Source organism: Trichococcus sp. K1Tr (genome assembly GCF_028309625.1).
Lineage (GTDB): Bacteria > Bacillota > Bacilli > Lactobacillales > Aerococcaceae > Trichococcus.
Genome location: NZ_JAQMHR010000010.1, coordinates 1 through 100117, shown reverse-complemented (window position 1 = coordinate 100117; position 100117 = coordinate 1). Strand labels below are relative to the sequence as shown.

108 protein-coding genes, 7 tRNA genes, 2 rRNA genes, 1 other RNA gene and 2 pseudogenes are annotated in these 100117 nt (G+C 43.4%); 85 read left to right on the top strand and 35 right to left on the bottom strand.

Translation table 11 applies throughout. The annotated features are described in order from the left end of the window. The first annotated feature begins 10 nt into the window (after positions 1-10). The 11 genes from rrf to PH235_RS13200 all read left to right on the top strand — a co-directional run bounded on the left by rrf (position 11) and on the right by PH235_RS13200 (position 4488). Positions 11-126 (top strand): 5S ribosomal RNA (rrf, locus tag PH235_RS13250). An 11-nt stretch (positions 127-137) separates the two neighbouring features. Beyond that, positions 138-210, top strand: a tRNA-Val gene (locus tag PH235_RS13245). A gap of 5 nt (positions 211-215) precedes the next feature. Further along, positions 216-288 (top strand) — tRNA-Lys (locus tag PH235_RS13240). Positions 289-334: 46 nt separating this feature from the next. After that, a tRNA-Thr gene (locus PH235_RS13235) sits at positions 335-407 on the top strand. 9 nt (positions 408-416) lie between these two features. After that, a tRNA-Gly gene (locus PH235_RS13230) sits at positions 417-488 on the top strand. Positions 489-515: 27 nt separating this feature from the next. Beyond that, positions 516-601, top strand: a tRNA-Leu gene (locus tag PH235_RS13225). A 5-nt stretch (positions 602-606) separates the two neighbouring features. Continuing rightward, positions 607-680, top strand: a tRNA-Arg gene (locus PH235_RS13220). Positions 681-699: 19 nt separating this feature from the next. Then, positions 700-773 (top strand) — tRNA-Pro (locus tag PH235_RS13215). A gap of 304 nt (positions 774-1077) precedes the next feature. Beyond that, complete coding sequence (locus tag PH235_RS13210; RefSeq protein ID WP_272162770.1) at positions 1078-1539, top strand: CtsR family transcriptional regulator; 462 nt, start codon at positions 1078-1080, stop codon at positions 1537-1539. 26 nt (positions 1540-1565) lie between these two features. Then, positions 1566-4052 (top strand): ATP-dependent Clp protease ATP-binding subunit, encoded by a 2487-nt coding sequence (locus PH235_RS13205; protein ID WP_272162769.1) that lies wholly within the window; start codon positions 1566-1568, stop codon positions 4050-4052. Positions 4053-4152: 100 nt separating this feature from the next. Continuing rightward, a complete protein-coding gene (locus tag PH235_RS13200) occupies positions 4153-4488 on the top strand; it encodes a hypothetical protein (protein WP_272162768.1) in 336 nt (111 codons plus the stop codon). Positions 4489-4541: 53 nt separating this feature from the next. On the opposite strand, the gene PH235_RS13195 is transcribed toward PH235_RS13200, so the two are convergent. Beyond that, a complete protein-coding gene (locus tag PH235_RS13195) occupies positions 4542-5441 on the bottom strand; it encodes a helix-turn-helix domain-containing protein (RefSeq protein WP_272162767.1) in 900 nt (299 codons plus the stop codon). A gap of 137 nt (positions 5442-5578) precedes the next feature. Here PH235_RS13195 and tadA point away from each other — a divergent pair, with 137 nt between their 5' ends. Beyond that, positions 5579-6094, top strand: coding sequence for a tRNA adenosine(34) deaminase TadA (gene tadA / locus PH235_RS13190; protein ID WP_272162766.1), 516 nt, complete (start codon positions 5579-5581; stop codon positions 6092-6094). A 41-nt stretch (positions 6095-6135) separates the two neighbouring features. Continuing rightward, positions 6136-6222, top strand: an RNA gene (gene ffs, locus PH235_RS13185) — signal recognition particle sRNA small type. 78 nt (positions 6223-6300) lie between these two features. Here the strand turns inward: ffs and PH235_RS13180 are convergent. The 14 genes from PH235_RS13180 to PH235_RS13115 form a co-directional block, all read right to left on the bottom strand. Then, the gene (locus PH235_RS13180; RefSeq protein ID WP_272162765.1) at positions 6301-6690 is read right to left on the bottom strand and encodes a general stress protein; all 390 of its coding nucleotides are present in this window, start codon (positions 6688-6690) and stop codon (positions 6301-6303) included. Between the two features lie 64 nt (positions 6691-6754). After that, positions 6755-7099: a general stress protein gene (locus PH235_RS13175; RefSeq protein ID WP_272162764.1), complete on the bottom strand. Its 345-nt coding sequence runs from the start codon at positions 7097-7099 to the stop codon at positions 6755-6757. A 121-nt stretch (positions 7100-7220) separates the two neighbouring features. Then, positions 7221-7643 (bottom strand): hypothetical protein, encoded by a 423-nt coding sequence (locus PH235_RS13170; protein WP_272162763.1) that lies wholly within the window; start codon positions 7641-7643, stop codon positions 7221-7223. Then, a complete protein-coding gene (locus PH235_RS13165) occupies positions 7612-8997 on the bottom strand; it encodes a Y-family DNA polymerase (protein WP_272162762.1) in 1386 nt (461 codons plus the stop codon). Before PH235_RS13165 ends, PH235_RS13170 begins: the two co-directional genes overlap by 32 nt. Positions 8998-10151: 1154 nt before the next feature. Further along, complete coding sequence (locus tag PH235_RS13160) at positions 10152-10805, bottom strand: ABC transporter ATP-binding protein (RefSeq protein WP_272162761.1); 654 nt, start codon at positions 10803-10805, stop codon at positions 10152-10154. Then, a complete protein-coding gene (locus tag PH235_RS13155) occupies positions 10798-11688 on the bottom strand; it encodes a hypothetical protein (RefSeq protein ID WP_272162760.1) in 891 nt (296 codons plus the stop codon). Before PH235_RS13155 ends, PH235_RS13160 begins: the two co-directional genes overlap by 8 nt. Next, positions 11685-12083: a hypothetical protein gene (locus PH235_RS13150; RefSeq protein WP_272162759.1), complete on the bottom strand. Its 399-nt coding sequence runs from the start codon at positions 12081-12083 to the stop codon at positions 11685-11687. Before PH235_RS13150 ends, PH235_RS13155 begins: the two co-directional genes overlap by 4 nt. 111 nt (positions 12084-12194) lie before the next feature. Next, entirely contained in the window at positions 12195-12407 is a 213-nt protein-coding gene (locus PH235_RS13145; protein WP_272162758.1) for a hypothetical protein, read from the bottom strand. A 63-nt stretch (positions 12408-12470) separates the two neighbouring features. Further along, complete coding sequence (locus tag PH235_RS13140; protein WP_272162757.1) at positions 12471-12719, bottom strand: hypothetical protein; 249 nt, start codon at positions 12717-12719, stop codon at positions 12471-12473. Positions 12720-12916: 197 nt separating this feature from the next. Next, positions 12917-13408, bottom strand: coding sequence for a helix-turn-helix domain-containing protein (locus tag PH235_RS13135; RefSeq protein WP_272162756.1), 492 nt, complete (start codon positions 13406-13408; stop codon positions 12917-12919). A 167-nt stretch (positions 13409-13575) separates the two neighbouring features. Further along, on the bottom strand, positions 13576-14028 hold the full coding sequence (locus PH235_RS13130; RefSeq protein WP_272162755.1) for an HIT family protein: 453 nt from the start codon (positions 14026-14028) through the stop codon (positions 13576-13578). 155 nt (positions 14029-14183) lie between these two features. Further along, the gene (locus PH235_RS13125; protein WP_272162754.1) at positions 14184-14495 is read right to left on the bottom strand and encodes a hypothetical protein; all 312 of its coding nucleotides are present in this window, start codon (positions 14493-14495) and stop codon (positions 14184-14186) included. Between the two features lie 38 nt (positions 14496-14533). Beyond that, entirely contained in the window at positions 14534-14680 is a 147-nt protein-coding gene (locus tag PH235_RS13120) for a hypothetical protein (RefSeq protein WP_272162753.1), read from the bottom strand. A gap of 414 nt (positions 14681-15094) precedes the next feature. Beyond that, positions 15095-15649 (bottom strand): helix-turn-helix domain-containing protein, encoded by a 555-nt coding sequence (locus PH235_RS13115; RefSeq protein ID WP_272162752.1) that lies wholly within the window; start codon positions 15647-15649, stop codon positions 15095-15097. Positions 15650-15832: 183 nt separating this feature from the next. Between PH235_RS13115 and PH235_RS13110 the strand changes: the two genes are divergently transcribed. Continuing rightward, on the top strand, positions 15833-16378 hold the full coding sequence (locus PH235_RS13110) for a hypothetical protein (RefSeq protein ID WP_272162751.1): 546 nt from the start codon (positions 15833-15835) through the stop codon (positions 16376-16378). A gap of 101 nt (positions 16379-16479) precedes the next feature. On the opposite strand, the gene PH235_RS13105 is transcribed toward PH235_RS13110, so the two are convergent. Next, positions 16480-16761 (bottom strand): hypothetical protein, encoded by a 282-nt coding sequence (locus PH235_RS13105; RefSeq protein WP_272162750.1) that lies wholly within the window; start codon positions 16759-16761, stop codon positions 16480-16482. Between the two features lie 338 nt (positions 16762-17099). On the opposite strand from PH235_RS13105, the gene PH235_RS13100 reads away from it, so the two are divergent. The 12 genes from PH235_RS13100 to map all read left to right on the top strand — a co-directional run bounded on the left by PH235_RS13100 (position 17100) and on the right by map (position 23749). Beyond that, positions 17100-17429, top strand: coding sequence for an arsenic metallochaperone ArsD family protein (locus PH235_RS13100; protein ID WP_272162749.1), 330 nt, complete (start codon positions 17100-17102; stop codon positions 17427-17429). A 94-nt stretch (positions 17430-17523) separates the two neighbouring features. Further along, positions 17524-17973, top strand: coding sequence for a hypothetical protein (locus tag PH235_RS13095; protein WP_272162748.1), 450 nt, complete (start codon positions 17524-17526; stop codon positions 17971-17973). Between the two features lie 212 nt (positions 17974-18185). Continuing rightward, positions 18186-18419, top strand: coding sequence for a hypothetical protein (locus PH235_RS13090; RefSeq protein WP_272162747.1), 234 nt, complete (start codon positions 18186-18188; stop codon positions 18417-18419). A gap of 31 nt (positions 18420-18450) precedes the next feature. After that, positions 18451-18834, top strand: a complete 384-nt coding sequence (locus tag PH235_RS13085) for a DUF3139 domain-containing protein (RefSeq protein ID WP_272162746.1) — start codon at positions 18451-18453, stop codon at positions 18832-18834. Positions 18835-19067: 233 nt separating this feature from the next. Beyond that, positions 19068-19409 carry a hypothetical protein gene (locus tag PH235_RS13080; protein WP_272162745.1) on the top strand — a complete coding sequence of 114 codons (342 nt, stop codon included), beginning with the start codon at positions 19068-19070 and terminating at the stop codon, positions 19407-19409. 21 nt (positions 19410-19430) lie between these two features. Continuing rightward, positions 19431-19634, top strand: coding sequence for a hypothetical protein (locus PH235_RS13075; RefSeq protein ID WP_272162744.1), 204 nt, complete (start codon positions 19431-19433; stop codon positions 19632-19634). Between the two features lie 30 nt (positions 19635-19664). Continuing rightward, the gene (locus tag PH235_RS13070; protein WP_272162743.1) at positions 19665-20057 is read left to right on the top strand and encodes a DUF3021 family protein; all 393 of its coding nucleotides are present in this window, start codon (positions 19665-19667) and stop codon (positions 20055-20057) included. Between the two features lie 38 nt (positions 20058-20095). Continuing rightward, positions 20096-20479, top strand: a complete 384-nt coding sequence (locus PH235_RS13065) for a hypothetical protein (RefSeq protein WP_272162742.1) — start codon at positions 20096-20098, stop codon at positions 20477-20479. Positions 20480-20517: 38 nt separating this feature from the next. Next, positions 20518-21366, top strand: coding sequence for an alpha/beta fold hydrolase (locus PH235_RS13060; protein ID WP_272162741.1), 849 nt, complete (start codon positions 20518-20520; stop codon positions 21364-21366). 116 nt (positions 21367-21482) lie between these two features. Then, on the top strand, positions 21483-22016 hold the full coding sequence (locus tag PH235_RS13055) for a hypothetical protein (RefSeq protein WP_272162740.1): 534 nt from the start codon (positions 21483-21485) through the stop codon (positions 22014-22016). A 66-nt stretch (positions 22017-22082) separates the two neighbouring features. After that, positions 22083-22880 (top strand): hypothetical protein, encoded by a 798-nt coding sequence (locus PH235_RS13050; RefSeq protein WP_272162739.1) that lies wholly within the window; start codon positions 22083-22085, stop codon positions 22878-22880. 125 nt (positions 22881-23005) lie between these two features. After that, a complete protein-coding gene (gene map, locus PH235_RS13045; RefSeq protein ID WP_086989576.1) occupies positions 23006-23749 on the top strand; it encodes a type I methionyl aminopeptidase in 744 nt (247 codons plus the stop codon). A gap of 98 nt (positions 23750-23847) precedes the next feature. On the opposite strand, the gene PH235_RS13040 is transcribed toward map, so the two are convergent. After that, complete coding sequence (locus PH235_RS13040; protein ID WP_272162738.1) at positions 23848-24834, bottom strand: LacI family DNA-binding transcriptional regulator; 987 nt, start codon at positions 24832-24834, stop codon at positions 23848-23850. Positions 24835-25035: 201 nt separating this feature from the next. Here PH235_RS13040 and PH235_RS13035 point away from each other — a divergent pair, with 201 nt between their 5' ends. The 5 genes from PH235_RS13035 to gtfA are packed head-to-tail and all read left to right on the top strand — an operon-like array spanning position 25036 to position 31248. After that, positions 25036-26340 carry an ABC transporter substrate-binding protein gene (locus PH235_RS13035; protein WP_272162737.1) on the top strand — a complete coding sequence of 435 codons (1305 nt, stop codon included), beginning with the start codon at positions 25036-25038 and terminating at the stop codon, positions 26338-26340. Between the two features lie 35 nt (positions 26341-26375). Then, positions 26376-27260 carry a carbohydrate ABC transporter permease gene (locus PH235_RS13030; protein ID WP_272162736.1) on the top strand — a complete coding sequence of 295 codons (885 nt, stop codon included), beginning with the start codon at positions 26376-26378 and terminating at the stop codon, positions 27258-27260. Then, complete coding sequence (locus PH235_RS13025) at positions 27260-28093, top strand: carbohydrate ABC transporter permease (RefSeq protein WP_272162735.1); 834 nt, start codon at positions 27260-27262, stop codon at positions 28091-28093. Before PH235_RS13030 ends, PH235_RS13025 begins: the two co-directional genes overlap by 1 nt. 18 nt (positions 28094-28111) lie before the next feature. Beyond that, positions 28112-29806 (top strand): glycoside hydrolase family 13 protein, encoded by a 1695-nt coding sequence (locus PH235_RS13020; protein ID WP_272162734.1) that lies wholly within the window; start codon positions 28112-28114, stop codon positions 29804-29806. Next, complete coding sequence (gene gtfA / locus PH235_RS13015; protein WP_272162733.1) at positions 29803-31248, top strand: sucrose phosphorylase; 1446 nt, start codon at positions 29803-29805, stop codon at positions 31246-31248. Before PH235_RS13020 ends, gtfA begins: the two co-directional genes overlap by 4 nt. A gap of 209 nt (positions 31249-31457) precedes the next feature. On the opposite strand, the gene PH235_RS13010 is transcribed toward gtfA, so the two are convergent. Next, the gene (locus PH235_RS13010) at positions 31458-32324 is read right to left on the bottom strand and encodes a DMT family transporter (protein WP_272162732.1); all 867 of its coding nucleotides are present in this window, start codon (positions 32322-32324) and stop codon (positions 31458-31460) included. Between the two features lie 258 nt (positions 32325-32582). Here PH235_RS13010 and msrA point away from each other — a divergent pair, with 258 nt between their 5' ends. The 7 genes from msrA (at position 32583) to PH235_RS12975 (ending at position 41053) form a co-directional block, all read left to right on the top strand. After that, positions 32583-33131 (top strand): peptide-methionine (S)-S-oxide reductase MsrA, encoded by a 549-nt coding sequence (gene msrA / locus PH235_RS13005; RefSeq protein ID WP_272162731.1) that lies wholly within the window; start codon positions 32583-32585, stop codon positions 33129-33131. Beyond that, positions 33115-33936 carry a MetQ/NlpA family ABC transporter substrate-binding protein gene (locus tag PH235_RS13000; protein ID WP_272162730.1) on the top strand — a complete coding sequence of 274 codons (822 nt, stop codon included), beginning with the start codon at positions 33115-33117 and terminating at the stop codon, positions 33934-33936. The genes msrA and PH235_RS13000 overlap by 17 nt, the downstream gene beginning before the upstream one ends. Before the next feature lie 330 nt (positions 33937-34266). Next, the gene (locus PH235_RS12995) at positions 34267-35112 is read left to right on the top strand and encodes an FTR1 family iron permease (RefSeq protein WP_272162729.1); all 846 of its coding nucleotides are present in this window, start codon (positions 34267-34269) and stop codon (positions 35110-35112) included. 196 nt (positions 35113-35308) lie between these two features. Then, positions 35309-35764 carry a CopY/TcrY family copper transport repressor gene (locus PH235_RS12990; RefSeq protein WP_272162728.1) on the top strand — a complete coding sequence of 152 codons (456 nt, stop codon included), beginning with the start codon at positions 35309-35311 and terminating at the stop codon, positions 35762-35764. 15 nt (positions 35765-35779) lie between these two features. Beyond that, positions 35780-38239, top strand: coding sequence for a heavy metal translocating P-type ATPase (locus PH235_RS12985; protein WP_272162727.1), 2460 nt, complete (start codon positions 35780-35782; stop codon positions 38237-38239). Positions 38240-38591: 352 nt separating this feature from the next. Next, complete coding sequence (locus PH235_RS12980) at positions 38592-38795, top strand: heavy-metal-associated domain-containing protein (RefSeq protein ID WP_068561777.1); 204 nt, start codon at positions 38592-38594, stop codon at positions 38793-38795. Positions 38796-38986: 191 nt separating this feature from the next. Next, positions 38987-41053, top strand: a complete 2067-nt coding sequence (locus tag PH235_RS12975; protein WP_272162775.1) for a heavy metal translocating P-type ATPase — start codon at positions 38987-38989, stop codon at positions 41051-41053. A gap of 174 nt (positions 41054-41227) precedes the next feature. On the opposite strand, the gene PH235_RS12970 is transcribed toward PH235_RS12975, so the two are convergent. Both PH235_RS12970 and PH235_RS12965 read right to left on the bottom strand, forming a co-directional pair. After that, entirely contained in the window at positions 41228-41866 is a 639-nt protein-coding gene (locus PH235_RS12970) for a TIGR01906 family membrane protein (protein WP_256957853.1), read from the bottom strand. Between the two features lie 13 nt (positions 41867-41879). Next, on the bottom strand, positions 41880-42089 hold the full coding sequence (locus PH235_RS12965; protein WP_069286380.1) for an adhesion protein: 210 nt from the start codon (positions 42087-42089) through the stop codon (positions 41880-41882). 260 nt (positions 42090-42349) lie between these two features. On the opposite strand from PH235_RS12965, the gene PH235_RS12960 reads away from it, so the two are divergent. The 3 genes from PH235_RS12960 to PH235_RS12950 all read left to right on the top strand — a co-directional run bounded on the left by PH235_RS12960 (position 42350) and on the right by PH235_RS12950 (position 45261). Further along, on the top strand, positions 42350-43666 hold the full coding sequence (locus PH235_RS12960) for a M23 family metallopeptidase (protein WP_086943876.1): 1317 nt from the start codon (positions 42350-42352) through the stop codon (positions 43664-43666). Positions 43667-43709: 43 nt separating this feature from the next. Continuing rightward, on the top strand, positions 43710-44552 hold the full coding sequence (gene lgt / locus PH235_RS12955) for a prolipoprotein diacylglyceryl transferase (RefSeq protein WP_068561774.1): 843 nt from the start codon (positions 43710-43712) through the stop codon (positions 44550-44552). Between the two features lie 292 nt (positions 44553-44844). Further along, positions 44845-45261 carry a NusG domain II-containing protein gene (locus PH235_RS12950; RefSeq protein WP_370684631.1) on the top strand — a complete coding sequence of 139 codons (417 nt, stop codon included), beginning with the start codon at positions 44845-44847 and terminating at the stop codon, positions 45259-45261. Positions 45262-45332: 71 nt separating this feature from the next. On the opposite strand, the gene PH235_RS12945 is transcribed toward PH235_RS12950, so the two are convergent. Together PH235_RS12945 and PH235_RS12940 are read right to left on the bottom strand one after the other, a co-directional pair. Beyond that, the gene (locus PH235_RS12945; RefSeq protein ID WP_086987729.1) at positions 45333-46730 is read right to left on the bottom strand and encodes a sensor histidine kinase; all 1398 of its coding nucleotides are present in this window, start codon (positions 46728-46730) and stop codon (positions 45333-45335) included. Next, positions 46727-47413, bottom strand: coding sequence for a response regulator transcription factor (locus PH235_RS12940; protein WP_272162726.1), 687 nt, complete (start codon positions 47411-47413; stop codon positions 46727-46729). Before PH235_RS12940 ends, PH235_RS12945 begins: the two co-directional genes overlap by 4 nt. 331 nt (positions 47414-47744) lie before the next feature. On the opposite strand from PH235_RS12940, the gene PH235_RS12935 reads away from it, so the two are divergent. Continuing rightward, positions 47745-48311 (top strand): adenylate kinase family protein, encoded by a 567-nt coding sequence (locus PH235_RS12935; protein WP_068561770.1) that lies wholly within the window; start codon positions 47745-47747, stop codon positions 48309-48311. A gap of 161 nt (positions 48312-48472) precedes the next feature. On the opposite strand, the gene PH235_RS12930 is transcribed toward PH235_RS12935, so the two are convergent. After that, the gene (locus PH235_RS12930) at positions 48473-48649 is read right to left on the bottom strand and encodes a hypothetical protein (protein WP_177187486.1); all 177 of its coding nucleotides are present in this window, start codon (positions 48647-48649) and stop codon (positions 48473-48475) included. Between the two features lie 311 nt (positions 48650-48960). On the opposite strand from PH235_RS12930, the gene PH235_RS12925 reads away from it, so the two are divergent. The 5 genes from PH235_RS12925 to PH235_RS12905 all read left to right on the top strand — a co-directional run bounded on the left by PH235_RS12925 (position 48961) and on the right by PH235_RS12905 (position 52117). Beyond that, positions 48961-49650, top strand: a complete 690-nt coding sequence (locus PH235_RS12925; RefSeq protein ID WP_272162725.1) for a hypothetical protein — start codon at positions 48961-48963, stop codon at positions 49648-49650. A gap of 20 nt (positions 49651-49670) precedes the next feature. Further along, complete coding sequence (locus tag PH235_RS12920; RefSeq protein WP_068561768.1) at positions 49671-49910, top strand: SHOCT domain-containing protein; 240 nt, start codon at positions 49671-49673, stop codon at positions 49908-49910. Between the two features lie 198 nt (positions 49911-50108). Beyond that, complete coding sequence (locus PH235_RS12915) at positions 50109-50390, top strand: hypothetical protein (protein ID WP_086943870.1); 282 nt, start codon at positions 50109-50111, stop codon at positions 50388-50390. 282 nt (positions 50391-50672) lie between these two features. Further along, the gene (locus PH235_RS12910) at positions 50673-51272 is read left to right on the top strand and encodes a YdhK family protein (RefSeq protein ID WP_272162724.1); all 600 of its coding nucleotides are present in this window, start codon (positions 50673-50675) and stop codon (positions 51270-51272) included. Positions 51273-51418: 146 nt separating this feature from the next. Further along, the gene (locus tag PH235_RS12905) at positions 51419-52117 is read left to right on the top strand and encodes a triose-phosphate isomerase (protein WP_086987736.1); all 699 of its coding nucleotides are present in this window, start codon (positions 51419-51421) and stop codon (positions 52115-52117) included. 381 nt (positions 52118-52498) lie between these two features. Here the strand turns inward: PH235_RS12905 and PH235_RS12900 are convergent, their stop codons facing one another. Continuing rightward, entirely contained in the window at positions 52499-52834 is a 336-nt protein-coding gene (locus tag PH235_RS12900) for an ArsR/SmtB family transcription factor (protein WP_086987737.1), read from the bottom strand. Between the two features lie 351 nt (positions 52835-53185). Between PH235_RS12900 and PH235_RS12895 the strand changes: the two genes are divergently transcribed. From PH235_RS12895 to PH235_RS12845, 11 genes and pseudogenes are all read left to right on the top strand, one after another. Next, the gene (locus tag PH235_RS12895) at positions 53186-55120 is read left to right on the top strand and encodes a heavy metal translocating P-type ATPase (RefSeq protein ID WP_176974311.1); all 1935 of its coding nucleotides are present in this window, start codon (positions 53186-53188) and stop codon (positions 55118-55120) included. 305 nt (positions 55121-55425) lie between these two features. Beyond that, positions 55426-55791 carry an ArsR/SmtB family transcription factor gene (locus tag PH235_RS12890; protein ID WP_272162774.1) on the top strand — a complete coding sequence of 122 codons (366 nt, stop codon included), beginning with the start codon at positions 55426-55428 and terminating at the stop codon, positions 55789-55791. A gap of 16 nt (positions 55792-55807) precedes the next feature. Continuing rightward, a complete protein-coding gene (locus PH235_RS12885; RefSeq protein ID WP_272162773.1) occupies positions 55808-56416 on the top strand; it encodes a CadD family cadmium resistance transporter in 609 nt (202 codons plus the stop codon). Positions 56417-56451: 35 nt separating this feature from the next. Next, positions 56452-56589: pseudogene (locus PH235_RS12880) on the top strand (cation transporter); the annotation flags it as partial. A gap of 141 nt (positions 56590-56730) precedes the next feature. After that, entirely contained in the window at positions 56731-58914 is a 2184-nt protein-coding gene (locus tag PH235_RS12875) for a heavy metal translocating P-type ATPase (RefSeq protein ID WP_245826761.1), read from the top strand. Positions 58915-59237: 323 nt separating this feature from the next. Further along, the gene (locus PH235_RS12870) at positions 59238-59399 is read left to right on the top strand and encodes a recombinase family protein (RefSeq protein ID WP_272162772.1); all 162 of its coding nucleotides are present in this window, start codon (positions 59238-59240) and stop codon (positions 59397-59399) included. A 203-nt stretch (positions 59400-59602) separates the two neighbouring features. Further along, on the top strand, positions 59603-60184 hold the full coding sequence (locus tag PH235_RS12865) for a histidine phosphatase family protein (protein WP_272162723.1): 582 nt from the start codon (positions 59603-59605) through the stop codon (positions 60182-60184). A 180-nt stretch (positions 60185-60364) separates the two neighbouring features. After that, complete coding sequence (locus PH235_RS12860) at positions 60365-60646, top strand: aldo/keto reductase (protein WP_272162771.1); 282 nt, start codon at positions 60365-60367, stop codon at positions 60644-60646. 348 nt (positions 60647-60994) lie between these two features. Further along, positions 60995-62041: an alpha/beta hydrolase gene (locus tag PH235_RS12855; protein ID WP_272162722.1), complete on the top strand. Its 1047-nt coding sequence runs from the start codon at positions 60995-60997 to the stop codon at positions 62039-62041. A 258-nt stretch (positions 62042-62299) separates the two neighbouring features. Beyond that, complete coding sequence (locus PH235_RS12850; protein ID WP_272162721.1) at positions 62300-62854, top strand: general stress protein; 555 nt, start codon at positions 62300-62302, stop codon at positions 62852-62854. Positions 62855-63075: 221 nt separating this feature from the next. Then, a complete protein-coding gene (locus PH235_RS12845; protein ID WP_272162720.1) occupies positions 63076-63324 on the top strand; it encodes a GlsB/YeaQ/YmgE family stress response membrane protein in 249 nt (82 codons plus the stop codon). Positions 63325-63441: 117 nt separating this feature from the next. Here PH235_RS12845 and PH235_RS12840 read toward each other — a convergent pair whose 3' ends face one another. The 3 genes from PH235_RS12840 to PH235_RS12830 all read right to left on the bottom strand — a co-directional run bounded on the left by PH235_RS12840 (position 63442) and on the right by PH235_RS12830 (position 66278). Further along, positions 63442-64002 (bottom strand): TetR/AcrR family transcriptional regulator, encoded by a 561-nt coding sequence (locus PH235_RS12840; RefSeq protein ID WP_272162719.1) that lies wholly within the window; start codon positions 64000-64002, stop codon positions 63442-63444. 2 nt (positions 64003-64004) lie between these two features. Beyond that, complete coding sequence (locus PH235_RS12835) at positions 64005-65210, bottom strand: MFS transporter (RefSeq protein ID WP_272162718.1); 1206 nt, start codon at positions 65208-65210, stop codon at positions 64005-64007. Positions 65211-65429: 219 nt separating this feature from the next. Next, entirely contained in the window at positions 65430-66278 is an 849-nt protein-coding gene (locus PH235_RS12830; protein WP_334223643.1) for a VOC family protein, read from the bottom strand. A gap of 293 nt (positions 66279-66571) precedes the next feature. On the opposite strand from PH235_RS12830, the gene dnaX reads away from it, so the two are divergent. From dnaX to PH235_RS12795, 7 genes are all read left to right on the top strand, one after another. Continuing rightward, complete coding sequence (gene dnaX / locus PH235_RS12825; RefSeq protein ID WP_272162716.1) at positions 66572-68521, top strand: DNA polymerase III subunit gamma/tau; 1950 nt, start codon at positions 66572-66574, stop codon at positions 68519-68521. Between the two features lie 65 nt (positions 68522-68586). Next, complete coding sequence (locus PH235_RS12820; protein WP_086630106.1) at positions 68587-68901, top strand: YbaB/EbfC family nucleoid-associated protein; 315 nt, start codon at positions 68587-68589, stop codon at positions 68899-68901. A gap of 118 nt (positions 68902-69019) precedes the next feature. After that, a complete protein-coding gene (gene recR / locus PH235_RS12815; RefSeq protein ID WP_086630105.1) occupies positions 69020-69616 on the top strand; it encodes a recombination mediator RecR in 597 nt (198 codons plus the stop codon). A gap of 31 nt (positions 69617-69647) precedes the next feature. Continuing rightward, entirely contained in the window at positions 69648-69959 is a 312-nt protein-coding gene (locus PH235_RS12810; RefSeq protein ID WP_272162715.1) for a YaaL family protein, read from the top strand. Between the two features lie 457 nt (positions 69960-70416). Beyond that, positions 70417-71898: an MFS transporter gene (locus PH235_RS12805; protein ID WP_272162714.1), complete on the top strand. Its 1482-nt coding sequence runs from the start codon at positions 70417-70419 to the stop codon at positions 71896-71898. A 144-nt stretch (positions 71899-72042) separates the two neighbouring features. Further along, positions 72043-72483, top strand: a complete 441-nt coding sequence (locus PH235_RS12800; protein ID WP_272162713.1) for a MarR family winged helix-turn-helix transcriptional regulator — start codon at positions 72043-72045, stop codon at positions 72481-72483. Further along, the gene (locus tag PH235_RS12795; RefSeq protein WP_272162712.1) at positions 72480-74297 is read left to right on the top strand and encodes an ABC transporter ATP-binding protein; all 1818 of its coding nucleotides are present in this window, start codon (positions 72480-72482) and stop codon (positions 74295-74297) included. The genes PH235_RS12800 and PH235_RS12795 overlap by 4 nt, the downstream gene beginning before the upstream one ends. A gap of 117 nt (positions 74298-74414) precedes the next feature. Here the strand turns inward: PH235_RS12795 and PH235_RS12790 are convergent, their stop codons facing one another. Beyond that, on the bottom strand, positions 74415-75176 hold the full coding sequence (locus PH235_RS12790; protein ID WP_272162711.1) for a MurR/RpiR family transcriptional regulator: 762 nt from the start codon (positions 75174-75176) through the stop codon (positions 74415-74417). Positions 75177-75397: 221 nt separating this feature from the next. On the opposite strand from PH235_RS12790, the gene PH235_RS12785 reads away from it, so the two are divergent. From PH235_RS12785 to PH235_RS12730, 12 genes are all read left to right on the top strand, one after another. Beyond that, positions 75398-76972 (top strand): alpha-glucoside-specific PTS transporter subunit IIBC, encoded by a 1575-nt coding sequence (locus tag PH235_RS12785; protein WP_272162710.1) that lies wholly within the window; start codon positions 75398-75400, stop codon positions 76970-76972. A 6-nt stretch (positions 76973-76978) separates the two neighbouring features. After that, complete coding sequence (locus PH235_RS12780; protein WP_272162709.1) at positions 76979-78310, top strand: 6-phospho-alpha-glucosidase; 1332 nt, start codon at positions 76979-76981, stop codon at positions 78308-78310. A 94-nt stretch (positions 78311-78404) separates the two neighbouring features. Then, on the top strand, positions 78405-79577 hold the full coding sequence (locus PH235_RS12775; protein WP_272162708.1) for an MFS transporter: 1173 nt from the start codon (positions 78405-78407) through the stop codon (positions 79575-79577). 255 nt (positions 79578-79832) lie between these two features. Further along, complete coding sequence (tmk, locus tag PH235_RS12770) at positions 79833-80474, top strand: dTMP kinase (protein WP_272162707.1); 642 nt, start codon at positions 79833-79835, stop codon at positions 80472-80474. Positions 80475-80538: 64 nt separating this feature from the next. After that, on the top strand, positions 80539-80868 hold the full coding sequence (locus PH235_RS12765) for a cyclic-di-AMP receptor (protein WP_086630095.1): 330 nt from the start codon (positions 80539-80541) through the stop codon (positions 80866-80868). Between the two features lie 23 nt (positions 80869-80891). Then, the gene (holB, locus tag PH235_RS12760) at positions 80892-81872 is read left to right on the top strand and encodes a DNA polymerase III subunit delta' (protein WP_272162706.1); all 981 of its coding nucleotides are present in this window, start codon (positions 80892-80894) and stop codon (positions 81870-81872) included. 25 nt (positions 81873-81897) lie between these two features. After that, positions 81898-82689, top strand: a complete 792-nt coding sequence (locus PH235_RS12755) for a PSP1 domain-containing protein (RefSeq protein ID WP_086630093.1) — start codon at positions 81898-81900, stop codon at positions 82687-82689. Between the two features lie 59 nt (positions 82690-82748). Then, positions 82749-83099 carry a DNA replication initiation control protein YabA gene (locus PH235_RS12750; RefSeq protein WP_068562380.1) on the top strand — a complete coding sequence of 117 codons (351 nt, stop codon included), beginning with the start codon at positions 82749-82751 and terminating at the stop codon, positions 83097-83099. 168 nt (positions 83100-83267) lie between these two features. Beyond that, positions 83268-84020 (top strand): tRNA1(Val) (adenine(37)-N6)-methyltransferase, encoded by a 753-nt coding sequence (locus PH235_RS12745; RefSeq protein ID WP_272162705.1) that lies wholly within the window; start codon positions 83268-83270, stop codon positions 84018-84020. Beyond that, entirely contained in the window at positions 84007-84297 is a 291-nt protein-coding gene (locus tag PH235_RS12740; RefSeq protein ID WP_272162704.1) for a GIY-YIG nuclease family protein, read from the top strand. The genes PH235_RS12745 and PH235_RS12740 overlap by 14 nt, the downstream gene beginning before the upstream one ends. A 48-nt stretch (positions 84298-84345) precedes the next feature. Further along, positions 84346-85218: a 16S rRNA (cytidine(1402)-2'-O)-methyltransferase gene (rsmI, locus tag PH235_RS12735; RefSeq protein ID WP_272162703.1), complete on the top strand. Its 873-nt coding sequence runs from the start codon at positions 84346-84348 to the stop codon at positions 85216-85218. A gap of 16 nt (positions 85219-85234) precedes the next feature. Next, positions 85235-86257 carry a YdcF family protein gene (locus PH235_RS12730; protein ID WP_272162702.1) on the top strand — a complete coding sequence of 341 codons (1023 nt, stop codon included), beginning with the start codon at positions 85235-85237 and terminating at the stop codon, positions 86255-86257. Positions 86258-86600: 343 nt separating this feature from the next. Here PH235_RS12730 and PH235_RS12725 read toward each other — a convergent pair whose 3' ends face one another. Together PH235_RS12725 and PH235_RS12720 are read right to left on the bottom strand one after the other, a co-directional pair. Further along, on the bottom strand, positions 86601-87491 hold the full coding sequence (locus PH235_RS12725) for an HAD family hydrolase (RefSeq protein WP_272162701.1): 891 nt from the start codon (positions 87489-87491) through the stop codon (positions 86601-86603). Next, the gene (locus PH235_RS12720; RefSeq protein ID WP_272162700.1) at positions 87491-88366 is read right to left on the bottom strand and encodes a MurR/RpiR family transcriptional regulator; all 876 of its coding nucleotides are present in this window, start codon (positions 88364-88366) and stop codon (positions 87491-87493) included. Before PH235_RS12720 ends, PH235_RS12725 begins: the two co-directional genes overlap by 1 nt. A gap of 174 nt (positions 88367-88540) precedes the next feature. Between PH235_RS12720 and PH235_RS12715 the strand changes: the two genes are divergently transcribed. The 7 genes and pseudogenes from PH235_RS12715 to PH235_RS12685 all read left to right on the top strand — a co-directional run bounded on the left by PH235_RS12715 (position 88541) and on the right by PH235_RS12685 (position 94388). Further along, a complete protein-coding gene (locus tag PH235_RS12715) occupies positions 88541-89545 on the top strand; it encodes a D-isomer specific 2-hydroxyacid dehydrogenase family protein (RefSeq protein ID WP_272162699.1) in 1005 nt (334 codons plus the stop codon). A 15-nt stretch (positions 89546-89560) separates the two neighbouring features. After that, a complete protein-coding gene (locus PH235_RS12710) occupies positions 89561-90664 on the top strand; it encodes an iron-containing alcohol dehydrogenase family protein (RefSeq protein ID WP_272162698.1) in 1104 nt (367 codons plus the stop codon). A gap of 3 nt (positions 90665-90667) precedes the next feature. After that, positions 90668-91494 (top strand): annotated as a pseudogene (locus PH235_RS12705) (PTS mannose/fructose/sorbose/N-acetylgalactosamine transporter subunit IIC). 31 nt (positions 91495-91525) lie between these two features. Next, positions 91526-92395 (top strand): PTS system mannose/fructose/sorbose family transporter subunit IID, encoded by an 870-nt coding sequence (locus PH235_RS12700; protein WP_272162697.1) that lies wholly within the window; start codon positions 91526-91528, stop codon positions 92393-92395. Positions 92396-92425: 30 nt separating this feature from the next. Then, complete coding sequence (locus PH235_RS12695) at positions 92426-92929, top strand: PTS system mannose/fructose/N-acetylgalactosamine-transporter subunit IIB (RefSeq protein ID WP_272162696.1); 504 nt, start codon at positions 92426-92428, stop codon at positions 92927-92929. An 89-nt stretch (positions 92930-93018) separates the two neighbouring features. Beyond that, entirely contained in the window at positions 93019-93900 is an 882-nt protein-coding gene (locus PH235_RS12690; RefSeq protein WP_272162695.1) for a hypothetical protein, read from the top strand. A 35-nt stretch (positions 93901-93935) separates the two neighbouring features. Beyond that, on the top strand, positions 93936-94388 hold the full coding sequence (locus PH235_RS12685; RefSeq protein ID WP_272162694.1) for a PTS sugar transporter subunit IIA: 453 nt from the start codon (positions 93936-93938) through the stop codon (positions 94386-94388). A 130-nt stretch (positions 94389-94518) separates the two neighbouring features. Here PH235_RS12685 and mscL read toward each other — a convergent pair whose 3' ends face one another. The 5 genes from mscL to PH235_RS12660 form a co-directional block, all read right to left on the bottom strand. Beyond that, positions 94519-94914: a large conductance mechanosensitive channel protein MscL gene (gene mscL, locus PH235_RS12680; RefSeq protein ID WP_272162693.1), complete on the bottom strand. Its 396-nt coding sequence runs from the start codon at positions 94912-94914 to the stop codon at positions 94519-94521. Between the two features lie 88 nt (positions 94915-95002). Next, positions 95003-96136, bottom strand: a complete 1134-nt coding sequence (locus PH235_RS12675) for an NAD(P)/FAD-dependent oxidoreductase (RefSeq protein ID WP_272162692.1) — start codon at positions 96134-96136, stop codon at positions 95003-95005. Between the two features lie 100 nt (positions 96137-96236). Then, on the bottom strand, positions 96237-97487 hold the full coding sequence (locus PH235_RS12670) for a glutamate-5-semialdehyde dehydrogenase (RefSeq protein ID WP_272162691.1): 1251 nt from the start codon (positions 97485-97487) through the stop codon (positions 96237-96239). 13 nt (positions 97488-97500) lie between these two features. Next, positions 97501-98307 (bottom strand): glutamate 5-kinase, encoded by an 807-nt coding sequence (gene proB, locus PH235_RS12665; RefSeq protein WP_443080888.1) that lies wholly within the window; start codon positions 98305-98307, stop codon positions 97501-97503. Positions 98308-98626: 319 nt separating this feature from the next. After that, complete coding sequence (locus PH235_RS12660; protein WP_272162689.1) at positions 98627-99472, bottom strand: Cof-type HAD-IIB family hydrolase; 846 nt, start codon at positions 99470-99472, stop codon at positions 98627-98629. A gap of 546 nt (positions 99473-100018) precedes the next feature. On the opposite strand from PH235_RS12660, the gene PH235_RS12655 reads away from it, so the two are divergent. Beyond that, positions 100019-100117: ribosomal RNA gene (locus PH235_RS12655) — 16S ribosomal RNA — on the top strand; the annotation flags it as partial.

The window sequence follows — 100117 nt, the reverse complement described above, 5'->3', positions numbered from 1 at the left end:
TTGAAAAATGTGCGGTGACGATGGCAAGAAGGTCACACCTGTTCCCATCTCGAACACAGAAGTTAAGCTTCTTAGCGCCGATTGTAGTGAAGGGTTTCCCTTTGTGAGAGTAGGACGTTGCCGCGCATTTATATTATGGAGGTTTAGCTCAGCTGGGAGAGCGTCTGCCTTACAAGCAGAATGTCGGCGGTTCGATCCCGTCAACCTCCATTCACGAGTTATTAGCTCAGTTGGTAGAGCATCTGACTTTTAATCAGAGGGTCGCAGGTTCGAGCCCTGCATAACTCATTCATCATTCTTGCGATAATGATGGAACAATTGAATATAACGAGACGCCGGCTTAGCTCAGTTGGTAGAGCATCTGATTTGTAATCAGAGGGTCGAGGGTTCAAATCCTTTAGCCGGCATCCAAACATGCGGAAGTAGTTCAGTGGTAGAACATCACCTTGCCAAGGTGGGGGTCGCGGGTTCGAACCCCGTCTTCCGCTTTTTTTTATTTTAACGACTATCGTTTAGCCGGGGTGGCGGAACTGGCAGACGCACAGGACTTAAAATCCTGCGGTGAGTGATCACCGTATCGGTTCGATTCCGATTCTCGGCACTTACGCACCCATAGCTCAATTGGATAGAGTACTTGACTACGAATCAAGCGGTTACAGGTTCGACTCCTGTTGGGTGCATTTTTCACATAATTATGACCGGGAAGTAGCTCAGCTTGGTAGAGCACTTGGTTTGGGACCAAGGGGTCGCAGGTTCGAATCCTGTCTTCCCGATAAATAAAAATAGACGCAGAAATCATTCCGATGGTTTCTGCGTCTATTTTGTTTCTCTGGATATATTGCCGTTTTTTCCCTTTAAGTATATAATGAGGGACATTCCAAATAATCCTGTTGGAAATGTTTGGGGAATACGCTGTTGTAGAGGGAGTAGCGGGCAGTTTGGATAGGTTTCAGCTTTCTTGACTAGTTTGCCGCAAACGTCCTCGGATAGCCCTTTCTGTTTGACAGTTATGTAGGAATAGCATAATATAAACATATAATAGTCAAAATTAGTCAGGGGAAGGGAGGCGTCCATTCCATGCATGGTCAGAACATGTCAGATATCATCGAAGCGTATATCAAAAAGATTCTGAATGCAGAAGAGCAGATTGAAATCAGAAGGAATGAAATGGCAGATCGTTTTCATTGTGTACCTTCACAAATCAACTATGTCATCAATACCCGTTTTACGGAACAGCAAGGCTACTCGGTCGAAAGCAAACGCGGCGGAGGCGGTTATATACGCATCATGAAGGTGAAAATCCTGGATCAAGCGGAATTGTTGGATAAGCTGATCGCTATAGTAGGCGAAAGCATCAACCAGAAAGATGCGTTTGCGGTAACCCAAAATCTATACAGTCGCGGTATCATCACGAAACGCGAAGGAAACCTGATGTTGTCGGTATTGGATAAGTCACTTGCCCCATACACAGGCGAACACGAAGAAAGAATACGAGCCTTGCTGTTGAGGAATTTTTTGAACAGCTTGCGCTTTGAATAGATGAGCCCGTAGAGGAGGCGTTAAAAATGGATGAATTATTTACAGATAAAGCCAGCCAAGTATTGTTGTTGGCAACAGAAGAAGCGCACAAATTTAAGCATCAATCCATCGGAACGGAGCATATGCTTCTCGGACTAGTCCGGGAGCAAGAAGGCATTGCCGGAAAAGTGTTGCGTGGCTACGATATTGATGAGGAAGGAGTCCGCGAAGAGATTGTCCATCTGACCGGTTTCGGCCAAATGAACACGGAGGACTTCAATGCGCCGTTGCCATTTTCTCCTCGGGCTAAAAAAGTCATTATGTATGCGACAAATGAAGCGCACAAATTGGGGGTTCCTTTGGTAGGAACCGAACACCTTTTGTTGGGTTTATTGAAAGAAGAAATTCTGGCAGTCAAAATAATCAAAAATCTGCAGATCGATCCGAATCTGCTGCGTAAGTCTCTCTACGAGAAACTGGGCATCAAACAACCGACTAAACCGGATATGCGTTCAGCAAAAAAGACGGAGAAAGTGGAAGAAGGAACGCCGACTTTGGATTCCTTGGCCCGCAATCTGACGGAATTGGCACGGGAAAACCGGATGGATCCGATCGTTGGCCGCGACAAGGAAGTCCGCCGCATCATGCAGATCGTTTCCCGCAGAACGAAGAACAATCCTGTTTTGGTAGGGGAACCGGGTGTCGGCAAGACCGCCATCGTGGAAGGTTTGGCACAGAAGATTGTAGCCGGCGATGTTCCGGATACATTGGCGAACAAACGCATCATGATGTTGGATATGGGTTCACTGGTGGCAGGTACGAAATACCGCGGTGAATTCGAGGAAAGAATGAAAAAGATCATCGACGAAATCTACAATGACGGCAACGTCATCCTCTTCATCGATGAGTTGCACACCTTGATTGGTGCAGGCGGAGCAGAAGGGGCGATCGATGCCTCCAATATCCTGAAACCGGCATTGGCAAGGGGCGAACTGCAGACAATCGGTGCCACCACCCTTGATGAGTACCAAAAATATATCGAAAAAGATGCGGCTTTGGAAAGACGTTTCGCGCCTATCCATATCGATGAGCCTACACCTGAGGAATCGGTTGAGATCATGCGTGGCTTGCGTTCCCGTTATGAGGAGCACCATGGCGTGGAAATCACGGATGAGGCGCTGAAAGCAGCTGTCCAGTTATCCGTGCGCTACATTACTTCCAGAAGATTGCCCGACAAAGCGATCGATCTGATCGATGAATCGGCGGCAAAAGTCCGTTTGGATGTCACACACGGGGATACGCCAATCGGGAAAATCGAGTTGGAAATTGCGAAGTTGTCGAAAGACAAAGAGGAAGCTATCCTGAATCAGGACTTCGATAAAGCTGCCCGCATCCGCAAACGCGAAATGGCGAAGAAGCAGAAATTCCAAAAAATGGTGGAACAACAAGCCCAAACAATCACGCACTACGATCTGAAAGTGACCGAAAACGACGTAGCCGAAGTGGTGGCTTTGTGGACCGGGATTCCGGTCAACCAGATGGAGCAGAAGGAAAGCGACCGTTTGATGAGGCTGGAAAAAGTGCTACATGAACGCGTCATCGGCCAATCCGAGGCGGTCAATGCAGTGTCCCGCGCAATCAGGCGTGCACGTTCCGGGTTGAAGGACCCGAACCGTCCGATCGGTTCATTCCTTTTCTTGGGTCCTACCGGTGTCGGTAAGACAGAGTTGGTGAAAACACTGGCTGAAGCGATGTTCGGGACAGAGGATGCCTTGGTTCGTTTGGATATGTCCGAATACATGGAAAAATACAGCACGAGTCGTTTGATCGGCTCCCCTCCCGGCTATGTCGGCTATGATGAAGGCGGCCAGTTGACGGAAAAAATCAGACAAAAACCCTACTCGGTCATTCTTCTCGACGAGATTGAAAAAGCCCATCCGGATGTATTTAATATCCTTCTGCAAGTGCTCGATGACGGTCATCTGACCGATTCCAAAGGACGGAAGGTCGATTTCCGCAACACGATCTTGATCATGACTTCCAACTTGGGTGCAACGGCTTTGCGTGATGAAAAATCGGTCGGATTCGCGGCGAAAGACCTCAAGCATGACTATAAAGCGATGGAGAAACGCATCCGCGAAGAGCTGAAGAACAGTTTCCGTCCGGAGTTCCTGAACCGTATCGACGAAACAATCGTCTTCCACTCCTTGGAGAAAGACGAGTTGCATGAAATCGTCAAATTGATGGCAAACGGCATCGTGAAACGCTTGAAGGATCTTGATATCCATGTGCGCATCACGCCTGCAGCCATCGATGTCATCGCAAAAGCCGGTTTCGATCCGGAGTACGGTGCACGTCCGATCAGACGCGCAATCCAAAAAGAGATCGAAGACAAATTGAGTGAAGAAATGTTGAGCGGCTTGATCAAATTCGGTGATACCGTCACGATCGGTGCCCAAAAAGGCAGTATCCGGATCTCGGTGAAGCCCGCCAAGGCAGAAAATAAAGACAAAAAAGTGCCGGTAAATTCTTAAGAGCAGCAGGTCCTCATTTGGCAGACAGGGTTATTGTTCGGTTATCGCTTCCGTTTATGTTAAAATATAGTTACGGAAGTTAGAGGAGGGAACTAATATAATGAAGAATTCTAAAAAGGCATTGTTGATCGGTTTGGGTGCTACAGCAGCGATTGCGGCAATTGCGGCAGCCTTGGCATACGAGGAAGAAGCAGTGGACAAAATCGGCTCCTATTTGAACCGTCAACGCATGAAGAGCTTCGTGAAGGACCATCTGAAAGGCAGCCAAAAGTTTTTGAAGGCAATCGAGGATTTGACTGATGATGAAATCGACGGATTCTTGCGTGTTGTGGATAGAGCAGGCGATTGGAAAGAATCAGCAATGGACCTATTCTCTGATTTAAAGGACAAAGCTGGCGATGTAAAAGACAACGTAGGCGACAAGTTTCATAGATAAGAATTGAAAAAGACTGCCGGAATCGGGGGAATCCCTGGTTCTGGCAGTCTTTTTTAGTTGGTATGAGGACCCGTTACTGCAGCGATGGCTAGATAAGCCAAGGCCAGGTCGTCCATGCTCTTCAAGGCCAAGCCGGTCGCATCAAAAAAGCGGTCGATCCGGTACTGGAGGGTGTTGCGATGCAGATAAAGGTCGGCTGCCGCTTTCGACAGGTTTCCTTGGTTCTGCCACATGGCCGTGATCAGTTCGTGCGTGCCATCGATGGAATTGATCGTGGTCTGCAAGGACTGCAGCACTAGATTCTGGTTCCCTGATTCCGAGATGAAATAAGGAAGCGCGATGGCGGCCAGGGTTATGATTTTGCTGCCTTTGGCGATCGTTCGGCTGGCCGCGAATATTTTCCTTTCCTCCTCGAAAAGGAGCGGCAAGCGGGCGTCAACAGGCCAGCGTTGGCCCAGATACAAGTCGGTCCGCAAGCTGAAGTCGTCATCCAGAATATCGAGCACCGCCGCCAATTCCTCATCGATGCAGTAGGGTTCCGGGCTGTCGAGAATGAAGACACCGCTTTTGCCGTTCAAAAAGAAGCATTCGCGGACGAGCGGCAATGTCTGGCTGAAGGCATCGAGCCACAGAGTCTGATCGAAAGATCCGGCGTCCTCTTCCCGGTAGGAGAGGCTGAATTGGAGCAGTTGGGTCTGCGCCAGTCCGGTCGGAATTTCGGTCGTCTGCCCCAACAGAAACTGGGCCCAAGGATTCTTCGGGATTTCGGATGTCGTCTTGGCCTCGGTAAGCAGCAACTGCTTCAAAAGGGCTTTTTCGCGTCCGCTCAGCGTATGTTCAGGGATATGCAGCCATTGGTTCTGGAAAGGCAGCGTGAAGTAAGCTGGCCCGAGATTGGCCGCGGTCGTTATCTTGGCTTCAGGGAATAGTTGTTGGAGTTCGTTTTGATTCAAACTTTCACCTCATTTGTAGGCTGGTTGTTTTAGCTTTGAAAGGCTTTTCATCCATTTTAGCATTATTATCATTAATTTGCTAAAAAAATATGAAATATGCTATGATAAGTGAAGCAAAAGGGACGAGGTTGTGGAAGATGGATGAGTTGAAGGAAGAGTATATGCGGGAAGCCATCAAGGAGGCGGAAAAGGCTGCGGCCATGGGGGAAGTGCCGATTGGAGCGGTGATCGTCTGGAAGGGTGAAATCATCGGGCGCGGGCACAATGAACGCGAAGTGACGAATGATGCGACGACGCATGCGGAAATGACTGCGATCAAGCAGGCCAATGCGTTCAAGAAGAACTGGCGGCTCGAGGAAGCGGAGCTTTATGTGACGCTTGAGCCTTGTCCGATGTGCTGCGGGGCCATCCTGTTGTCGCGGATCAAGAAAGTCTATTATGGTGCATCCGACCTGAAAGGCGGGACGGCGGGCACTTTGATGAACCTGCTCCAGGATGAACGCTTCAACCATCAGAGCGAGGTGGAACGGGGTGTCCTGGAGGAAGAGTGCCGGACGCTGCTGCAGGATTTTTTCCGGGCGTTGCGCAAAGAACGCAAGGAAAACAGCCGGAAGCATCTCCGCGAGCACATGCAGGATGAAAACAAAGGCTAGCTTTTTCTTTTTGGCTATGGTATGATAAGAAATGCCGAAAGGCCTTATGGCAATGGCGATCTTATGAATTGAGTCAGATCCGGAAGGAAGCAGCTATAAGTAGGTATCGCCATGTGCTGTAAGTTATTATAACTTATACAAAGAAGCAGGAAAAACCGTTCAACGGTTCTCCTGCTTCTTTTTTGCTTCGATTTTGTTTTCGTCCGCTAAACTGGATGCTGCTGTTCCGCACCGTCAACGATGATCAAAATATTCCCTTCCTCCAATTCGGAGAAGTATCCCTGCATCTTGCGTTCCTGCTCTTCTTCCTGTTCCGGTGACAACTGCGGATAAGGATGCTGAGGGGATGGTTCATAGATAGCTTCCTCATCGAAGGACGGATAGAGTGGGGCGAGTTCCTTCCAGTCGAAGTTGTCATCATGTCCTGTTTCGCTGATGACTTCAATATCGATCTCTTTTGCTAGCCGCTCTTTTTTGTCCGGTGAGTTGGTCACCAACAGGAGATCCGTTTCCTTATGCCCTTTTTCAATAAGTGCTTTTACGGCTGTTTCCACAGCTTCGACGGTTGCGTATGAACCTGCCACAAATTTTGACATATCACATCAGTCCTTTCATTTTTCATGGTTTATAGAGCTGCTTGATGAGTCGAGCAGAAAACTGTTATTCGTCTGCTTCCTTCGTAATGATGACGATGCTGCCGCTTTCGATGGCAGCGATGCGGTCCGCAAGAAAGTCCATGCCGTTGGGGAAAGTCCCGGTCTTTTTTTGGAAATATTCGTATTGCTTCAGGTTGAACAGATTGTTGACCTTTTCCAGCAACGAGTGGCTCGAAAAAATCGCACCGTCCGCACCGCGAAGGTCCCAATTCTCCAAGATGGCTTCTTGGCATGCATTGTTCGTCACCAAGGTGATCTGTTCCTTCGTATAGCCTTTTCTATGCAGTTCCTCAACCGCCCGTTTGCACTCCTCAATGGAATGGACGCTGGTATGGATGGTATAAGTCATGATGATATCCCCCTTCTCAAGAAAAAGAAAGCGTTCTCTTTTGATTTGAGTATAAGCCTTTGCATCAAAAAAAACAACAATCGCACTGTCAATGCCGTTTGCGTGCCGCTTTCCTTTTGCATCAGTATGGATTTTGTTTGAATACCGCCACTTTTGACCATTTATCCTGGTTCAGAATATGCACATTGCGGATGAGTTCGAGCGGAATCCACGCTTCGCCGATCAGGATCTCATCCTCGCCGCAATAGCCTTTAAAAAAGCCTTCAATGGACTCAGTTTGGCGCCCGAAGCAATCCTTTTGGTTCAGTTGGATAGATACACGGCGATTTTTTTTCATGGCTACGGCCAAGGTTTCATCGATTTCGGCAGGGCTCCGTTGAGGGAGGATCGGGATGTCCTTCATTGCTTCCGCTTTTCCTGCAGAGATGGACTTCACAAGTTCATCCATCGCATAGGCCGTTACCCATTTGATCATGCCGCGGTCATGGTAGTCGTTGTAGTCCTCAAAAACCTTATCCGTCCGTTTTCTTGGTTCTTTCAGCATTTTCTTCCCCCTCCTCCAATCCGGCCATGCCGCCCGCGTGTCCACCCACCAACGAGCTGCGCGCGATTGCGCGGCCGCCTTCCAATAGGCTGACTGCCCGCACGAGTGAGCGGAACCCGTATTTTTTTCGGATCGAATCCACAATCAGATCCTTCTTTTGCTCGTTTACTTGTTCATCAGGATCCTGAAACAGGTCCAGCTGCAGAAAATCTGTGTAGAATAGATTTCCGGCACCCACGCCGACGTTCCGGATTGACTGGTCTTTGTAATGCTGGTCAAAAATCATCAGGATATGGGCCACGAGCTCACTGGATGCGTTGGTGGGCGGGATTTTCAGCTGCTGATGGAAGCCGGTCCGGCCCAGCTGATCGATGTAGTTGATACTGTAACCGATGCTCAGGCTCACAAGTTGGGCTTTGGCTCCGGATTTACGCAGGCGCGTCGCAACCTGGTCGGCCATTTCAATCAGGACGATTTCGATTTCCGAGCGCACCACATAATCCTTGTTGAGTACCTGTGAGTTGCCGATGGATTTGGAGCTGACTTTGACTTTTTCCCCCAGAAAGCTGCGGTCGATGCCCCAACTGTGGGCGTACAGCTGCGCGCCCATGACGCCGAGCTTGCTCTTCAAGTCATAGTAATTGGTGTGTGCCAAGTCGTAGATCGAGGAGATGCCCAACTGGTTGAGCCGCAACTGGGTCCGTTTGCCGATGCCCCAAAAATCGGTCATGTCCGGGATCTTCCAAATGGTTTCGGGAATATCCGGGTAACGCCATTCAGCGATCATATCCGGCTGATGCTTGGCCGCGTTATCGAGCGCCAACTTAGCCAGCAGCGGGTTATCGCCGATGCCGATTGTGGTGTAGATGCCGGTCGTCTGCAATACGTCGGCCTGGATGAGTTTGGCCATTTCGTAAGCCGAGTTTTTCCCGAAAAGTTTCTGGGCGCCGGTGATGTCGACGAAACTCTCGTCAACCGAATAGACGTGGTGGTTGGCTTCATCTGCGTACTTCTTGTAAATGTTGTTGATTTCGGTATTTTTCTGCATATACAACCGCATCTGCGGCGCCGCAATCACCAGTCCCGGCGGATAGGGGAAGGGCAAGTCCCTGGCCCGGCTGATGTTCGATATCCCGTAAGCCTTTTTGGCGGCCGGGGAGGAAGCCAAGATCAATCCGCTGCCGCGCTCTTTCGGGTCGGCTGAGGGATAGCTCATGACAACCAACTTTGTTTCGAGCGGATGCAGCCCGCGCCGCACGCATTCCACGCTCGCATAGAAGGATTTGCAGTCGATGCAAAGGATATCGCGACTGGGTTCCTTCGCATAATCAAAAACCAATTCCGTTTCATACATAAAAATCGTCTCCAATCTCTATGTCCTTATTATACGAACGTGTGTTTGGTTTTGTAAAGCGAACAGGGAAAAATATTTTTGGGAAATGATAAAAGAAATATGAAAAAAACAGGGAAGCTCCCCAAAAAGGAAGTTTCCCTGTTATATATGTTAAAAATGCTGAACCATGATCTGCACAATCCAACTCATGCATATAAGTGCAAAAACGCTTATACCACAAAACATACTGATTCGGTTATTTTGTTTGATTGCCCCCAATGTCATAGCTGCGCTACTGAATATCAGAAGTAGATGGACTCCATTTGAGAAAGGCAGTGCTTGGCGAGGTATTATCACGAAATACAGAAGGAAGAGAAGGAATACTGCCGTATACATAAACAAGTAGATTTTTTTCATGGTCTCTCCTTTATCCACTGAATCAGAGCGTTTGAATATACAGCATAAACAAATTCAACACATACGAAACATAAGCAAGACTGAAGAGCGACATAAAAACAGTATCAATTATCTTTGCTGAAAGTGTCTTGCTGGAGACCACCCTGTGATCATCAAGATTACTATTTAAAACTAGAGCGGGGATGAGCAGGTACAGGATACTATCAAAGTTAAATTCTTTGGGCAGGAAGGAAAAATCATCCGAAAAAAAACTGAGGATGATAGAACTAAGAAAAAGAATGATAAAGAAAACCTTTAATGAGAAATTTATATTTTTTATTTGTACCCTCCGTCAGTCTTGTAAGTGTTATGAAGAAATCATCTAAAATATTCCGATAATTAAATAAAGCGCAAGAAGCAGGATTACCGCATAATCGAGTGTTTTTTGTAAATAATTTCCTGAGTTGTTTTTTAATGTCCGTATCAAAAAGAATAAAATTATTGTAGCAACCCAAATGTATCCCCCTCTGGATGTATAAGAAGGATATGATTGGGATGAAAGAAAATATTGCACGAAGCCTAACGTCATGAAGAGAATAAACATCAGCTTTGAGAAATTTACGAATTTAATTTGCATTTATTGGTCACCTCTCTATGCTAAAAATATACGTCCGGCCTTCGAACGCCATAAAATCCAATTGTACCAGGGATAGTCTTTATAATCTTTATCTTCTTCATTCTGTTTCTCCCATCTAAACGGAAGCCTCACTTCACCTCTGTCAGACAATCAATTTACCATTTTCAACTTGATAAACCTTATCCGCTATATTCAGAATACGTTCATCATGTGTTGCAATGATGATCATTTTTCCTTTATTTGCCGCTTCTTTGAAAGTTTCCATGACAAAATCAAAATTTTTCGCATCTAAGTTCGTAGTGGGTTCGTCCGCTAAAATAATTGGTGGATCTAAAATCAGACTTCGGACTATCGCAACCCGTTGCTTTTGACCGCCAGAAATATTCTTTACTTTGCTATGGAGAATTTCTGTTAAATCAAATTTATCCGACAAATATCTGGCTCTTTCTTTTGCCGCTTCCGTATCTATAGCTGCATTATAAAATGAAGGCAAAATGATGTTTTCCAGAACACTGTAGTCGTCTATCAAAGCGAAGTCCTGCAATATATAGCCTATCGTTTGATTTCTGAATGCACTCATTTGGTCGTCATTTTTGGGAAAAATTTCTTGGTTTTGATAATAATATCTTCCCGAATCAAAGCTTTTTATGCCAGCGATAATATCAAGAAAAGTGGACTTGCCAATTCCCGATTGGCCCATAAGCAATACTATTTCGCCTGGTGTAGCTTCAAAATCAGCGTTTTGAAAGATTACTTTATCTTTGTATTTTTTTGTAATGTCCTTTAGGCTAAGCATCCAACATCCTCCCCATCTTCTTTTTGATGATCAGATTTGAAAAAATGAGTAAGCTACTATTTAACAAAAGAAGATAAAGATAATCGACTGGCAAAACGTGGAAACCTGTGGAATAAGCGAACACTAGGAATACCATAAAAGAGACAATAACCGGAAGCATCAGTAAACGCTTGAAATTATTCGTTATCTTTCTATTTGTCAGCCCCATCACGCGATGTAACCTAATATCCTGTTGGAATATTTTAAGGCTGGAAGAGATGATCCAATATACAATCAAAAGTCCAAAAGACATAAAGACCAATGATAAGACAAGACCAAAAATGAAGTTGCCGAAATAATAATTGAATTCTTCACGGAACTTTTCACTTAAAGAATTTAATCCGATTCGTAAACCTAACGTTTCGGCAGCTTCTTCAATGTCATTCATGACGGACTGTTCTATATCTAGAATGAGAATATCATTCATGAATGTTGCATCAATAAAGTCTTTTCGTATTTCTCTATCTAACATTTCCTTCGTGACAGGTGTTAAGTTCTCTTTGTCCATTTTTGCACTTGAATCAGATAGATAACTTTGTTTACCACTATAAAGATTGGATTGTTCATCAGAATCAAAAAAACTATTTTCCAGAAACTGTAAAATACGATCCTGTTCACTTTGTGAATACGGTTGAATCACATTATTCTCATCTGCTGAAGGCTGATAATGAAGCTCATAAACATCGTCTGTGCTTTTTTCCTTTAAAGCAGTCAATAAAGGTATTTGTCTAATCATCTGAGTAGTTTCGTTCCAAAGGAAGAGATTCATTAAAAAGGTCGTTAAAAACAGTAATACAAACAGAAAAAACCTTTTCCTCATAATCAAGCTGTTTATTTTTTTCATATTATTTTCCTCAACAATACGGATAAAGTGGTTATTTTTAGAGCAAGTAAAACAACAGCGATCATACATAAATGTATGGTTTGAGCAATATCACGATTTTTTAACACAATCCAGGAAAAAATTTCAAATAGAATCACAGCGAGAAATTGAGTCGATCCATTTAAAATAAAGCTGTCTACTATTTCCTTTTTCCGGGATTTGCCTACGATAAAATTAATTTTAATTTCCTTTTTATTAGATAGTACCATAACTGTAAATACGGCAATATTGATAAACATCAAAAACAAAATAAACAAGACTGCTCTGCTTTGATCTTGAAAAAGTAAAAACAGGCCTATTAGAATAATCGTGTATAGATTCAATACTGCAATGGATAAGTTTGTTTTTGGGGGCATAGTTATCCTCACTTTTTAGGAACAATCTACATATACTACAATTAACGGGGAAGAGTGTGTTTGCTCAAAGTATGAACGCGTATTCTTGTATCGTTCATTGCTCATTATAATTTACTCATCGCTATCGAATGAATGCAACAATGTCACAAGGCCTTCGCTTATTCCCCAAACTGCGATCAAAGAAAAAATGCACTTCATGATGTAAATGGACAGATAGAAACTCTCAGAATAGTTCTCTTCGCCCATTGTATGAATCATTAGGATCGGCAACAAACCAATCACAATATTTTTTAGTGTATTAATGACAAAAACAGCAATTCTCACGGGATGTCCTCCTATTACCAAATAAGGAACATGCGAAATTTTCTATTGTTTCTGCTTTCCTTACTAATCTATTTTATGTTTTTCATCTTCTACAACGTAGTCAGATTTTTCTTTTGGTTTAAGATTATTTCGTTCACGTCTAACTCTTAACAAGGCAAGCAACGTTAAAAATGATGCTGTATAGAATCCAGAACCAATGAAATCTCCATTAATAATATATTCTGCAGCAATTCCTATTAGACTTGCTATAGACAAACTTATTAGGACATTGAGATACGGATGGTTCTGACAAAATTGCTTATAAGAATTCATGATGTTTAAACCTCTATCTCTCTATTTTTAAGAAGTTATTAGCACAACGTCTATAAAATTAATCTTCACTAGAACTTTCTTCCTCTTTGTATATCCTCCAAAATATATTAGTATATAAGTAGCGTGCACTTATATACTCTTCTTATCTCAGAAAGTGTACGCTGAGTAAAGCAAGCGTTGCTTTACACGTTGGGATATCAATGTTTTAACAGTATTTCTTGACTGCCGGTCGACTCCATAGTCGTGTACGAGAAAAAGAATATTGCTAAGCCCACATAGAGGATTAAGCAAATTTGAAATGCGATTGCCAGCAGAGCCAGTACCTTTGCCCATTTCGGATAGCTAGGATCCTTTGATTTTTTCAAAACATACACTGCAACCACTAACCCAAATACAGGAAGAACAAAAGACAAAATTATCATGAGCACGATCCCAGTCAAATCCGAGGCATTGATTGAATCCAGTTCCTTTTTCATACTCTTTATCACTTCCTTCTCTCCTTTCAATAAAGTATCGAGGGACACATCATAAAATTTACTGAGTAAAATGATGGTGCTGAGATCAGGGATATTTTTTCCGTTTTCCCAATTGGAAACAGCTTGTCTGCTGATGAATAAATGATCGGCTATTTGTTGGGTGAATTTACCATCCACCCGCAGCTGCTTCAATTTTTCATTCAAATTATTCATATCACAATGTGCTCCTCATATTCAGTGTAGTGGAAAAAAGAAATAGTATAGCAAGCGGTCCTTGCATACATGCAAAAACAAGATATTTGTTACAAAATCATCAGAAAAAATATTTAAAGCTGTACAGAAGAGGGTCTCTTATGTTTAATTACGCGACTAAATAACTCTTATTCATAATTTTTGTTCAAATACTCTAGAATGTTATTACGTATTTCATCATGCTTTATAGGGTTATAGGAGGTTTCTTTATTGTGCCAGTTGGAACTATCATATAGCCAAACAGGCATTTTTTTTCGTTCTTCACTTTCCCATTCATAACGTGGAAAAACATGAGCATGCAGAAAATTATCAGTATTTCCTAAAATGTCATAATTAACTCTAATAGGTGTGCAACTCTGAATAATAGCATCTCCTAGAATACTCATGTCGGAAAGAAACTGTTCGCGTTCCTCTAATGAAAGGACATTCAAAGAGTTGACTTCTTTTTTTGGTAATAGTACACAGTAGCCAGGTAAAAATTGAACATCTCCAAAAACAGCATAGCCACCTTTTAATTCTTTTATCAGCATTGGATTAGTCCCATTTATTGCAGATAAAATTCGATTTTCATACCATTCCATGTAAATCTCCTCTTTTCTTCTTTAAGTTATCAAAAAAACACTAGTTTTCAGTATTTTTGTATCATGACACTCCTGTTCTTAATAGGCACTATGGTTCTCTGGATAGTTATCCGAAAGTGACATAGATTTATTCAATATTGAAAAAGTAGAGAAAGCTAAATACAAAATAACACAATATGCCTAATAACAATAATACTAGGTATTTTTTTGCCATGCTCCATCGATCCTTCCTCCAGTAGAATGCCCTGTAGCATAATCACAATTCCATCTAGGATATATCCTACAAGGACTCTCGCTACGGACACAGCTGCTCTAGCACCAACGGATCTATTTTTCATTATATCTGATTCTTCTTTATTCGTATTGGCAGCGTAAACCACATTTTTTTGCGCTGCTTTTGCTAAGCAACCGCTGTTTGCATCACCATACTTTAGCGTTGCACATCTATTATTTAGTTTTTTCTTCAAAAAACAAGCGTAGTGTTCAAAATAATAATTTTATAGATTCATTTATTTAAGCTTTCAATTTTTTCTTCCAAGTCACTTATTTTTTTCTCTAATTTTTTGATGTCATTCCTTACAACTGATAATGCACCTAGATAAATAGCTACGAATGGTAGAAAGGCTAAAAGAAAATTTTTTATCGCGTCCATTTGTTACCACCTTATAAATTTTTATTATTTCTTCCACAATTTATATAGTTTATCCCTTACATAGCCAGCGATACCCGGTATGCCACTTACAATACCTAAAACAGGATGATGTATCTTGAGAATAGCTGTGGCTGTTTCGGTACTTATTACACTTGGGACTTCAATTAATACTTTAGTAGCTCTTGAAGGAGACAGGTTAACCAGATAATTTCACTTTATTTTTTTAACAATCGTAATAAGTAAATAGACCAAGTATAGTAGTGCTACTAAGTTTAAAAAGCTCCAAAATGCCACCATGAAATCATCTCCTCCCATGCTGTTCCGGGTAAAGGCCTATTTAAATCAAGCCGCAACCAATCGTTGCTGGCGATGAAACCAATGAATGCTTATCAAAAGTGATGCTATCTTCATTCCCTATTGATTTCCTATGTACTCCACGCTGGAGGGTCCGCCCCAGTGGAATAGATTGCCTAAGTGCGCATACAAACCGAATGAGTTGACCAAGAGACTGATCACTCCCGCAACAAACACCAGCTTATAGAAGGTGTTTGTTGCTTTGTTTCTTTTCAGGATAATTGGAGTGATAAACAAACCTAATGGCGCAATCAAACAACTGAGAAGATTAAGCATCAGCAGTACCAATCCTTCATCCCGCTCACCATTCGCCCGGATATAGGCCAATTTCTTTTGGGAGTCTTTAATCTTTTCGTTGTTTTCCTCTATTTTTTTTTTTAGTCCTTTATTTTCTTTCAAAAGATCATCAACAGTGACTTCGTAATATTCACTCAATCGCACGAGATTGTCCAGGTCCGGATAACTGCTGTTGTTTTCCCATTTGGAAATGGACTGACGGCTGATATTCAGATGTTCAGCAACTGTACTTTGCGATACGCCTTTCTTTTGGCGGGTTTCTTTCAATCGTTCTCCTAATAACATTATTTTGCACCCCTTTCGATTGCTTTTCTTCATGATAGCGTAGATAGCCTTCTTTTTCTAGAAACGAATGCTTGCACATCCGCACTTACTGGTTGCGGATGGTGTAGAACCTTATAAAGTGCGGCCATGTAAACCACTGGTTGCTAGTCTATTCATCAGTTTTGGCGTAAGTTGAATGTATCCACATCAAAACTTGAAAGGAGGCGAGGAGGCGAAATGATGATCTATATTCTGTGTGCTGTTTTTGTTCTTGCGTTCTTTCTGGCTGCTATGTTTCTTCAAAGAAAATCCAAAATGACCAAAATAGCAGGGCGATTCAAAGTAGCAACGCTCGGAAAAACGAACAACATTCAAAGTGAGTTCTTCTACTATGAATCCATCAGATCACAAGAGTTGATAAACGATTCGCTGTTTCAGAGCACCTTAAAAGATGCCGCTGCGTTATTCATCTATCCCTCTCAGTTCCGAATTGTGGCTCAAAAGGAGTACCGGGAGCCTTTGAAAAAAATCGCCCGAAAAATACCGGTAGTCGTGATTGGAGCGGAGCGGCTTCATTCCGACCCCTTCTGTCAAGAAATCCTGCCCGGATCGGAACTGCATGAGACCATCCAAGCTTTTTTCTGCTTTTCTAATGGCGACGATTGTTTCTTCAGAACAACTGAGTCCACTTATCAGGACCAAAAAGAACTCTATCAAGCGATTAGCCTTATGCATACGATGGATTGCTATGCTGATTGGGAAAAAAGTTTCTATGAATACTGAATGTGCTTGTCGATTATGTAGTGGAGGAGTCAAAGGGTCACTAAATTGTTTTATCGTATTTGTTCTTCTGTTTATAGATTGCTGATATATTATTCAGTTATTTACGCTTTACTAAAAGTATACGTTCGGCCTTCAAAAGAGATGTAATTTAAATTTTCCTTTGCAATAGAACGGTCACCTATCTTAAATGGTTCATTTGACTCATCTTCTAATCGTTGTTCGATTGAATACATAGCTTCTATTATGTCCGATTTTGGAAGGTGAAATTCAATTGTTGATTGGTTATAATACTTTACTTCAACTGGCCACAGATAATCTTTGGTAAGGTCGTTATACTCGGGGAAGTCGTAGAACGGTTGCATTAATTGTTTTTTATAATCCATATTGTTATGTCAGCTCCTATTTTTTATTTGGTATGTGAATAGCTTAGCATAATACCTAATATCTAGCTTAAAAAGCACTCTGTATTTCCAGGACGCCTAACTACGATTTAATAAAGATCAACAAATTACTTATATTTTGAGGGCTGACATATTATGAAATTCTCGCAAAAAAAATGGATTAGCGGTATCATAGATATGTTGAAGATAATCGGTAGTGCTTCTATAGTCAATTATTGCGTTATAACTGATTTATTTTCTTCCCGATGCTTGGATAACATCATCTGAAAATAAACGACGGATACTATTCGTGTTGGCAGAGTTGCATTGGGAGGTTCATTATGGACATTGAATATTATGTGTTTGACAAAATGAGCGTACAGTCTGAAAAAGTGGAAGTAGCTATTGAAATAATGCGTTCGCTAAGCATGTACAAAGACTTATTTAAAGATCCCAATAATTATTTTCTGTATTCTTTAAAACATTCGCAAAAAGAATTTAAAGACAATAAAGATGTTTGGAATTTAATAGAGACGCATGGAATGGATATCTTACCTATCGTTTGTATAGACAAGAAAATATACAAAACAAAAGATGTTTTAAGTGTGGAGGAAATGGGAGCGCTAACGAATAGTGCCATTTCTTATCAAATAGATGATAAAAGTTCTTGAAAAGAATCCCATATCCATCACGACCAAACGCAAAAACGTTCTATTATAAAAGGCAAAGAATCATGTAAGCATTCAGAATTCCGGGAGGCAACTAATGAAGAAATTATTGTTAACTTTCATAAGCATGGCGTTGCTGGCCGCGTGCTCAAGTAATGAGAAACTGGAAGTTTTTTCATTTGATGCTCGTTCCAAAGATGTTGCGCTGGAAAATTTTGTTTTGGTTTCAAACGGGACCGAGGCTTATGTGCAACCCACTTTTCAACTTTACGGAATTGAAACATTGGATAACGAAGCGGAAGTGGTCAGTGGTGCAGGCATAAGAATCTATGACAGCAAGAAGAATCTGATTTACTCCCTTAATGTTGGAGAAAATCAGTATGGCGTCCTCGACACTAGGACGTCACCGTTTGAGGGGGAATTAATTGGTCCCGTGCTGAAAATTGAGCAGATTGGGGTGGGAGAAACAATTTACGTTGAATTTATATACGAAAAAGATTCTCTCGAAGTCAGGGAGCAAGTAGAAGTAGTTCTAGATAAAAATTAAGTTCTGCAATTTTCAGGGAATGATTAGGCAGCTTTTGATGGATTCCTGGAATTTGGCCGACTTCCATAGTTGAAGTAATCCTTTTTTTGACCTTTATATTTCTTTTGGTTGTTGTCCGAAACGTTTATATCGAGAAGAAGGCAGAGCAGCAATAAAACATTTTATGGAGTCCTGTGCGCTGGAAGCGTACCCGACTCATAGAGGAGAACCGAATGCAAAACACAAAAATTATGAAGACCACTTTTGGCGCAGTGGTGCTTATCCTGACTGTGTATAGCCTGTGGACAAAAGATTTTACTTACCAGAACATCACGTTATTCTTTTTGGGATTGTTCATGAGTGTATTCGGTGTTGAGGAATCGAAAAAGAACAAGGGCCGGCGCTGGAATCTCTATGTTTTTACAGCAATCTTCCTATTCGCAACGTTATTGCTCCAATATGTATGATGGTTTTTAGGTTGATGCGAATGGATACTGAATGCATCAGAGCAGCAACACCTATGCAAAGGAGAGGATTGACATCAAAAAGCTAAAAACTGGATGGATTGCACTCGGATTCCTGATTTTATTGATAACGGGATTCTATGTTTATGAATTTCCTTTGAAAAGCTATATCGCGCAACAAAATCTCTATGAGTTGCTGGAGGGAAAAGAAGGGATTGCGGAAGAAGATATTCAGATACAGAAAATTCGGAAAAATTACAAGAGTGCCCGAAGCGGCTATGTAATTTATTTTACCGTTAGGGAGAGTCCCTTAGATTATTGTTATGACTATTCTTTTAAAGTTGATGATTGGATAATGGGATACGTTTCTGAGGGGACGATTTATTCGAGTGACAAAATTATTTTCAGAGAGGAGTAAGGGCCATGATTGAAGTTTTCGATGCTGGGTGGACGTTAGTAAGCGCACTAGCTATTATCGCAATTCTAGGTTGGATCGTCCGCTATTTCTTCAAAAAGTGATAGCAGTCTACAAGTCAGAGTGCACTTTTACTGAAAGTATAACTGTAAGAATAATAAATTATTTGTTGCAATCATATGATGGATAAAACTTATTAGAAAATATTTTAATATTCACGAGAAAGAAGGTACGCCATGATTACTAATAAATCCAACCTTTTCGCTTACGTATTAGCTTGCACCTCGCTAATTGGAGCAGTCCAATACCCAAGCGTTCCTTTGTTCTGGTGGTTTGTTATCGGGCTTGGCAGTGCTTTATTGTTTTTCTATAGCAGCAAAGCGACTGAGAAAAAATTGGTTTCTCTGGGTATAGATGTTTTCAACTTGGTCGCGCTGGCCATACTCGTTAATACCCTGCCTTATTATATAGGGTTGCTTCTGAATGTAATAGTTCTGCTGGTTTTGGTGTTGTTGCTTTTTGCCAAAAGCAAGCTTGAAAGCAGCATAGAAACACGGAATACTCAAAATCAAAAATGATACAAGAGGAGATGAACTATTATGTCAGCTACTAACCAACCAGCCGGCTTTTTGATTTATGGTGGCTTTTTATTAGCCATAGTCGGACTGCTCTTTTTTCTTTATAAAAAAGTCAAAGCAACACAAAATATACAGCAAACACGTCTGGTTTTGGTTGCTTTGATCGGAGCCATCATCATAACGACACTATTCTGGATCCCGATATTTTTCATAGTAGTGAATTGATTCAAAGGGTACTTGCGAAAGGGGATAAAAATGAAGCTTTTCTTGAAAGGATTGGTCAGGGGAACTCTTCCCTTTGCTGTTATGTTGTCGATGTATGCATGGAATGATTTTCAGGGAAGAGCAGCTGACGCGAAGGTTTTTCTTTTTTATGGACTCATGGCCTTGTTTTTGGGGTTGGCAAGCATCATATACGAGCTAAAGCAGTGGAGTTTCCGCAAGCAAGTTATTGTTCATTACTTAACGATGCTGGTTACGGTTTTTCCATTGCTGTTGCTGAGTGGGTATCATAAGACCAACTCTTTTGGAGCTATTTTCCATGTATTTCTACTGTTCAACAAGGTTGGTGTTATGCTCTTTGTAACGACAGCCATCATTTCCAAAGTGCGCAATAGCCTTATGAATTTGAAGCAAACGGATCTCTAAAACGGAAGCTTTGTATTTAAAAGAAAGCAGGTGGATGGATGAGCACGCGAGACAATCAGAAAAAGTACGACGACAAAAGTAATGTGGACAGTTCTATTTATTCCAGGGTCAATATTGGACAGGGGGCAAACAACAAGTTCGATGGCCCGAATCTCACGCATTCGGGAGGGGGCATGAACAATCCCGATGAGCACGTGCATCATAGGAGCAGCTCCTTGACTACGGTCCTTTATTACGTGGTTGGCAGTGTCATTTCCGCCGCGATAATATTCGCAGGCATGCAGATTTTTCACGATTACTTCTATGGCGAGGGACTCAACAAGTTACTCCCTTCGCTACTGCTATTACTCGGCTCGTTGGCGATAGGATTTTCCAGCGCAAAATGGATTGTTAGGAAACTTGTGCTGTACAAGGTGAAATGATGTATCCACATTTTATTAACTATAAGGAAGTGATGCGGATGAATGAACAACATTTTTCGTCTATACCTGTCTATGAGGAAGGACACGAGAAAGGAGATCTGATTTGGTTCCTTCATGGTTTAGGGGATACTCATTACACGTGGGAGGAGATCTTCAACGATTTGAAAAGTGATTTCCGTTTGTTGTCCATGGATTTGCCAGGTCATGGTAGCTCACTGGAGTATTTTAATGAACAATCTGAATATATGGACGCTGCAGTTAGTTGCTTAAAAAAAATCACAGAGCAAGCTTCTAAAGACCGTCCGTTCTTCCTTCTGGGACATTCTTTGGGAGCGGAGATCGCATTGCAATTCGCAGCATCCTTTCCTGGTCTTGTTAAAGGAGTGGTATTGCTGGATGGCGGATATATTCAAAATGAGGATGTCGCTGCTGATTTAGCAACCGATTTGAAGCAGGTTCAGGAATTTTATAAAAGCTATCAGTTTTCAAGTTGGGAAAGCTATCTGGAGCACGAAAAAGCTTACTACCAAAGATGGTCTGATGTTGTCCAGCGAGCAGCCTTAGCCAAAATGACAGAGGACGAAGACAAGCGAATTATCTCAAAAACAAAGCTGTCCACATACGAAGCAGCAATAAAATCGTTGCATATATACCCGTCCAAGGTAATATATTCAGAAGTTGAGTGTCCAATCCTATTGCTAAGAAGCTCACTGCCGGAAGCTTCAAATGCTATGAAAGAAGTTGCTGCCAAACGATTGATTCGTGCTGCTTCAGATGCGACAGATCAGATAATTCCGAATGCGGGGCACAATATTCACATTGATGCCCCACACGAAGTTGCAAATCGGATCAGAAAGTGGATCGAGGCCAATAAAGAAGGACGATAGTAAAAAAACTTAGAAGATAAAATGTCCGGGAATAGATAAAGTATAGGTAACGATAATGGTTAGAGCGCTTTATAATAAACAGCAGTTGTATGATGGTAGAAAGAGGAGGAACCAAATTGGATAAGATTTTAATATTGGTGTTCGTCGTAGGGATATTGGGCTATTCATGGCAACAATCAAAGAAGTATTTATCTCCAACGTCCAGTTTCAATGCCATTATCACGTTTGACGCGGAACATTATACAGACATACGGTGGTTTGAAGTCTTTCGAAAGCTTACACACTGGGAAAAATTTGGAGCTCATTCATTTAAAGGAAATGTAGCTGTGAATGCTGAAGACATCATTCATTTAATTCATAAGGAGCTTGAGGTTCCTTTGGAAAATTTCAAAGTCAAAGTATTTCCGATAGAGAAAACAAGCTTCGATTATATCGTGACTTTTAAAAAAATCCCTCGGCCTGAAATTGAGGATTACCCTCATTTAGCGGAACTGGCTATCTGGAACACATACGGGAAAAACAGTTATCGATTGTGGCTGGGAATGTCAGTAGAGCAATTCAGGGAAGTTATAGTTCAAGAATTGCATATTCCTGAAGAAAGTTTCACTGTTTATTGTCCTGCAAACCTTGTGTGGACAAGATTCTTGTAAATAACCCCATGAATACTGGTAGGAATAATGCTGTGTTCTAAACGGATAGGATGGTGTTGGAAAATAATGAAAAAGCCAATCGTAACAACCCTATTTTTCCTTTCAAGCATGATGGTATTGAGTGGATGCGGCGGTTCCATTTCCACCACGAGTGTCGTGGAGTCGATTGAGAATGCGGCTCAGAAGAACGCGGAACTCGACAATGCCCGGTTTGAGACGCGCTACTCCATGGATAGTGACGCGGAACCATTCGACCAAAGCTCAGAAGGGGTCTTTGTGAAAACAGCGGAGTCTGATTATGACTGGTATCAGAAGACTTCCTTCGATGGAACAAACGCCACGGAAGCGGCTCAAATCGACGGAAAGCAGTATCAGAAAATCAGTGTACCCGGGCAAGCGGAAACGCAATGGGTGGGGGTTTATTCAACTGGATTTGCTTTGCAAGACCTCTTGCGTTCGCTCTTTGAGAATGAGATAGTGGAAGCGGATATTGCGGAGAGCCAAGTTGAGGATGAAGGAATCAGCGAGGAATATACCCTCACCATGAGCGATGCCTACGCCGAGAGGATAAAAGAGGAAAATGTGGAAGCAATCCAGCAGAACAGCGACGAATTGAAACAGAACGACGAAGAAGCGCTAGTCATCGAGGAAATAGAAACCCGTCTCCAGGAAATTAAGGAGACCAACTACCAAGATGTCATCATTACCTATGAAATCAACGAAGAAGGTTTCCTGACGGCTGCCCACTATGAATCTACGGTGGTGCCTCCGACTGGGGAGCCATATACCGTGGTCACTAGTTTCTCCCTTACGGAATATAATCTGGATGATACAGGAGACCTGCTGCCTCAGATCGCAGAGTAAGGGAATCCGGAGAAATAATCGGTATTCCGCAAATAGACTATGTTTTTGAAGAAAAATCTGTTCCGTTTGTGATAGAATCTAACGGGAACGATAAACATAGAATGATTTAAAAGTGAGGATATAAGATGATTGCAACGACGGAAGAGGATTTTAACGGATTAAAAGAAATTGGCGGCATTTGCGGAGCGATACGCGATGAAATGGTGAAAGCCACGAAACCTGGCATCACCACTAAAGAGCTTGATGATATCGCGAAGGAGCTTTTTGAAAAAGCAGGGGCACAATCGGCACCAAAAGGGGAATACGATTTCCCTGGATATACGTGCATCAGCGTGAATGAAGAAGTGGCGCACGGGATTCCGAGCGATCGGATCATTGAAGAAGGGGACCTAGTGAATATTGACGTTTCGGGTTCCAAAAATGGGTATTTTGCGGATACAGGTATTTCTTTTGTAGTCGGGGAAGGCCATGTCGCGCTGAAAAAAATCTGTGACGTCGCCAAGGAAGCATTCGATGCGGGTCTTGCGAAGGTAAAGCCGGGCGCGAAAACAAGCAACTTAGGAAAAGCGGTGCACAACGTGGCAAAACGCCATGGCTTGACGGTCATCAAAAACCTGACCGGACACGGTGTCGGACGCGCAATCCACGAAGCGCCAGATCATATCTTCAATTACTACTCACGCTGGGATGACGAAATTCTGAAAGAGGGCATGGTCATCGCCTTCGAGCCTTTCATTTCCACATTCGAAGAGGAAGTTTTCCAAGTTGAAGATGACGACTGGACCTTCTTTACAGAAGAAAGCATGGTAGCCCAATACGAACATACGATTATTGTGACGAAGGAAGGCCCAATCATTACCACGTTGTAAAATCGAAAGATGCATATGAATGAAAAGCGCCTCCTATACGGTAAAGTATCAGGAGGCGCTTTTTATTTATTCTTAGTTATGTGATTCGTTAATTCAAATTATATAGATTGTCGATAAACTATTTTAGTTTCTAAATCAACAGGTTTCGGCGGAGATTTTTCTTCAATATTTGCAAGTAGCAGTTCTGCAGCAAGGTTTCCCATTTCTTCAATTGGCTGATGTATCGTTGTAATCTCAGGATTAGTGAGTGAAGCAATTGGGTTATCATCAAATCCTAGTACGGCAAGATCTTTAGGTACCTCAATATCGAATTTTCTGGCCTCGCTTAATATTCCAGCTGCAACTTCGTCCCCATTGGAAAAAACTGCATCAGGTCTATCTGAAACTTCTATTGTAGCAATAGAGCGAATAAATTCTCTACCACCTTCTACCCCTAGTGTTTTTTCAAAAAATAAGCGCTCATCAAAGGTAATATTATGTTCTTCAAGTGCCTTTAAAAACCCTTTAAAGCGATAATCATGAGGATTCATAACATTGCCCGTACAAAAAGCAAGCTTTGAATAGCCTTTGCTTATCAGTAATTTGGTCCCTTCATAACTAGCCTTTTCCTCATCTATACGTATTATCGGGAGGGCTTCATCTCCGATATAGCGATTGCACAACACAATTTTCCCTTCGTGGACTAATTGAATAATATTAGGGGTAGCAGTTTCCAGATTGGTTATGATGATCCCGTCTAATTGCTTCTTCTGTATTAATTCTACATAAAATTGTTCTAGGTTTGGCCTGCCTTGTGTTTGGAGGACCACTAAATGATAGCCGCTTTCCAAGGTCTTTTTTTCAATGGCATCAACCAGATATGCGAAAAACGGATTTGTGATATATGAAATAATTACGCCAACCATTTTTGTTTTTTTTCCTCGCAACTGCTGCGCCACATTGTTGGGGTAATAATTTAATTCTTCCATGGCTTTATAAATTTTTTTCTTTGTTTTTTCCGAGACATACGGATGATCATTTAAAGCACGCGAGACTGTAGTCACAGACACTTTCGCTTTCTTTGCCACATCTTCCATACTAGTCATGTTTTATCTCCTTGGTATATATCATTTTTAAATCATACACTAATTATAGTCTAAATCATTATTATATCAACAAATATTTTTTATGAAATCGATTGACATATGAAATCGATTGACATATACTCTAAACATCAAGTAAGCGCATACTTTGAGTTGTTTTTACCCGTTTCATATTTTTAATATGCTAATCAAAGGAGAATAACTATGAAAAAAAAAGTAATTAGTTTTGGTGCAGTTGCACTATTAGCAAGTACATTGTTAGTTGGGTGCGGCAATAGTAGCTCAAACTCGACAGAAAATAGTCGTACTGAGGTCAGTATGTTGATAGGTAAAGAAGAAATTGCCAAGCAATTAGATGAGACAATTGATAAATATAATACTTCCCAAGAAGAATATGAAGTGAAAATTATTCCTCTTGCAGGTCAAAATGCAACGGAGAAGCTTACTTCTCTGTATGCTTCAAAAAATGCGCCTGTGTTAATGAATACTGGGGTTTACACCGAATTAGCTCAGTGGAAAGACAAATTTTTGGATTTATCAGATATGGATTTAGTACAGCATATTGATCAGAAATACTTAGATGCCGGCACTGTGGACGGTAAAGTAATTGGAATTCCTGCAACTATTGAAGCTTTTGGATTTCTTTATAATAAGGATGTTTTGGATGAAGCAGTTGGTGGTAATTTTGATCCGGATAGTGTGAAAAGCAGAGAAGATCTGGAAATTTTGATGGGAAAAATTGACCAACTAGATGAAAAAAGTGCGATTGAAGTCTCTCCTTTAGATTGGTCTTTAGGTGCTCATTACACAAATCTCTTTTTTACTAACCAATCCGAGGAACAAGGCGAACGTGCTAAATTTATGGCAGATATGCAAAGCGGTGTTGTTGGCCTTTCAGAAAATCAAGTGTTTCAAAATTGGGTTGATACATTTGATATGATGAAAACCTATAATTCTGCTGAAAAATCTCCACTTTCCGCAGATTATGATTCTGCTACGCTCGCATTAGCAAATGGCGATGTCGGATTATGGTTTATGGGAAATTGGGCCTATCCGCAATTAAAAGAAGCTAATCCAGATGCTAACATTGGAATTTTACCGGTTCCATTATCAAATGAGTTGAATGCATATGGCAATACTCAAATATCAATTGGGGTCCCGCAAACATGGGGAATTGACGCAACCCAAGCAACTGAGGAACAACAAGCAGGTGCAAAAGATTTTCTAACCTGGTTATATGAGGATGAAGTTGGTCAAGATCACTATGTGAATAAAATGGGATTCATTCCAATTAATGACAACGCAAAAGTTGAGCCTACAAACGATCTATCGAAACAAATTTTGCAATACTTGAAAGAAGATCGTTCATTGGAATGGATGAACGCACACTATCCACCAACTGCATTTCCTTCAATGGGAGCATCCTTACAAAAATATTTAGCTGATGACATTGATCGTACCGAGTTAGCAAAAGAAATAGAAGACTATTGGAAGACAAGCGCTGAATAAGCGCTTGTCTCTCAACATAATTAGGGGGGTTATGAATGTATACTCAAAAAAAAATGAGTGAAAAATTGAGAATTTTTGGAATTTTCGCTGCAGTACCTGTTTTTGTATTTCTTTCAGTAGTTATAATCCCATTTTTATTAGGATTATATATGACTGTTACTGAGTCTACAGGGACAAATATTTCTACAGAATTTGTAGGGTTAAAAAATTATGTTGATGCTTTTAAAGATCCAGGATTTTGGGATTCAATCATTCTTACCTTTAAGTACACATTTTGGTCACTAATTTTAACTAATCTGATTGCGTTTATTCTAGCGTTAATGGTTACAAGCGGATTTAAAGGTCAAAATTTTTTCAGAATGGGGTTTTTTACACCAAACTTAATTGGTGGAGTTATTTTAGGCTTTATCTGGCAGTTTGTCTTCTCGAGAATTTTAGTTTTTGCAGGCGAAAGTTTTGGAATTCCAATTTTTGAGGGTTCGTGGTTATCTGATCCTAAAATGGCGCTTTGGGCACTGGTTATCGTAGGGGTTTGGCAAAATTCGGGCTATATGATGCTACTGTATATAGCTGGATTAACTGGTATACCAAAGTCGTTAATTGAAGCTGCTTCTTTAGATGGTGCAAACAATTGGCAAATCCTTTCAAAAATAAAACTGCCTATGATGGTACCGTCTTTCACAATAAGCATTTTTTTAACTTTACAAAGAGGATTCATGGTGTACGATACTAACTTATCTTTAACAAAGGGTGGGCCATATAGATCGACAGAATTGATTTCAATGCATGTTTACAATGATGCATTCTTATATCAAAACTATGGTACCGGACAAGCCAAAGCAATCATTTTATTTGTTATTGTGGCAGCAATCGCATTAACGCAGGTTGCTATTATGAAGAGAAAAGAGGTTGAAGCTTAATGGGGATGAAATTAGAAAAAAATCTTAATAAAATTATTATATTTACATTATGTATTTTAATGTTTATCCTCTATATTTTTCCATTTATATTAATTTTAATTAACTCTTTTAAGGGCCGATTAGAGGTAGTTGCCAATCCTCTCTCCTTACCAGAAAAGTTTGATTTTGGTAACTTCATAGAAGCGTTCAATACAATGAACTACGGGAGTGCGGTTATCAACTCGCTTATTGTAACAGTATTATCCGTCAGTGTGATTATCTTATTTTCATCAATGTTAGCATATTATCTGGTACGGTATGATTCAAAAATAGGTAAGCTGATTTTTATGACACTTGTCGCATCAATGATTATCCCTTTTCAATCAGTGATGATCCCTTTTGTTACAGTATTCGGAAACCTTGGGCTTTTAAATAGCCGTGGAATGCTGATTTATTTTTATTTAGGGTTCGGTATAAGCATGGCAACTTTCATGTTTCATGGATTCATAAAAAGTATTCCTGTTGAATTGGAAGAGGCCGCTATAGTTGACGGTGCAAATCATTTTCAAGTGTTTTTTAAGGTTGTTTTACCAATGTTGAAGCCTACAACAGCTACGATAGCAATTCTTGATGTTCTGTGGATATGGAATGATTTTTTATTACCATCTTTAGTATTAGTAAATGATAATGTACGGACATTACCCTTATCGACTTTTTACTTCTTTGGTAAATACACTGCTAATTATAGTGTTGCAATGGCTGCTTTAGTGTTGGTATTGATTCCAGTACTTGTTTTTTACTTCATTATGCAAAAAAAGATTATTGCTGGTGTGGTTGATGGTGCAATTAAATAAATAAAGATTGGGGATTTTATGAAAAAAGAATGGTGGAAAGAATCCGTAGTTTACCAGATCTATCCCAAGAGTTTTATGGATAGCGATAATGATGGTATGGGTGATATTCGCGGGATCATCAATAAGTTGGATTATTTAAAAGAGCTAGGAATTAATATTATTTGGATTTGTCCAATCTATAAATCTCCGATGGATGACGGCGGATATGATATTTCTGATTACTATACGATTGATGAGATGTTTGGTGATAATGCTGATTTTGAAGAATTATTAGAAAAAGCACAAGCATTAGGCATTAAAGTTTTAATGGATTTGGTTGTGAATCATACTTCAGATGAACACGATTGGTTCGAAAAGGCTCTTAAGGACCCTTCAAGTAAATATAGAGATTACTATATATTCAGGGAGGGTGTTGAAGGTCAAGCACCAAACAATTGGCGTTCATATTTCGGAGATTCAGCTTGGGAACCGGTACCTGGAGAAGAAAACATGTATTACCTTCATGCCTTTACAAAAAAACAACCGGATTTGAACTGGGAGAATCAAGAAGTTCGTGAAGAAATCTATAACATGATAAATTACTGGTTGGAAAAAGGGCTAGGCGGCTTCCGGATCGATGCCATTTTGAATATCAAAAAGAGAATTGAGATGGACCAGTTTACCCCTGATGGTGAAGATGGATTAACTTTTATAGGGCATTGGATTTTAAACCAACCTGGCATTGAGACATGGCTGAAAGAGCTGAATGAAAGAACTTTCAAACTACATAATAGTGTAACGGTCGCTGAAGCAGCTGTTCCAAATGAACGACTCAAGGAATATATTGGACCTGAGGGATTCTTTTCCATGGTTTTTGACTTCAGCTATACAGACATCGATGTTCCAGAGACCGGTGAATGGTTCAAATCCAGTAATTGGACCTGGGACCAAATGAGAGAAAATATTTTTATCAATCAACTTGTTACACAGGATAATGGGTGGGGCGCCCTATATTTAGAGAATCATGATCAACCGCGATCAATTAATAAATATATACCGGAAAAAGACATCAATGATACAAGCAAAAAAATGTTGGCGACCTTATTCATGATGTTGCGAGGAACACCCTTTATCTACCAAGGTCAAGAATTAGGAATGACCAATATTAAAATGGAAACTCTTGAAGATTATGATGACATCGCTACACATGATCAATATCACCGAGCCATATTAGCCGGTTTCACACATGAAGAAGCTTTTTCTGCAGTAAATCGCCGCAGCAGAGATAACTCGAGAACACCTATGCAGTGGGATGATTCAAAGAATGCCGGTTTTTCACTTGCTGAAAAAACTTGGCTAAAAGTAAATCCAAATTACACAGAAATTAACGCTGATAAGGAAAAAAACAATCCTCTATCACTTTTGAATTACTATAAACAATTAATTGAGTTGAGAAAAGACAGTATTTACAAAGATGTGATTGTTTATGGGCGCTTTGTTCCTGTGAAAGAAGCGAACACAAACGTAATCATTTATGAGCGGATTTTAGACCATAAACGGATATTAGTCGCAATAAATTTTACCGACGAAAAGCAAGGAGTATCAATTGACCCCGACTATAATAAATTTGTAATCGGAAACTATACTCAACCGAATATAATAACGGAAGAAATTCATTACCTTAGACCATATGAGAGTATCGTTTTAGCGAATTATGAAGGAGGATTAAAATGAAGATAAAAAACGAAGCAATGTTAATCACCTATTCAGATAGTCTAGGAAATAATCTTGAAGAGTTAGCTATTGTTCTAGATAAATATCTTAAAGGTGTCATTGGCGGGATCCATCTACTTCCTTTTTTTCCATCTACTGGAGATCGTGGGTTTGCTCCAAGTGATTACACAGTAGTTGATCCTTCTTTTGGAGGATGGGACGAGATTGAAAAGCTAGGCGAAAACTATTATTTGATGTTTGATTTTATGATTAATCATATTTCCAGGGAGTCAATTTTTTTCCAAGATTTCAAGAAGCATCATAACCAATCAAAATATAAGGATATGTTTATTCGCATTCATGAATTTTTCCCGGAAGGAAGACCCACTCAAGCAGATATTGATTTGATATATAAACGGAAAGACAAAGCCCCATTTCAGACGGTTGAGTTTTCGGATGGATCATCTGAACAAGTATGGAATACGTTTGGTGAAGAGCAGATTGACTTGGATGTTACGAAAGAAGTGGTTAAACAATTTATTCGCGACACCATTAAGGATATGGCTAGCCATGGCTGCTCACTGATTCGTTTAGATGCCTTTGCTTATGCAATCAAAAAACTGGACACCAATGACTTCTTCATAGAACCAGAAATTTGGGAGCTACTAGATGAAGTCCGGGCTGAAGCTGCGAAATACGAAATCGAGTTACTTCCTGAGATTCATGAACATTATGCCATTCAAATGAAGATAGCAGCTCATGACTATTATGTGTATGATTTTGCTCTGCCAATGGTGACGTTATATTCCTTATACAGCGGAAAATCAGAACGCCTTGCAAACTGGCTAAAAATAAGTCCTATGAAGCAATTCACAACACTAGATACCCACGACGGAATTGGAGTTGTGGATGCACGTGATTTACTGACTGATGAAGAGCTAAACTACACATCTGAGGAGTTATATAAAGTTGGAGCTAACGTAAAAAAAGTCTACTCTAGTGCGAACTACAACAACTTAGACATCTATCAAATCAATAGTACCTATTATAGTGCTCTAGGAGATAATGACCAAAGTTATTTGATGGCCAGAGCAATCCAATGTTTTGCTCCAGGAATCCCGCAAATTTATTACGTAGGATTATTGGCAGGGAAAAATGATATTGAGTTATTGGAACAAACCAAAGAAGGCCGGAATATCAATAGGCATTATTACACATTGAATGAAATAGACGAACAGGTTCAACGCCCTGTCGTTAACAATCTATTCCGTTTGCTGGCTTTTAGAAACACCTCTGAGGCATTTGATTTAGAAGGAAGTATTGAAATCCAGACTCCTTCAGAATCGGAAATTATTATTCATAGAAAGAATCAAGATACAACCGTTGCAGCAGTTTTGACAGCTAATTTAAAAACAAAAGAGTTCTCTATTTACGAGAATGGTAACCAAGTACTTTCTCAATGATATATGCCAAGCTGAATTACCACTTCAAATATCACAACCGACAATAACCACTGCAAGGTAAACTAAGAGCCACTCCATATGATTCAGGAGTGGCTCTTAGTTTATTTCTGGAAGACAATTGTCCGCCATACTTGAAGAGGTGAACTGTGAACAGAAGATAGTAGAGGAGGCTTGACACTGCTCTCTAAACTCTCGTGGATAGCACGCAATCACGTATTGGATTTTTTGAACAACAACAATCCTGCAAATATCATCAGGCCACCTACCCATGTCGATAATGCAGGGATCTCTCCCATTATGAGGAAGCCCATCAAAGCAGCCAACAACGGGGTAACAAACATATAATTCGTTACATCGCTTTTTTTTTGAGCAATCATCAGCGCTTTTGCCCACAACATGTACGCAAGCGCACTTGGGAATACGCCCAGAAAACTCATGACCAACAACTGCTGAAGAGGGGCTTTGCCAAATTGTACTGCCGCATCCGGTAAATACCCCAGCAGAAATACGGTTCCAGCCAAAACGCTATAAGCTGTTGACTGCAAAGGAGAATATTTTTTTAATAAAGAACGTTGAAGAAGATTATAGCCGCTGATGCAGACGGCTGCGCCAAACATCCAGAAAATGCCTGCGTTCACCGAAAGGATGCCGTTCCATAATGTCAAAATCAGAATCCCGAAAAATTCGATGATGATAGCGATCCACCCCAAGAGCTTGATCTTTTCCTTGAAAATGATCCGGGCAAACAGAGCCGTCAGGATGGGCGCTGAGGCGATGACAACACTGCCCGTTGCTGCCGTCAGCGATTTGGATGCTTGGTTGAAGGTGATCATGTACAGCGCAAAACCTAAAGCGCCGGCCAGCAGGAATTTAGGGATATCCTTTTTTTCCGGAAATCCAATTTTGTAAAAAATTCCGATTGCAAGAAATAATAGAGAAGCAATCACATAACGAAGTGCGCCTATCGCTTCTGCCGTATAGTAAGTCAGCGCGATTTTTGTGAGAACAAATGCCGATGCCCATAGAAGCACTGTAACAAAAGCATATATTTGAGCCTGATTTTTTGTATTTTGCATTATTCCCTCGCTATCCTGAATCATCAATGCACTCCCGGTGAAAACGCATCGATTCTCATAATCCCCATATTTTGTTATATTGATAGGATAATTCAATTATAGGAAAAGTCAATGATTTTCAGAATGGGCATGCTGACGTGTTCGGAAAAAGCGATCATTATTGATCGTTTTTGTTTCACTATCTAAAAGTAACTTCCTGTTATATAATGAAAAAATGTTATGAATTGGCGAGGCGCCATTTTGGGGGAGAATAAGACTATGTCCAAAGAAATTGCAACACTTGCCGGAGGTTGTTTCTGGTGTATGCTTGAACCGTTTGATGAAAGACCTGGAATCGAATCCGTTGTTTCAGGCTATACCGGTGGTTTCAAAGAAAATCCGACGTATGAGGAAGTGAAGGTAGGAGAAACCGGACACACGGAAGCGATCCAGATCACTTTTGATAACAGTATAATTTCCTATGGGGAGTTATTGGATATTTATTGGCAACAAACGGATCCGACAGATGCCATGGGACAGTTCATGGACCGCGGATCATCGTACCGTCCGGAAATCTTTTATCATTCAGAAACACAGAAAGAAATTGCGGAACGTTCCAAAGAGGATCTGAAAGGCAAGCTGTCAATTGCTGCACCGATCGTCACGCAAATTTCGCCTGCAGGCATCTTTTATCCTGCAGAAGAGTATCATCAGGATTTTTATAAAAAAGAGGGAAACCATGAGCGAATGATACCCTTGGAGGAAGACAGACAGAATCGCTTAAACGAAGTATGGGGAGATGTGGAAAAACATGAAAAAAATAGTTAAGAGTTTGTTTACTATGGGAGCTGCTATATTGTTTCTCGCGGCTTGCGGACAAGAAGCGGCTCAAGAAGATATCCGGACTGTAAAAATTGGTGTTGTCGGGGAACGTAATGAGGTGTGGGAACATGTTCAAGAACAACTCGAAGAAAATAACGAGCCTGTAAGAATCGAACTGGTAAAATTCACGGAGTATGTTAAACCGATTCAAGCTTTGGAAGAGGGCGAAATTGATCTGCACGCGGCTTTGACTGAAATTTATATGGAGCAAGTGAATGAAGATGCTGGATACAGTAATACGACTATCGCGTATACGACACTGAATCCGATGGGTCTTTTTTCCGAAAAATATGAATCTGTAGACGAAATACCGGATGGAGGGGAAATCGCGATACCGGATGATGTTTCGAACGAATCCAGAGCATTGCTGTTGTTGCAGGCTGCCGGCCTGATTGAATTGGATGCAGAGAAGGGCTTATTGCCTACTGTAAACGACATCACTTCAAATCCGAAAAACCTTAAATTTACTGTCCTGGCTGCCAATCAAACTGCTCGCGCTATGACGGATGTTGACGCATCCGTAGTCAATAATGACATGGCTGCCGATGCAGGCTTGGTGCCTACTGAGGATGCTATTTTCCTTGAACCCGTGGCTGACTCATCCAAACCTTATTACAATGTGATCGCTTCTCGAGAAGATGAAACGGAAGACCCTGATTTCCAAATCATCGTCGATTATTATCAAACTCCTGAAGTCGAAAAAATCATAGATGAAGTTACCAATAAATCGTCCATACCCGTTTGGGAATAAACACAACACAGCTCCAAATCTAGCTGGTCACGGCAAAAGCAAGGGTGCAAACCTGGGCTGACATTTTACCTTGATTAAGTAGTGGTTTAGAAAATTACGCAACAAAAGGCATGTATTATGCAGCCCAAAGAAGATGATCTCGATAAGCAATCGGGGTCATCTTCTTTGATTTTTTCTGACAACGACTCGGATAGAACGATATCTTTTAAAATTAGAATTTTCTCATTGACAAGTTGAACAGATGCATCCATAATGATGTAAGTGAGAATCATTCTCAATTGCATCGAGAAATAATACGGTCTGGACTAATACATTTAAAGGAGAATTAATATGGATACATTTCTACCCGCGTTTATCATGGGTTTTAGGGAAGGCCTGGAAGCATTCCTGATCGTCAGCATCATTCTTCAATACCTGAGGAAAAGCAAAAATGAATCTTTGCGGAAATATGTTTACTACGGGACAATCAGTGGTATTGTTGCTTCTCTGGGCATCGGAGGCATTCTTTACATCCTGTCCAAAGCAATCGACAGAATGGATGAAGTAGCAAAATTATGGGAGAGCGGAGCAAGTTTCGTTGCGTTGGCATTAGTGACTACGTTCATTTACTGGATGATCAAGCACGGCCGAAACATGGTCTCGACTGTGGAAAGTAGTGTCAGCCAAAATCTGTCTGCCTTCGGGATTGCTAGCGTTGCTTTCATCATGGTGGCGCGTGAGGGCGTAGAGGTAGCAATCTTCACTTTTGCCGGACAGTATGGCATCGCAGCCCTGTTTGCGGGGATTGCAGCTGCTTTAGTGTTGGCAGTCCTGATCAATCATTCGCTGGTGAAAGTCAATTTAAGGATTCTATTCAACATCACCTTGGCCTATCTTATCCTGCAAGCCGGCTTTTTGCTTGGCTACGGTATCCATGAAGGCCTATCCGCGCTTGGCTCAATGAACCTATTAGCCAGTGAGAGTCCACTGTTCATAAAAGCTTTTGATCTATCTGAGACTATTTTCTACCATAAAGAAGGATTGCTTGGGTTGCCTATGTATGTCGTGTTCGGATGGTATTCCAAACCAGAAATACTTCAATTCATTATGCAATACCTCTACACGGGTTCGCTCTTCTACATTTGGCATAGGGAAATAAACAAAGAAGCGAGCAAATTAAATTCGTTCGTGCAATAACATAAATTCGATTGTAACTTATAAAGATATGATCAATTAAAATAGGCCAAGACTGAAATCGCACAATGATTGCAGTCTTGGTCTATTTTTTGATGATTGAAGGTAAAAAGAATTGACAAATATCGTCTACAAGTGTAAATTGTAAATATAGAAACGTTTACGTTTGTAGACGAACGATAGGGAAGAAGGGGTAAAAATGAAGAAAGGAACGTTAACTCCCCATATAACTGATGCCGAATGGGAAGTCATGCGTGTTGTTTGGGCAAACCATCATGTCACGAGTAAGGAAGTTATTTCGATCCTGGAAGATAAGATGGACTGGAAGGCAACCACCATCAAAACTCTGTTGGGTCGTTTGGTTGAAAAGGGCGCGTTATCCACTGAGCAAGATGGGAAAAAGTTTATCTACACGGCACGTGTTGCAGAGGAAGTTACTGTCCGAAACTATACAGGCGACATTTTCAGCCGTATTTGCAATAAAGATATAGGACATGTGATTGGGGAAATGATCAAGGACAACGTATTGAGCTTTAATGATATCCGCTACTTGGAAGAGATTTTGGAAAAGAAAAAAACTTCCGCTGTGGAAGAGGTTAGCTGCCGATGTCTACCCAAGCAATGTCAGTGCAACCTACACCAACATGGAAAATAGGGAGGATAAGTAAAAATGGAGAATAAAGTATTCAGTATAGATGGCATGACCTGTGCATCCTGTGCACAAACTGTAGAGAAGGCTGCTCAGAAATTATCAGGAGTAAAGACTGCGAACGTCAATCTCGCAACCGAAAAAATGAATATCCAGTTTGACAGTTCAGCATTGACAGAAGCGGACATTCAAAAAGCAGTGGCAGACGCAGGGTATACAGCCATTTCAAATACGGTTAAAAAAACATTCAATATTGAGGGTATGACATGTGCTTCATGCGCCCAGACGATTGAAAAGGCAACCCAGAAACTACGAGGAGTAAATCTTTCCTCCGTAAATCTGGCCACGGAGAAACTGGTAGTGGAGTATGATCCGGGTATGGTGAACCTTACCGATATCATAAAGGCGGTTATGGATTCAGGTTATGAGGCACATGAAGAAGTAGCAACTGCTGATACGGTAGACCAGGATAAAGAAAAGAAACAGAAAGAAATCAAGAGTCTCTGGAACAGGTTTCTAATTTCCGCGCTATTTACAGCTCCGTTGTTCTATATCGCAATGGGGCATTTGGTGAATGCGCCCCTTCCTGATTTCATTAACCCAATGATGAATCCGGAAGCCTTTGCTATTGTTCAACTCGTTCTGACACTCCCTGTGGTTGCGGTCAACAGTAAAATATATCGCAATGGGTTCAAGGCATTGTCTAAAGGGCACCCTAATATGGATTCGCTGATTTCTCTAGGGACTAGTGCAGCTTTCCTTTATGGCGTGTTTGCAACAGGGATGATTTTCCTTGGAGATGTAGCTTATGCCAATGAACTGTACTATGAAACGGCAGCCGTTATCTTAGCTTTAATCGTCCTAGGGAAATATCTCGAGACCTTAACAAAAGGCAAAACATCTGAAGCCATTAAAAAACTTATGGGATTGGCACCTAAAACCGCCCTCGTGGTACGAAACGGAAAAGAGACAGAGCTTTCCATTGATGAAGTGGTGGTTGGCGACATTATCGTTGTGAGGCCAGGGGGGAAAATGCCTGTTGATGGCGTGGTTACCGAAGGATTGACGTCGGTAGATGAATCCATGCTCACAGGTGAAAGTATCCCCGTGGAAAAATCTGTGGGAGACGCCATTATCGGTGCGAGTATCAACAAAAATGGGACGATTCGGTACCAGGCGACAAAAGTGGGGAAAGACACTGCGCTGTCCCAAATTATCAAGTTGGTGGAAGATGCCCAAGGGTCCAAAGCCCCTATTGCCAAGATGGCTGATATCATTTCCGGGTATTTTGTTCCGATTGTCATTGCGATTGCAATTCTTTCCGCGATAGCGTGGTACTTAGCTGGTCAAACAGGTGTATTCGCCTTGACTATAGCCATTTCGGTACTGGTGATTGCCTGCCCATGCGCACTTGGTCTGGCTACTCCTACAGCGATTATGATCGGTACAGGAAAAGGTGCCGAGCATGGTGTGTTATTCAAGAGCGGGACCGCGTTGGAGACGACCCATAAGCTGAACACCATTGTGTTCGACAAAACGGGTACGATAACAGAAGGGAAGCCAAAAGTAACGGATATTATCACCGCTGAAGGGATTTCCGAAACGGAATTACTGACTCTTTCTGCTTCCGCCGAAAAAGGCTCGGAACACCCACTTGGTGAGGCAATCGTGAATAGCGCAGAAGAGAAGGGTCTAGCATTCTTGAAAACAGAAATGTTTAATGCTATTCCAGGACATGGGATTGAAGTGACAATCAATGGGCAACACCTCTTGCTTGGAAACAAGAAGCTGATGGACGAAAGGCACATTGTCCTGGGAAACTTGGCCTCTGCCTCCGATGCGTTAGCAAGCCAAGGGAAGACTCCTATGTACATTGCAAAGGATGGTAAAATCGCTGGAATCATTGCGGTAGCGGATACTGTAAAAGAGAGCAGCTTACGTGCCATCAAGAAGCTGCATAAGATGGGAATCGAAGTAGCCATGATCACCGGAGACAACAAACGGACCGCTGAGGCCATCGCCAAGCAAGTGGGCATCGATCGGGTGTTGAGCGAAGTCTTACCAGAAGATAAAGCTAATGAAGTGAAGAAGTTGCAGGATGAAGGCAAAAAGGTAGGGATGGTTGGCGACGGAATCAATGACGCTCCAGCTCTTGCCCAGGCAGATGTAGGGATTGCAATCGGTTCGGGTACGGATGTAGCCATAGAATCAGCAGATGTCGTCTTAATGCGGAGTGATCTCATGGACGTACCTACTGCTGTTGAATTGAGTAAATCCACCATCCGAAACATTAAAGAAAACTTGTTTTGGGCATTCGCGTACAACATATTTGGTATCCCCTTTGCGATGGGTGTTGTTTATGCATTTGGAGGTCCTCTGCTCAGCCCGGTTATTGCAGCAGCAGCAATGAGTTTCAGTTCCATTTCTGTTTTGTTGAATGCATTACGTTTAAAGGGATTTCAACCTTCTGTTATGAAATAAAAACTGAGGATGGTAGAATGAGGATGGAGTTAACTATAAGTTTATCTTGTTTCAAATGCTTAAACATAATAGCGGAAAAGACAAAAAAATTCCCTGCAGTGGAGAGCGTGTCTATTGATGAAAGCAAGAAAATTGCACTCGTTCAAGGTAATAAAACGAAGCAAGATGAGTTTCTGGGAGCATTATCCGATATTCCCTATCTTTTAAGGGAGATCAATGAAGCGGAGAATTGCGACTGTTGCACACAACCCCATTTTAGTTTTCATTAATAGTTGACTGACGGTTGAAACATTTCTTTCAAAAAAGGATAAAGAGAAATTTAATAATAAAAAAAAGAAATGAGGAAAAATTTATGAAACAAGAAGTATTCGTAGAAGGCATGAAATGTGAAGGTTGCGCCAAGGGAGTAAAAGAAAAATTCGAATCCATAAAGGGAGTAGAATCAGTGTCTGTTGATTTGAAAGGCAAAAAAGCTACTATAAATACACGATCTGTTATTGATAAAGCAACATTTGTCGCAGTTTTAGAGGACACAAAGTATTCAGTAGTGGAGTAAGGTAGTTTAAAAATTTTGTAAGTTAGGTAATTTTTTGTATTCAGATTCTATTCGGGGAGCCTCAGTTTTTATCCTTCATGAAGAAACAGGGAGAACAGCTGAGGCTCATTCTTTAATCGAGGTAAGAGGAGGATAAGTTTATGAACAACAAGCAACAGAACGGTTCGAATAAACCAACGGACCACAGCAAGATGGACCATAGTCAGATGGATCACAGCAAGATGGATCACAGCAAGATGGATCATAGTCAGATGGATCACAGCAAGATGGATCATAGTGCGATGGATCACAGTGAAATGGATCATGGCGCAATGGGAGGGCATGCCCACCACCATCACGGTAGCTTTAAGGAGATTTTCTTGAAGTCACTCCCATTAGGAATTGCAATCTTACTCATTACTCCTTTGATGGATATTCAGTTGCCTTTCCAAATTATCTTTCCTTATGCAGACGTTGTAGCAGCTGTATTGGCAACAATTCTATACATTTATGGCGGAAAACCATTCTACATGGGTGCGAAAGATGAGTTTAATTCAAAAGTTCCAGGCATGATGTCCTTGATTACTTTGGGAATAACGGTTTCTTATGCCTATAGTGTTTACGCAGTGGCCGCTCGATATGTGACCGGAGAACATGTTATGGACTTCTTCTTTGAGTTTGCAACGTTACTTTTAATCATGTTATTAGGACACTGGATTGAAATGAAGGCATTGGGTGAAGCAGGGGACGCGCAAAAAGCTCTAGCAGAATTAGTGCCAAAAGACGCCCATGTTGTTTTAGAAGACGATTCGATTGAGACTCGTCCTGTGTCTGAACTTCAGGTTGGAGATGTTATCCGTGTTCAAGCAGGAGAAAATGTTCCAGCTGATGGTATCATTATTCGCGGAGAATCCCGTGTAAACGAGGCCCTCTTAACAGGTGAATCTAAGCCAATCGAAAAGAATGTTAAAGATCAAGTCATTGGTGGATCAACAAATGGTAGTGGTGTCCTATATGTAGAAGTAACAGAAACAGGGGATAAGTCCTTTATCTCACAAGTACAATCATTAATTAGCCAAGCACAAAGCCAACCTTCTCGAGCAGAGAATGTGGCTCACAAAGTAGCTGGCTGGTTGTTCTACATTGCGGTTGTAGTAGCTTTAATCGCCCTACTAATCTGGACGATCATTGCGGATCTGCCTACAGCCGTTATCTTTACTGTGACTACGTTAGTTATTGCCTGCCCACACGCTTTGGGTCTTGCTATTCCCTTGGTAGTATCACGTAGTACTAGTTTGGGTGCAAGCCGAGGATTACTGGTTAAAAATAGAGAAGCTTTGGAATTAACTACTAAAGCGGATGTTATGGTATTGGATAAAACAGGTACTTTAACAACTGGTGAATTTAAAGTGTTGGACGTCACTGTTTTGAGTGATAAATATTCTGAAGAAGAAATTACAGGCTTGTTGGCGGGTATAGAGGCGGGCTCCAGTCACCCGATTGCCCAATCGATTGTGAACCACGCTGAAGCGAAAGGCATTAAGTCAGTTTCCTTTGACTCCATTGAAATCGTTTCGGGAGCAGGAATAGAAGGGGAGGCGAACGGCCACCACTATCAATTAATCAGCCAAAAGGCATACGGAAAAGCATTGCGTATGGATATTCCGAAAGGCGCTACTTTAAGTATCCTTGTAGAAAATAATGAAGCAATCGGCGCTGTCGCATTGGGAGATGAACTGAAAGAAACCAGCAGAAACTTGATCGAGGTGCTGAAAAAATACGGAATTGAACCACTCATGGCTACTGGTGATAACGAGGAAGCTGCACAAGGAGTTGCAGAAGTTCTAGGTATTCAATACCAAGCCAATCAATCTCCGGAAGATAAGTACAAGCTGGTCGAGTCCATGAAAAACCAAAACAAGACGGTTATCATGGTGGGAGACGGGGTCAATGACGCACCTTCCCTTGCCTTGGCAGACGTAGGTATTGCAATCGGAGCTGGAACGCAAGTAGCTTTGGATTCTGCGGATATTATCCTTACTCAGTCTGATCCAGGGGATATTGAATCCTTTATCGAGTTAGCAAACAAGACGACACGTAAAATGAAACAAAACTTGGTATGGGGAGCAGGCTACAATTTTATCGCGATTCCAATTGCTGCTGGCCTCCTTGCTCCTATCGGCATTACCTTGGGTCCGGCCTTCGGCGCCGTCCTCATGTCCTTATCGACCGTTATTGTTGCGATCAATGCCATGCTTTTGAAATTAGACCCTAAATAAAATGAAGCAGGAACGAAAAAAGCACTGGCTGGTTTGACCCCCTTCCAGAATCGGGTCAGACCAGCCAGTATGCTGTATAAGGAAAATCATAGATCGATAAATTTTCGATAAAAACAGGACTCCCATGCTTTCGATGGAGAGCCCTGTTTTTCTTATGAACCATAACCTTTTTAATCAACGGCTTGGGGCAGAGATTCGATATTTAGTAGTGAAGTACCCCAGGATTAGGAAGACTTCGATTAATCCAAAGGCCAAGAGGAAACTGTGCATAAAGAACTCCGCCGGCAGCGCTAAGATGATGGGATCAGTTGCGGGATTAAATAGCCAAGCATCATTGTTAAAGAATACCTGATGGAATAGCACAAACAGCACATCAAAGTTGATCAATAGAGCCAAAACAACACCCAGCGGAAGCAAGATTCCCCACTGGAAGTATCGAAGAAGTCGCCAGTATTGCCCTTCTCTGTTTAGATACTGCATAAACCAGAAGGAGCCTATCCCTGAAGTAATCAGAATCAGGTAGTCCAGCATAAACAACTTCTTCACTTCAGTGAAGTGGAATAACCCGCTAACTGAGCTAGGGAAATCCGGCATATCCAGTTTCGCTATCCATGGGGTATTCAGGTAATCTAGCAGAATACGATAGTTCATTAAGATTTGCTCTTTCGGCATGCCTACATATTCCGATATATTCAAGTAACCAATATCAAACGAGTAGAGGAAGGTAAAGTTGATGGTTGCTGCCACCGAAAGGGATAAGATGAAAAAGGTAATGAAAATAAACCCTGAAATTTGAATGATTTTCTGCTTCAATGTGGAATTGCCCTCACAATTCATTTTGATTTATTTTTGATTTTACTACGTTCAATTCCTCTTTTAACCGTTTGTTTTCAATTTCCAACTTTTTCTTGTCTTCCGATTCGGGATCCGCGTGACCATGTCCTTTATGGTTATGACCGCCATGCATACCAGGCATGAGAAACATCATGAGCATGTGTCCAACCACCATCAGTACCACAAATATAATCGATTCCATGTTCAACTCTCCTTTTATTTTTTCGTCAATGCTACAACTAACACGTTAGTAAAGAAATGGACGATAGATTAAAAAATTACGAAGAACCCAATTCCATTAGTGAAGCAAATAAGATTCAGAATAACTTTCTAAGACAAGAATAGAGTAAAACTATGTAGGTTTTATGGAGATTAACAACTCCATAAAACCTACATAATTCCTTGGTACAGTAAAATAAGCAAAAGAAAGGGGCAAATTTTGCCGACATTTAAGGAGGATACATGAATAGAAAGCAGATGTTCAGGATTTTAGGAATTCCCACGCTTTTAAGTTTACTGGTGGTACCTTTGGATGTGAAAGCTGATACGCTGGAAGAGCTCAATCAACAAAAAACGGAATTGGAAAGCAGAATCCAAGAATTGGATGAGAATTCTTCAGGGCAACAAGAGCTATTGGACACATTGGAGGCAAAGAAAGAGCAACTTGGGGTTGGAACAATCACCCTGCAAAAGGAAATCGACAAGCTCACCCTACAATTAGTTGAACAGCAGGGGAAATTGCAGATTTCTGAGGAAAAAATAAAGGAATTGGGTAAAGAAGCAGAAACGCTGGAAGAACGGATTGAACTAAGAGGGGAAAAACTTAAAGTGCAAGCCAGAGCCGTCCAAACAGATACAAATCCACGTACTCTCCTGGAAGCAGTTATCAACTCGGAGAACCTTGCGGAAATGATAGGGAACATAGGCTTAGTAACTTACATTATGAACATCAACAAGGAAATACTCGTCCAGCAGAAAAATGACAAAATGGATCTGGTGGAGAAAAAGCAGGCAGCTGAGGACGAGCAGGAAAACCTAGAAATACTGAGTGCGGAAATCCAAGTAGCCAAAACCAATTTGGTGACACAGAAAGCAGGGCTGGAGAATCAAATCGAGCAGCTAGCCCAAGAGTATGATCTTACGGTGGAACAAAAAGAAGCGATTGATCAGGAGCAACAGAATCTTGCCGGAACGGTGAGCACCCTCTCCGATCAACTGAAGGAGGAGCAACGCCGGATCGCTGATGAAGAAGTAGTACGACAACAGGCTGCACAAGAGGTCGCGGTTGCAATGGCGGGTGAGATTGTTCCTGAAAGCTTCTTCGAAGAAAGCAAGGTAGTGGAGTATGCCTCTGCGGGGGAAACCCTGCCTGAAGCGAAGAGCGTTACCGCGTCTGGTTTCATTCGTCCGAGTAATGGGATTGTAACAGATCCTTTTGGATACAGAATCCATCCTCTTACAGGGGAGTGGAAATTGCATGCGGGCATGGATTTTGCCGGATCGGGACCGATTGTCGCAGCCCAGGGGGGAACCGTTCTAGTAGCCGGGTACCATAATTCATGGGGCTACTACGTGAAAATCGACCATGGAAACGGACTCCAAACTTTATACGCTCACATGGAAGCGGGCAGCCTTCGGGTTGCTCCCGGACAAAAAGTATCCCAAGGACAACAATTAGGGATAATGGGAACAACGGGGGATTCAACAGGTGTCCACCTGCATTTCGAGGTTTATGAGAATGGGGTTCAGGTTGACCCAGAACCTTACTTGGGATTGTAAAAGCACTATAAAATAAACGTTTTTTTCTTATAAGGAGGAAAGTATGGAAACAATAGTAGGAACAATTGATCGCGTAGCTTTCTCATTTGGCCCATTCACCGTCTACTGGTATGGGATTATCATTGGGGCTGCTATGCTATTGGCAATCTCCTTGGCGTCCAAGGAGGGCACGAAAAGAGGCTTAGGAGAAGATACCGTTACAGATATGACAATGTGGGCGATTCCCATTGGGCTGATTGGAGCCAGAATCTACTACATTCTCTTCGAATGGCAGTACTATCTGCAAAATCCGGGCGAAATCGTCCAAATCTGGAATGGTGGAATTGCCATTTATGGGGGGTTGATTGCAGGGGGATTCACTGTCTATTGGTACACCAAGAAAAAGAGGATTCCCGTTGCCTTGATGTTGGATGTGCTGGCTCCCTATGTCCTTTTGGCCCAATCCATCGGTCGATGGGGCAACTTCACTAACCAGGAAGCACATGGTGGAGAAGTGACTCGAACATTTCTGGAGAACTTGTACCTTCCGAAGTTTATCATTGATCAGATGCAAATTAACGGTGTGTACTACCAGCCCACCTTCCTCTACGAGTCATTATGGAGTCTCCTCGGATTTGGCGTAATCATTGCCTTGCGAAACCGCAAGGGGTTGTTGCGGCAAGGCGAAGTGGCCCTCAGCTATACTATCTGGTATTCAGCGGGCAGATTCTTCATAGAGGGCCTGCGCACGGATAGTTTGTGGATTGGTGATTTCTTGCGGGTGTCACAGGGATTGTCCTTGCTCTTGTTTGTGGGTGCGATTGGTATTTGGATTTACCGGAGAAGGGATTATCCGCCCAAAACCTACTATCTAGAAGGATGGAACCTCAAAGGAGAAAGAGATTGAAGTAAAGACGGATAACAGGAAAGAGTGTGAGTGGCATGTCGAGTTATTGGAATCTACTGAATCATGACGGATTGGGACCTTTGAGATTGATTGGGTTGCTTTGGATTGTAGTGCTGTTTATGGTGGCGTACCTCCTTATCAAGATTCTTTCCGATCGAACAGATAGTCGAATTGCGAATGAGACCTCTTTGGAACAGATTCAAAAAGAATTTGCCAGAGATAATATTACGGAAGCAGAGTACTTGAAGAGAAAAAAACAGTTAGAGTAAACGAGAGAAAAAGGGGGAGAATCATGATTAAAAAGTATCGCAGAATGGTGAAACCTTTTGATATTATTATTGTCTCTTTTCTGTTTGTTCTATCTTTTTTACCGACAATGATCTTCGCCGTTGAAACTGCGCACATAGAAAAGAGCAAGCTGTATGCAGTTATCTCGTTCAACGGCGAGGAAGTGGACCGCTTCCTCCTGACCGGAAATGAGAAACAGCGGCTTATCACCTACTATCCTGCTCCCGGGAAGTATAATATTATCGAAATTGATGGGGAGCGGATTCGTGACAAATCGGATAACAGCCCCCAGCAAATCGCCGTGAGGACAGGGTGGATCCAATCACTTGGACAAACCAGTCTAAACTTACCCCACCGCATGCTAATTGAGATTGTATCCGATAATCCGACAGAGGCGGAGATTGATGTCCTTGCACGATAAGAGAATAGACCACTGAAAAAAGTACTCCAACCCTATTTAATTAGTTGGAGTACTTTTTTATAAACCCTATTTTATTTTGCCTTGGGAAGATTGATTGTAAATGTTGTGCCTTTCCCATAAATACTATCTACGGAAATAGTCCCTTGATGCGCATTCACAATGCCCTTTACAATGGAAAGGCCTATTCCTTGCCCCCCTAGTTTACTGTTTCGGGAGGGCTCCGCCATATAGAACCGTTCAAATATTTGGCCCACCTCTTCCGGAGGGATACCTTGTCCGTTGTCGATTATCCGAAAGGAAGTGGTGCCTTTACTTTGCGAAACGTAAAGGTCGATTCTTCCTCCCGAAGGGGTAAACTTAATGGCATTTGCCAACAGATTAGTTAAGACCTGATGGATTTTGTCCCGATCCGCAGAAATAAATACGCGATCACCACTAACGGAGCAGTTGAGTTTATTTTCAACCAGCATGGGTTGGAAATTATCCACGATTTGTTGGGCTAATTCCGTAAGATCAAAGGTGGTTTTCTGTAGCTGAGACTCCTGACTTTCGAGTTCGTTGATCCGATCGATTTCTCCAATCAGACGCGTAATTCGGCTTACCTCTTCGTAACAACGATAGAGCCGCTCTTCAGATATTTCCCAAACACCATCTATCATGGCTTCAATATTCCCTTTCAAGGTCGTCAAAGGCGTTCTGATTTCATGAGCAATATCGGAGGACAAACGGTTTCGGATCTTCTGTTGGTGTTGAAGTTGCAAGGAAAGATCATTCACTGATACCAGCAGGTCATCAATCTCCCGGATTCCTGTTTCTTCCAGAGAAAGACTGCTGTAATGCCCTTTGGCAATTTCCTTGGTGAAATCATTGATTGTGACGATAGGAGAACTAAGCTTTTTGGCCACCAGTAGCGCAAAGAAGAGGGGAATGAGGAGCGAGAAGAAGGCCACCAAAACCAATTTACTTTCCATATCGGAAATAAAGAGGGCGTCATGTTCTGTGTAAGCATAGGGACCCACGGATTGAATCTCCATCATGCCAATTTCTTCGGTACCATCATAAAGGGGACTACGACTTTGCACGTAATCACTCTCCATACCTCCCACCATTTGCTCCATATGCAGGAGATGATCCTGAACCTTGTTCTTCGCATCTTCTTCCTCAGAAGCGGATGGGCTCCATAACAGTTGCCCGTCCTCGTCGAAAATCCTCACAATCACTGACTGTTGGAGAGCATTCCGCCCAACACGCTGAATTGCTTGCGAATTTTCTTCCCAGGTACCGTTTTGTTGATAGAGATTCTCTAAATCAGTGCTGTATTCTTCCAACTCTGACTCCTGTCTCTCCCTGACATAGTCAGCAAAGTGGCTCTCTAGTAAGTTCAGTGTTATCCAGCTGAAGGCTCCTACCAGAATAAAAGAAAGCGAAACGAAGGAAAGGAGAAGTTGCCACTTTATTGTTCGCTTCATTTTTGACCACCAAATCGGTATCCCTCTCCATAGATTGTCAGGATATAGTAGGGGGTTCGCGTATCATCATCTTCTATCTTTTGTCGCAGGTTCTTAATATGGACATCAATGACTCGATCTGTTCCGTCAAAATCTAATCCTTTTACGACCTGCAAGAGCTGTTGCCTAGGGAAAATCTGCTGAGGATGTGACGCCAGAAGAGTCAGCAAACTGTACTCAGTTGGCGTTAGTCCCACTTCTACGCCCTTTTTGAATACTTGCTTGTTATCGGGATAGATTTCCAATAAACCACCTTCGAAGGACCATTTCACCTCTTGGGGTTCCGGATGTGAGCGTCGCAGTACAGTCTGTACTCGGGCCACCAGTTCTTTGGGGCTGAAGGGTTTCGTCATATAATGGTCCGCGCCGATTTGCAGTCCGCTCAGGATATCCTGTTCCGTTGTTCTCGCCGTCAGCATAATCACAGGCACGCTGGAGGATTTTCTTATTCTTCGGCAGACCTCAAGACCGGAGATATCCGGCAGCATGAGGTCCAGGACGATGAGATCCGGCCGGATGGTTTCGGCTTTCCGCAAGGCTTCTTCTCCGTCCATGGCTCTGAATACTTGGTAGTTTTTAGCAACCAAGTACGCCTCTACAATCTTCAAAATGTTTTCCTCGTCATCTACAATCAAAATTTTCATATGTTTTCCCTCCATCATTCACATGATTGATTATGTACTACTAAAAATTGTCCCACCGCACCATCTTTCCTGAGCAATGAACGATGGTAGTTTTCAAATATTGCTGAATTGAGTTTACCTTTTCATTGTGTGGGTTTTATGGAGGAGAAGATGCCTTATTGTTTTTAAAGAAGCAGTAGGAAAAGTTCTGTCGGCCTATTAAGTCCTTTAGAACTACTGCAAATTTTTGTTTTTTTTTCTCCATACTCCCTACACAATCATGTGCTATCTTAGTAGTGAATGGTTGTGTACGATCCGATAGAGGCATAATGCAGATAAGGAGTGTTAGAAAATGAATATCGTTATAATGGGAATGCCCGGCGCTGGAATAGGAACCCAAGCGAGGGAAATCGCAGTTACCTATCAGATTCCGTATATCTCTACCGGTGAAATCTTCCGATCTTTCGCTGAGATGGGTAGTCCGATCGGTCTAGAAGTCAAAACGTTCATGGATATGGGAAAACTAGTCCCCGATAGATTGGTCAATAAACTCCTCTGGGATCGCATGGGAGAGGATGACATGAAAGAGGGTTTCATTTTGGATGGATATCCGCGAACGCGTCAGCAAGCGGAAGCGTTAGAAGCATATCTGGAAAGCAAAAGACTGTCGCTGGATGTTGTCCTCTATCTGGCTGTTGGGAAAGAGGTCTTACGGAAAAGATTAGAAAAGAGGATTGATTCGCCCTGGTCAGAGGATAAATCAGAAGTCATAGAAAGACGGCTACAAGTAAGTGAGCTCGAAATGGAAGCACTGACGGGTTTCTATCAGGAAGCGGGAATCGTTTCTATGGTCAATGGCGAACAAAAGCCCGACATTGTATTCGAAAAGATACAAGAAGTTCTTCAGTTTCATTCTTAATGAGGATTCGTTCTAATCCAGAAGATAATCTTTCTATTAGGCTCTCCAAGATTACGAGCTATTGGGTGAATGCCCTGATGAAAAGGTAGAAATCACGAAAAAAAAAGCATGGAGACTTTTGTCTGCATGCTTTTCCTTAAGGTTTATTTTTTTTACCACTGTTAAACATATTCGATGATGCCGCGTTTAAGAAGCTCTTTCCTCAAAGCCTCATTTTCTACCCGTAATCTTTTTACATCTGCGCTTAAAACAGAATTATGTTTACGAACTGCACTTAGGATTACCATCGTCAAAACAGGAACCAGTAGTACTAAAATGATAAATAGAGTTGTTTGCATAGTCTATGTCCTTCTTTCTGGATTGTTTTTTTTAGATTTCATAGTCATAGCATACTAGGTGATTATGTAGACTGTATGAAGAAGCAAAACTCCATTAAATCTACACATTGCTCCGGTATATTAGGGTTAACAAATCCTCAAAGTATGGATAAGTAGTAAGAATTGGCGTTTAGTAAGTGAGGGTACTAATTAAAAATGTAGAGGCATACTTGATGCCATGGATTTCAGTAAGCACAATTTATCCAATTTTCTAAAGACGAGGTGCCGATTCAAAATCGCTTTAAGGCTTACCGAAGAAAGAAGGCAGGGATATGAAAAACAAGCATCAATTAGTGTGGGGTGTGATCCTGTTTGGTGCGCTTGCTGTATTGATTGTTTACAGCAGCGGGTTGTTTTTGCTGGCAAAAAATGCGGGAACAGACGTTTATACGCAAGGGTTTTACAACAGCGGCATGATGGGTGGCAGAGTCAACAGCAACCAGAACAGCAGTGGCGAGAAATTGACGCCGGATCAGATTTTGTCGGATGTCGAAAATTATTTGAAGGGCTATGGAAATAATCTTCAAGTGGCAGATATTTTTGTCTTCACCGATGCGGATTACTACGTTTCGGTGGAAGAGAAAGATACCGGCAGAGGGGCCATGGAACTCTTGGTCAATCCTTATACGGGACAGATCTACCCCGAGCCGGGTCCCAACATGATGTGGAATGAGAAATACAGCATGATGATGGGAGGATCCTTCCGCTACAATGCGAGTGCAACAGACACGGCAACTGTGAACCGAACAGAAGCAGTCAAAATTGCGGATGATTTTGTGAAGAGTCAGTTGGGCGAAGCTTTTTCGGTTCCGGGTGAGGGGCACGCATTTTATGGTTATTACACTTTTCATATCAAGGAAGACGACAAAGTAATCGGGATGCTCAGTGTCAATGACCTTACCGGAGAAGTCTGGTACCATGATTGGCATGGCGATTTGGAACAAGTGATTTCTGAACATTAACAGAAAGAGGAGTGGGAAAAATGATGAATTATTATGGTTATGACATGATGGGCGGTTGGGGAATTTTCATGATGATTATCCTGGTAATCTTAATCGTTATTATCGTATACGCGGTGATGAAGCTAGTCCAAGGAGGCAATAATGCTGGCACAACTTCAAATGGCCGGGATGAGGCACTTGAAATCCTTGATCAGCGTTATGCAAAAGGAGAATTATCAGACGAAGAATACCAACAAAAGAAGAAAATATTGAAAAGTTAGTTGGGTAAGTCTGAAGTTTCATGCTCGAACTGAGTTTTCTCAAAAATATATTCCGGAAATGAACTATTCATATCAAAAAGCCAAGATCATATACAAATCTTGGCTTTTTGATATGATTTTTTTCTACATAAAATCAACACATTCATATATTATTATAAAAACAGAAACATAAAATAAATCAAAGCAAGGGGATAAATTATGCACCACCATGAAAGTAAAGAAGAGAAATCAGGAACGCATAAACACAGTCCATTACATCATATGATCCATATGATTATTTGTTGTGGCCTACCAATACTGATTATAGTATCAATACCATTTATTGCTAAATATAATCTCGGACTTGCTACTATATTAGGAGTTATTGCGCCATTTATATGCCCCATTATGATGGGAGGAATGATGCTATCAATGCTAGGTGGTAAGAAAAAGGAAAACTGTTGTTCGAAAAAAGAAAGTGATACTGTATCGGAAGAGTGAGCGATTTTTTTGTAGGAAGCCATTAAAGCATCTAAAAATTGAAGGAATAGTTTTTAAATAAAAAAGTGGGGCCCAAATAATGGCTACGAATTAATGCGACATTTTTTTGGATACCGATTGTATGCATCTGATTGTGCTGTACTTGACTACTAAAAATGAACCTATAGCCCTGACTAGGTAAATTGATTATAAGACTAATTATTTGACTATTGAAAAAAGGAAGGACAGAATGTGTAATGTAGAGTACTTTCGATAATAGTCAATAAAGGAGGGTAATGAAACATGTATAAGAACCGATTGATAAAAAGTATCCTAGGTCTTTCTACATTAGTATTATTGGCCGCATGTTCTATTGATCAAGATGGAGACGTAGATTCTGAGTCCGTGGGAAATATTTCATCAGATATAGAAAGTATTGCTTCTACTTCGAATATGGGTGAAATGATGCATGATGATTCTGGAGAAATACCAGAAGGATTACTAGCAGCAGAAAACCCAACATATCGGATAGGGGACATTGTTACCATCAATTCAGATCATATGACAGGAATGAAGGGTACAGAGGCTACTATTGTAGGGGCATTCGACACTACAGTTTACGAAGTATCCTTCAATCCAACTAATGGTGATCCGCGAGTAACAAACCATCAATGGGTTATCAAGGAAGAAATAGCTGAAACAAAAGATGTCGAAGAACCACTGGAACCTGGTACGGAGGTTACGCTGGAAGCGAGTCATATGGAAGGCATGCAAGGTGCAACTGCCACGATAGAATCAGCAGAATACACTACCGTATATATGGTTGACTTTGAGCCGACCACAGGGGAAGAGATGGTCAGGAACCATAAATGGGTAACAGAGGCTGAACTATCGCCTAATTAAATGGCACCTTTGATGCCATCATTCAGAATAAGACCACCCACTATCTAGAATTTAAAGACTTAGCTGATAATGGTATGAGTGATGTCCTTAATCATCACTTTGATGTTTTTCACTCCCAAGCATTTGTTAAATGAGAGGAGAAAATCATGGCAAAAACTAATATCCGCACACCATTCTTTGTTTTTAACCCCAAATCCTATTTGTTTGGAGAAAACTTATTGGAACTGGTTAGGGAAGCAGATGCACTAGCAGAAGAATTTCCGATTTCAATTTTTGTAACCGCGCCCTTCGCCGATATTGCAGCCGTTTCATCAAATTCCAAAAATATTATTGTGACAGCCCAGCATTTAGATGGCATTCATCCGGATAAAGGAATGGGTCATGTGTTACCCGAATCACTTTATGAAGCAGGTGCACGTGCAGTATTTCTAAATCACGCTGAACGTCCCTTGACGTTGAATGGATTAGCTAAAGCAATTACGCGCGCAGCTGAATTTGAAATAATAACAATTGTATGTGCAGATTCAATTGCGGAGGCAAAGGCAATCACAATGCTAAGTCCCGATATTATTCTGTGCGAACCTTCAGAGTTAATTGGTACCGGTAAAACAAGTGATGAGAGCTATGTTAAAGAAACAATCGAAGCTGTTAAGAGTCTTAATCCGAATGTATTAGTTATGCAAGCAGCTGGAATCAGCACGGCAGATGATGTCTATAGAACGATTTTGCTGCAAGCTGATGGAGTTGGCTGTACCAGTGGTATAGTGAAGGCAAAAGACCCCCAAAAAATGCTGAGAGATATGGTTGAAGCGACTGTAAAAGCATCAAATGAGAATAATAAATAAGGAAAGAAAACCCCTATTAATGGTATCGGTAAAGCTAGCTTCACACTGGTTTTATTTTAAAGAGCAAAACAATTTCCGACGGGCTTACAGAGTAGTGCCGTTGGTGTGGCAATTCTCCATACGGATGCTATAGATGTGAAAATTAAAAATAGGCCAAGACTGAAATCACACAAAGATTTCAATCTTGGTCTATTTTTTGTTGCAGGCAATGAATGAAGGTTACTTTTTACAGATGCCTATTTAAGGTGTATCCAAAATCGACATGCCTAGCATGGTGATTTTCCAACGTTCTTCATGCAGTTTTAGAGCATCGAATAAGTCGTTTGGAAAGAGTACGAATAAGATGAGGGTAGGCTATGCGCGCGTCTCCACTACCGGTAATTAATGGCCTGCGCTTTCTCCTAAATCTTCAATTTCCCTAACATGGGTCAGGACTTGCTCCAAGATACTAAAAACGTGGATATCGTCGAGACTGTAAAATATCGTCTTTCCTTCTCGCCTTGCTTTCACCAAACGCGCCTCTTTCAAAGTTCTTAACTGGTGGGAGATAGCGGATTGCTCCATTTCCAAGGATATGGTAATTGCTCCCACACTCAATTCTTGCTGCTGAAGAAGAAAGAGGATCGAGATCCTAGTAGGGTCACTGATAATCTTAAAAAGCTTGCTTACGGCATGGATGGAATTTTTGTCCAGTATAGATGATGTTGGTGTATCCATTGGTACTCCCTCCCTTTCGCATGAGTGGTTGTTCATGTTTAGAATATCATATGCCTGATGAAATGCAAATGTTTTTACCTAGAGAGAGGGAAGGAAATCCATCCGTTTCTCTCAAAAGTAAGCGGAAAATGAGTCAGAAAAAGGGAGCGATTTATCTTGACATGGTGCAGGAACCCGTTTAAAATGAATATATAAACATATGAATGAACATTCACTTGTAAGGCGGAACGGTTCCGGTTTATGGAAAGGGAACAAGAAGCTTTTAGAAGCTTTTAGGCTGTGCTAGGGTTGTGCGTGTTGTCAATCGAATTAGTACAAAAAAATAATTATATGAATAGAAGGGTGATTGAAATGAAAGCTGTTCAAGAGAAAGACGCATACAAGAAACACGACCATGATGAGCATGACCATAGTAACGAGCACGAGCATGGCAAAGCGCCAATCATTTTCTATTTCATAGGTTTAGCACTGTTCCTAATTGCGACCTTCTTAGGGAATGAAAATGAAGTATTGATCAACATCCTCTTCTCACTCGCAAGCATTACAGCGGGCTACTATGTAGTGGTTCTGGAAGGAATTGGCGAAACGATTGAGAATACCAAAATACAAAAGCGATTCACGCCTAACTCCCACGTCCTGATGGGGCTAGCAACACTCGGAGCGTCTTTCCTAGGTAACTTTGGGGAAGGGGCGCTACTGATTCTCATTTTTTCTGGCGCCCATTTTCTTGAAGAATACGCGGAAGGAAGAAGCAGACGAGAAATCACGAAGCTGCTCGAAATGACTCCCACGACTGCTAGACGAATCATGCCGGATGGAAATACGGAAATTGTTGCCGTCAGTATTTTGAAGGTTGGTGATCGACTCCAAGTGTTAAATGGAGACCAAGTACCGACTGATGGAATGATCTTGTCCGGTATGACCGCCATTGATGAGTCTTCTATTAATGGTGAGAGTATCCCCAAGGAGAAGTCGAAAGGGGACGAAGTTTTTGGGAGTACGATTAATGGAACAGGTACGTTTACCATGCAGGTCACGAAAGAAAATAAAGATACTGTTTTCTCCAAAATTCTACAACTCGTCAGCCAAAACCAATCTAACCAGACAAGAGCTGCTAGTATTATCCAAAGACTTGAGCCTCGCTATGTGAATTTTGTTTTGATGGTAATCCCCCTAGTGATGTTGCTAGCTCCTTTTCTATTTGGTTGGACATGGTCCCAAAGTATCTACAGAGGGCTCGTCCTTTTAGTGGCCGCTTCCCCGTGTGCTTTAGCGGCAGCTACTGTATCGGTAACCTTATCCGCCACTTCTAACTTGGCCAAAAGAGGCGTTCTTTCAAAAGGAAGTTCCTATTTATCTCAACTAGCCAACATTGATGCCATTGCCTTCGATAAAACCGGAACCCTGACTCGTGGAAAACCTGAAGTAACCAATTACTACTTTTCTGATTCTGTGAATGAGGAAGAGATTCTTGATGTGATTGTGGCTCTGGAAAAGGAGTCGAATCATCCTCTGGCAAGTGCAATCTTAGAGAAGTTTGAGGCAAAAAATACAATTGCTATCGAGGTAACCAATCAGCTTGGAAAGGGATTGACGGGTGACTATCAGGGGAAAAGCTACCGCATAGGAAAACCCACCTCCTTTAGTGGTGTGGAAGATATATATGAGCAACGAAATGTAGCATGGGCTTCCAACGGACAAACCGTGGTATATGTTGCCGAAAATGAAAAAGTTATTGGGCTGATAGCCCTCATGGACGTTCCAAGTGAACACGCACGAACAACCATTGACTACTTCAGAAAATTGGGTATCCACACGACGCTAATTACCGGTGATTCAGAAATGACGGGGAAAGCTGTTGGTGAACAGCTAGGCGTGGACGAGGTTATCGCGAATGTCATGCCGGAAGATAAATCGCGGATTATCGACGAACAAAAGGCAAAACACGGTGTGGTCGCCATGGTGGGCGATGGTGTGAACGATGCCCCAGCCCTCGTGAATGCTGATATTGGAATCGCGATGGGAGAGGGTACTGATGTTGCGATTGATGTCTCGGATCTCGTTTTGATGCAAAACAATCTAGACAGACTAGTCCAATCCCACAGAGTATCTAAAAAGATGAACAAAGTGATTTGGCAAAATATCTACTTCTCCATGGCAGTCGTGATTCTCCTAGTTACCGTTAGCCTTTTAGGTTTGACGGATATCGCGATCAGCGTCATTGTCCATGAAGGAAGTACAATCGTTGTAATCCTAAATGGACTCCGCTTGCTAAGGTCTCTATAATCCAACTGTAAACATTATCAAGGAATCTAATTGCTTATATCGAAAAAGAGCTGTGAATCTGTCTTATGGCAAAATTACGGCTCTTTTTTGATGTGAAAAACCGAGACATTATGGAGAGAACGGCTCCTCACATGATGAAGTAACTACGACATAGCAAGGCTTGATCCTCTGAAGAGAGACCAGGCCTCCCGCATTTCTCGGCAGGAATTACAATATTTATGGAAAATTGGAGCAAATGCTGATATACTTTATTCAAACGAACGTTTGAATGACAAGGGGGGAGCAGGTTGAATAAAATCGATAAGATGGATATAGATGTTTGTAGTGTCACGGTTGTCCATGAGGAAAAAGTGAATCATGTTATAGCTGAACTCCAAGGGAAGGATTTTGCGAGCCTCTCAGTACTCAGCAAATGTCTGGGAGAGACCTCCAGAGTCCAGATTCTTTATGCCCTGTCCACCTATAAGGAAATGTGCGTGTGTGATCTAGCGGCTATTATTGATGCGAGTATGGCCACCACTTCCCATCATTTGCGTTTTTTGAAAAAAAATGGCGTAACCACCTCTTATAGAGAAGGGAAGATGGTCTACTATTCGCTCGCGAGTCAAGAGGTTTCCGATGCCATCGCCTCATTACTGAAAGTATCGGAATATCTACATCTCATTTCTTAGAAGGGGGAGAGTAATCCTGGTTCAAACGATTTTATCCGCCCTCGTGGTTTATATTTCTACAAATATTGATGATTTCCTAATTCTAATGGTTATTTTTTCCCAAAGCGATTCCCGAAAGAGAATGAAAGGAATCGTCGCGGGACAATACCTAGGAATGGGGATTATAGTCGCTTTTAGTATATTTGCCGCTTATGTCATTAACCTCATTCCGCAAGCCTGGGTTATCGGCTTGCTCGGATTAATCCCATTGTTCTTGGGGATTCGGGTGGCCCTCAAACGGGAGGAGCGGGAAGATGAGGATGTGTTGGGAAAAATGGAAGCGCGTGGAACCAACCAACTATTCTGGGCGGTAGCGTTGATTACCATTGCTTCGGGGGGAGATAACCTGGGCATCTATATCCCCTACTTCACGTCCCTTACCTGGCCCGAGACTATGGTAACCCTAATCATTTTTGTCGTTTCGATAGCGATTCTTTGCTATATCAGTTACAGATTGTCAAAGATTACTTTGATATCAGAAATAATCGAGAAGTATCAGCGGATGATTGTCTCGCTAGTTTTCGTTGGATTAGGGATTTACATTATGGTGGAAAATGGAACCATTCAGACTTTAGTCGGATGGTAAAGAAATTCGTTCAATTCATTTAAAAGGAGATACTTATGGAAAAAAATAAAAAGCAACACGAATGGATCCTCGATGGGATTGACTGCGCAAACTGTGCCAGCAAGGTCGAACGAGGCGTCGCCAAGGTGGCGGGTGTGGCCAACAGCAACGTGAACTACATGACCCAAACCTTGAGTTTCGAGGTGACGGGGGAACAGGAAGATCAAATCCTCTCCCAAGTGAAACAGAAAGTGAATAAATTGGAGCCCGCTGTGGTCTTGAAGAACAAGGCCGACGGTCGCTTGCTCAATTTTGACACCCTCAAGAGTAAGAATATCCAACCAGAAGAAAGAAAAAAATACTACGAATGGATCCTTGATGGGATCGACTGCGCCAATTGTGCCAACAAGGTCGAGCGAGGCGTCGCCAAGGTGGCGGGTGTGTCCAACAGCAACGTGAACTACATGACCCAAACCTTGAGTTTCGAGGTGACGGGGGAACTGGAAGATCAAATCCTCTCCCAAGTGAAACAGACAGTGAATAAATTGGAGCCCGCTGTAATCCTGAAGAATAAGGCCGACGGTCGTTTGCTCACAGTCGGAAACCATCCAACGGCGATGAATCTGGCTGCAGAAACACTAGAACAAGGGGAACTGGAAGAAGAAGGTGGGGAAGAAAATGAATCACGAACGACCATCATTCGATTGGTACTTGGATTCTCCCTCATGCTATCCGGTATCTTCCTGCCACTTCCAGGAGGCATTTCTGTTGCCCTGTTTGTAATTGCCTACCTGATTGCCGGCTATGATATCGTCTGGCGGGCCGTCCGCAACATGCTCCGCGGGCAGGTTTTTGATGAAAACTTTCTGATGACGATTGCAACGCTGGCTGCTTTCTATGTTCAAGAATATCCAGAGGCCGTTGCGGTCATGTTGTTCTATCAGGTAGGGGAACTGTTCCAAGATATCGCCCTTTCGAAGTCCCGTCGCTCAATCGCTGAGTTGATGGATATCCGCCCTGATTATGCAAATTTGGTAACCGAAAATGGTACCCAAAAGGTTGCTCCGGAAGCCATTAAAGTGGGTGATCTCATACTTGTCCGGCCTGGCGAAAAAGTGCCATTGGACGGGAAGGTAGTGGAAGGGACTTCCGCTATGGATACATCTGCCTTGACTGGGGAATCCGTACCGCGTAGCGTAGGCCCTACGGATTCGGTGCTGAGCGGTTTTATCAATCGGAACGGGGTGCTTAAAGTAGCGGTGGAGAAGCCTTTTTCGGAATCAACCGTGAAAAAAATCTTGGATCTGGTTGAGAATGCAAGTGGGAGAAAGGCACCGACCGAGCAGTTTATCACCAAATTTGCTCGCTACTATACGCCGGTTGTCGTAGTATCCGCGTTCCTATTGGCCATTGTGCCGCCGTTGGTGTTCCCGGGAGCTACTTTCGATGAATGGATTTACCGGGCAGCTATTTTCTTAGTTATTTCTTGTCCGTGTGCATTGGTTGTCTCCATTCCTATTGGCTTTTTCGGCGGAATCGGAGCCTCTTCACGGAAGGGCATATTAGTGAAAGGAAGTAATTACCTGGAAGCTCTAAATGACCTAAAGTACGTAGTGATGGATAAGACCGGCACTTTGACGAAAGGAAAGTTCGAGATAACAGCGATTGAACCCGAGAAAGAAATCAGTACGGAAGCCTTACTGGAAATGGCAGCGTATGCTGAAGCCCATTCCACCCACCCAATCGCGGATTCCATTAAAGAAAAATATGAAAAAGAGATCCAGGAAGAAAGAATTACTACTTACAACGAAATTCCCGGACACGGTATCGAGGCCACCATCGATGGGAAAATCATACTGGCTGGAAATGCTCGTCTAATGGAAAAATTCTCTGTGAATTTCGAAGAAGTAACCGAAATCGGGACAATTGTTTACCTTGCGATAGAAGGGAAATATGCTGGGTATCTCTTGATTGCGGATGCCATTAAGGAGGACGCCGCAGCCGCTATCGCAACTATGAAGGAGCTTGGAATCAAGCATATCATTATGCTGACTGGCGACTCGAAAGCAGTAGGGGACGCAATCGCCCAGAAGCTGGGGATTACAGAGGTCTACAGCGAGTTGTTGCCGCAAGATAAGGTGACAAAGTTCGAAGAAATCCTCTCACGTAAAAAGAAAAATGAGAAAGTCGCCTTCGTGGGGGATGGAATCAATGACACCCCCGTTCTAGCCCGTTCGGATATTGGGATTGCCATGGGGGGATTGGGGTCAGATGCAGCCATTGAGGCGGCTGACGTGGTAATTATGGACGATAAGCCTTCCAAGATTGGGGTCGCCATGCTGGTGGCCAAGGATACCCGTCGCATTGTATGGCAGAATATCTTCTTTGCCCTCGGAGTGAAGGGACTGTTCCTCCTTCTGGGAGCTTTCGGGGTTGCCACCATGTGGGAAGCGGTTTTTGCAGATGTCGGCGTGACGGTAATAGCCGTTCTCAATGCTATGCGGATTTTAAAGAAATAGATTTCCACGATTCGATCAGGAAACAATAAAATTAGCCAATAACGTCAAAATGCATTTGATCTTTCAGATGCGTTTTGACGTTTTTGGTTTATGAAGGTTTTCAAAATTATTTTAGTACACTATCACCAAAACTCAAGAGTATTGACTATACTTCCCTTGTCCAGTAAAACCAGGGGTATGAGGGTGTCATAACTTGTGTTCAAAAGTGAGGGTAAAAAAAGATGAAATATGGCTATGCACGGGTGAGTATCCGTCAACAGGATCTGGACGGCCAGCAGCGTCAACTCGAAGAGGAATGCTGCGATTGGGTCTACTTCTAGAAAATTACCGGAACGAAAAGTGATGGTCCCGAATTTCAAAAATTTCTTCAGGAAATCCAGACAGGAGATACTTTAGTTATCACAAAACTGGACCGCTTGTCTCGGAGCACCCAAGACGCGTTGAACACGATTCAGCTTTTATTCGAGAAGGGCGTGAGGACATAATCAAAAATAACGTAATAGCCTAAATTCCATCCGTTTCCCCCTATGCTTTTTAGGTATAGTTAAGCATCCAATATAGGTAATTGATATTTAACTCCCAGCGCCGTATGATTAACTCGAATAGACAAAGCAGATAGTCTCCGTTTTATTGTGAGGGTACTTTAATCTAAAAAACATATAAAAAATAATATTTAAGGAGAATTTAAATGGCAAAAAAATTGTATTTAATGAGACATGGACAAACACTCTTTAACATCCGAAGAATGATTCAAGGTGCAAGCGACTCTCCATTAACAGAAGTTGGAATTAAGCAAGCACAAATTGCGAGACAATATTTTAAAAATAACGGTATTGTGTTTGACTATGCCTATTCATCAACGCAAGAAAGAGCAGTGGATACCTTAGAGTTAGTCACGGACATGCCGTATGAACGTTTGAAAGGATTGAAAGAATGGAATTTTGGCACATTTGAAGGTGAAAGTGAGGATTTGAATCCTAAGGTTCTGTCAGATCAGGGTACCTACGGTGACTTCTTTGCACATTATAATGGGGAATCTGATTTAGAAGTGCAAAATCGTATGGTTCAGACATTAACTGAATTGATGGAGAAAGAAGATCATCAAAATATATTAGCTGTAAGTCATGGTGGTGCATGCACTATGTTTAGAAAAAGATGGACAGGTACATTAGGTAAAACCCGAAATTGTAGTATTTTAGTTTTTGATTATGACGAAGGAGCATTTACTTTTCAGGAAGTAATCGACCATGATTTTAGCATACGGTCTTAATTAACCTTAAATTGATTGTATGAGGTTGATGAAGTTGAGCTGATAGCGGTTAATCGGGTATTGCCATCTGATGTCGTGACAGGAAAGTCATTGCCTCAAGAAGGGGAATTTCTGCATTGTGGTTTATCTGAGGGAGTGCAGAAACAATTTGTCGTGCACATCACGTCGAACCTTTAGCAGCTGTTCAAAGCTAATCAAGTAGTTCTGGACTTATTACAAAAAATTGCCAATGAAAAAGAAGCAACGATTGCACAAGTATCGCTTGCGTGGCTATTGGCACAAAGAGATTGGATTGTACCCATTCCAGGAACAACAAAATTGAGTCGAATAGACGAAAATGTCGGTGCAACGTCCATTCATTTTAGCAAACAAGAGCTGAACGACATTAACCATGCAGTGGATCAATTAGAAATTGTAGGAGATCGTTATAATCAAGAACAAAAGAAAAAAACGGGTAAGTAAGGTCTGCTGAATATATTTAACAATTATTCAGTAGATAATAAATGTAATGAAAATAAAAAACTGATTAATCCAACTAATCAGTTTTTTTACTTTGTCTTGGTGCATTAGTTAGACGGTCATAGCTATAACATGAGAGTGCTGGCTATGATTCTTCGATCTCCTGTCATTGTTGGACTGAAATGATGAAAAGCTTACTGTTTAAATAACAAATCACTCCCAACTTATTGTTTTTAATACGGGCACGTTAGGGATATACTAAAATCAGCAGAGAGAACAGTTTATTTTGTTGGCTTCATGTATTCATTTGCAATATTACTGCTACTGAAATTTATTGAGAGGATGATTTTAGTGAGTAAATCCAACCGTAGACTCGTTCGAACTCTCTTTCAAGTGGAAGTGATCAGCCTATTAACGATTAATATTTTAGCGGGAACACGGTTTTTTAGGACAAAAATTAGCCCTGAAGAACAAGAGGCGACAGCTTCTATCCTTAAAACAGAGAAGAATAGGATCGAATTAGCCATCAATGCTCATGACGGTATGCAACTCTCAACAGCTATGTTCACAATGGATAATCCAACAGCTATTGTTCAAATTTTGCATGGGGCTACAGAACACAAGGAATTATATTATAACTTTGCGCATTTTTTAAATGAGAATGGGTATGCCGTAATCATTTCTGACCTCCGGGGACATGGGGAAACAGTTAACCGCAGTTATCCCTATGGGCACATGAACAGTGTGGATGAGATGATTGATGATGTGTACAGAGTGACCCAATATGCGAAGGAAATATATCCTGATAAACCACTCTATATAGTAGGGCATTCTCTGGGATCGATCCTTGCAAGATGCTATCTTCAGAAACATGACAACGAAGTAGACAAGCTTGTCATGACAGGAACTACAAGATCAATTGATAAGACAAAGCTTGGATTATTCATCGGTAATTGGGCAACATTTTATTCTGGCGCATACAATCATAGTAAGATCCTCCATCTCATTGGAGGATCCACTATATATAAAGCATCATCATTTGAGGCAAACATGGTGACCACAGATAGGGATTTGTATGAAATAATGAGTGCGGATCCTCTCATGCATTTTTCATGGACAAACAACGGCGCATTAACTATGTTTGAAGCAGCCAGTGATCTCAAGCAATATAAAAAATATAACGTGCAAAACCCCAAGCTTGAGATTCTAAGTCTATCTGGTACAAAAGACCCTGTCACGGGTGGCGACATGGGGCTGAAGGATACCGAGCAAACACTCAGAAAAATTGGTTACTCGCGCATTTCGATCAAGCAATATGAAGAAAAACTGCATTCTGTCTTATTTGAAACAAACAGAGACACCGTTTACCAGGATGTGCTGGATTTCCTCAAAAAGTAACTTATCATGATCTGGAACCGATGCGGATCCATTTCCAGAAAGGCTAGCCGTCGTTTATTGTTGCCCACTGTCTCTAAATATATGCCTCCTTAAGTGTATAGGAATATTTGTGAAATTATTAATAAGAACATTGTCATTTACCGCTATATCTCTCTACTTTCCTTGTTTCCCATAAGTGTTAATCTTTGCTAGTGAAGCTGATTTTCTATACAATGAGTTTGTAACCGCGTAACGAAGAAGAAAGTGGAGGTAATGAATATGGCTAAGTTTGTAAAAGGCTCCTACCGTACCATTTCAGAAGTTCATACTGTTTTAGAGGGTTTGCGACAAGAAGGATATACCGAATCGAATATTACACTTATAACAAATGAAGCTAAGAAGTATGATGAACTGATCAATTCCACAGAGGCTACAATAAAGTTAGATGACACTGTCGACGAGCATCTTACCCTCTGGGAAAAAATCATGCATGCTTTCCCTATCTTCACCAGCAGTGATTATGCGAGCAACAAAGAGGATGCTGATTTGGAACCAGAAGAAGATACGCTACTGGAAGGGTATCAGAGGCAATTAGATGACGGTGAAATCGTTGTGATCGTGGACGATATCTTAAATAAAGAAGCCTCATTAAATTTGGACAATATGGATGCAACAGATACGGTGAATGCAGTTGAGTCCAACCAAATTCTTCAAGAGACGCCGGAGACAGATTCTCATCCTGATGTTGAGTCAATGGAAGATGTTCTGGAGCAGGAAACAACGATTGTTCCAGGTAACACTGATACAGAAGAAGATTCACGTATTGAAAGCTAAATAAGGCAAACACCAAAACCTCCCGAATCCACTCTTCGGGAGGTTTTTCAATTGCTGTAGGAGTTTTATCTGACAAGTTCAAGTCTCCCTTTCGGAAACCAACTCGCTTCGAGTGCAAATACTTTATAATATGGGTCATTCCTTATATAATTGCAGTGTAACGAGCAATGTATAGACACATGGTTACTGCAGGCTTCTTAATTAAGAAGGAGGAGTAAAAAATGGACTTTCTTTGGTCTCTAATTGTCGGTGGCGTTTTAGGTGCACTCGCTGGAGCTTTTTTGGGTAAAGATGTTCCTGGTGGCATTATCGGAAATATCATTGCGGGTTTTGTTGGTTCATGGTTAGGAGTAACTTTATTCGGAGCTTGGGGACCTGCAATCGGAGGATTCTATATCGCACCTGCATTAATAGGAGCTATCATCCTCATCCTCATCGTCTCCCTTGTTATGAAATCGATGAGAAAATAAGCTTGTTCTGCACATCAACCAGACGTGAGGTGTCAGAACATATTCAAAAACACATAATATTGGTGCTACAGACCCAAGTAGGGTTGTACTGCCAGTATTATGTGTTTTTTTAACTGTTTATAAACGGATGCCTGTCCAGAAGATATCCCAGGCTATTTCTTGTAATTTTTCATACCTTTGGCTGTCTTCATAGACTAATTGAACGTCCAAGCCATCCAACAATGTGACAAAAGCTAGCGCACACTCTTTCGCTCCGATACGCAATGTTTGTTTTGCAAAGCAAGATTCTAATGCAGCAGTCAATACATCTATATATCTATATGGCTTTTGGATAACATCTTCATGCATCTCATCCGGCACAAGAAAAGAAATGGTCAGCATCAGTTTCGTATTTGGATTCGTTAGAAAGCGTTCCTTATGTTCCGTTAAAAACTGATACAGCTGCTGCTCAATCAATTCCTCTCCATGTTGTTGAAAATACTGCTGAATGAATTGTATCTCGTCGTCTACCGCTTCTTTATAAACTTCTTGAAATAACACGCGTTTATTGGGGAAATGGTAGGCAAGTGATTGTTTGCGGATGCCTACTTCTTCTGCAATTTGGGAAAGTTTTGTGCCTTCATAACCAAATTCATTAAAATGAGAAGTAGCAATTGTTTTGATTTTTTCTTTACTCAAAATTAAAAGCTCCTTTCCTTAACATAAGCCAGAGGTTTTTTAGCGTAAAAAATACAGAGCAATAGGAATAGTGCATAGGCACCAATGGAAACATAAAAGACTGCCGCATAGGTATCAAACACTTGCGCCAGTGCACCAAGCGCCATCGCGCCAACGCCAATGCCGATATCGAAAAAGTTAAAAAAAGAGGCAACGGCATTCTCATGTTCATGTTCCTCTACCAGGCTGATGCACCAAGATTGAAGGGCAGGGAAAATCGCACCAAAACCAAGCCCATAAAGGAATGCTGCAATCAAAAACTGCATACCATTTTGCACAAACACAAGTAGAACAAGTCCAGCCAAAGCAACCAAACCAAACGGAATTAACACATAAATGGGTCCTAAATGGTCATAGATTCTGCCAGAGAAAATACGGACAACAAGTCCTGCTAATGCTACTACGGTAAAGAACATAGCCGTTTGATCGAGACCTTTTTCAACAGCAAATAATGCGATAAAGGACATGATTCCACCTGCAGAAATTCCGGTCAAGGCACTAAGCATCGACTGAAACAGCACACGTTTTTCAATTAATTTGAACTGAATAGACGGTATTGGTTTCTTCGCTGAGCCTTTTGAATCATTTGGTTTACGCGATATAAATAAGGTAACGAGCAACGCCAACAGCATAAACGCCATTCCGCTCAAGAAAAGCCCCTTGAAATCCCATATTTCCAGAATCATGACCCCAATTAGCGGTCCAACGGAAACCATGGTCGTTTCTCCTACACCAAAATATCCGATCCCTTCTCCCAGTCGTTCTCCGGGAGTGTTTTCAGCGGCAATGGTTGTGAAATAGGTCGTCGTAATGCCAAAACCGAATCCATGGAGAATACGAACCAATACTAATGCCCAGACTTCTGTCGCTAAATAGTAGCTGCCTGTTGCAAGTGCCCCAATCGCTACGCCTATCACTAATAAATATTTCTTGTCCATTTTCATAGCCATGACGCCTGTAAAGGGCCGGATCAAAATGGCCGAAATCACAAAAATCCCTGTCACAAGGCCAATCTGTGTTGCCTCGCCTCCGATACTGGAGACATAGAGTGGCAATGTGGGCGCCATCATTTCAAATCCTAAAAATACTAATGCATTTGCTAACAAAGCAGAAATAAAGGAACGGCTCCATAATTTTTGTTTTGGTTGTCGATTCGCGATCGTAGTCAATCATATCCCCCACTTTCAAAATGATAAAAAATTCCCCTAACAAGCACGCTACCTGACTCGCGTCAGTTTATTCTATCTGACTGCCGTCAGTTTGTAAAGCGTTGGAAATAATTATGACAGTTTCTTTTGATTTTCCAATAAGTTTTTTTCGATTATATCGAAAAAAACGTAACCGGCAGGAATTTCCGCCGGTTACGCTTTAAGAGGTTACTGTCAGTACTACCCTTGATGAATGACAGCGTGGATCTCGATGCCGCTGTTGTCTTTGAAGATAAGGGTATTGTCCGTTTCTTCAAACGAAACCTCTGCCTGAACCAATCTGCCTTTCAAAGCTTCATAGGCAGTGCTGTCAGCAACTACCCAAGTGAAGTACGCCAAACCTGGTTGATTTTCTTCAGCAGCAGGCAGATGTTTTCCAGCCCACATGTTCGATCCGATGTGATGATGGTAATTTCCGGCGGCAAAGAATTTTGCTTGTCCAAAAAAGTCTGACTTCAATGAGATGCCAAGCACATTTTCGTAAAACTGCTGGGTTTCGACCAAATCGTGAACGGTCAGATGGACGTGTCCCATTATTGAACCGGCAGGGATGCCGTCATAAATTTTGACCATCGCTCCGATTACGCCATCCGCATCCATCGCTTCGGTAACGCCTTCGATTTTGCCATCCGGACGGATATCCCAAACCGACAGCTCTTTGTCGCGGTAGACCTCTATGCCGTTGCCTTCCGGATCGTGGAAGTAGATGGCTTCGCTGTAGCCGTGGTCGCTCGCGCCCTCCAGGTCATATTTCTTCGTCAGTAAATGATAAAGGAACGATCCCAAGTCCGCACGGGTCGGCAAAAGGATCGCCAAGTGGAAAAGTCCGGTCGTTCTTTTGCGGGCAGCCGGAGAATGGAGCTTGATCAGTTCCACCAGAGGCGTGTTGTCCGCAGCAACCCCCAACACAACCGAATTTTCCTTTTCTTCCATTAAATCCAAGCCTAGCGCTTCCTGGTAGAATTGCGTCATTTTCTTCAGATCATTGACTTTCAAGGCAACCTTGCCCAAATCCCAAAATGCTGTCATGTTCATTTTCCCCTTTATTGTCTATTGTCGTTTTTATTTGAAGTTCGTTCTTGCCGGAATAGTATCACAAATTTAATTAATACGAATTCGAACTATTTGATAGATTCACTATAATACCTAGCTTACTTTTTGTCAACTGTTATTATTTAATCATTTTATTTGAGTTAAATTCCCCGAAAACGAAGCAGAATACAAGCTTATATTAAGCAGGAAAGCCACAGAGTGATGCCTTTCTATTTTACTGTTTTTCCCTTATAATAGATGGACGAAGCAAAAGTGAAAGAGGGAAAAGGATGAGCTATCAAGCACTATATCGGGTTTGGCGCCCGCAGCGGTTCGGAGACATCGCAGGTCAGGAAGCGGTCACGCAGACGCTGAAGAATGCCTTAATACAGGGGAAAACGAGCCATGCTTACCTTTTTACCGGACCGCGCGGAACGGGTAAGACGAGTGCAGCCAAGATTTTTGCGAAAGCCATCAACTGTCATCATCGCGTCGACGGGGAGCCGTGCAACGAATGTGAAACGTGCAAGGCAATCACTGAAGGACGCTTGAACGACGTCATCGAAATCGATGCCGCCAGCAACAACGGTGTGGAGGAAATCCGGGACATCCGCGACAAAGCGCGTTATGCGCCGACCCAAGCCGACTACAAAGTCTACATCATCGATGAGGTGCACATGCTCTCGACCGGGGCCTTCAATGCGCTCTTGAAGACGCTGGAGGAGCCGCCGGAAAATGTCATCTTCATTTTGGCGACGACGGAGCCGCACAAGATTCCGTTGACGATCATTTCCAGGACGCAACGATTCGACTTCAAACGGATTTCCTATCAGGACATCATCAACCGGATGGCCTATATCCTGCAGGAGGAGAAGATCAGTTATGATGATCAGGCGCTGCATGTCATCGCGCGCTCCGCGAACGGCGGGATGCGGGATGCGCTCAGCTTGCTCGATCAGATCATTTCCTACGGTTCGGAATCGGTCACTTTCGAAAATGCGGTGAAGGTGTCCGGCAGTCTGACGGAAGAAATGATGATTTCCTTCTCAAGCGCGTTGCTGCACGAAGAGACGGAATCGGCGCTGCAACTGCTGCAGGAAATTCTGAGTGCCGGCAAAGAGGCCGGTCGTTTCCTTGAGGAGATGATCCTGTTTGCGCGGGATGTGCTGGTCTACCAGCAAACAAAAGGCAAGGCCTTTGCGGACAATACGCAACAATACAGTGAAGCTTTCCAGACTTTCTCGCAAGAGGCACCGGCAACGTTCCTCTACGAGATGATCGAAGCCTTCAACGAGACCCAAGGGGAGATGCGCTTCTCGACGCAACCGGACATCTATCTGGAAGTGTTGGCGGTGAAGCTGTCCCAATCCAAGGCGCATGCACCGGCAACGGCGGCAACTCCGAGTGCACCAGCGGCACCGAACGGAGAAATCCAGAAGCTGGCGCACGAATTGGAGCTCGTCAAAAAAGAACTTGCGAAGCTGCAGGAACTGATTGCTTCGGGGAATCTTACGGTTTCCCAGGAAGGTGCTAAAGCGGCACCGGCCAAAAAAGAAACGGTCCGTTCATCGAGCACGTCAGTCGGATTCAAACCAAATATGGGGCGGACTTACCAGATTTTGGGCGAGGCGACGAAGCAGGATCTTGCCCGCGTCCGGGATTTCTGGACGGATATCCTGGATGTGCTCTCGGTCACCCAGCGTGCCGTGCTCAAGCAGGCCAATCCGGTGGCGGCGAGTCCGACTAGCTTTATCCTGTCGTTCCAGTATGATATCCTTTGCCAAAAAGCGACGGAAGATGCTGAGCTGCAGGCGGCTGTGGATGCGGCAACGCAGCGGATGCTGCAGCGCCCTGGCGAATTGGTGTGCTTGACGGAAGAACAATGGACATCGGTGCGACGCAACTACATTCAGAACCGCAACGACAGCCCGGCTGCCGAATCCGTTGGTGAACCGAAAAAAGCCGCGCCAAAGCAAGCGGTGGCACCATCGGCTGCGTCTAAACAGCCGGCTCCGGCAACTGTCGATAAGGATAAACCTGTCGATCTGGATCTGCCGCCGGAACCACCGATGCCAGAAATGGAAGACGGCTATCGCGGCGACTATCACCCCGGGAATTTCGCCGATGATTTTTCGGTCGAGACCGATCCAATCGTGATAGAGGAACAAAAGGAACAGGAAGTCGTCGATCAGGCACTGAGCCTTTTCGGGGACGAAGTCGTAACCGTCGTCGAGGACTGACGGAAACAAATAAGCAATGAAAAAATAAATACAATAAAATGCACAAACAGAGAGGGAGTCATACAATGCGAGGCGGAATGGGAAATATGCAAGGCATGATGAAACAAATGCAAAAAATGCAGAAAGAAATGGAGCAGACACAAGCAGAACTCAATATAACGGAGTTTGTCGGTGCGGCTTCAAATGATTTGGTCAAAATCACGATGACCGGCAACAAGAAGGTGACAGATGTTGTCATCGCACCTGAAGCGGTTGATCCGGAAGATGTGGAAATGCTGCAAGATCTGATCCTGATGGCGACTAATGATGCACTAAGCAAGATCGATGAAGCAACGAAAGCCAAATTGGGCAAGTTTGCCAGTGCGATTCCGGGCTTCTAAGCCAGGTTGCAGGCAATAACCGAAATGAATGAGGGAGCGAGGGTGAGACAAGTCGGGCAGTGTTGACTTTAGTCCCAGCCTCCTTTCTTTTGAGAGAAGAAAAGAGGATTTTATAGAGATGCAATACCCAGAACCCATAGCGAAATTAATCGAGAGTTTCATGAAACTGCCGGGCATCGGGCAAAAAACGGCAGCCCGGTTGGCCTTTTTCTGTCTGGATATGGATGAGGAGGCTGTGTTGGCGTTCGCGGACGCGCTGATCCGTTCAAAAAGGGATTTACACCAGTGCGCCATCTGCGGTAATATTACCGAATCAGATCCATGCAACATCTGTGCGGACAATACCCGGGACAAGTCCATTATCCTGGTGGTCGAAAATCCCCGCGACATCATGTCGATGGAGAAAATCCGCGAATACCACGGCTTGTACCATGTATTGAATGGCGTCCTTTCGCCGATGGAAGGGACCGGACCGGAAGATCTTAACATCGCCAGCCTGATCAAACGGCTGCAGGATGAGACCGTCAAAGAAATCATCATCGCGACGAATGCGACAGCCGAAGGGGAAGCGACGGCGATGTACCTTTCGCGCCTGATCAAGCCGGCGGGCATCAAAGTGACGCGTCTGGCTTACGGCCTAGCGGTCGGCAGCGACATCGAATACGCGGATGAGATGACCCTCTTCCGTGCCATCGATGGACGCCGAGAACTGTAACAAGGGCAGTAACAACGGGGGGAACGGAAAAATGGCATTCCATTTGAACAGCGCAAGCAAGAAGCAGGGACACTTAAAGCAGAAATACGATGAAAAACTGATCGATTTGATCAGCGATGTCCATCAACAGTACACTACCTTGGCTCAACTGCAGCAGAATGCCTATGATTTGCCGGAAGAATTGCGTATCTTTGAGAAGATAGCGGAAGCGAAATATCTGTTCCTGCTGCGTGAAGCCAAAGAAAGGCAAATCCAAGCGGACATTTCTGCGCCGAAAAAAGCCAAGCAATTCCGTTGGCGCAAGCGCACGAACCGCGCCGAAGACATTTTCCATTCGGAATGACAAAAAGCCAGACCGCTGCGGTCTGGCTTTTTTGTCGTGCTGTGAAAAAGTAAGAACGGCATAAATCGGGCCAAGGGTAATTATCAGCGCAAGTTAACTTTATATTCGCTAGTGCACTCACAATCAAGAAAATCCTGAACAAAAGGCTTAAGGTCAATGGTATATTACAGAAATTTGAACATTTAATAAAACATGCAAAAATAATGAAAGCGTTATATTGTTTTGGGAGCGCTTTTAATATATTATGTTGTATATCGGGTCCGAGTTTTACAATATGATACTTTATATCGAGTAAGGGCAATTATGTTTTGTTTCGTAAAACTTGGATACTCTCGGTTTGTGGGAAGGTTGTGGGTGGAGGCCAATGTGACCGGTTATGGTTATCATGTCGCGATATGTAAACGCTGTTATTTGGAGGATTTGCAATTACAAGAAATACAAAATTGGAGGTATTCATTTGGAAACGACAGTAAAAGAAGTTAGAATAGCAAAAGAATCTCGTTACAGACGCGCAAAAACATGGCAGATCGGTGCTTTTGCATTGAATAACAGTGCAACAAACATATTTATGTTTTTAATGATGTACGTATCCTACTACGCTACCGGAGTGGTAGGCTTGGGGACCGTCATCGTATCCACGCTGATTACGATGAGCCGTATATGGGACGGAATCACGGACCCGATTATCGGGCTCTGGATCGATAAGACGGACGGGAAAATGGGCAAATTCAGACCGTTCATGATTATGGGCTGGGGGGTAATGACGATCATTACCTTATTGATATTCTTCACGACGCACTTGGTTCCTGAAAATCTGCGTCTGATCTACTTCATTCTCCTTTATCTTGTATTTATCATCGGCTATACGTTCCAGACGGCATGTACAAAAGCAGGTCAGACGGTTTTGACGAATGACCCTCAGCAACGTCCTTTGTTTTCGACATTTGACATGTCCTATACTTCACTATTGTTTGCGGGTGCTGCGATGTATGTATCGAATTATATGGTACCGAAACATGGCGGCTTCACAGAATCTTTCTTCCATGAATTTGTCATTACCGTGGTCATCATTGCCGGAATTATGACGGCGCTTGCTGTAGTTGGGTTATGGGAACATGACAGGACCGAAAACTTTGGTACGGGTGGCGAACAAGAACCCATCAAGTTGAAAGATATGTTCAACATCATCAAAGGCAACCGTCCTTTACAGATGCTGATCGTAGCGGCTTCAACCGATAAGTTGGCAGCGACCGTTTCCGGGAACTCCATCGTAATGGTCATGCTGTTCGGTATCCTTATCGGTGACTTTGGTGTCTATGGTTCCATTTCCGCCATCACGATGATCCCGGTTCTGATCCTGATCCAAGTCGGGACGCGTTACGCCCGTAAATTTGGCTCCAAAAAGGCACTCGTTGTTTCCACTTGGATGTGTATCGCCCTCTATGCCGCAATGTTCCTGTTGCTTTGGTTGGGTGATCCTACCCAAATCCGCATGACGGATATGAACGCTATGTCCATCGCGTTCGTCACTCTGTATATTTTGGCGACAGGTGTGAGGAATGTGTCAGGAGGAATCGTTATCCCGATGATTCCGGATATCACAGACTATGAGGTATACAAAAACGATCGTTATGCTCCGGGTGTGATGGGGACAATCTTCTCCTTCGTTGATAAAATGATTTCTTCTCTTGGACAAACAGTCATCGGCATACTATTGGCATACATCGGCTTCAAAGAAGTATTCCCTTCTGTGGACACGCCACCGAGCGAAGAGATTTTCTGGGTAACGATGTTCTTGTTCGTCGGCATGATGATCTTGGGCTGGGTAGCCTCCCTGATCGCTATGAGATTCTACGAATTGGATGACAAGCGCATGGCGGAAATCCAAACGGAATTGGCAGATCGCAGAGACGCAAAAAAAGCAGCAATTGAGCAGTGATTAAATCGAATGAATGCAATGCAAAAGAATGTGGTCGTGGACAAATTGTCCAGGCTGCATTCTTTTCTTTTGCATTTTAGTTAGGTACCTACTATAATAGAAATGTATCGATAGGTACCTAACTATCTGGAGGAGGAAATTATTATGGAAGAACAAAATAAAGATGTCATCGGCAGTGCGATGAAGCTGATGCGCACGCTGCGACGCAAGGAGAATCCCGCTAAGCACGAATCGCGCGGAGCAGGAAGGCTTTTGCGGATATTGCAGGAAAACGACGGGATGAGTTCGCGGGAATTGGCGGACCGAATGGGGATCCGGCCGGCTTCCTTGACGGAGATGCTGAACCGGCTCGAGGCTGACGGGATCTTGACGCGCCAGCCTGATCCGGCCGATCAGCGCAGAAACAGGATTTTTATCCAGGAAAAGGGGTCTGTTTTATTGAAGAAAATGAAGGCAGTACGCCAAACGGAAAGGGAGCACATCAATAAAAGTTTGACGCTGGCTGAGCAGGAACAGTTTGTTGTGCTCTGCGAAAAACTGACAAAATCCTTGGAGGACTTCAGAAACAAAGCGGGTGAGCAATGATGGGCAGCAACGGGTTCAAGGGCGGCCGCGGGGGTTTCCTGACGGACGAAGAAAAACAGAACAGCCCTAAAATCACATCACAATTATTGAAACGGATGTTCAATTATCTCGTTCCTTATTGGAAGCAACTCATCGTTTCCGTGTTGGCGATCATCACCTCATCGGTATTCGGCGTGTTTCCGACAATACTGACGGGCCGCATCATCGACGAAGGCCTGTTGCAGCAGGACCTACCTGTGCTGATCCGTCTGATCGGCCTCTCGTTCGGGGTGTTGATCATCGCCAATCTGATCAGCGTCGTGGAGAGCTATGTCAATGTCTGGATGGCGGAAAACATCACCTATGATATGCGCAATAAGATGTACAGCCACCTGCAGCGGATGTCGCACCGGTTCTTCACGACCAGCAAGCAGGGCGACATCATCACCCGCATGACCAGCGATATCGGCGGCGTGCAGAGTGTGCTGACCGGCACGTGGACGAGCATTCTGCAGAATTTTGCGACGTTGACGGTTGCGCTCGTCACGATGTACACGAAAAGCCCTTTGCTGGCGACAATCGGCATCGTGGTGGTGCCTTTGTTCATATTGCCGACGAAGCGCGTGGGCAAAAGGCGTTGGGAAATCACCCTGGCTTCGCGGAAGCACAATGACGACATCAACCAGATTTTGAACGAAACCCTCAGCGTCAGCGGCCAATTGCTTTCGAAGCTTTTCGTCACGGAAAACTACGAGTTCGACCGCTATCAGGAAGCCAACAAACAGATGATCCGCTTGAACATCAAGGAAAGCATGGCGGGCAAATGGTTCCGGGTCGTGATCAACGTCTTCACGAATATCGGCCCGATGCTGATCTATCTGGTCGGCGGGATCCTTATCATTGAATACGGCAACACGGATCTGACGATCGGGGACATCACCGTCATGGTGGCGCTCTTGGGCAGGATGTACGGGCCGGTCAATTCCTTGCTGAACATCCAGGTAGATATGATCCGTTCGATGGCGCTTTTCGACCGCATCTTCGAGTATTTCGATCTGCCAGTGGAAATCGACAATGATCCGCAGGCGCTCAAGCCTGAGTCGTTTACAGGCGAGTTGGCTTTTGAAGAGGTTTCCTTCCACTATGATCCGGAACAGCCGATCTTGAATAACGTCAGCTTCGAACTGAAGCCGGGATCATCCGTCGCCATCGTCGGGCCTTCGGGAGCGGGCAAGTCCACCATCATCAACCTGATTCCGCGTCTCTACGATGTGACAGGCGGAAAGATCCTGTTGGACGGCGTCGACATCCGCAAACTCGATTTGGCCTATCTGCGCCAGCACATCGGGGTGGTGACGCAGGACACGTACTTGTTCAACGGCACAATCAGAGAGAATCTGCTTTATGCCAAGACCGATGCCACGCAGGCCGAAATCGAGAAAGCTTGCAGCGAGGCCAATATCCACGCGTTCATCAGCGGTTTGCCGAAAGGCTATGACACCGTAGTGGGCAACCGCGGCATGAAGCTTTCCGGCGGTGAAAAGCAGCGGCTTTCGATTGCGCGGATCATCCTCCGGAAACCGGGGTTGATCATCTTCGATGAAGCCACGTCCTCATTGGATTCCATCTCCGAGCATGCCATCCAGGAAGCGATAGAACCGATTCTTGCCAAAAGCACGAGCCTGATCATTGCGCATCGTCTTTCGACGATCCTGTCGGCTGATGAAATCTTGGTGCTGGAAAAAGGCAAAATCGTTGAACGAGGGGATCACGAGACACTCGTCAAAAAGGGCGGCATCTACACAACGCTGTACGAAACGCAGATGAGAGTATGATGCAAGATAAAAAAAGTTCTATAAATAATGGACCATGTGGACAGACTCTAAAAAAGTGTCTGTCCACATGGTCCATTTTAGTATGAGAGCATTAATTGGTCGACTGGAAGTATACCATCAGATGAGTGCATTTTGTTGCCATTGATTATATTTTATCAATAAAAATTCAGCCACAAAAAAGAGAATGGAGGTTGATTCGAAAAGATTATTAGGATCAGCGGTCAAGGGCACTTTCGAATTGTAAATGTAAATATTCTCTGTACTCAATTTTGTCATGGATGAGTTTTTTAACTTTGTGATCGCAATTGTTTTTACATTTCTGTTTTTCAGTTTTTTAGCTATTTTTTCGATTGATTCTGAGTCCCCACTCAAAGTGATTAAGATGACGACATCATCTTCGGTTATCAAATTGTAGAATTCTTCATTGATATAGATGGCATCAAAATTATAAACGAGGACACCGCTATGCAAAAAAAGCATTTTGATATAATTGCAAACAAGTTTTTGGATGTCTCCTGAACCATAAATAAAGATACGGCCCGCTGTTGAGATGAGTTCACATATAGCAGAAAAATCTTTCTGCTTTAAATTGTTGATTGTAAATGTATGATTTTCTAAAATGATATCTTCAGACTGAGAAAAAATTGAAGAGACGGAATCTGTTTCCTGTTTGAGTGCATACTTGAATTCGGAAAAACCAGAAAATCCCAATTTTTGACTGAATCTCATGATGGTGGTTCTCGAAACGCTGCAGGCATTGGCTACATCATTAATGGTCATGGTACGTACTGCGTTTTTATTCTTCAAAACATAAGCCCAAATCGAGTGATCTGTTTCGGACAATTCGTCAAAAACTTCATTGATTTTTTCTTCTAGCAATGGAGCCCCTCCTTCTATTACAGAACCAAGTATAACGATTGAGTAAGCGTTTTACAAGCTGGACGTTGTGAATAGTCACACTGTTTTGTGATAAAAATTTATATACTGTGAAGTCCTCCTATTTCATTGGAACCCCTTACTATATCTGGGGTGAACTGTTAAACTACTTGTAAATAAAGCGCTTTATTTAAAAATAAAAAGATGGTGGTGAACTTCATTTTATGATGAAGAAAGTTCAGCGATTTGGGGGAGCTATGCTAGCTCCAGTTATGCTTTTCTCTTTTTCGGGTGTCATTGTTGGTTTGGCGATTTTGTTCCAAAATGAACAAATCATGGGTCAAATCGCCCACGAGGGAACATTTTGGTGGAAATTCTGGAATCTTATCGCGGCGGGCGGATGGACAGTCTTTTTCCAATTACCGCTTTTATTTGTAGTAGGCTTGCCTATCGGACTCGCGAAAAAGCATTCCGGAAGAGCCGCAATGGAAGCTTTGGTTGCCTATTTGACATTTAACTATTTTATCAACGCGTTACTGACGTATTGGCCAACCACATTCATGGCGGACATTATGCAGGATGTGGGCGGATCAAGTGGTCTGGCTATGATTGCCGGTATCAAAAGTCTGGATACAGGTATGGTAGGAGCCTTGTTAGTATCCGGAATCACTGTGTATTTACATAATAAATATTTTGAACAGCCTTTGCCAGAAGTCCTATCCATATTCAGCGGTTCTGTTTTTGTAACGATGCTTGCCTTTTTTGCCATGATTCCGGTAGCCGTCCTGATGGCTTTTGTTTGGCCAGTCATACAGGAAGGCGTGAGATCCTTACAAGGATTTTTCATTAATTCAGGCAACCTCGGAGTTTGGGTATACTCATTCCTTGAAAAAATATTGATACCAACGGGAATGCATCATTTTATCTATTCCCCGTTTGCCTATGATAACGCAGTAGTTCAAGGGGGAATGGCTGCATACTGGGCATCACATATTGGAGAGTTTCAAACATCCGCTCAAAGCCTAAAAGAAATGTACCCAATGGGCGGATTTGCACTATCCGGGATGTCGAAAATATTCGGATCAATCGGGTTAAGCGCAGCTATCATTAAAGCGGCTAAGCCTGAAAAAAGGAAGACAGTAATCGCGCTTATGGTTCCGGCGGCATTAACGGCTATATTGACCGGTATCACCGAACCGATTGAGTTTACGTTCCTATTCTTGGCTCCTTCATTATTTTTGATCCATGCTTTATTATCAGCAACTTTAGCAACTTCCGCATATGCTTTAGGTGTTGTAGGGGATTTTGGTGGCGGAATCATCAACTTCACAACGCTTAATTGGCTGCCCCTGTGGAAATTTCACGGAAATACCTATGTCGCTCAGATTTTAATTGGCTTGCTCTTTTCAGTCATTTGGTATTTAACATTCACCTTTATGATCAAAAAATTCGATCTGAAGACACCAGGGCGTGAAGAGACAGAAGAGGTCGGTCAACTATATACCAAAAAAGATTATTTGCAGAAAAAGGGCGAAAAAGGCAGCAGACATTCGCACCAAGCAGCCTCTTATTTAGAATTGTTGGGCGGAAAAGACAACGTGGTGGAAGTAACGAATTGTGCTACTCGCTTAAGATTGACAGTCAAAGACCCTAAAAAAGTGGGGACAGTACAAGAATTCCAGCAAACCGGTGCACATGGTTTAGTGAATGACGGAAAAGGTGCAATTCAAGTAATTGTCGGGCTGACAGTTCCGATGGTTCGAGAGTCATTTGAAAATTTATTATACAACGAGGAGTAACGGAATATGTCGAAAAAAGAAAGTTCAATTTTGATCGCAGGTGGAGGGAGTACGTACACTCCCGCTCTAGTAGTAATGTTGTTGGAAAGCTTGGATAAATTACCGCTAAGGAAACTGAAGCTTTACGATAATGATGAAGAAAGACAAAAAACAGTAGCGGAAGCATGTAAAATTATCATAGATGAAAGAGCTCCGGGAGTTGAGTTTTCCTATACCACAGATCCAGAAGAAGCTTTCACGGACGTCGATATCGTAATGGCGCAACTGAGAGTAGGAAAATATGCCTTAAGGGAACAAGATGAAAAAATACCATTCAAGCACGGCGTTGTTGGGCAGGAAACGTGTGGTCCTGGTGGAATTGCGTATGGCTTAAGATCCCTTGGGCCGATAATTGAGCTTGTTGATTATATGGAAAAATATTCTCCTGCTGCTTGGATGTTAAACTATTCAAATCCCGCTGCAATCGTAGCTGAAGGCACGAGACGATTTAGACCAAATTCACGGATCATCAATATTTGTGATATGCCAGTCTGTTTGGAAGACATCATGGCTAGAGTGATCGGCTTGAAGGATCGAAAAGACTTTGAAACTTCCTACTTTGGCCTAAACCACTTCGGATGGTGGACCAAAATCGTGGACCATGAGGGTATGGATCTAATGCCAAAAATAAGTGACCACGTAAAAAGGCAAGGCTATACCGAAAATACTCAAAAAGGGCAGCATAAGGAAGAAAGCTGGTTAGAAACCATGCGGGCCGCGAAGGAACTGCATGAAATCGAGCCGGAATTCCTGCCAAACACTTATTTGAAATACTATTTGATGGCTGATTCAACCGTTGAACATGCGAATAAGGAGTATACACGTGCCAATGAAATTATCGACGGCCGTGAAAAGGATGTATTCAGTGAATGCAGACGTATAACTGAAAATGGTACTGCCAAGGATACTTCCTTCAAATCAAATGAACATGCTTCGTTCATTACAGATTTAGCTTGCGCCTTAACCTTTAACACAAAAGAACGCATGATTCTGATTACCGAAAATCGGGGAGCGATTGCAAACTTTGCCTATGATGCTATGGTCGAACTGCCTTGCATCGTCGGTAAAGACGGATACGAACCAATTTCAATGGGGGATATCCCAACATTTGAAAAAGGGCTGATGGAACAGCAGATCGCTTCAGAGAAACTCGCAGTGGATGCATGGGAACAAGGTTCTTACTTGAAGCTTTGGCAATCGTTGGCAATGAATAAAACGGTCCCAAGCATAGATGTTGCAAAAGACATTTTGGATGATTTGATCATAGCGAATAAAGAGTTCTGGCCGGAATTGAAATAGGCTGATTATTTTTTGGCCCTACTCATCCAGCGCGTATATAAAATAAGAGGGCCTGAGCAATTATGCTCAGGCCTGTTTTGAGAAGTGGAGTAAAATGAAATTAATCAACTATTTCAGAGGTATCTATCTGTCCCAATATATATTAATGGCAGGATTGATGACCCAGATTGTGCCTTATTTGACGCATCTTGGATATGATTCCATTCAAAGAGGCTGGTTATTAGCCTCGTACAGTTTTACAACAATCTTTTTTCAAGTTTATGTGGGCTATTTGTGCGATAAAAAAAAGCGCGTCAAAATGTTTTATGTAGCGGTCATCGTTGGCCTGGCAATATTTTCGTCCCTATTTTTCCTTATCACAAAACGTATTTTCTTTTTACACCTCATTTTGCTCGCCTTAGCAGGTGGCTTATGCAATACATCGGCAGCAGTCGTTGATAACTGGGTCATCAGCAACAAAAATGCACGAAGCCATTTCTCTGGCATTAAAGCAGTGGGTTCTCTAGGTTGGGGAATAAGCAGCATACTCTTGCCTCTGCTTGTATCAGGAACACACTTTGCGATGCTGGCGTACATCATCAGCGGAATTGCTTTGTTGCTTCTTTTTCTATCATCCAGGATTAAAGAAGACGATGCGAGGAACGAAATCCATTCGGCGGAAATCAGCAAAGAAGATGTCATAAAACTTGTCCGGAACAATCAGTACGTTGCTTTTACATTTGTTTTCTTTCTGATTTATCTGACGATAGTGGCTAACAACACATTGATCATCGATAAAATACTGTCGTTTCCGACAGGTTACCGTTTTGTGGGAATGAAATGGGCGATTCAGTCGTTTTGTGAAGTGCCAGCCTATTTTTTGTTAAATCGCTTCAGTAGGAAAGTAAAAAATGAAATGCTCATCTATCTGGCCTGCCTTGCTTTATTTGTCCAGTTTGGGATCTATTATTTCGCAGCTACCGTGGAGATAATCGTGGTGGCCAGTTTTCTGCAAATTTTTACGGTACCCTTATTTAGTCTCGGCAGCCGGATGATGATTCATAAAGTTACACCGGAGAAGTTGTTATCTACGGGTCAATTGTTGTCAATAAGCTTTTATATGGGTGTGGCTTCCTTCATTTCGCCGCTGCTGTCAGGATGTATCAGTAATCTGATACATATAAATGCAGCAATTGTAACGTTTACCATTTTTCCTGTATGTGCAGTACTTGTATTGAAAACGGCGTCCTTAAAGCAATCGGTAATAAAGCAGGGACATGGCGCATAAAGGGGTAGTTGGATCTGCGGATGCAGGTTCTCAGCTACTCTTTTTTATTTTGCATTTTTATCGGGGTAAGGGTTTCGTTATAGTAAGCAAAACGTGGTTTCGTGGTGATAGGGTTTTTCCTGGTTCTGTTTTCGGAAAAAGCCGACAACGGCAATTAATTGTTGCAAAATTGACAAAGCTATATCGGTTTCATCTGTATAAAAAAACTTTCATTTAGCGTATAATGGAAGTATTAGAATCGTAGGAGTGTGCAAAGTGAGAGGGATTTTCATCACAATCGAAGGGCCGGATGGCTCAGGGAAGACAACCGCGTTGCAGCAAGTAGTGCCGCGTCTGCAACAAGAGATGAACCGCAAAGTAGTAGCGACGAGAGAACCGGGTGGAAGCCCGATCGCGGAAAAGATCCGCTCGTTGATACTGGATCCTTCGCATACGGACATGGATTCTAGGACAGAAGCTTTATTGTATGCGGCAAGCCGCCGCCAGCATCTGATCGAAAAGGTGTTGCCCGTTTTGGAAAGTGGAGACGTCATTTTTTGTGATCGTTTTGTCGATAGTTCAATCGCTTATCAAGGCTACGCAAGAGGCATCGGTGAAGAGGGTATCCGCGAAATCAACCAATTCGCAACAGAAGGCCTCGAACCGGATGTGACGTTGTACATCGATGTCCCGGCAGAAGTAGGCATTCAAAGAATCCATGCGAATCTGGACGAACGGGAATATAACCGTTTGGACCAGGAAAAGCTCGATTTCCATGAAAAAGTCCGAGCTGGCTATCTGCAATTGGCGAAGGCTAATCCGGAACGGATAGTGGTCGTCGATGGGACGATGAGCCGTGAAGCTGTAGCGGAAGCTTGCTATCACATCATCAAAAACAGATATCCAAGCTATTTTTAGGGCAAGATCCTTTGCCAAGCATCACTGATCAGCCTTTTCAACATACAGAAAGTGGGGATTTGTTATGAAATTAATTATGGCTATAATTCAAGATAAAGACAGTGCTATCCTGTCCGATGAGTTGGTGGAAGCGAACGTCCGTGCTACGAAATTGCCTTCTACAGGCGGTTTTCTGCGCGCCGGCAATACCACCTTCATGATCGGTGTGGAAGACGAACGGGTTGATGAAGTATTGCAGATCATCAAAACTAACTGCGAAGCGCGCGAGCAGTTCGTAGCGACACCAGTAAGCATGGATGTGCCGTTGGACAACGCAATCGCCTATCCGATGGAAGTGCATGTAGGCGGAGCGACCGTGTTTGTTTTACCAGTAGATAGTTTTCACAGATTCTGATGACAAAGGAAAGGATGGATGGTGTGACACAGCTTTTGATGAGGCAACAACCGGAACTGCTCGAAAGGTTCCAACGGACAATTCAGGAAAAACGGCTGGTCCATGCCTACTTGTTTGAAGGGGCACGTGGAACCGGCAAAGAAGAATTGGCGCGTTGGATAGCCCAGACACTCTTTTGCGAGGAGTTGCAGGATGGTCAGCCTTGCGGACACTGCAATCATTGCCTGCGGATTGCGGCGGGCGAATTTCCCGATATGGCGGAAATCAGGCCGGATGGCAACACCATCAAAGTCAACCAAGTACGCGAACTGAAGGCCGAGCTTTCCAAAAGCGGGATGGAGGGCAGCCGCAAGGTCTATCTGATTTATGACGCCGAAAAAATGACGGTCAGCGCTTCGAACAGTCTGCTTACGTTCTTGGAGGAGCCGCAGAACGATACGTACCTGATTCTGATGACCACGGCCAAGGAAAATATCCTGCCGACCATCCGCTCACGTTGCCAAATCGTCCATTTCCAGGTCATCAACAAGCAGATTTTAGGGGAAACCTTGGAGGCACAGGGGATAAAGCATGAAAATGCGGCTTTGTTGGCGGCCATCACCAATAACCAAGAAGCAGCTTTGTTGCTGAACCAAGAGGAAAGCTTCCACGAATCCAAGAAGCGGACGTGGGCTTGGTTCCAACTGATGACCGATAAAAATCCCCAAGCATTTGTGTTTGTGCAGACCGACTTGATGGACGGGCTGAAGGACAAAAATGATGGGCACTTCTTTTTGGACTTGCTATTATTCTATTACCGTGATTTACTGTATACCAAGTACAGCAATAAGCAAGCTATCGTCAACAAAAATCACGGAAAAGAGTACGAGCGTATTGCAGAAAAACTGCATCCTCAGGAAATCACCCGGCATATGGAAAATATCCTCAATGGAAAGAAACATCTGGAAGCAAATGTTCAGCTCCAAGGGGTACTGGAAGAAATCGCGCTCGGGAATAGCCTATAGATAAAGCTTCTGGAGGAGAAAGAAAATGAAAAACGTAATTGGTGTTCGTTTTATGCCTGTCGGGCCCATCTCTTATTATGAAGCAGGCCAGACAAAGTACAGAATGGACGAAAAATTGATCATAAATAATGGGAATGCTGTCGATATTGGCCAAGTCGTCATTGTCGATAAAAAAAGCAATGAAGAAGGCGGCATCCTTTCGCATAAAAACATCATCCGCGTTGCGACCGAAAAGGACCTCGAGCAGGATGAAAAAAATCGCGCGGAGGCGAAAGAAGCCTTTGCCGTGTGCAAGACGAAAATGAAACAGCTGAAATTGGAGATGAAACTGATCAAAGCGGAATACACTTTTGATCGCAGTCGTTTGACTTTCCATTTCAGTTCGGAAGGCCGAATCGATTTTCGGGAATTGGTCCGCGAGTTGGCGGCTGTTTTCCGCACGCGGATCGAATTGCATCAGATCGGTGTCCGTGATGAGGCCAAGATTCTTGGAGGAATCGGACCTTGCGGAAGAACGCTCTGCTGCTCGACTTTCTTGGGCGACTTTGTGCCGGTTTCGATCAAGATGGCGAAGGATCAAGGTTTGTCCTTGAATCCTACCAAAATATCCGGTTTGTGCGGCCGTTTGATGTGCTGCCTGAATTATGAGAACGATACGTATGTCTCCCTCAGAAAAGCGATGCCTGATTACGGGCAAGAAGTGATGACACCCGAGGGTAAGGGGAAAGTTGTGGAATTGAATGTGCTCAGTCAAGTCGTCAAAGTGCGTCTGTTCGAGCACAACAAAACGGTTGAGTTTGCCAGTTCAGAGTTATAGGATTTAAGGATCTGCACGATAAGATTGAAAAATAAGTATGGAAAATGCGAGTGGATAAAATGGATAAACGTGCCTTGTATGACCAATTCCATCGGGTGGAAAGCCGTATTTCATCGATGGGAGCAGATGTTAAAGAGATTCAAGAGAAGATGGATGACCTGATAGAAGAGAACGCAAATCTTCAAATCGAGAACCAGCATCTGCGTGATCGGATCGATTTCCTTACGAAGGAAAAAGAAGATGCGCAGAAGCAAGAGCCAGAAATGTCGAAGTCCCGTCTGAATTTACAGAAGCTGTACGAGGATGGTTTTCATGTCTGCAATGTTTATTATGGTTCCCGCCGTCTTAATGATGAGCCCTGTGTTTTCTGTATCGATGTCATCTACGGCGAAAGAGATCGGAAAAACTGAAAGTATGCCGCAACTGCGGATACTGTCAACAATTGATGGATGTATGACTGGCAGAGGCGGGGACAGAAGTCCTGGCCTCTGTTTTGAGGATAAATGTAATGGCTATGCGGGCTGAGGCTTATTTCAGTTGCTGCATGTTTGATGATATATATACAAAGGGGAATAGGAATGGAAAATGTATTGAAGGAAGGCGAACGGTTGGATGTGCTGAAACGGGAAAACATCCAGATCATCCAAAGTTCAGCCGTGTTCTCTTTTTCGCTGGATGCGGTGCTGTTGGCTGATTTCGCGGAATTGCCGCGCGTGAAGCCGGCAAAGATAGTCGATCTCTGCGCCGGGAACGGGGCAGTCTCGTTTCTGTTGACAGGAAAAACCAAGAATCCGATCGTCGGGGTGGAACTGCAGGATCGGTTGGTGGATATGGCCCGCAGGACAGTCCAACTGAACAGGTTGGAGGAGAAGGTTTCCTTCCTGCACGCGGATGTGAACGAGGTGACCCGCTTCATCAAACCGGATTCCGTCGACGTCATCACCTGCAACCCGCCCTACTTCAAGCTGACCGAATCGAGTTTCACGAATGAATTGGATGCTTTTGCGATCGCGCGGCACGAAATCCATCTGACGCTGGGCCAATTGATGAAACAGACGAGCCATCTGCTGAAGATGAAAGGCAAGGCTTATTTCGTCCATCGCCCGGATCGTTTGATGGAGATCCTGGAAACGATGCGCAACAACCGGATTGCGCCCAAAAAGCTGCAGTTCATCTACCCGAAACAGAACAAGGAAGCGAACATGATCCTGATCGAAGGCATCAAGGACGGCAAAGAGGACGGTTTCCGTGTGCTGCCGCCGCTCGTTGTGTACAATGAAGAAGGGGAATACAGCCAGAAGGTAAAGGATGTCCTCTATGGCGAGCAGTGAGCACTACTTTTATGTGCTGCTTTGCGGAGATGATTCTTTTTATGCCGGCTATACGACGGACACGCTTCGGCGCGAACAGGAGCACAATAAAGGCATAGGCAGCAAATATACCAAGGCGCGCCGCCCTGTCCAAATGATCTATAAGGAAGTCTTCGGTTCCAGAACGGAAGCGACCAAAGCGGAGGCGGCATTCAAGAAGCTGAGCCGCAAGCAGAAAGAGAATTTTTTGAAGGTGCGCGGGGTCAGCGTATCCAGCTCTGAACCGGGCGGGATTTAGCGGGTTATCAGAGCCACCAAAATGAATCGAAATCAGAGGAGAACAAAGATGCAACTGCAAAAAAGTTATGAACAGCACGAGAGCGGAACGCTTTATTTAGTGCCGACACCGATCGGCAATCTGGAAGATATGACCTTCCGTGCCATAAAGATACTGCGCGAAGTGGATCTGATCGCGGCTGAGGACACGCGCAATACGCGGAAACTGTTGACGCATTTCGAAGTGGACACTCCCCAGATCAGCTTTCACGAACACAATACCCAGGAGCGCATTCCGCAATTGGTGGAAAGACTACTCGGCGGGCAATCCATCGCCCAAGTGAGCGATGCGGGGATGCCTTCGATCAGCGATCCGGGCCATGATTTGGTGCGCGCCTGCATCAACGCAAACGTGCCGGTTGTGCCGTTGCCTGGAGCCAATGCCGGTGTGACCGCATTGATCGCTTCCGGATTGGCACCGCAGCCGTTTTACTTTTTCGGCTTCCTTGAGCGCAAGAAGAAAGACCAAGTGGCCCAGTTGGAGTCGTTGAAGAACAGGGAAGAAACGATGATTTTCTATGAATCGCCTTATCGGCTGAAGGAGCTGCTCAAAAATATCGCAACCGTGATGGGTGAAGGGCGCCAAGTCGTCATCTGCCGCGAATTGACGAAACGCTTTGAGGAGTTCATCCGGGGTTCGGCGGAAGAATTGGCTGCTTGGGCCGAAGAAACGGAAATCCGAGGGGAAATCTGCCTGATGATAGCCGGCAATGACAACCCGGAAATGCCGGTTGAACAGACATTTGATGATCTCAGCGTCGCCGAATTGGTTGAGAAGCTGATGACGGAACAGGGGCTATCCTCCAAAGATGCGATCAAAGAGACCGCAAAAATCAGGAATCTGAAGAAACAGGAAGTGTATCAAGCTTTCCACGGCTTTTAAACAGGAGGGATGACCGTTGCTATTCTATTTATTGAGCGCATTCTCGTTTGGCGGGGGTCTGAAGCTCCGATCGATGGGGAGAAGCAGGCAATTCCAAAGCTACTTGCTGGTTGCAGCGCTGTTTTTCCTTTTTGTGGGAATGCTGCAGGGAAACGACTCGCCCCAAGTGGCGTGGATCCGTTACGCGGTGATGCTTTTCCGTGTTTTGTTCGGCTTGATTTCACCGTTCGCTTTCCTTTTTTTTGGCCTTGCGCTTGTCTTCAATGGGGTGCTGTTGCTCAAAAAAGAGGGCTGGGCCAAACGGTACGGCCTGCTGGTCGCGGTGGGCGCCTTCATTTTGTTGATGGATCTGCTGTTCCTGCTGAATTATTTTGTGTTCCATCATTACCTGATCTGGCGCTTCATGCGCTTGATGGGCTACTTCATCATCTATTTCGGTGTGGTGCTGATTTTGTTTTTCATCGCGACAGCCTTTTACGGCCTCATTCCGGTTGCCCTCGATAAAGATTTCGTCATTGTCCTGGGAGCGGGTTTGCTTCCGGGCGGGGGCATCAGTCCGCTGTTGCAGAGACGGTTGGACAGAGCGATCCGGTTTTTCCGGCATCAGACAGAGCGCACGCAAAAGCGACCCTGCCGTCTGATTGTGAGTGGAGGGCAAGGGGTGGACGAACCTTTTTCTGAAGCCTATGCTATGAAACGGTATCTTATGGAGAACGGCATACCGGAGGAAGTGATCCTTGAGGAAGACCAGTCCGTCAATACGTACCAGAATTTTCTTTACTCCAAGGGCATCATGGACGCGTACAAAAAAAGCTACAAATGCCTCTTCATCACTAACAACTTCCATGTTGTCCGCAGCAGTCTCTACGCCCACCGTGTGGGATTGGAAACGGACGGCTTGGGTGCCTGGACGCCGCTCTATTTTCTGCCATATGCGTTTCTGCGCGAATTCATCGCACTCATCTTTCTGCAGATCAAAGGGCAAACGCTGTTGCTGGCGCTCGTGCTCGTGTTTGGATTGTGGAGAATCTATTTGTGATATGAATGCATCGATCCACCGGTTTTGACGCAAACTAGATTTGACGCGCAAAAAAAGGGCTGTAACAAACCAGAATAGGGTTTTCTGGTTTATTACAGCCCTTTTTTGTATGGGAATTTAATTTATGCTCAGAGAAAACCCGCCAAAACCGATTTGGCGGGGAAAAACGCCCTCGGACAACACGAGATTCCCCGTCAAAACCACCTTGGCGGGGAAAAACGTCCTCGAACAACATGAGATTCCCCGTCAAAACCATTTTGGCGGGGAAATCCGCCACGAATTCGAACACCCAACCGCAAAGAAGAGGCTGCCTCGTTTTTTCGAGACAGCCTCTTTCTCTCGTTTAAAGCAATCCTTCTGATATCAATTGCTTCAAGCCATGATAGACACCTTCGTCATCATTGGAAGGCGTTGTGTAGTTTGCCACGCCCTTGGCTTTGGGCAACGCGTTAGCCATTGCGAAGGAGTAGGGTCTGTTGGAAAGCATCGAGATATCATTTTCGCTATCGCCAAAAACCGCCACTTCTTCGTTGGAAATGCCAAGTTTTTCCAGTAAGGTATCCAAGGCTTTGCCTTTGTTGATGCCTTTTTTGGTGATTTCAAGTTTCCTTTCATCAGAAAAGACCAGTTCGTACTCGCCGTGCAGACCCAAATGGGGCAATGACTGTGTCACGGCCTCCATGAAATGCGGGTCTTGGCTGATTGAAATTTTGTTGCAGGAAGCTGGTGCTTCGTTCAGATCAAGAATCAGTTTTTGTTCAGGATAGCCGTCGCGCATATCGCATAACCAACTATACATGCCGCTGGCCCATGGATAATCGTCCGGCAGTCTCATTTCGCCGCGGATTTTCTTCTTTAAGGCATACAGTGAATCCGGCAAATAGGTGTACAGGCCGGCATCTTGGGAGAATTGGATCTCAACATTGAATGTGCGGAATACGGATGTGACTCTTTGGATGTCTTCTGAATCCATTATCCCCAATCTTTCCCTGGTTTGAGAATGGAAATCATAAATGGAGCTGCCGTTCACATCGATCAAATAACCTTGATGGGAATCCATCTTCAGTTTTAGGGCATCCGGCATCAGACGCAAGTAACTTCTCCCGCTTGCCAATACCAGCGTGATGCCTTTTTGCTGGAGTGACAGGAGGAGTTCCTGGGTTTTGGGACTGATGGCATGGTCAGCAGTCAGTAGTGTGCCGTCCATGTCGCAGACGATTGCTTTAATGGGCATTATCTATCCACCTCTATTTTTGTTGTCGAAAGAATTTCGCGTATGGTGTCGATTGATTCTATATTTGTATGCTCATCATGGTAGAGATACGATAAATAGATGATATCCACTACTGTGAGATAAAGCAATCTGGCTGAAAGCGCCTCGGACTGAAAAATGGATTCTTCTGTTTCGACTACGATGCTGACGTCACTCAAGCGATTCAAGACACCTGGCGGATTCCCTGTCAGACAAATGATCTTGGCTTTATTATGAGCCGCTACTTCCGCTAATTTGATTGTTTCCGCCGTTTTTCCTGAGTGCGAGAAAAGGAAGACGCAATCATTTTCCGTTAATTTGGAAGTGTGCATCAGCTGCATATGATAATCCGAAACATAGTTCACGGGGATGGCGGTTCTTAAGAACTTGTGGTAGGCATCGAGCGCGATGACTGCGGAGGCGCCCAAGCCAAAGAAATGAAGCGCTTTCGAATTCACGATAATATCCAGAGCTTCTTGCAGTGCTTCCCCTGATAATTTACTCATTAAGCTTTGCAGCATAATTTGTGAGGACTGAATGACCTTTTTAGAAATATCGCTCGGAGTATCCGAAGCGGTAATATCGGTAAATACGGCTAACTGGTGCGTGCGTTCTTCAGACATACGATAGTTTGATGCGACACTGATTTTGAAATCCTGGAAGCCTTTGAAGCCTATTCTTTTCACGAATTTAAAAATCGTCGACTCTGAAAAATCCGTTTCTTCGGCAAGATTGGACAATGTTTTGTTCACTAAGTCCATACCCAAGCTCACGAAATAATCGGCAATCTTTAATTCAGTAGCTGAAAAAGTTTCGTAGTGCGGCTTCAGAATCATTTGGATATAATTTTTTGACATATATGAACACCTCCTTGGGGATAGTATAGCATAATCGCGATTAGTAATAAATATTTTTTATTTTGGCTTTACAAAGTAAAAAATATTTATTATAATCAGGATAGAAATTACGAAAACGATTACAAGTATTGGTTGAGTGGGCATAATGTTTTACAAGTGGAGGGGTAAAGAAAAATGACTCAAGAAAATAAGATAGCCATCGTCAATTCAAGCAGTTTTGGAAAGATGTTCGACACGCATGTGGCCAGACTGGAAAAAATCGGACAGGTCGATCGTTTCGATTTTGATAGTTCTATTGAAGGAAAACAACTAGCTGAATCATTAATAGGGTATAATATTATTATCGCGAGTGTAACACCATTTTTCACTAGCGAGTTTTTTGAGCATAAGGATGAACTTAAGCTGATCACACGTCATGGAATCGGGTACAACAATATAGACCTGGAAGCTGCCAAAGCGCATGGTACGATTGTCGCGATTGTCCCACCTCTGATTGAGCGCGACGCAGTTGCAGAAAATAATGTTACAAATTTACTTGCATTGATGCGGCGCACAACTGAGTCGGCCCAGGAAGTCAAAAATGATGGCTGGGAAAATCGAGCGCGGTTTATTGGAAACGGTTTATGCGGGAAAACGGTAGGCGTTATCGGTGTCGGCAATATCGGCAGTCGAGCCGTCGAAATCCTGCACTATGGGTTCAGATGTGAAGTGTTGGGGGTCGACCCGAACAAGACCGCCTTGGAAATCGAGATTTTCGGCGGCAAGAAAGTCGAATTGGACGAACTTCTGGAGCGGGCCGAGGTCATTTGCCTCTGCGCAAGCCTGAATGAAACGAACTACCATCTGATTTCCAAAGAAGCCATTGCGAAAATGAAGGACGGTGTCTACATATCCAACACGGCTCGTGGGGCACTGGTGGATGAAGCGGCAATCATCGAAGCGATCCAAACCGGGAAACTGCGCGGATATGCAACAGATGTACTGGAAGTTGAACCGGGACACAGCGACCATCCTTTCCTGGAGTATCCGAATATCATTTTGACCCCGCACACGTCTGCGTACACAATGGAGTGCTTGGAAGGTATGGGAGACAAATGTGTTTCTGACTGTGAAGCGATAGTGGAAGGGAGGATGCCACAACGTGTAGTGCAACCAGTAAGCCCCTATATTACAGAATGAGAGAGGTGTATAAAGTTGGATACAGCTGTAAATGTAAAAGTTGGCCCGCAATTTTATAAGTATGGGCAAGGTGCCATGGAAGTGATCCCTGACATATTGAACGAATACGGTTCGAAACGCGTGCTGCTTGTTCATGGCACGATTTCATGGGAGAAAGCAAGACCATATCTGGAATTTCTGGATGAGGAATTCACAATCCAATACGAAAAATACAACGGTGAGTGCAGCTACAATGAAGCAAACCGATTGGCCAAACTAGTCGATGATGGTGATTTTGACTTCATCATCGGCGTCGGCGGAGGAAAACTGTGTGATCTGGTGTACTACGTCGGCTCATTGACGAAAAAACCGTTTGGTGTCGTTCCGACGTTGGCCAGCAATTGTGCACCCTGGGCTCCCTTATCCGTAATGTACAAAGATAACGGACTCGCTGAAGGCAAAACAGAACATTACAAAAGACAGGCAGCATTTCTGATCACTGATCCAACGTTGGTCATCGATGCGCCGATTAAATTCTTTATTGCAGGAATCGCGGATACTTTAGCCAAGTGGTATGAATCCGATATGATATTGGAGCAGCCGCAGTTTCAAGCGAATAATTTCTTGATGCTTGCGCGGCATTCGGCAAGAATCTGCAAGAATGTCCTCGCTGAAGATGGTCTGAAGGCTATCGAAGATATGCGCAATGGGGATGCATCCACGGAATTTATCAAGGTATCGGAAGTCATATTCGGTGTTGCTGGATTGGTTGGGGGATTCGGAGATAAATACGCCCGTAATACTGCCGCCCATGCCATTCATGATGCAATATCAGCGTATCTGCCGGGAGTCCACAAATACCTGCATGGTGAAAAAGTGGCCTATGGCATTTTCTACCAATTGGCTCTGGAAGGCAAATGGCAAGTGATTGACGAGTTGATTCCGATGTATGAAGCTCTAAGTTTACCGAAATCATTAACTGAAATGGGCGAGTATCCTTTGCAGGAAGAGGAACTCAACAAAATCGTCGAACTGGTCAACAAAAAGCAAAAAGTGCATTTGTTGCCGATGACGATCAATGAAGCAGTCTTGAAAAAAGCAATAATAGATTTAGAAAAATACATAAATACGGAGGTATAGACAATGGAAAATATTACCGCAATGCAAAGTTTGATAATTGCACTTTGGGTAGGGGCAGTCATGTCACGTGCATTTTTAGGTGGAGCGACATTAACGTTACGTTTTTCTCCTTTGATGACAGGTTTGGTAGCAGGTATTGTGATGGGAGACGTTCAACAAGCAATGATCATCACAGCAGCGATTCAGCTGATTTATATGGGGGTTTTCTCTCCAGGGGGAACAATGCCTTCTGAGAACCATCAATTGCGGCAGCGATCGCGGTGCCGGTTGCTTTGATGGGTAACATGCAGCCTGAAGCAGCGATAGCTGTAGCTGTGCCGGTAGGTTTATTGGGTGCTTATCTGTACCAATTCAGATTTTTCATCAATACGTTTTTGGGTAAATACACCGATAAAGCCGTAGAAGACTTGAATGACGGCGGAATCGTAAGATCGATCATCCTTTATCCGACAATCGCTTCTTTCTTGTTATTTGTACCGTTAGTGTTCATTGCCTTGTTCTACGGAGCGCCCGTTATTGCGGATGTCATCACTGCGCTTGAAGGTACGGTTGTGTTCCATATTCTTACAGTTGTCGGTGGCGGTCTAGCAGCTATCGGTATTGCAACAACGATTTATGTTATCGGCCGTAAAGACTACATGGTTTTCTTCCTGTTAGCATACTTGATGAGTGTCGTGTTGGCGTCCTTGTCAATCACAATGGTGACGTATGCGATCATCGGTGCTCTAATTGCAGCCATTTTCGTACTGGCTAAAGGACAGGGTGCAAAAGCAGCTCCTGCTTCCGCTGGCAGTGCAGCGTTTGATGATGACGATGATGACGATTTCTAAAAAGCAGGCAAATTGAAAGGAAGATGAAAAAATGATAAACGCTAATCTAGATGCTAAAGAAAAAAATATGTTAGCACCAGAAGAAATAACCGCTAAAGATGTTACGAAAACCTATTTACGCTGGCACTTTGCAAACGAAATCCCTCACTCATTCGAACGTTACTTAGCTCCTTCGCTCCTCTATGCGATGATGCCGATTCTGCGCAAGCTGTACAAAGATGAAGATCAATTAAGAGCTGCCTACAAACGCCAATTGCTGTTCTTCAATACGCAACTGTCATGGGGCGGCGGCGTCATCACAGGGCTGATGTCCTCGATGGAACAAGAACGTGCCAAAGAAGTTGTGAACGGCGAAGAAGTTACTATGACTGACGACCTGATGTACAATACTAAAGCAGGTTTGATGGGCGCTTTGGCAGGGATCGGTGATTCGATCGACTCGGGAACGGTACAATACATTTTCATCGCTATCGCTGTTCCTTGGGCGCAAATGGGTAGCCCAATCGGCGCCTTGTTCCCATTCATCGCTTTTGCTCTTTACCAAGTATTGTTGGGTGTATTCTTTGCACGAAGCGCATTCAAGACAGGTAAAAATGCAACAGGTGTTATGCATAGTGCTGGAATTCAGACGGTTATCGAAATGTTGTCTATCCTAGGGATGTTCATGATGGGGATTTTGGCCGGAAATTATGTTAAAGTGTCATCAAGCTTAGAATTTGCAATCTCCGGACGACCATTTGTCCTTCAGGAAATGTTGGATAAGATCATGCCAGGTATGTTGCCGCTGGCTGTTGTTCTGGGCGTATACTTCTACTACATCAAAAAAGGTCTGAAAGTAACGCGTGCGTTGGTAGGGTTGACGCTGATTCTGATTGTTCTGGCTGGCATAGGTCTTCTGTAAAAAGGTGATTAAGAAAGGGAAGTGTGAAAAATGGGAGTAGTAAATTTAGCGCGTGTAGATGAGAGACTGATCCATGGTCAAGTTATGTTGACATTGTCTCAAAGGGATGGCGTCAATTCAATCTTTGTAGTTGATGATGTTGTTGCCAAAGATAAATTCATGAAAGACTTGTACAAAAGTGCGGGCAGCCGTACCGGGCAAAAAACAATTGTCATGACGGAAGAAAAGTGCAAATTCTATTGGGACGAGTTCAAATTCAAAGAGTATAGCGCTATTTTGATCACGAAAACAGTTACTGGAATTTATAATCTGGCCAAACATGGTGTTCCGATCAAGGATCTGAACATCGGCGGAATCGCCAAAAAAGGTGATGATGATATTTTGGTCACTAAATCAGTATATCTGAACAAAGCGGATGCGTTGAAATTAAAAGAGTTAAATGAAGAATACGGCGTTGAAAACATCTATTTCCAAGCAACGCCATCTTCTGCAAGTTCCAGCTTAGCGGATGTGTTAAAGCAATTCGGTTTATAAAATAATTCCTGGCGGGAAAGCAGTTATTGCGAAATAGCTGCTTTTCTCAATCGGGAAAATAGTGACCAAAATGACAGGTGGCAGATACTATGCAGCAAAATGAAAAATTTAAAGATTGGCTATTTCGATATCAGTCTTTTTATCGTGTACGTCGTACTGATAAAAGCAAGCGGCGGTTCCTCTCGGCATTGGTGGCGGACATTTCGGACATGCGAGAAGATGTGCAGGTGATCGAGTATAATCGCCACAAAAAATATGCATCAAGGAACGTCTACGTTGGCGATATCGAAAAAGCGGATCGGATCATTTGCACGTATTATGACACGCCAATCCAACATTTTGGTCCTTATGTTTTATTTGATCGGGAAGCACAGGAAAAACGGACAACCAGTTTCATTGTAGTCAGTTCGGTCCTATTAATTCTGTTAGGTATTGCCGGAACGTTCTTTTATATGCAAAACGCATCCGGTGCGGTTGACTTGCTTTCTGTTCGCACCTTGTTTATCGCTCTTGCTTATGGTGTCTTCTTCTACTTGCTGGGCAAGATTGCGAAGGGATCAGCAAACCGAAAGACGTTGATCCGAAATACTTCGTCTGTCCTTGCTATGTTGGCAATGATAAGTGAAGCAAAGGGAGAGAAAACAGCTTTCGCTTTTGTGGATGAAGGCAGTTTTGGAGAAAGTGGTCTAGAAGCAATGCTTACCCCTGGAAATAAGAAAGCAAAGATTTTCTTTTTGGATTGCGTAGGCGCAGATGCGCCGCTGCATGTTATCGGGAATGATGTTTCTAAGACGAAATTGTCGGAATTTAGTATTAATCATCGGTCGTCAGACGAAAAGATCACTTATATCTTCAGTGCAAAAACCTCAGAAAATGAGCAAAAAACGCAATTTTATCTGGATAAAGCGGATTTGGATCAAAAGAATTTAAATATGGAAAATATTACAAAAGTTGTGGAATTGTGCAGATAGGCACTGGGCCTTTCCGTAACCAAGGAGGATTATCAATGTTAGGGATCGTTATTGCAACACATGGTACGTTAAGTGATGGGCTTAAAAATTCAGCAGAAGTGATCTTTGGGCCGACTAATAATATCACAACGGCGAACTTGAACCTGGGAGACGACGTACAGGCATTAGGCGCAACAATTAAAGAAGCTATCCATGAAGTAAACCAAGGTGAAGGGGTCATCGTATTTGTTGACCTAGTAAGCGCCAGCCCGTACAATCAATCGGTTCTTGTGACAAATAGTTTAGAGAAAGAACTGCAAGATTCTGTTTACATCATTGGCGGGGTAAACCTTCCGATGCTGTTGGAAGGGATCAACCATCAATTGATCGGGACGCCGGTAAAAGAAGCTGCCGAAGCTGTGATTGCTCAAGGGAAGAACAGCATCAGTGATTGGCATGTATCCATGATTGCAGACGAAGATGATGATGAGGACGATGACGCTTTTTAAGAAAAAGAAAATGAACCCTATAGAATGGACACTAAAAAAGTGTCCTCTATAGGGTTCGTTTTTGTTTACTTTTCAGCAGAATCTAAAAACCTGCCCCCTGTATATTACAGGGAGCAGGTTTTGTTGAGCACTATTCGGCTTTTTTGTTCTGATTCACCATCAAATCACGGATTTCTTTCAGGTAAAGTTCAACAACAGGTACTTCGGCTTCCACTTCCACTGGTTCTTCCTCAGGCATTTTGCGTTTGAGTTTGTTGATTACTTTGATCATCAGGAAGAGGACAAGTGCGATCAACAAGAAGTTCAGTAAGGCTTGCAGGAAATTACCGTACGTGAAGTCTGCTTGTCCGATTTTGAATGAAAGGCCGGTCAAGTCTGCATTGCCGGTTATGGCTACGATTATCGGTGTGATGATATCTTTTACTAATGAATTGACGATTGCTGTAAATGCACCCCCGATGACAACCCCGACGGCAAGATCAAGCACGTTCCCACGCATGATGAATGTTTTAAATTCTTTCCACATATTTTTCACCTCCGTTTAAGATAATTATATTTCAACTTCAGTGAGATAGCAAAAAATAGTGCACCAGCGGATAATGTTTTATGTTTTTCTAGCGACCGACCAGTTTGACGTAGGCGGTGATCGGATAATCCTCGGTCGGTAGGGTGCTTTCTTTCCCTTGCGCCAATTCGGCTAACAGATAGCCGATGAGCGGGCCGGAAGTCAATCCGGATGAACCGAGCCCGCTTGCCGCGAAGCAGTTTTGCAGTCCCGGGACACTGCCGAAGAAGGGGCTGAAGTCTGAAGTGTAGGCCCTTGTGCCGACACGGATATCCATTGTTGCCGCTTCTTTCAGATTGGGAAGCCAAGTGAGGGCTTGTTCCAACATCGGATCCGTAACGGAAGCGTCAGGCTGCAGGTCATAACCTTTGTCGTTTTCATGGCTTGCGCCGATGACTGTTTTCCCGTGGCCGAACGGAAGCAGGTCGATTTCGCCTTGGGGCATGATGACCGGGTAGTCTTGCGGATTGTTGTCTTCATTTTTTTGGAGGACGACAAGTTGACCTTTTTGCCCGCGGACATCGACCGTGTACCCGAGCGGCTGGAGGAGTTGGGGCAGCCAAGCACCGGCCGCCAGGATGACCGCGTCGAATTTTTGCGGTCCTCCGTCCGGCGTCAGGACGGACAAGGTGCCGTCGTTACCCTTGGCGAGGGAGACGGTCCCTTTGTGGATGCTGCCTCCGAATCGGGTTGTCGCCTGCAGCAACGTCTTCGTCAATTCCCGGCCGTCCACGCGGGCACCACCGCCCACGTAAAGGGCTTGTTCGACATTAGTGAGAGGCGGAAAGGCCTTTTGGAGTTCGGCTCCCTTCAGGATAGTGACGCTGCCGATCAGAGGCGCCTGCTCGCGTCGTTCCAGTGCACGGTCGTGGACCTCCTGGATATACTTGGCGGATCGTCCCAGGATCAGGGCGCCGCAACGTGCGTAGGCATCCGTCTTCAAGCCGTCGGAAGCCAAGTCTGCCAACAGCTTGTCATAAAAAGCCGCTCCTTCTGAGACGAGGCGGTACCATTTTTTGTTGCGGCGTCTGGACAGCCAAGGGCAAATGATCCCTGCCGCCGCGGCTGTTGCTTGGCCGGTGCCGCTGTCGAACACGCTGACGCTGTGGCCGGCTTTTGCCAAGTAGTAACTGGCGGTGGCGCCGACGATGCCGCCACCGATTACTGCAATCTTCTTTTGCATGGTTGGAACCCTTCTTTCTCCGGTAGCCGGTTGTTGCATTCTGGACAGAAAAAGCCGGGAACGGTGTCCCGGCTCTAAATATTTTTGATGAGGATCCCTTTTAGGATCTGATTTGGCCTTCGCCGTAGATGATGTATTTGTAGGAAGTCAATTCCTTCAATCCCATCGGTCCGCGGGCATGGAGTTTTTGCGTGCTGATGCCGATTTCTCCGCCGAAGCCGAAACAACCGCCGTCCGTGAAGCGAGAAGAGGCGTTGATGTAGACTGCCGCTGCATCGATATCGTTCAGGAAGTTCTGTGCTGTTTGGTAATGATCGGTGACGATCACTTCGGAATGGCCTGTGCTGTATTTCTGGATATGCGCGATGGCATCGTCATAAGAAGAGACCACCTTCACAGCCAAAATGAAATCCGAGAATTCGGCAGCGAAATCTTCCTCTGTTGCTGGAATAGCTTCAGGCAAGATGCTGCAGGTCTTCGCATCGCCGCGCAATTCCACTTTATAAGGCGCCAAAGCTTCCGCAAAAACGGGCAGGAAAGCATCCGCAACTGCTTCGTGGACAACCAACGTCTCGATGGAATTGCAGACGGAAGGGCGGGAACATTTCGCGTTGACCAGAATGCGCGTAGCCATTTCCAATTCGGCATTCTTATCGATGTACAGGTGGCAATTACCGACCCCGGTTTCGATGACAGGCACTGTCGCGTTTTTCAGTACGTTCTGGATCAGTCCGGCTCCTCCGCGAGGGATTAGGCAATCCAGATAGTCATTCAGTTTCATGAATTCGCTGGCCAGTTCGCGGGACGGATCAGGGATCAGTTGCAACGTTTCCTTGGCGAAACCGGCGTCCACGAGTCCGGCTTGTAATGCGGTCATGATGGCTTTGTTGGATTCCAATGCTTCTTTTCCACCGCGCAGGATGACGGCATTGCCCGATTTGAAGCAAAGGGCGCTCGCGTCCGCCGTGACGTTTGGACGCGATTCATAAATGATTCCGATGACGCCAAGCGGAACACGCTGCTTGCCGATCATCAAACCATCGGCAGATTTCGTCATTTCCTCAACGTAGCCGATCGGATCAGGCAGTTGAGCGATTTCCTTGAAACTGTCCGCCATCCCTTTGATCCGTTGCGGATTCAAAGTCAAACGTTCGATCATCGGCGTCGGCAAGCCATTAACCTCGGCTGCTGCGATGTCATTCGCATTGGCTGCCAGGATGGCATCTTGATGCGTGTAAAGGGCAGCTTCCATGGCCAAAAGTCCCTCATTTTTTTGTTTGGTTGATGCTTTCCTCAGGCTGTTGGCTGCGGCTTTCGCGGCAATGCCCATTTCTTGCAATAAACTGTTCATCGAATATCCTCCTCTATTTGTCTTCCCTCACAAAATAGGTTCCAATTTCTTTACCGGCCAGTATATCGAACAATACGGTCGGGTCTGTGGCTTGCGTCAATACCATTTGTTGCTTGTTCTTCAGGATGCGTTTGGCAGCTTTCAATTTTGTTGCCATGCCGCCGGTCCCGAATTTCGAACCGTTCCCGCCAGCCAAAGCCATTTCCTTGGCCGTGACGGCATGAATGGTGTGGAAGAGGACGGCATCCGGATGTGCCATCGGATTTTTATCATAAAAACCTGGGACATCGGAAAGCATGACCAGCAGGTCGGCGGAGATGATCTCCGCAACAGTTGCAGAAAGGCGATCGTTATCCCCGAATTTTGTCAGGTGATCCAGTTCTTCAACGGAGACAGCGTCATTCTCATTCACGATCGGGATGATGCCCATTTTCAACAACTGTTCGAAGGCGTTTACGGCATTCCTGCGGCTCTCCGGGAACTGCACGATATCCAAGGTCATGAGTATTTGCCCCACAATCTGGTTATAGTGCGAGAAAAAGCGGGTGTAGAGGTTCATCAGCTCGGATTGCCCCACAGAAGCGACGGCTTGTTGTTCCGGGATGGTTTTCGGACGATGCGGCAGGTTAAGGCGGTTGAGCCCGACTCCGATTGCGCCGGATGACACCAAGACAATTTCTTTGCCTTGATTGCGCAAAACAGTCAAGACATAAGCAAGCCGGTCGAAAGTTTGGTAGTTGACGGATCCATCGGCCAGCATCAAAGAACTTGTGCCGATTTTGATGACGATCCTTTTGCAGTCCAATATTTTGTTGCGAATAGGTTCCATGTGCACATCCCCGTTTACGATTTGATTTTTTTCATCTATAGAGAGAATAGTTTTTTTATGTGTTGCAGAGCTCGCATCCAGCGAGGTATTACTTCATATAGTATCATGGAATGGCGAAAAAATTAAGGTATAGCAAAAAAAAGCTGCCTGAAGTTATCAGGCAGCCCTAAAGGAGTTGCTCTTTACTTTGGAGGAGTAAAGAAATTAAAAAAAGATTGTTTGTGATTGGCCTACAGTCATAGTAAATCTCAAGTATGAAGAAACTATGAAGATTATTTTATGAAATGGATAAGATTTTTTGCTGCGGCCGTCAGATGAGTCCGAATGTACGGAAAGCCTGATGCAGGCCATCTTCATCCACCGAACCCGTGACATGGTCCGCGACAGCCTTCAATTCTTCTTTGGCATTCCCCATGGCGATCCCGACCGCACAATAGTCGAACATCTCCAAATCGTTCAAGCCATCTCCGATTGCGATCGTCCTCTCTTTGGGTAGACCTAGGTGTGTCAACAACGCTTCGATGGCAGTCGCTTTGTGTATACCCGGAACCATCAGTTCGCCGCTTTCATCCCCAAACTGAGGCACGGTGCACTGTATCGTGTCAAAGACGTTTTCGAATTCCTCCTTGATCTGTGCGAAAGAAAGTTTGTCGCTCTGAAGGAAACAGGCTTTATTGACATCAGTCTTATACAGATCCTCTTCACCGTAGATCAATCCCTCGATAAAGGGATGAGGATTCTCTTCCTTGCGTCTGCGGGCATCCGGATCGTTGTCGATATCCCCGTAAATGCAGCGTTCCACATGCGGCAGGAAATTCTTGCTGGCGAACAGACCGCCATTTGACTCCAAGTAAAAGTCAATGCTGTGCTGATCAAAGAAATCCACCATCCGCCTGACTTCGCTGGCGGGTACTGTCTTGTGGTACAACATTCCGTCACGCAACTCAACGAAGCCGCCGCCAGCACCGATGATGCCGTCAAAGCCGATTTCCATTATGAAATCATAGATTTCGGGTTTTGACCGGCCGGTGCACAAATAAATTTCGTGCCCATTCAAGCGGGCTTGTCTGCATGCGTCCGCAGCGGATGCGGGAACCCAGCCATCATCCGTCACCAAAGTACCATCAATATCCAAAAAAATAATTTTTTTATCCAATCACTACACTCGCTTTCTGCCCTTAAATGTGGCTGTCCAATATTAAAGTCTACTATATAATGGAATGAGAATTAATGCCAGCAGAAGAGACTGCTCAGAGCCTTTATTTTTGAATAATTAGTAATCAGTCATAAATAAGCTGAAAAAATCGTTGACAGCATTCGGCTGCGATGATAGTATATAGAAGTTGTCCGCCAGAATCGGCTTTGAAATGATTTGAAAAAATTGTTGACATGCGATTTAGAGCGTGATATTATATAAAAGTTGCTGATCCACGCATCTGCAAGCCGATATTGCTTCTGAAAAACTTTCAGAAAAGGCTTGACGGAGAGTCGGAGCCGTGATATTATAAATAAGCAATCACGTAACACGTGATACACGATTGGCCTTTGAAAACTGAATAAAGAATGAACGAACCAAATGTGCAAGGAGCTTAGACTTCGGTCGAAGCAAACGAAGACGATACTTAGTATCGCAAACATAAAGTCAGCAAGAAATTAAGAGCTATCAGCTTAACATGTAGGATTTCTGTACAAGAGTCCACATTTACATGAGAGTTTGATCCTGGCTCAGGACGAACGCTGGCGGCGTGCCTAATACATGCAAGTCGAACGGTCTTTTCTATGGAAGCTTGCTTCCACTGAG

Bases quoted from the DNA above. Each gene is read 5' to 3' on its own strand.
- PH235_RS13210 (WP_272162770.1), top strand. From the start codon at position 1,078: ATGCATGGTCAGAACATGTCAGATATCATCGAAGCGTATATCAAAAAG.
- PH235_RS13205 (WP_272162769.1), top strand. From the start codon at position 1,566: ATGGATGAATTATTTACAGATAAAGCCAGCCAAGTATTGTTGTTGGCA.
- PH235_RS13200 (WP_272162768.1), top strand. From the start codon at position 4,153: ATGAAGAATTCTAAAAAGGCATTGTTGATCGGTTTGGGTGCTACAGCA.
- tadA (WP_272162766.1), top strand. From the start codon at position 5,579: ATGGATGAGTTGAAGGAAGAGTATATGCGGGAAGCCATCAAGGAGGCG.
- PH235_RS13180 (WP_272162765.1), bottom strand. From the start codon at position 6,690: ATGTCAAAATTTGTGGCAGGTTCATACGCAACCGTCGAAGCTGTGGAA.
- PH235_RS13175 (WP_272162764.1), bottom strand. From the start codon at position 7,099: ATGACTTATACCATCCATACCAGCGTCCATTCCATTGAGGAGTGCAAA.
- PH235_RS13170 (WP_272162763.1), bottom strand. From the start codon at position 7,643: ATGCTGAAAGAACCAAGAAAACGGACGGATAAGGTTTTTGAGGACTAC.
- PH235_RS13165 (WP_272162762.1), bottom strand. From the start codon at position 8,997: ATGTATGAAACGGAATTGGTTTTTGATTATGCGAAGGAACCCAGTCGC.
- PH235_RS13160 (WP_272162761.1), bottom strand. From the start codon at position 10,805: ATGCTTAGCCTAAAGGACATTACAAAAAAATACAAAGATAAAGTAATC.
- PH235_RS13155 (WP_272162760.1), bottom strand. From the start codon at position 11,688: ATGAAAAAAATAAACAGCTTGATTATGAGGAAAAGGTTTTTTCTGTTT.
- PH235_RS13150 (WP_272162759.1), bottom strand. From the start codon at position 12,083: ATGCCCCCAAAAACAAACTTATCCATTGCAGTATTGAATCTATACACG.
- PH235_RS13140 (WP_272162757.1), bottom strand. From the start codon at position 12,719: ATGAATTCTTATAAGCAATTTTGTCAGAACCATCCGTATCTCAATGTC.
- PH235_RS13135 (WP_272162756.1), bottom strand. From the start codon at position 13,408: ATGAATAATTTGAATGAAAAATTGAAGCAGCTGCGGGTGGATGGTAAA.
- PH235_RS13130 (WP_272162755.1), bottom strand. From the start codon at position 14,028: ATGGAATGGTATGAAAATCGAATTTTATCTGCAATAAATGGGACTAAT.
- PH235_RS13120 (WP_272162753.1), bottom strand. From the start codon at position 14,680: ATGGACGCGATAAAAAATTTTCTTTTAGCCTTTCTACCATTCGTAGCT.
- PH235_RS13115 (WP_272162752.1), bottom strand. From the start codon at position 15,649: ATGAAGAAAAGCAATCGAAAGGGGTGCAAAATAATGTTATTAGGAGAA.
- PH235_RS13110 (WP_272162751.1), top strand. From the start codon at position 15,833: ATGATGATCTATATTCTGTGTGCTGTTTTTGTTCTTGCGTTCTTTCTG.
- PH235_RS13105 (WP_272162750.1), bottom strand. From the start codon at position 16,761: ATGGATTATAAAAAACAATTAATGCAACCGTTCTACGACTTCCCCGAG.
- PH235_RS13100 (WP_272162749.1), top strand. From the start codon at position 17,100: ATGGACATTGAATATTATGTGTTTGACAAAATGAGCGTACAGTCTGAA.
- PH235_RS13095 (WP_272162748.1), top strand. From the start codon at position 17,524: ATGAAGAAATTATTGTTAACTTTCATAAGCATGGCGTTGCTGGCCGCG.
- PH235_RS13090 (WP_272162747.1), top strand. From the start codon at position 18,186: ATGCAAAACACAAAAATTATGAAGACCACTTTTGGCGCAGTGGTGCTT.
- PH235_RS13085 (WP_272162746.1), top strand. From the start codon at position 18,451: ATGCATCAGAGCAGCAACACCTATGCAAAGGAGAGGATTGACATCAAA.
- PH235_RS13080 (WP_272162745.1), top strand. From the start codon at position 19,068: ATGATTACTAATAAATCCAACCTTTTCGCTTACGTATTAGCTTGCACC.
- PH235_RS13075 (WP_272162744.1), top strand. From the start codon at position 19,431: ATGTCAGCTACTAACCAACCAGCCGGCTTTTTGATTTATGGTGGCTTT.
- PH235_RS13070 (WP_272162743.1), top strand. From the start codon at position 19,665: ATGAAGCTTTTCTTGAAAGGATTGGTCAGGGGAACTCTTCCCTTTGCT.
- PH235_RS13065 (WP_272162742.1), top strand. From the start codon at position 20,096: ATGAGCACGCGAGACAATCAGAAAAAGTACGACGACAAAAGTAATGTG.
- PH235_RS13060 (WP_272162741.1), top strand. From the start codon at position 20,518: ATGAATGAACAACATTTTTCGTCTATACCTGTCTATGAGGAAGGACAC.
- PH235_RS13050 (WP_272162739.1), top strand. From the start codon at position 22,083: ATGAAAAAGCCAATCGTAACAACCCTATTTTTCCTTTCAAGCATGATG.
- map (WP_086989576.1), top strand. From the start codon at position 23,006: ATGATTGCAACGACGGAAGAGGATTTTAACGGATTAAAAGAAATTGGC.
- PH235_RS13040 (WP_272162738.1), bottom strand. From the start codon at position 24,834: ATGACTAGTATGGAAGATGTGGCAAAGAAAGCGAAAGTGTCTGTGACT.
- PH235_RS13035 (WP_272162737.1), top strand. From the start codon at position 25,036: ATGAAAAAAAAAGTAATTAGTTTTGGTGCAGTTGCACTATTAGCAAGT.
- PH235_RS13030 (WP_272162736.1), top strand. From the start codon at position 26,376: ATGTATACTCAAAAAAAAATGAGTGAAAAATTGAGAATTTTTGGAATT.
- PH235_RS13025 (WP_272162735.1), top strand. From the start codon at position 27,260: ATGGGGATGAAATTAGAAAAAAATCTTAATAAAATTATTATATTTACA.
- PH235_RS13020 (WP_272162734.1), top strand. From the start codon at position 28,112: ATGAAAAAAGAATGGTGGAAAGAATCCGTAGTTTACCAGATCTATCCC.
- gtfA (WP_272162733.1), top strand. From the start codon at position 29,803: ATGAAGATAAAAAACGAAGCAATGTTAATCACCTATTCAGATAGTCTA.
- PH235_RS13010 (WP_272162732.1), bottom strand. From the start codon at position 32,324: ATGCAAAATACAAAAAATCAGGCTCAAATATATGCTTTTGTTACAGTG.
- msrA (WP_272162731.1), top strand. From the start codon at position 32,583: ATGTCCAAAGAAATTGCAACACTTGCCGGAGGTTGTTTCTGGTGTATG.
- PH235_RS13000 (WP_272162730.1), top strand. From the start codon at position 33,115: ATGAAAAAAATAGTTAAGAGTTTGTTTACTATGGGAGCTGCTATATTG.
- PH235_RS12995 (WP_272162729.1), top strand. From the start codon at position 34,267: ATGGATACATTTCTACCCGCGTTTATCATGGGTTTTAGGGAAGGCCTG.
- PH235_RS12990 (WP_272162728.1), top strand. From the start codon at position 35,309: ATGAAGAAAGGAACGTTAACTCCCCATATAACTGATGCCGAATGGGAA.
- PH235_RS12985 (WP_272162727.1), top strand. From the start codon at position 35,780: ATGGAGAATAAAGTATTCAGTATAGATGGCATGACCTGTGCATCCTGT.
- PH235_RS12980 (WP_068561777.1), top strand. From the start codon at position 38,592: ATGAAACAAGAAGTATTCGTAGAAGGCATGAAATGTGAAGGTTGCGCC.
- PH235_RS12975 (WP_272162775.1), top strand. From the start codon at position 38,987: ATGGACCATAGTCAGATGGATCACAGCAAGATGGATCACAGCAAGATG.
- PH235_RS12965 (WP_069286380.1), bottom strand. From the start codon at position 42,089: ATGGAATCGATTATATTTGTGGTACTGATGGTGGTTGGACACATGCTC.
- PH235_RS12960 (WP_086943876.1), top strand. From the start codon at position 42,350: ATGAATAGAAAGCAGATGTTCAGGATTTTAGGAATTCCCACGCTTTTA.
- lgt (WP_068561774.1), top strand. From the start codon at position 43,710: ATGGAAACAATAGTAGGAACAATTGATCGCGTAGCTTTCTCATTTGGC.
- PH235_RS12950 (WP_370684631.1), top strand. From the start codon at position 44,845: ATGATTAAAAAGTATCGCAGAATGGTGAAACCTTTTGATATTATTATT.
- PH235_RS12945 (WP_086987729.1), bottom strand. From the start codon at position 46,730: ATGAAGCGAACAATAAAGTGGCAACTTCTCCTTTCCTTCGTTTCGCTT.
- PH235_RS12940 (WP_272162726.1), bottom strand. From the start codon at position 47,413: ATGAAAATTTTGATTGTAGATGACGAGGAAAACATTTTGAAGATTGTA.
- PH235_RS12935 (WP_068561770.1), top strand. From the start codon at position 47,745: ATGAATATCGTTATAATGGGAATGCCCGGCGCTGGAATAGGAACCCAA.
- PH235_RS12930 (WP_177187486.1), bottom strand. From the start codon at position 48,649: ATGCAAACAACTCTATTTATCATTTTAGTACTACTGGTTCCTGTTTTG.
- PH235_RS12925 (WP_272162725.1), top strand. From the start codon at position 48,961: ATGAAAAACAAGCATCAATTAGTGTGGGGTGTGATCCTGTTTGGTGCG.
- PH235_RS12920 (WP_068561768.1), top strand. From the start codon at position 49,671: ATGATGAATTATTATGGTTATGACATGATGGGCGGTTGGGGAATTTTC.
- PH235_RS12915 (WP_086943870.1), top strand. From the start codon at position 50,109: ATGCACCACCATGAAAGTAAAGAAGAGAAATCAGGAACGCATAAACAC.
- PH235_RS12910 (WP_272162724.1), top strand. From the start codon at position 50,673: ATGTATAAGAACCGATTGATAAAAAGTATCCTAGGTCTTTCTACATTA.
- PH235_RS12905 (WP_086987736.1), top strand. From the start codon at position 51,419: ATGGCAAAAACTAATATCCGCACACCATTCTTTGTTTTTAACCCCAAA.
- PH235_RS12900 (WP_086987737.1), bottom strand. From the start codon at position 52,834: ATGGATACACCAACATCATCTATACTGGACAAAAATTCCATCCATGCC.
- PH235_RS12895 (WP_176974311.1), top strand. From the start codon at position 53,186: ATGAAAGCTGTTCAAGAGAAAGACGCATACAAGAAACACGACCATGAT.
- PH235_RS12890 (WP_272162774.1), top strand. From the start codon at position 55,426: ATGGATATAGATGTTTGTAGTGTCACGGTTGTCCATGAGGAAAAAGTG.
- PH235_RS12865 (WP_272162723.1), top strand. From the start codon at position 59,603: ATGGCAAAAAAATTGTATTTAATGAGACATGGACAAACACTCTTTAAC.
- PH235_RS12850 (WP_272162721.1), top strand. From the start codon at position 62,300: ATGGCTAAGTTTGTAAAAGGCTCCTACCGTACCATTTCAGAAGTTCAT.
- PH235_RS12845 (WP_272162720.1), top strand. From the start codon at position 63,076: ATGGACTTTCTTTGGTCTCTAATTGTCGGTGGCGTTTTAGGTGCACTC.
- PH235_RS12830 (WP_334223643.1), bottom strand. From the start codon at position 66,278: ATGACAGCATTTTGGGATTTGGGCAAGGTTGCCTTGAAAGTCAATGAT.
- dnaX (WP_272162716.1), top strand. From the start codon at position 66,572: ATGAGCTATCAAGCACTATATCGGGTTTGGCGCCCGCAGCGGTTCGGA.
- PH235_RS12820 (WP_086630106.1), top strand. From the start codon at position 68,587: ATGCGAGGCGGAATGGGAAATATGCAAGGCATGATGAAACAAATGCAA.
- recR (WP_086630105.1), top strand. From the start codon at position 69,020: ATGCAATACCCAGAACCCATAGCGAAATTAATCGAGAGTTTCATGAAA.
- PH235_RS12810 (WP_272162715.1), top strand. From the start codon at position 69,648: ATGGCATTCCATTTGAACAGCGCAAGCAAGAAGCAGGGACACTTAAAG.
- PH235_RS12800 (WP_272162713.1), top strand. From the start codon at position 72,043: ATGGAAGAACAAAATAAAGATGTCATCGGCAGTGCGATGAAGCTGATG.
- PH235_RS12795 (WP_272162712.1), top strand. From the start codon at position 72,480: ATGATGGGCAGCAACGGGTTCAAGGGCGGCCGCGGGGGTTTCCTGACG.
- PH235_RS12785 (WP_272162710.1), top strand. From the start codon at position 75,398: ATGATGAAGAAAGTTCAGCGATTTGGGGGAGCTATGCTAGCTCCAGTT.
- PH235_RS12780 (WP_272162709.1), top strand. From the start codon at position 76,979: ATGTCGAAAAAAGAAAGTTCAATTTTGATCGCAGGTGGAGGGAGTACG.
- PH235_RS12775 (WP_272162708.1), top strand. From the start codon at position 78,405: ATGAAATTAATCAACTATTTCAGAGGTATCTATCTGTCCCAATATATA.
- PH235_RS12765 (WP_086630095.1), top strand. From the start codon at position 80,539: ATGAAATTAATTATGGCTATAATTCAAGATAAAGACAGTGCTATCCTG.
- PH235_RS12755 (WP_086630093.1), top strand. From the start codon at position 81,898: ATGAAAAACGTAATTGGTGTTCGTTTTATGCCTGTCGGGCCCATCTCT.
- PH235_RS12750 (WP_068562380.1), top strand. From the start codon at position 82,749: ATGGATAAACGTGCCTTGTATGACCAATTCCATCGGGTGGAAAGCCGT.
- PH235_RS12745 (WP_272162705.1), top strand. From the start codon at position 83,268: ATGGAAAATGTATTGAAGGAAGGCGAACGGTTGGATGTGCTGAAACGG.
- PH235_RS12740 (WP_272162704.1), top strand. From the start codon at position 84,007: ATGGCGAGCAGTGAGCACTACTTTTATGTGCTGCTTTGCGGAGATGAT.
- rsmI (WP_272162703.1), top strand. From the start codon at position 84,346: ATGCAACTGCAAAAAAGTTATGAACAGCACGAGAGCGGAACGCTTTAT.
- PH235_RS12725 (WP_272162701.1), bottom strand. From the start codon at position 87,491: ATGCCCATTAAAGCAATCGTCTGCGACATGGACGGCACACTACTGACT.
- PH235_RS12720 (WP_272162700.1), bottom strand. From the start codon at position 88,366: ATGTCAAAAAATTATATCCAAATGATTCTGAAGCCGCACTACGAAACT.
- PH235_RS12715 (WP_272162699.1), top strand. From the start codon at position 88,541: ATGACTCAAGAAAATAAGATAGCCATCGTCAATTCAAGCAGTTTTGGA.
- PH235_RS12700 (WP_272162697.1), top strand. From the start codon at position 91,526: ATGATAAACGCTAATCTAGATGCTAAAGAAAAAAATATGTTAGCACCA.
- PH235_RS12695 (WP_272162696.1), top strand. From the start codon at position 92,426: ATGGGAGTAGTAAATTTAGCGCGTGTAGATGAGAGACTGATCCATGGT.
- PH235_RS12690 (WP_272162695.1), top strand. From the start codon at position 93,019: ATGCAGCAAAATGAAAAATTTAAAGATTGGCTATTTCGATATCAGTCT.
- PH235_RS12685 (WP_272162694.1), top strand. From the start codon at position 93,936: ATGTTAGGGATCGTTATTGCAACACATGGTACGTTAAGTGATGGGCTT.
- mscL (WP_272162693.1), bottom strand. From the start codon at position 94,914: ATGTGGAAAGAATTTAAAACATTCATCATGCGTGGGAACGTGCTTGAT.
- PH235_RS12675 (WP_272162692.1), bottom strand. From the start codon at position 96,136: ATGCAAAAGAAGATTGCAGTAATCGGTGGCGGCATCGTCGGCGCCACC.
- PH235_RS12670 (WP_272162691.1), bottom strand. From the start codon at position 97,487: ATGAACAGTTTATTGCAAGAAATGGGCATTGCCGCGAAAGCCGCAGCC.